Origin of the sequence: Aeromonas sp. MaB10011B (genome assembly GCF_017939325.1) — a bacterium.
Classification (GTDB): domain Bacteria; phylum Pseudomonadota; class Gammaproteobacteria; order Enterobacterales; family Aeromonadaceae; genus Aeromonas; species Aeromonas caviae.
This window is the reverse complement of the sequence record NZ_JAGKRK010000078.1, coordinates 141,993-256,366: the sequence shown is the minus strand read 5'-3', so window position 1 is coordinate 256,366 and position 114,374 is coordinate 141,993. Positions and strand designations below refer to the sequence as shown.

Below are 114,374 nucleotides of genomic sequence, written 5' to 3'. Positions count from 1 at the left end.
TGGGTTACCGTTTCGGCGGCCTGGTGCCGCGCTTCTATTGCCATGGCAGGCACAAGCTGCTGCCCGAGCTCCTGACCCTGGAGGCCGCACTCACCCTGAGTGACAGCCTGCACGATCTGCCCCTGCTGGCGTTGGGGGAGCAGGCCTGGCTCATCAACCCGCAAAGGACTCGATTGCTAAAGGCGAGGGCGGTGCTGCCCCATATCGAACCCCGTTATTGGTCGCTGTAAGGCAAAGCTGACAGCCTTGCGGGACGCTAACGAGCGCAGTGCAAGGTTGGGGCTGCTATGTCACATTTCATTTACATTTTTTGGCGCGGATCCCCGCCAAACTATCTGAACGCCGCCCCTTCTCATTCCCTGCGCTCGCCACTCTAATGAAACAAGTTGTTAACAAAGCCGTGCGGGCTGCCTGTCGAGCCCTTGCGGCGTGAACCGTTTCGTTATCAGTTCATCGCAAGGAGCGCATTATGACCACCCCTTCTTCCCGTACTCACACCATCAACCCCCTTGGCACCGACGGGTTTGAGTTCGTCGAGTACACGGCGCCGGATCTCAAGGGCATTGCGGCTCTCAAGGCGCTGTTCGTCTCACTGGGCTTTGCCGAAGTGGCCAAGCACAGGCACAAGCAGTGCTGGCTCTATCGCCAGGGGGACATCAACTTCGTGGTCAATGCCGAGCCCCACTCCCAGGCGGAGGAGTTTGCCCGGGCCCATGGTCCGAGCGTGTGCGGCATGGCGTTTCGGGTGAGCGATGCCGGCCGTGCCCAGCAGTACGCCATTGGCCAGGGGGCCAAGCCGTTTGTGGGCAAAATCGGCCCCATGGAGCTCAACATCCCCGCCATCTACGGCATCGGCGAGAGCACCCTCTCCTTTGTCGATCGCTATGGCGATCGGGGCTCCATCTATGACGTGGACTTTATCTTCTACCCCGACTGGCAGGCCCGCATGGCCGAGGTGGACGCGGGGCTCTATGAGATCGACCACCTGACCCACAACGTCCATCGCGGCAACATGAACCTCTGGTCGAATTTCTACGAGCGGATCGGCAACTTCCGGGAAATCCGCTATTTCGACATCGAGGGCAAGCTGACCGGATTGCACTCGCGCGCCATGACGGCCCCCTGCGGCAAAATTCGCATCCCCATCAACGAGTCGGCGGACGACAAGTCCCAGATAGAGGAGTACCTGCGCCAGTACAAGGGGGAGGGGATCCAGCACATCGCGCTCGCCTCTGCCGACATCTATCGCACCATCCGCACGCTCAGAGGGCGGGGAACCGGCTTCATGCCGACGCCGGACACCTACTACGAGAAGGTGGACAGCCGGGTCGCGGGTCATCAGGAGGATCTGGCGGCGCTGAAAGAGCTGCGCATCCTCATCGACGGCTCGCCGACGAAGGACGGCATCCTGCTGCAGATCTTCACCGACACCGTCATCGGTCCCGTGTTCTTCGAGATCATCCAGCGCAAGGGCAACGAGGGCTTTGGTGAGGGCAACTTCCAGGCATTGTTCGAATCCATCGAGCTGGATCAGATCCGCCGTGGCGTGCTGGACGGATCCACGCAAGGGGAGGTGAACAGTGCCGCGCAGGGCCAGAAAAACGGAGAACCGAGCGATGCGTAACTGGATAAGCTTCCCCCATCGGGAGGGAACCCACTCCCGCCAGGCCCATGCCGACCTGCCGGAGCAGGCCATCTATGAGCGCGAGCTGGGGCGCTCGGGCTTCTTCGGTCCGGCCACCCACATGCACCACAAGCACGCACCCACCGACTGGGTCAACTGGGAGGGGCCGCTTCGGCCACGGGCGTTTGACTTGAACGATCTGCAGGAGGAGGTGAGCTCTCTCTCCCCCTGGGTGATGCCGGATCTGCTCAGCAACCCCCACTGCCGCTACCGCATCTGGCGCCTGCATGAGCCCATGCCGTTTCTGGTGCGAAACGCCGATGGCGACGAGCTCCTGTTCATTCACGAGGGGAGCGGTGAGTTTTACTGCGACTACGGGCACCTCATCTTGAGAGATGGCGACTATGTGGTGATCCCCCGTGGCACCATGTGGCGCATCGAGCCGACGGCGCCCCTCTTCATCCTGATGATCGAGGCGACGGAAGACAGTTATCAGCTGCCGGACAAGGGACTGGTGGGCAATCACGCCATCTTCGATCCGGCGGCCCTGGACGTGCCCGCCATCAATGAGCGCTTCCTGGCCCAGCAGGATGAAAACCCCTGGTCGCTGCAGATCAAGCGCCACGATCAGGTCTCGGTCGTCACCTGGCCGTTCAACCCGCTGGATGCACAAGGGTGGCACGGGGACTTGTGCGTGGTGCGCCTCAACTGGCGGGATATCCGCCCGCTGATGAGCCACCGCTACCACCTGCCTCCCTCGGCCCACACCACCTTCGTGGCGAGCCGGTTCGTGGTCTGCACCTTCGTGCCGCGTCCCATCGAGAGCGACCCAGGTGCCCTGCGGGTGCCCTTCTACCACAGCAACGACGACTTCGACGAAGTGCTCTTCTACCACGCCGGGGACTTCTTCAGCCGGGACAACATCAAGCGGGGCATGGTCACCTTTCACCCTGCCGGCTTCACCCACGGCCCCCATCCCAAGGCCTTTGCGGCGGGGCTGGCCCATGCCAAGACCTTCACCGACGAGGTGGCGGTGATGCTCGACACCCGTGATGCCCTGGCTGTCGGCCCGATCTGCGAAGGGGTCGAACACCCCGGTTATGTCACCAGCTGGCAGCGTCCAGAGACGCTCGGCAAATAAGGAATTCGATATGAAACTGGCAACCCTGAACAATGGCAAGCGCGACGGCGCCCTGGTGGTGGTGAGCCGCGATCTGGCGCGCGCCGTCCACGTGACGACCATTGCTCCGACCCTGCAGTCGGCCCTCGATCAGTGGGACGAAGTGGCGCCGCAATTGGCGAACGTCTATCAGCGACTCAACGAGGGCGCCTGCCCCGACGCCTTCCCCTTCGATGAGGAGGCGTGCCTCTCCCCGCTGCCCCGCGCCTACCAGTGGATTGACGGCAGTGCCTACGTCAATCACGTGGAGCTGGTGCGCAAGGCCCGCGGCGCCGACATGCCAGAAAGCTTCTGGCACGATCCCCTGATGTATCAGGGAGGCTCTGACAGCTTCCTGCCGCCCCGTGGCCCCATCGTGATGGGCTCCGAGGAGTGGGGCATCGACTTTGAGTCGGAAATTGCCGTCATCACCGACGACGTGCCCATGGGCACCCGTTCGCAGAGGGCGGCGAGCCACATCAAGCTCTTGATGCTGGTCAACGACGTGAGCCTGCGCAACCTCATTCCCGGGGAGCTTGCCAAGGGCTTCGGCTTCTTCCAGTCCAAGCCCTCCAGCAGCTTCTCGCCGGTGGCCATCACCCCGGACGAGCTGGGGGATGACTGGCGCGATGGCAAGGTCCACCTGCCCCTGGTGACCCACCTCAACGGCGCCCTGTTCGGGCAGCCCGACGCCGGGGTGGACATGACCTTCAACTTTGATGAGCTGATTGCCCATGCCGCCAAGACAAGGCCGCTCGGGGCGGGCTGCATCATCGGCTCGGGCACCGTCTCCAACTACGACAGAAGCCGGGGATCCTCCTGCCTTGCCGAGCGGCGGATGCTGGAAATTATCGAGTCAGGTCAAGCCACTACACCCTTTCTGCGCTTTGGTGATACAGTGTCCATCGCGATGCAGGATCGCAACGGGATGAGTCTGTTTGGCACCATTTTGCAGCGGGTCACGCAAGCAACGGCCGAGCGGACGAGCTAGGAGAGCCCGACCCCGGGAGGGGCGGGCGACACGGCAGGTGGCAGACACCTGCCACCACAGGGACACACTATGCTGCAGTTGTTTGGATATTGGCGCTCATCGGCCAGCTTTCGCGTGCGTTTGGTACTGCAACTCAAGGGGCTCGATTATGAGCAGCACCCGGTCAACTTGCGGCAGGGTGAGCAGAAGGAGAAGGCCTACCGCCGGGTCAATCCACAGGGACTGGTGCCGTTTCTCGTGGACGATGACGTGCATCTGGGTCAGTCGGTGGCCATCATGGAGTACCTCGACGAGACCTATCCCGCCTACCCCCTGATGCCCTCCGCCCCCATCGAACGTGCCCGGGTGCGCCAGATCGTCAACATGATCGCCTGTGACACCCACCCCCTCAACAACCTGCGCGTGCTGCACTACTTGGAGCAGGAGTTGGGGCAGAGCAAGATGGCGCGGGATGCCTGGTATCGCCACTGGATAGACGAGACCTTCACCGCGCTGGAGCAGCTTCTCATGACCACCGCCGGCATCTATTGCGTGGGCAATGAGGTTACCCTGGCGGACTGCATGCTGGTACCCCAGGTCTACAACGCCCTCCGCTTCGACATGACCCTGGATGACTACCCCACCATTGCGCGCATCGTCGCCAACTGCGAGCAGTTGCAGGCCTTTATCAAGGCCGCCCCCGCCAATCAGCCGGATGCCCAGCCCTGAAGCTGTGCAGACCGGACCAGCGCGTTGGCCCGGTCTGCCGTCTCTTTCCTTGCCCGAGTTATCTTGCTCGCCTCAGGGCGTGCCATTGGCCCCATAGCGTCGAAACCCCGGCCGCTCTTTCAGTCGCTGATAGTAGTCGTCCACGGCGGGTAGCGACGGGCGATCATAGGGCGTCTCCAGCCAGCGGTTGACTGACAGCCCGATGGGAATATCTGCCAGCGAGAAGTGCGGACCGGCCACATATCCTCCGGTTGTTTGAAGCTGTCTCTCCAGGATCTCCATGCAGTGAGACCACTGCAGGCAAGCTGCGTGAAGGGCCTGATGGTCTTGATGCTGGGGAGAGCGCCTCACCAGCGACAGGAAGGCGTAGCGCCAGGCGGTGTTCAAGTCCGATGCCTGCCAGTCAATCCATTGATCGACCCTGGCCCTGGCTCTCGCCTCGGCGGGATAGAGTGCATTGGCACCATGGCGCGTCGCCAGGTAGCGGATGATGGTGTTCGACTCCCACAGCGTAAAATCCTCATCCTGAATGACGGGCACCATGGCATTGGGGTTGAGCGCCAGAAACGCCGGGGTGTCCGTGGGTTTTAAGCCGGATCCCCACTCCTCCAGCTCGAAGGGGAGGGCCAGTTCGGCGCAAGTCCACAGTACCTTGCGCACATTGATTGACGACACCTTGCCCAGTATTCGCAACATCTTTTTCGTCCTTGTCCGGGGTGATGGATGGCCTGTTTGTCGCAGACATGCCACTTCCCTGTTTGCGTAGCCATCAGGGCCCTGCACTGTCACTGACCGTGCGGGGCCCTGTTTTATTGACTGGCGAGTCAGCCGTGGGTGGTCCTGGGCTGGAAATAGGCGATAAATTTGCCGAGTTTCTCCCCGTCGTAACTCTTCCCCTTCTCCAGCAGCCCGGTGTTGAAGGACTCGAGCAGCCTGCCTTTGGCATCCAGCACGTAGAAGTGGGGGACCCCCAGATATTCGGGATAGGCTTTCAGGAAGGATTCATTCTTGTTCTGCTCGCTGACGTTCACCTTGACCACCACGAAGGTGCGGTTGAGCTGGCCGGCGAGATCGGGTTCCCGGTCCAGAAAGCGGTTCATCTCCTGGCACCAGCTGCACCATTCGCCCCCCACCAGCAGCAGGACTTTCTTGCCCTCGGCACTGGCCTTGGCGGTAGCGGCGGCGAGATCGCGGGCCGGATCCCGCGTCTCGTCATAACCCTGGCTGTAATCGGGCAGGCTCTGACTCCAGAGGTGGTCGCCCGCGCAGGTGGCGCCATTGAAAAGGAGGGAGCCCAGCATCAGGGGCAGTAACAGTCGTTTCATGGTCTCTTCCTTGTGTCGTTATCTTTGCTTCCAGGCGCAGACAATGTGACACGAGGCGTTTCCTGCGCCAAGCCGCAAACAGGGAAGGGGAAGGCAAAAAAAGCGGCAATGGAATGGCAGAAAACAACAAAGCCCCTCGAGAGGGGCTTTGTATTCAGGTTAGGGGCGATCAGTAACCCTGCTGGTGGACGTCCATCACGGCGCGACCGGAGGGGTCGGCCATCTCCTTGAACTTGGCATCCCATTCGAGCGCGGTCGGGGTGGAGCAGGCGACCGACTTGCCGTAAGGTACGGTGCGGGCGGCGGACTCCAGCGGGAAGTGCTCGTCAAAGATGGCGCGGTAGTAGTACGCCTCCTTGGTGAGCGGGGTATTGACGGGGAAGCGGAAGGCCGCGGCCTCGAACATCTGATCCGTCACCTCTTCCTCGACCATGGCTTTCAGGCTGTCAATCCAGGAGTAGCCCACACCGTCGGAGAACTGCTCCTTCTGACGCCACGCCACTTCGTGGGGCAGCAGCTCCTCGAAGGCTTCCCGCAGAATGTGCTTCTCGATCTTGCCCTTGCCGCACATCTTGTCGGCGGGATTGAGGCGCATCGCCACGTCCATGAACTCCTTGTCGAGGAAGGGCACGCGGCCTTCCACGCCCCAGGCGGCCATGGACTTGTTGGCCCGCAGGCAGTCATACAGATGCAGGGAGGCCAGCTTGCGCACGTTCTCCTCGTGGAACTCACGGGCGTTGGGGGCCTTGTGGAAGTAGAGGTAGCCGCCGAACAGCTCGTCGGAGCCCTCTCCCGACAGCACCATCTTGATCCCCATCGCCTTGATGTAGCGGGCCATCAGATACATGGGCGTGGAGGCGCGGATGGTGGTGACGTCATAGGTCTCGAGGTGATAGATGACGTCCCGCAGGGCATCCAGCCCTTCCTGCACGGTGAAGTGGATCTGGTGGTGGATGGTGCCCAGGTGATCGGCCACCTTGCGGGCGGCGGCGAGATCCGGCGACCCTTCCAGGCCGACGGCGAAGGAGTGCAGCTGGGGCCACCAGGCTTCGCTCTTGCCATCGTCTTCCACCCGGCGGGCGGCATAGAGCTTGGTGATGGCGGAGATGACGGACGAATCCAGACCACCGGAGAGCAGCACGCCATAGGGCACGTCGCACATCAGCTGGCGCTTGACCGCCGCTTCCAGGGCCGCTTTGAGCTCGGCCTTGTCGCTGACGTTGTGCTCGACCGGCGCGTATTCCATCCAGTCCCGTTTGTACCACTGTTTGAGCTCGCCATCCTTGCTCCACAGGTAGTGTCCCGGCGGGAAGGTCTCGACGCTCTTGCACACGGGCACCAGGGCCTTCATCTCGGAGGCGACGTAGAAGTTGCCGTGTTCGTCGCGGCCGGTATAGAGGGGGATGATCCCCATGTGGTCGCGACCAATCAGGTAGGCATCCTGCTCGGCGTCATAGAGGATAAAGGCGAAGATGCCGTTCAGATCGTCCAGGAACGCCGGGCCTTTCTCCTTGTAGAGGGCCAGCAGCACTTCACAGTCGGAGTGGGTCTGGAACTGGAAGTCGACCTTGAGGTTCTTCTCCAGCTCCTTGTGGTTGTAGATCTCGCCGTTGACGGCCAATACGTGCGTGCGCTCGGGGTTGTAGAGAGGCTGTGCGCCGTTGCCCGGATCGACGATGGCCAGGCGCTCGTGCACCAGGATGGCCTTGTCGGAGCTGTAGACGCCGGACCAGTCAGGCCCGCGGTGACGCAGTCGCTTGGACATCTCCAGGGCCGATTTGCGCAGGGCAGTGGCGTCGGTCTTGATGTCCAGAATGCCGAAAATAGAACACATTGGCGGTAATCCTCTTGATTTTTATATGAGCCCCCCACGTTTGGGCTCGAAATTCCATTTACATTCCTCGCCAATCACAATGCCTAGCGGAAAACCCTTTTGCAAGCGGGAAAACCGCAGAAAATCATGCCGTAAGCGTCAAGTTGCGCCAGGGGATGGCGACCGTCCGGCCGCCTGAAGAGAGAGGGTCAGGGTTGACGTGCGCGTCAAGTCGCGGCGGGTTCGAAGATCACATAGAGCTTGCGACAAGGGGTGAGGGTCTCCCACTGCCCGACAAAACCGGCGGGAATGACGAACTGATCCCCTGGTTTGAGGTGCAGCCGGCCGCCCTGCTCGTCGTGGATCACCGCCTCCCCTTCCAGCATCTGGCAGTATTCGTGTTCGGTATAGTGAACGGCCCAGCAGCCCGGCTCGCAAGCCCAGAAGCCCACGTGAAACTGCTGGCTCGGGTCGGAGTAGTGGTTCCATGCCGTCTGGCTCGGCGTTCCGGCCCTGATGCGCTCGGGGGCTGGCATCAGCGGGGTGGGGGAGACAGTGTGCTTGTCCAGCAGGATCCAGTCGTTCAGGCTCTTCATGGTGCGTCCTTGAGTGGCGAAGGAGCATCCTGCTCCCGTTTAGTTTGTTTAACGATGTTGCGCTTACGTTAAACGAAACGGGCCCCCTTTGCCAAGGGGGCCCGTGCAGGTTGAAGGCTACCGGAAGGGCGGCACCCGGGATCAGACGATGTCGATGTCCACCACGGAGTCGAAGATGTGGTTCGGTCGAAACGGCATGCGGTCGATGTCCGCCACCTTGCTCACCCCGGAGAGCACCAGCACCGTCTCGAGACCGGCCTGGAAGCCTGCCAGGATGTCGGTGCGCAGGTTGTCGCCGATGATGATGGTGTCGTCGGAGTGAGCCTCCATCCGGTTGAGGGCCGCGCGAATGATCCAGGCGCTCGGCTTGCCGACATAGAAGGGCTTCTTGCCGGTCATCCGCTCGATGGGGGCACACAGGGCGCCGCAGGCCGGGTACATCAGGGGGCCGTGGGTATCGGGGTTGGTGGCGATGAAGCGGGCCCCCTGATCCACGAACTTGGCGCCCTGCTGCATCATGGTCCAGTTGTAGTTGCGGGTCTCCCCCACCACCACGAAGTCCGGGTCGATATCGGTGATGGTGAAGCCGGCTTTATAGAGCTCGTGGGTCAGGGCCCCTTCGCCAATCACATAGGCCTTCTTGCCATCCTGGCGCTTGAGAAAGTCGGCGGTGCCCATGGCGGAGGTGTAGAAGCACTCCTCGGGCACCTCTATTCCGGCGGAGCGGAAGCGGTTTTGCAGATCTTTCTGGGTCTGGGCCGGGTAGTTGGTGAGGAACAGGAGCTTGCTGCCCTGCTCCAGCAGGCGGTGGACGAAGCGGTCGGCGCCGGGAATGAGATCGTTGTTGTGCAGGATGACGCCGTCAATGTCACAGATGACGTTTTTCTTCATGAATTCTCCTTGTAGGGCGCAAGAGCGGGGACAGGGCCTCCCTCTGTTCGTCTCTTCAATCGGTTATGGTTTTTGTGCCGCCATTATAAGGCCCTTTGATGACAAGTCTCCCTCGGTGGGCCAGATGGGTGCACAATGAAGGCGAAGGGAGGGCGCCGCCCCGGTGGTGCCCGCACGGAGTCTGACGATGGAGCCGTCATCATGGAGCACTTTATTGCCGGCTTGCCCAAGCTGGAACTGCACCTGCATATCGAGGGGACCCTCGAACCCGAGCTGATGTTCGCCTTCGGCCAGCGCAACGGGGTGGCGCTGCCCTGGCCCGATGTCGACAGCCTGCGCGCCGCCTATGAGTTCGACGGCCTGCAATCCTTCCTCGATCTCTACTACCTCGGCGCCAGCGTGCTCATCCACGAACAGGATTTCTTCGACCTCACCTGGGCCTATCTCGAGCGCTGCGTTGCCGATCACGTGGTGCACGTGGAGATCTTCTTCGACCCCCAGACCCACACCGCCCGCGGCGTGTCCTTTGCCACCGTGCTGGGGGGCATCGAGCGGGCGCTGCAGGCTGGCGAAGCAGCCTTTGGCATCAGCTGGCGTCTTATCATGAGCTTCCTGCGCCACCTGAGTGAAGAGGCGGCATTCGCCACCCTGGCGCAGGCCACGCCGCACCTGGCGCGCCTGCACGGGGTCGGCCTCGATTCGGGGGAGCGGGGCAACCCGCCCAGCAAGTTTGCCCGGGTCTTCGCTCGCTGCCGCGAGCTGGGGCTGCCGCTGGTGGCCCATGCCGGCGAGGAGGGACCTGCGGACTACATCTGGCAGGCGATCCGGGAGCTCGGGGTGCAACGCATCGATCACGGGGTGCGCTGCGTCGAGGATCCCTCGCTGCTGAGCTATCTTGCCGACACACGGCTGCCCCTCACCGTCTGCCCCCTCTCCAACGTGCGGCTCAGGGTGTTTGACCAGATGGCCCACCACAATGTGCTGAGGCTGCTGGAGCAGGGGCTCTGCGTCACCGTCAACTCCGACGATCCCGCCTATTTCGGGGGATACCTGGGGGCCAACTTCCAGGCCCTGGCCGACGGGCTTGGCGCCAGCCAGGAGCAGCTGTGCCGCCTCAGTCTCAATGCCGTGGAGGCGAGCTGGCTGAGCCTTGCGGACAAGGTGCGCCTGACCCGGGACATTCGCCTCCATGCCGCCCTGCACGGGGTGAGCCTGCACTGAGCAGGCCGCCTTGCACACCTTGAATGGAGGAGGCCCGCCATGGCGGGCCTCTTTGTGCCATCGTTGGGCGGGTATCAACCCACCCTCACCAGATACTTTTCCCCTTGTCCCTCCTGCTTGACGTGGGTGAGCAGGGCGGGCAGGGCGTCGAAGTCGCCCACCACCAGCGGCGGCAGGGTCAGCTCGCCGCTCGCCATCTGCGCCATCATGGCGACACCGGCCGCTACCAGACGGCTCCACTGTTTGTCCGAGCCAAAGGCGTGCTGGGCGCCGAGGGCAATCTCGTGCAATGAGTGGCAATGGCTAAAGGCGGGCAGCGGGTTGCGCGCGATGCGCCCGAGCACCGTCACCATGTGGCCGTAATAGCCAAGGGCAGGCAGCAAGGCTTCTGCCTGCTGGCTGGAGACCAGATCGATGATCCCCTCGAAGGGTTCACCGCCGTTGGCGGCCTGCAACTGGGCCAGCCAGTCGGGATCCCGATAGTCCGCCACCCCCTGCACGCCTAGCTGTTTGAGCCACTGGTGGTGGCGCGGGCTGGCGCTGGCAAAGACGCGGGCCCCCTGCTTAAGGGCAAGTTGCACCGCGAAGCGGCCGACACTGCTGCCAGCCCCCGAGATGAGCAGGGCCTCCCCGTGCAGGTGCGGCAGCTTGGCCAGCGCCTGCCAGGCGGTGAGGCCGGGGCAGGGGAGCGCGGCGGCCGCCTCGTCGCTCAGGGCATGGGGCACCGGCATCAGGGCGCGAGCCGGCACCAGGGTGTGGCGGGCAAAGCTGCTGCCGTGGCGCAGGTCGGTGTGATAGGCGACCCGGGTGCCGGGGCGCAGGTGGGTGACGTTGGCCCCCAGTGCCACCAGGGTGCCCATGCCATCGACGCCGGGCACATGGCCTGGCTGCCAGTGGGGATGACCCTGTTCGATGAGTTTCCAGTCCACCGGATTGACGGCGATGATCCGGTTGGCGATGAGGACCTCGTCGGGGCCGGGGGCGGGGAGCGCTTGCCGGGTGAGAGTGAGCTGGTCCGGTTCGCCGGGGGCGTGCCAGCACCAGGCCTGAGTATGGTTCATGGTGACTCCTTGAAAGAGAGGGGGCGCAGATTGAGTCATATGGCGTAACAATGTCTTGAGTTCTTGTTGCACTGGCAAGACAACAAGGCGGACCCCACGCTGGTGGGGCCCGCCCGGTAAGGCGTTCGGCGCCAGCCGCCTTATGCCCGCTCTGCCCCATAGACGGGGTAGTCGGTCAGCCCTTTCTCGCCGCCGCCAAACAGGGTGGCGGGATCGTGGGGGGCGAACGGATGGCCGTGGCGCAGGCGGTTCGGCAAGTCGGGGTTGGCCACGAAGGGGCGACCGAAGCCAATCATGTCGGCCCAGCCCGCCTCGATGGCGGCGCGGGCGCGTTCCCCATCGTACTTGCCGGCGTAGATGAGGGTGTTGGGGAAGGCGTCGCGCAGCCCCTGCTTGAAGCTCTCCGCCATCAGGGGGGCGTCGTCCCAGTCCGCTTCGGCGACGTGCAGGTAGACCACGCCGAGCTGGCCCAGCAGGCGCGCGGCGGCCAGATAGGTCTCCTGGGGGTTGGCATCCACGGTGCCGTTGAGGGTGGTGAGCGGCGCAAGGCGTACCCCGACCCGGTCGGGACCGATCTCGTCACAGACCGCCTCGGTCACCTCTTTGAGGAAACGCAGCCGGTTTTCGAGCGAACCGCCATAGCCGTCGGTGCGGGTATTGGACTCGGAGTCGAGGAACTGGTTGATGAGGTAGCCGTTGGCGGCGTGCAACTCGATGCCGTCAAAGCCCGCTTCCATGGCGTTGCGGGCGGCCTGGCGAAACTGCCCCACCACGGCGTCGATGTCGGCCTGGGTCATGGCGCGCGGGGTGACGGTCTCCACAAACCCCGGGGCATCGCTGCCGTTGTCGACGAACACCTTCACTCCCTTGGCCTGGATGGCGGAGGAGGAGAGGGGCTGGGCGCCGCCGATGTTGTCAGGATGGGTGACCCGGCCCACGTGCCAGAGCTGGGCGAACATGATGCCCCCCTCGGCGTGGACCGCGTCTGTTACCTGCTTCCAGCCTGCCACCTGCTCGGCGCTGTGGATGCCCGGCGTCCAGGCGTAGCCCTTGCCCAGGGGGTCTATCTGGGTGCCTTCGCTGATGATGAGGCCGGCCCCGGCACGCTGGGCGTAGTAGGTCGCCATCATGGCGTTGGCCACGTCCCCGGGCTGGGTGGCGCGGGAGCGGGTCATGGGGGGCATGACGATGCGGTTGGCAAGGTGCAGCTGGCCGAGGCGAAGGGGGCAGAACAGGGGATCGTGGTGCATGATGGATTCCTCAATCTTTGGGAGTGAGGTGACTCTAAAGGGGATTGTTATTGTGAAAAAGAGGGGGTATTGCAGAAGAGAATTGCCGTTATCGCAGCAATGGCGCGGGAGGAGCCGGGCTCGGGCCAGAAAAAAGAGGGCCAAAGGCCCTCTTTTGCTGCATTGCCACCGATGATCAGGGGGAGAGTGGGGTGACCCGTACTCGCTCGATGCGCCGCTCGCTCACGGCCATGACCTCGAAGCAGAACTGGCCGAGGTGCAACTGCTGACCGACGTCGGGCAGGCTGCCGAAGTGGGAGAGCAGCATGCCCGCCAGGGTCACGTACTCGTCGCTCTCGCTCACCAGACCGTCGCAGTTCAGTGTCTGCTCCACCTGATGGATGTTGGTGGTGCCGTGGATGAGCCAATGCTCGCCCTCGCGCACCACATCGGGGGTCTCGTCCTCGTCCGGCAGCTCTCCGACGATGGCCTCCAGCAGATCGTGGTTGGTGACCAGCCCCTGGATGACGCCAAACTCGTCCGCCACCAGGATGAGGCTGCCCCTGGCCTGGCGCAGCTCCGCCAGCAGCCGGATCACGTTGATGGTCTGGGGCACGATGACGGGCTCGTTCTGTCTGGCTAGTGCTGCCAGGGATTGCCCCTCGTTGAGGGCAAACAGCAGATCCCGAGCCTTGACCACCCCGATGATCTCGTCCAGCTCCCCGTCACAGACCGGGAACAGGCTGTGGGGGGCCCGTTGCAGCAGGGCACGGATCTCGTCCTCGCTGTCGCTGACGTCGATCCACTCCATCTCGGAGCGCGGGGTCATGATGGTGCGAATGGAACGCTCGGCCAGCGACAGCACGCCGCTCACCATGTAACGCTCCTCTTCACCGAAACCGGGGGGCAGGGGCTGAGTCTGCACCTCTTCTTCGTCCTCCTGCGGGTGGGCTGAGCGCTTGTTCCCCCCCATCAGCTTGAAGATGGCGGCGGTGGTGCGCTCGCGCAGGGGCTGGCGAGCCTCATGGCGCAGGGCACTGCGCTGGGCGAGCTGGTTGAAGAACTCGATGAGCACCGAGAAGCCGATGGCCGCGTAGAGGTAGCCCTTCGGAATGTGGAAGCCGAAGCCCTCCGCCACCAGGCTGAAGCCGATCATCAAGAGGAAGCTCAGGCAGAGCACCACCACAGTGGGATGGGCGTTGACGAAGCGGGTCAGGGGCTTGGAGGCGAGCACCATCACCACCATGGCGATGGTCACGGCCGCCATCATGACGCCCAGGTGATCCACCATGCCGACGGCGGTGATGATGGAGTCCAGGGAGAAGACCGCATCCAGCACCAGGATCTGGGCGATCACCACCCCGAACCCGGCATAGACGCCGGTGCCGCCTTGCTCCTCGGGCTTGGCCTCGAGTCGCTCATGCAGCTCGGAGGTGGCCTTGAACAGCAGGAAGAGTCCGCCTCCCATCAGGATGAGATCCCGACCGGAGAAGGGGTGATCCCAGATGTGCAGCAGAGGAGCCGTGAGGGTGACCAGCCATGACATGATGGTGAGCAGTCCCAGGCGCATCAGCAGGGCCAGGGAGAGACCGATGATGCGCGCCTTGTCCCGCTGGGCGGGGGGCAGTTTTTTCACCAGGATGGCGATGAAGACCAGGTTGTCTATCCCGAGAACGATTTCCAGGATGATCAGGGTAAGCAGACCGACCCAGATTGACGGGTCCAGCAAGAATTCCATGTGATTGACCTCAATGAAGACAGATGCAGTGAATCGTGGTCACGGCGTGGCCGTGGTGACGGAGACGATCGCTTCAGAGGCGTTGGTTGAGCAGGTACAGATAGGCTTTGATGGGAAAAGACGAAGGGCTACTTCGGGGATTGTCCATGATGGGCAATAAAACCTCGGGTCAAAAGTGAGCCCTGATGATAACGACTCGCCGCCATTTGGCAAGGGGGCTGTCAGGGGGACGCGACGAGGGGATTGCCAACGGGAGAGGCAAGGGAAAGGGGCATTGATGCGCAGCCAAGTTTGACTGGAGATAAAAGAGCGACACATTGACACGACCACAAACATAGGTGCTGAACAAGGAAAATAAACGATCTGATACCAACAACCGGATTCATCAGGCTCATATATATCCATTATTTTTGTAATAATTTGTTTCAGGGGGAAATATTGCGGCTGTGTCATGGGAGAAAGAAGGAATAGAGGGGGTTATGGTGTTTGATATGGAGTTATTATTCTAAATTTAACTTGTTCGCCACCAACTAATTCACATGAATCATATATTCAGCGTATAAAAAGCAAGGAGGCCCAGGCCTCCTCGTTTGCGCTCACACGGGTTGTTTCAGGGGACGTTAACCCTGGTCGTCAGGTCAATTGCCGGTATAGGCCGCGCCCTGAACATGCCCCTTCTTGTCGCTCAGACAGGACCAGGGAGCCTCTGCGCCCGGCACCTTGATGGTGACGCCAACCCCGGCTTCCGAGTCCATCACGTCGATCACCTGGAGCTGCTGTTGTGCCACGTCTGTCTTGTCGGAGACCGCCTTGAGACAGGCTTTCTCTGCGAGACTGGCCTTGTGGGCAGTGGCTGAGGCAGTGGCTGCAGCAGGGGCCGCAGAGGAGCCTGGCTGGCAGGTACCCGAGCCTTTCTTGCTGGTGTAGGAGACATCGTACTGGCCCCCGGTGTTGCTGATGGAGAGGGTGACGCCGGCGCCCTTGGCCTCGTAGAACTCCTCGCTGTACTTCTTGAGTTTGGCCTCCTTGCCATTGATATAGACGGGGCCACCTTCATCGCTGTGCATCTGGATTTGACCCGGGCACTGATAATTCAACTGTGGAATGGCGGCGCTCGCCGCACCCGCCATGGCTAGGGTTATGGCAGCGATCAGTACTTTCTTCATGGACATTACCTCAACTGTTTAATGATACGAGATTTATTATTTTATTTTTCCGGTTAACAACAATTCCATTGCCAGGCAGGAAATAGCCTTCATCCCTGATCGGAATAAATAGCGTCGGTACTTTATTTTAGCAACGAATTTTTATTATTTTTCCCTGGGATGAAAGTGAATATTGATCCGGAAGGGGTGGCAAACGTTTTCTCCTGGCGGGTTGAACGGGACAGGGGTAAGGCGCGAGGAGTGAGGGGGTAAGCAGGATGGGGCCTCGACAGAGGAGGGAACTTGGCGGCGGTTGCGCCGGGAGTCATGACGCGGGGCGACTGGGCCCCGCGTTGCAGCGCAATGACGAGCGCCGGATCAGAGCCAGCGTTTCTCGCGGGTGAAGCAGACCGACAGCCAGGCGTCTCCCAGGGTGTCGCCGAGGCGGGACCAGAGCTCCTGGCGCAGGGCATCCTGGCGCTCGACGGGCCACTCCTGGCCGGGGGCCACCAGGATGTTGAGCTCGAGATCGAAGCGGCGGCCGCTTTTCGCCAGGTGGCTGTAGCATTCGATGCCATGGCGCTGGCGCAGGGCCTCGATCTCGTGTTCGACTCGCTGCTTGACCTCTCCCTTGGGGGCGATCTTCAGCACTTCCCGCAGGTTGCGACCGAGCACCTTGATGGGAATGAGGGTGGCGCACAGGGCCAGCAGGGAGACCAGCATGGGGTCTATGTAGCGGTTGTAGTGGCCGTAACCCAGGGTATCGAGCCCGATGGCGACCAGAAAGCCGATGAGCAGGGTGGCGCTGAGCAGGGTATCCACCAGCCACTCCTTGGAGTCCACCCGCACCAGCTCGGAGTTGACCTGCTCGGCCACGTCGGCCTCGATGAGATAGAGGATGCTGCAGAAGAAGGTGGAGACGACGGCATAGATGAGGGCGTGGCCGAGATCGATCTCCCGTCCGCCCGCCAGCAGGGAGGTGATGCCGCCATAGAGGGCACCGAGGCAGAGCAGCAGAATGATGGCGCCGTTGATGACGTTGGCGATGGGTTCGAAATGGGCGTAGCCGTATTGGAAACGGGCGTCGGAGGGGCGGGTAACCAGGTAGGCGGTGATGAGCCCAAGGCCCGTCATGCCCATGCTGAACAGGGTGAAGATGCCGTCCAGCATGATGGCGTTGGAACCGACGAACAGACCATAGCCGATCCCGAAAATGGCAAAGGTGATGCAACCAAACAGCGACAGGGTCAGCGCCTGTTTTTCGGTGCGAATAAGCGTACTGATAACATGGCTGTAGCGAGCCATAAAAGTCCTCCTTTCAAATGGTGAAGATTGCGCGCGCAAGCGGTTTTCTAGCTGATATACTGCCCGCTCACATGTGAGCGGACTGGTTCGGACACCCGCAAAGAGGCAGGCCCGAACGGTCGTTGTCGCCGGAATGCCGGCATCAAGCAAAGGATGGGAACAAGGATTCATGATCCCGAGACTCGATTACCAGGACAGTTTGTCATCTACAACCCTGCAGTTTCTTGAGTTGCTGGCGCGATCAGCATTTCGTGGTGATATCGAAAAGTCTTATGCAAGCCGGTTGGCGATGGCGACGGATAACAGCGTCTATCAGGTAGTACCTCAGGCGGTTCTCTATCCGCGCAGTGCGGACGATATTGCGGTGATGCTCAAGCTGGCCCAGGGGCCCGAGTACGCAACCTTGAGTTTCTTCCCTCGCGGCGGCGGTACCGGTACCAATGGCCAATCCCTGGGCGGCGGCATTATCGTCGATCTCTCGCGCCATATGAACCAGATCATGGAAATTAATCTGGAAGAGGGCTGGGTACGGGCCCAGGCAGGGGTGGTCAAAGACCAGCTCAACGCCTATTTGAAGCCCCACGGCTACTTCTTCTCGCCGGATCTTTCCACCTCCAACCGCGCCACCTTAGGCGGCATGGTCAACACCGACGCCTCGGGGCAGGGGTCGCTGGTGTACGGCAAGACCTCGGATCATGTGCTCGGCCTCAAGGCCGTGCTGGAAAACGGCGATCTCATGGCGACCGAGCCGGTGACCGGCCAGCGTCTGGCGGACAAGCTGGCCCTCGAGACCCGTGAAGGGGAGATCTATCGCACCCTCTATCGCATCGGCCGCGAGCGGCGCGCCGACATCGAAGCCACCTTCCCCAAGCTCAACCGCTTTCTGACCGGTTACGATCTCAAGCACCTCTATCAGCCCGATACCGACACTCTGGACGTGAGCCGGGTGCTGTGCGGCTCGGAAGGCTCCTTGGGCTTCATCACCGAAGCCCGCCTCAACATCACCCCCATCCCGCGCTACCGCACCTTGGTCAACGTCAAGTACGACAGCTTCCCCTCCGCGCTCAGAAATGCCCCCTTTATGGTACAGGCCCACGCCCTGTCGGTGGAGACGGTGGACTCCCGGGTGCTGGGACTGGCCCGCGCCGACATCATCTGGCACTCGGTGAAGGATCTCATCCAGGATGTGCCCGGCAAGGATCTGCAGGGGCTCAACATCGTCGAGTTTGCCGACACCGACGAGGATGCACACAAGGCCAAGGTGGAGGAGCTGTGCCGGCGCATCGACGCCCTGCTGGCCAGGGGGGAGGCGGGGGTCATTGGCTATCAGGTGTGCGACCACCTGCCGAGCATCGAGACCATCTATGGCATGCGCAAGAAGTCGGTGGGGCTGCTCGGCAACGCCGAGGGGCGCAAGAAGCCGGTGGCCTTCACCGAAGACACCGCCGTGCCGCCGGAATCCCTGGCGGACTTCATCATGGAGTTTCGCGCCCTGCTGGACGCTCACGGCCTTGACTACGGCATGTTCGGCCATGTCGATGCCGGGGTGCTGCACGTGCGCCCGGCGCTGGACTTGTGCGATCCCGAGCAGGAGGTGCTGCTGCGGCGCATCTCGGATCAGGTGGTGGAGCTGACCGCCAAATACGGCGGCCTGATGTGGGGGGAGCACGGCAAGGGCTTTCGCTCCGAATACAGCCCCGCCTTCTTCGGCGAGCTGTGGGAAGAGCTGCAACGGGTCAAGGGGGCGTTCGATCCGGCCAACCGCATCAACCCGGGCAAGATCTGCATGCCTTATGGCAGCGGCGCTTCGCTTGTCTCGGTGGACGGGCCCAAGCGCGGCAAGTTCGACCGCCAGATCCCGATTGCCGTGCGCGAGAGCTATACACGGGCCCTCGATTGCAACGGCAACGGTCTGTGTTTCACCTTCGAGACCGACTCCCCCATGTGCCCCTCGGTCAAGATCAGCCGCGACCGCCGTCACTCCCCCAAGGGGCGGGCTGGCCTGATGCGTGAATGGCTGCGCCAGTTGTCGGAGCAGGGCTTCGATCCCCTTGCCGAAGAGGTGGCGCTGCAAAGCGGGGGTCTACGCTTCAAGCAGATCGTCGACAAGTTCCGCAATACGGTGGCCCGCGCCCGGGGCGAGTATGACTTCTCCCACGAGGTGATGGAGGCGATGGAGGGGTGCCTTGCGTGCAAGGCATGCACCAGCCAGTGCCCCATCAAGGTGGATGTACCCACCTTCCGCGCCCGCTTCATGCAGCTCTATCACAGCCGATATCTGCGCGGCCCCAAGGATTACTTCGTGGGCACGGTAGAAAGCTATGCGCCCCTGCTGGCCAAGGCCCCCAAGCTGGTCAACTTCTTCCTCGAAAAAGAGTGGGCCCAGAAGGCGACCGAGAAGAGCATCGGCATGGTGGATGTGCCGCTGCTCTCCGTGCCGACCCTGGCCGAGGAGCTGCGGGATCACCGCGCCCGCTATTTCGATCTGCCAGGCCTCGAGGCCATGAGCCCCGAGCAGCGCCAAAAAGTGGTGCTCATCGTGCAGGACCCCTTCACCAGCTACTACGACGCCCCCGTGGTGCGTGACCTGGTGAAGCTGGCCAGCAAGCTGGGTTATCAGCCCTACCTGCTGCCGTTCAAACCCAACGGCAAGCCTCAGCACGTGAAGGGATTCCTGCGCGCCTTCGCCCGCACTGCTGCCAGCAGCGCCCAGTTCCTCAACAAGGTGGCGGCCCTCGGCATCCCCATGGTGGGGGTCGACCCCTCTCTGGTGCTCTGCTACCGGGACGAGTACGTGAAGGCGCTCGGCCCCGCCCGCGGCGATTTCCAGGTGCTGCTGCCCCAGGAGTGGCTGCTCTCCCTGCCTGCCGAGGCGCTGCCGCTGCGGGAAGAGGCTGGCACCGACCCCTGGTATCTGTTTGCCCACTGCACCGAGAAGACCGCCAAGCCCACCACCCACGGTGACTGGAGCACCCTGTTCGGCCGCTTCGGTGCGCGTTTGCAGCCGGTGTCGGTGGGTTGCTGCGGCATGGCGGGCACCTATGGTCACGACGCCAAACAGGTGGAGAACTCCAAGGGGATCTACGGTCTGAGCTGGGCCGAACCTCTTGAACGCCTGCCCAAGGCTCGCTGCCTGGCCACCGGTTATTCGTGCCGCAGCCAGGTCAAGCGGATGGAGGGGGAGAAGCTCAAGCACCCGCTGCAAGCCCTGCTGGAACTGCTCTGATGCTCCACTTTCCCAAGGGATTCCGGGTGCCAAAGGCATATCGGCACCCGCATTTTCTGTTGCTCCCCACCACGCCGTCCCAGGCCGTGGTGGAGTTTGTCGCCATCCTGCGCGAGCGGGATCAGCTCCATCAGCTGTTTCGCCCGGACGATGTGTGGCCCTCCGCCCATTTCAGCCTGAGTCAGCACGAGGCCGACTTGGAGTGGCAGCACTCCGAGTTTCTGGCCAAGCGCTCCTTTGCCTATGGCCTCTGGAGCCCGGACAGGGAGCCCCGCTTCTGGGGCGGGGTTTACCTCTATCCGTCGGTGCTGCCGGAGGTGCAGGTGGAGCTCTTCTTCTGGAAGGTGGCCGAGGTGCCGCTCACTGACAGCGAACTCGAAGCCGAACTGCGCACCTGGCTCGGCAAGGTATGGCGCTGGTCCGAGCCGCGCCTGCCGGGGCGGGACGGCCCTTGGGCCGAGTGGCCAGGGGTGACCTATCCCTGGTGAGGGTCAATCTCGATGCAAGATGCCCCGGCGTGGGCATCTTTTTTTTTGCTCCTTTTTCGCCGACACTGCTGGTTTGCCACTACAGCGCAGCGATAACCCGTTGATCACGCAAGGAGTCCGCTCACCATGAGTCAAGAAAGCAGCCCCATCTGGCGCAAACCCATGAGCCTGGAGGGGCTCAACGCCAGCTCCCGCAACACCCTGATGGCCCACCTCGACATCGTCTACACCGCCTTTGGCCCCGACTGGCTGGAGGCCACCATGCCGGTGGATCATCGCACCCATCAGCCGCTCGGCATGCTGCACGGCGGCGCCTCCGTGGTGCTGGCGGAAACGCTGGGATCGCTTGCGGCCAACATGGCGGTGGGGGAGGAGAGTTATTGCGTGGGGCTGGAGGTCAATGCCAATCACCTACGGGCCAAGCGGGAAGGGGTGGTGACGGGGCGCTGCGCGCCGCTGCATCTGGGGGCGACGACTCAGGTGTGGCAGATCGAGATTCGCGATGAACGTGGTCGTTTATTGTGCACCAGCCGATTGACCATGGCAGTGCTCAAGCACAAGCGGGACAAGGACTCTGGCGAAGCGTGATCCGCAATAACGCATCATGAGTGAAAAATAAGCAAGCCATAGTCGCGAGATCCCTCTATAATTGCCAACGTCTTGAGACACCTATCACATTTTTCAAGACAGCAGAACAAAGTGGCGCTATAATCGCCGCCTTTTTGCTATTCCGCGGTGTTAGCCGCCTGCCTTAATCTGGAAGAATCTATGTCTGATACCGAACAACTGCCCCTTTTTAGTGAGCTTGGACTGGCCGCGCCTGTATTGAAAGCGCTGCAGGACGTGGGCTATGAGCGCCCGTCTCCCATCCAGGCCGCAGCAATTCCCCACCTGATGGCGGGACACGATCTGCTGGGGCAGGCACAAACCGGTACAGGGAAGACCGCTGCTTTTGCCTTGCCTCTGTTGTCTCGTCTGGAAGCTGGTAACCGCAACACCCAGATCCTGGTGCTGGCCCCGACCCGCGAGCTGGCCCTGCAGGTGGCAGAGGCGTGCCAACGCTATGCCTACCACATGCCCGATTTCCACGTGCTGCCCATCTACGGCGGCGCTTCCTACGAAACCCAGACCCGCGCCCTGCGCCGCGGTGCTCAGGTTGTCGTGGGTACCCCGGGCCGCGTGATGGACCTGATCCGTCGCAAGAACCTGGACCTCTCCGGTCTGAAAGCCCTGGTGCTGGACGAAGCGGACGAAATGCTGCGCATGGGCTTCATCGACGACGTGGACTGGATCATGGATCAGTGCCCGGCCGGTCGTCAGGTTGCCCTGTTCTCTGCCACCATGCCGGAGCAGATCCGTCGTGTTGCCCAGAAGCACCTGAAGCAGCCCAAAGAGATCAAGATCGCCTCCAAGACCGCGACCGCCACCACCATTCGTCAGCGTTACTGGCAGGTGACCGGTCTGCACAAGCTGGACGCCATGACCCGTCTGCTGGAAGTGGAATCCTACGAAGCCCTGCTGGTGTTCGTGCGTACCAAGAACGCCGCCGAAGAGCTGGCGGGCAAGCTGGCTGCCCGTGGTCACGCCTGTGAAGCGCTGCACGGTGACATCCCGCAGAAGCTGCGTGAGCGTACCGTTGACAAGCTGCGCCAGGGCCAGCTGGACATCCTGATCGCCACCGACGTGGTCGCCCGCGGTCTGGACGTTGAGCGCATCACCCACGTAGTGAACTACGACATTCCCTACGACACCGAATCCTACGTTCACCGTATCGGCCGTACCGGCCGTGCCGGTCGCAAGGGCGAAGCCATCCTGTTCGTGGCGCCGCGCGAGCGTCGCATGCTGCGTGCCATCGAGCACGCCACTCGTCAAGCCATCGAGCCGATGAAGATGCCGAGCACCGAGGACATCAACCAGCACCGTCTGGCCAAGTTCAAGGAGCGCATCCGCGAAACCATGATGGGTGAAGAGCTCGAGATCTACCACAACCTGGTGAACGAGCTGATCGAAGAAGACTCTGCCGATCCGCTGGAGCTGGCTGCTGCACTGGCCAAGCTGGTACAGGGCGATCAACCGCTGCTGCTGGATGACTCCATTCCGGATCCGGTGTTCAACGCTGGCAACGATCGCGGTGGCTTCGAGCGTCGTGAGTTCAACGACCGTGGCGATCGTCCGGCCCGTCGCATGCCGTCCCTGGAGCCGCGTCCGCTGAAAGACAACCCGGACGTGGAGATGGAGCGTTACCGTGTCGACGTGGGCGCCCATCACGGCGTCAAGCCGGGCCAGATCGTGGGTGCCATCGCCAACGAAGCGAACATCGAGAGCCGCTTCATCGGCAACATCGACATCGCCGATGACTTCTCCACCGTCGATCTGCCCAAGGGCATGAGCGCCGAGGTGCTGGAAGTGATCAAGAAGGCCCGTGTCTGTCAGCGTCCGCTGCAGATCACCCGTTACACCGAAGTGCCGGCCGGCGGCAACACTGCTCCCCGTCCGCCCCGTGGTGATCGTCCGTTCCGTGGCGACCGTCCTTTCAACAAGGATCGCCGTCCCCAGGGTGACCGTCCCTTCAACAAGGATCGCCGTGAAGGCGGTTTCGACAAGGGTCGCAAATTCGGTGGCAACAAGCGCCGCGACAGCTAAACCCTGACTGCACTGATGAGAAGGCCGCTCCATGGAGCGGCCTTTTTTGTGTCTGTTTTTCAGATGCGTAGCAAAGATTGTCACCTTTTTCCGGCCGGGGCGGGCACCCGGTTTTATGAGGAGCCAGTGAAAAGAAAAATGGTGCAATCCATTTGCCTGGGGGTGGCGCCTGGTGTCATTCTTTGGGAAGCGATTGGGTACTTTTGGAAGGCGTAGAGATAGTTGCTGGTTGCAAACGACTGCGACTTTGGTCTGAAGGTGCATTCTGTTGTTTGCATATGAGTCAGCAGAGTGAGATGAATAAATAAACCGTATGACAGGGAGGTGCGTGATGGGCAAGTGGCTTGGCAAGGTGTTGCTGATATCTGGATGGCTCGTGTCGGGTATGGTGTTGGCGGAGGAGCCCTTCTTCAGAATTGCGGGGGCGGGGTGCTGCAATGGCAAGGGGGAGGTGGTGCTGACCCGTGCAGAGTTTGAGGCCTTGCCGCAGACGGAGGTTAAGACAGGGACGCCCTGGACCGAGGGGGAGCACCTCTATCGCGGGGTGTTGCTGCGGGACCTGGTCAGGATCTACGGTCTCAAGAGCCAGGAGGTCAAGGCCCTCGCGGTCAATGAATACTGGGCCGCACTGCCGCTGGAAGACGGGGAGAAGTACCCGGTGCTGGTGGCCGAGAAACAGGATGGCAAGGCGCTGACTCTGCGCAACAAGGGGCCGCTCTGGGTCATTTATCCCCTCACCGACCATCCCGAACTCAACAAGGAGCTCTATCACAGCCGGATGGTTTGGCAGCTGACGGCGCTGGAGAGCAAATAAGATGCTGCGCGGCAAGTTCTTGAGCCTGATCCTGATGGTGACCACCTTTTTGGGGGTGACCCTCTGGTCGGTCTGGAACTATGACCGCGCGTTCAATGCGGTGACGCGCTACACCCAGCTCGAGCTGGAGATCCACGCCTTCGAGGAGGGCTTGCAGCTCTATCGTGCCGGTGCCGCCAGCCGGGAGGAGATGAACAAGCGCTTTGACATTGCCTGGAACCGGCTCGATGTCTTCCTGCACGGGGAGGAGGCAAAGTCGGTCAGGGCCCGATTCGGTGCGGACAAGGCGGTCGGCAAGATCCTCGCTCTCTTCGAACATTATGAGCAGGATGTGGTGCATGGGGAGCCGGATTCCCCCGCACTCAAGATGTTCACGGCCGCGCTCGATGACGAGATGCGCGGGGTGCGGGACGTGATGGTGAAAAACTTCACTGGGCCCTCTGCCATCGCCCAGCGCGAGCTGCTCAACGAGTCGAAAACCCAGAACTTCTTCATCCTGGGATTTCTGATGCTGGCGACCATGGTGATGTTGATGGTGCTGTTTCGCGAAGTGCGTCGCCAGCATTTTCTGGCGTGGAACGACCCTCTCACCCGTCTCCCTAACCGGGCGGCGCTCATCAAGCACCTCCAGCAGTGGACCAGCCACCCCGGTCGGCGCAGCAGCATCACCGTCTGCCTCATGGATCTGGGGCATTTCAGGGAGGTCAATGACAGTCTGGGTTACGAAGTGGGGGACGCCTTGCTCAAACGGCTTGCGGCGCGGATCAAGGCCGCCTCTGGCCAGGGGATCTTCGTTGCCCGAACCGGCAGTGACGAGTTCACCCTCATCATCACCGGCACCATGCCCACCTATCTGCGCTTTCCGTTTCTGGAGCAACTGCGCAGCGAGCTGGCGGATCTGGTGTTTGCTGCCGATCCGGCGCACCGGGTGCGGGTCTTCATGGGCACCAGCCAGTACGTGAAACCGGATCATTCACCGGAAGAGATGCTGCTGTTTGCCGATATCGCCCTCGACAGCGCCAAGCGCAAACGGCTGAATCGCAATGTGCTCTTCTCCAGCAGCATGTATCAGCACTATCAGCGCAAACGCCGGCTGTCGACCGAGCTGCGGGAGCTTATCCACTGCCCGCAATGCCCGCAACTGGCCCTTTACTATCAGCCCATCGTGCGCGGCCAGAGTGTGGTGAGGCTGGGGGCGGAGGCGCTGATACGCTGGCATCATCCTGAATATGGCTTTATTGCCCCCCTCGACATCATCTCGCTGGCAGAAGAGAACGGGTTGGGTGAGGCGCTGGGGGGCTGGATCATCCGGCGCATGCAGATCGACCTGTCCGGCTTCCCGAAGGAGGTACTAGCACCGCTCGAGATCTCCATCAACCTCTCCAACTCCATGTTCAACATGGGGTTGGCCAGGGAGATTGAAGAGAAGATGGGTGATGGTCCGTTGGGATTGCACCAGTTGATAGTGGAGCTGACCGAAACCATCGCCCTCGATGACATCGCCCTGAGCAAGCAGATCATTCACTCCCTGCGCCAGATTGGGGTGCGGGTGGCCCTCGATGACTTCGGGACCGGTTGGTCCTCGTTCTCTTACCTGCGTGAACTCTATTTCGACAAGCTCAAGATAGACAGATCCTTTATCACCGCGATCGACAGTGACACCCGGCAGGCGCTCTTCGTCGAGACCATCACCACCCTCTCTCATCAGTTGGGGGTGCGTGTCGTGGCAGAAGGGGTGGAAAACAGCGATGAGCTCAAGGCGGTGCTCACCATAGGGGTGGATGAGATCCAGGGTTATTTCTACTCGCGTCCCTTGCCGCTGCCGGAGTTCATGCAGTTCTGTCACCGCTATTTCGCCCACAGTGCCGCCATTCAGGAAGTGGCACTGGGCTAGCCTTGGGGCAATCGAGCTCCTGTAGCCTTGTCTTCGAGTCCCTCTGTTCGATCGTTCCTGGTTGATATTTCATCCCGACACCTTTCTCCCATGGCAGGACCGCCCATGACGCGGCTTTATTGTGCCTCCTGCCAGAACGAGGGTGCGAGAGGACAGTCCCGGTGCTACCTTGTGCCACGAACAGTGCCACAGGGCAGAGGAGCCATAGATGGATCGCTTGGGGGTGATGGAGGTGTTCGTGCTGGCGGTGGAGACCGGCTCGTTTTCGGCGGTGGCCCGCCGACTGGGGATGGGGCAACCCACGGTTTCCAGATTGATTGCCCAGCTTGAGGCGCACCTTGGCAGCCGCCTGTTGCTGCGTTCGACCCGGGGGCTGGCGCCCACCGAGGCCGGAGAGGCCTACTATCTGCGGGCGAGAGAGATCCTGGCCCAGGTCAACGAGGCTGATGCCATGGTGCAGCAATGCCGGGCGGGCCTGAGCGGGCGTCTGCGGGTGAGCGCTCCCGTCACTTTCGCCCGCCTGCATATCATTCCCCATCTTGCCGGTTTTCTGGCGGCTCACCCGGGACTGGATCTGGAGATCCTGCTGGATGACGGCAATGTGGATCTCATTTCGGCGGGCATCGAGGTGGCTCTGCGGATCGGCAAACAGGCTGACTCGTCGCTGGTCGCCCGCTGCCTCGCCCGAAGCGACGTGCGGGTGTTGGCTACGCCGGCCTATCTGGCCGCCAAAGGAGAGCCTGAGACCCCTCAGGCCCTGCAACAGCATGATCTGGTGCTTTACAGTCCACGCCCCGGAGTGGGGCAGCAGTGGCGATTTCGCCGTGGCGTCGAGGAGAGGGTGGTTTCCGGAGAAGGCAGGCTGACGGTCTCGGCGGCCGAAGGCATGCGCGCCGCCGTGCTGGCAGGACTGGGGCTCGGTATCGCCTCGGAGTGGATGTTTGCCCCCGAGCTTGCCCGCGGCGAGGTGGTGGCGGTGCTGCCCGAGTGGCAACTGCCCATGCAGGAGCTCTGGACCCTGCTCCCGGCAGGTCGCCAGCCTGGTGCCAAGGCGAGCGCCTTTCTGGCATTCGTGACCGGCCTGCCCGGCGTGGGGCATACGCCAGCGGAATAACTGTTATGGTCCCCACCGCTCTACTGGTGGCGACGCTCCCCGGGTAGGCTGTGCGCATGGGGCCCGTATCTTGGCGGGAGCCCTTCTACCACGAGGAGAAGATCATGAGTACATCGCCTTCTGCCGGAGGGGCCGCAACCCCCGGCCCCTCCCTGCTCTTCGCCATGGCCCTGTCATGCGGCGTGGCAGTTGCCAACATCTACTACAACCAGCCCATGTTGGCTGTGATGGCGCAGGACTTTCCCGGGCACTCGGGCATGCCATTGATCGCCATGCTGACCCAGCTCGGCTATGCCATGGGTCTGCTTTTGCTGGTGCCGCTTGGCGATGTAGTCGAGCGCCGCTGGCTTATTCCGGGGCAGTTTGCACTGATCGCGCTGGCTTCCCTGCTGGCGGCCACGGCCACGAGTGCCACCACCTTGATGCTGGCCTCAGTCCTGCTCGGCATCGGGGCCACGGCGGCCCAGCAGATAGTCCCGGTGGCGGCGACCCTGGCAGATCCCGCCCGCCGTGGTGCCGTGGTCGGCAGCGTGATGAGCGGCCTGCTGGCCGGAATACTGCTCAGCCGTACCGTCGCTGGCCTGGTCACCGCTTATGGCAGTTGGCGCGCCATGTTCTGGCTGGCCATTCCCCTGGCCCTGTTGGGGGCTCTGCTGATGGCCAGGATGATACCGTCCGGATTGCCGCGCTCTCCCCTCGGTTATGGCCGTCTGCTTCACTCTCTGGTCGGTCTGTGGCGCGAGGAGCCCGCCTTGCGCCGCGCGACCCTGACCCAGGGCTTGCTGTTTGCCTCCTTCAGCGCCTTCTGGACCGTGCTGGCGTTCTACCTGGCCGAACCTGCCTATGGGTTGGGGGCCGACATGGCGGGTCTGTTCGGCGTCATCGGGGTGGCTGGGGTGGTGGCGGCCCCTTTGGCAGGCCGGATGGCGGATCGGTTGGGGGCCAGACCAGTGGTATTGGCCGGCGCCGTGCTGGTGGTGCTTGCCTGGATCTGCTTCGAGCTGTGGCTCTCTCTGGCCGGGCTGGCGTGCGGGGTCATCTTGCTGGATCTCGGAGTGCAGAGCGCACTCATCGCCCATCAGCAGCGCATCTATGGTCTGAGACCTGAGGCCAGGGGGCGCATCAATACCCTCTTCATGACCGGCATGTTCCTGGGGGGAACCCTCGGCTCCAGCCTGGGGATGCTGGTCTGGCAACAGGGACACTGGCTCGGGGTGGGAGCAGCCGGCATGGGGTTGGCCCTGGTTGCCTGTCTCTGCGCCCTGGCCGGCAGGCGGGGGCTGCAACCGGTCATCTGAGGCATGTGCAAGACAAGAAAGGCGACCCCGGGGTCGCCTTTTGTCTGTCTGCTCGGGATGGACTCAGAGCACCATGGCGGCAATCCAGCCGAAGATCACCAGGGGGATGTTGTAGTGGATGAAGGTTGGCACCACGCTGTCCCAGATGTGGTCGTGCTGACCGTCGGCATTGAGGCCCGATGTGGGGCCGAGCGTCGAGTCGGAGGCGGGGGAACCCGCGTCCCCCAGCGCGCCCGCGGTGCCCACCAGGGCGATGGTCGCCATGGGCGAGAAGCCGAGGTGGATGCACAGGGGCACATAGATGGTGGCGATGATGGGCACGGTGGAGAAGGAGGAGCCGATCCCCATGGTGATGAGCAGGCCCACCAGCAGCATCAGGAAGGCCGCCAGTCCCTTGTGACCGGCCATCATGCTGGAGACAGACTGCACCAGACTCTCCACCCCGTGGGTCTCCTTCATGACGGCGGCGAAGCCTGCGGCCGAGATCATGATAAAGCCGATGAGGGACATCATGCGCACACCCTGGGTGAAGGCATCCTGGCTCTCGCGGAATTTGATGACGCCGCCGCAGGTGAAGATGATGAAGCCTGCGAGTGCCCCCAGCACGATGCTGTTGGTCATCAGTTGCAGACCGAGTGCCACGGCGATGGCCAGCAGGGCGACCCAGATGTGGTTGAGATTGAGCTCGACCGTCTCGGGTTCGGCGGCCAGGATCTGCTCCAGATCATACTGACGCGGCTTGCGGTAGCTGAAGAAGACGGCGATGAGCAGGCCGAGGAACATGCCGAATACCGGGATGGCCATCGCCAGGGGCAACTGGCTGAATTCCACCGGTACGCCGTTGTCGACGAGATTCTTGGCCAGGATGTTGTTCAGGAAGATGCCGCCAAAGCCCACCGGCAGCAGCATGTAGGTAGCGGTCAGGCCGAAGGTGATGACGCAGGCCACCTGACGGCGGTCTATCTGCATCTGGGCCATGACATGCAGCAGCGGCGGGATCAGGATGGGAATGAAGGCGATGTGCACCGGGATCAGGTTCTGGGAGGAGATGGAGACCGCGAGCACCGAGGTGAGCAGCAGGCTCTTGACCCAGAGAATGCGGGTGCTGCTGGCATCCTTGCCGAGCTGGTTGATGACCTTGCGGGCCAGCAGATCGGTGATGCCGGAGCGGGAGATGGCTACAGCGAAAGCCCCCAGCATGGCGTAGGAGAGGGCGATTTCTGCACCGCCGCCCAGGCCACCGGTGAAGGTGCTGAGGGTCTGCTCGAGGGAGAGTCCGCCGAGCAGGCCACCCACGATGGCACCGATGGCGAGGGAGACCACCACATTGATCCGCAGCAGGCTGAGCACCAGCATCAGCGCCACCGCGATAACAACAGGATTCATTTGATTTCCTTATGGATTGTGTTGCTGTCAGTCGTGTGAAAGCCAGCTAGTTTGCGAAAAACAGGCTAAATGTCGAGAAAAAAATCGGCAGATCCCGGCCAAGGGACGCATCTTCTGCTGGCGGTGAACGGAAACCGGGAAAATGGCCCTTCTTCCTTGCCCAGACAGGTCCCCTCATGCAGACAGGCTGCCATGGGCAGCCTGTCTGGGCAGGGGCTGGGAGTGTTCAGCCCTCGTCTTCGGTGTCTGTCGTTTCATCCGGGTTGGCCAGAGGCCAGCCTCCCAGGCTCTTCCAGCGATTGACGATGTGGCAGAAGAGCTCTGTGGTGCGCTCGGTGTCGTAGAGGGCCGAGTGGGCCTCTTTGTTGTCAAAGGGAATATTGGCGCTCTGACAGGCCTTGGCCAACACCGTCTGTCCCAGGGCAAGACCCGAGAGGGCGGCGGTGTCGAAGGTGGCGAAGGGGTGGAACGGATTGCGCTTGAGGCCGGCCCGCTCGGCGGCGGCCATCACGAAGCCGTGGTCGAAGGTGGCGTTGTGGGCCACTATGATGGCGCGACCACAATCCTGCTCCTTCATGCCCTTGCGCACCCCCTTGAAGATCTCGGTGAGTGCTTCCTTCTCGTCCACCGCGCCCCGCAGCGGGTTGAAGGGGTCGATGCCGGTGAACTCCAGCGCCGCTTTCTCCAGATTGGCGCCCTCAAAGGGCTGGACATGAAAATGGAAGATCTGGTCAGGGGCGAGCCAGCCCTGCTCATCCATCTTGAGGGTGTGGGCGGCTATTTCCAGCAGGGCATCGGTCTTGGCATTGAATCCGGCGGTTTCAACATCGATGACGACGGGGTAAAAGCCGCGAAAACGGCCCTTGAGGGTGTGAACGGCGTCGGTCATGGTATCTCGGTCGGCGTGAAAGGAGGCGGCATTATGGCAAAAAAGCGTGCCCTTGTCCCTTATCTGCCGCCATGGGACGGCAAGAGGGCCATTTTGAAACACCTGTGCTTATAATGGGCGACGTCAACCATGGAGGGAGAGGACGATGAAGAAGCTGGGATTGGCACACAAGATGATGTTGGTGGTCTGCCTGCCGCTGTTGGCCTTGCTGTTTTTCTCCGGCCGGTACGTCTATGAACGTTATCGGGTCGAACAGGAGATGAGCGGCGCCCTGGTCGCGCTGGCGGTGGTGAAAGAGGCGGCGCAGCTGGCCCATGAGCTGCAACGGGAGCGCGGCATGTCGGCCGGCTTCCTCGGCTCTGGCGGCAACAAGTTTCGCGATGCGCTGCCTGCCCAGCGCAAGGTGGTGGACAGCCTGTTGCAGCGTTTTCATCAGGATCCTGCCTTGCTGGCGCTGACGGAGGTGCAGCAGGGAGTGGCCGGACTCACCGCCATGCGTGAGCGGGTCAGCGCCCTGGGGGTCGAGGTGGCGGAACAGGTCGGCTTCTATACCCGCCTTGTGACCGCCTTGCTGGCGGTGGTGGACAAGATAAGTGTCGACAGCATGGATGCCACCATCGCCCTGCAGACCAATGCCTACGCCGCCTTCCTGCAAAGCAAGGAGCGTGCGGGACTGGAGCGGGCGACGCTCAGCAACGTCTTTGGCCGTGACAGCTTCACGCCTGCGCTGTTGCAGCAGTTCATTTCCCTGCTGGCGGCCCAGAACACCTATCTCGAACGTTTCCAGGCGGTGGCGAGTCCCGCCCAGCGCCAGTTGCTGGCCGACAGCCTGGCCTCGCCAGTGGTGAGCAAGGTAGCCGCCATGGAGAAGCTGGCGCTCGACAAGGCGGCCAGCGGCGGCTTCGGGGTGGATGCCGAGGCCTGGTTTGCCTTGAGTACCGACAAGATAGGCCTGCTCAAGGAGATAGAAGACAGCCTCTATCAGCAGCTCTTCGAGCGGGTTGAACAGATGCGGGTCGGGAGTGCCAGTGACTTCTGGTGGGGGGCGGTTGGCGTGTTGCTGTGCATCGTCCTGACCACCTTCGTCTGCTGGCGGGTAGTGCGGGATCTGCATCTGGGCTTTATGGCCCTGCACCAGACCTTCAAGCGCCTGGTGCAGGAGAACGACCTGACCGTGCGGGTCGACTGGCGATCCGGGGATGAGCTGGGGGCCCTGGCGCGGGATCTGAACCATTTCCTCGGGCACCTGGAGAGTTTGCTGCTGGCTGTGCGCCACTCCTGTGACGTGCTGATACGCAGCGCCGCCAGCTCGGCCGAGGTCATTGCCGAGGTGAATGCCGGCGTAGTCAGGGGATGCGGGCAGGTGGATCTGGTGGCGACTGCCGCCACCGAGATGGCATCGACTGTCGCGGAAATTGCCCGCAACGCAACCCAGACCTCCCAGGCGACCCAGCAGGCCATCGGCCGGGCGAAGCAGGGTGACAAGGAGGTGGATCAGACCATCCACACCATCCAGCAGGTGGCGGGCACGCTGGTGGATACCCGGCACCTGGTGGACAGCCTGCATCGGGATACCGAGTCGGTGGGGGAGGCCTTGAGCCTCATCAAGCAGATCTCGGACAGAACCAACCTGCTGGCCCTCAATGCCGCCATCGAGGCGGCCCGTGCCGGTGAATCCGGGCGCGGCTTTGCAGTGGTGGCCGACGAGGTGAGAGCGCTTGCCTCCCGTACCCAGCAGGCGGCGGATGACATAGAGCGGATGTTGGGCCGCTTGCGTCAGGGGGCCAACGAGGCGGTGGCTGCCATGCACACGGGCACCGAACAGGCCGGCCTTAGCGTGACGGAGGCCAAACGGGCGGGGAGCGAGCTGACCGACATCGTCAACGAGGTGCGCAAGGTGAGCGACATGACGGCCCAGGTGGCCACCGCCACCGAGGAGCAGCGTTACGTGACCGACGACATCCAGCAAAACGTGATGACCATCCGTGACGTGTATGAGGCCCATCGCCAGCACTCCCATACCCTGCAACAACACAGTGCCGAACTGGATGCCCTGGCCCGGGATCTGGCGGGACGCATCGCCAGCTTCAAGCTGATGGCCCCTTCTTCCCCCCACTGAGCGTTTTGACCTAAAGCTTGTCCTGCCGCCGCCGATAGATAATTCGAGATAGTGTGGAGGACAAGCCGTTGAATGCTTGGGTGTTGGGGTTGATCAGCATATCAGTGAGTATGCAGTTGCAGGCGGGCGTGACCGAATTTGGCGCCGGTCTGGATCAATCCGTCTGGCGCCTGACCTCTGATACCCAGGTGGAGTGCAGGCTGGAGCATCCTATTCCCCGTTGGGGAACCGGGGCCTTTGTCAGCCGGGCCGGGCGCAAGATCAATCTGGATTTCGAGCTCAAGGGGCAGCGACCCCAGGCGCGTACTCAGACAGTGAGCCTCGGGATCATGCCCCCCAGCTGGCGTCCCGGGGTGGCCGGGCGACAGATCAGCCAGTTGCAGTTCTATCAGCAGTTTGACGGCCTGGTGGCGGGGCAGACCGCCTGGACCATGCTGGACGAGCTGGAAGGAGGGCGTATGCCGACTTTCCAGTATCGCGACTGGTATCGTCAGGACAGGCCGGTGCGGGTATCGCTCTCGTCGGTCAATTTCAGGGTCAAGTACCAGGCGTTCATGGACTGCCTGAGTGGCTTGCTGCCCTACAGCTTCAACGACATCGCCTTCAGCGTGCTCTCCTATGACAAGAACAGCGATCAGTTGTCACCGGCCTCCAAGCGGCGGCTGGTGATGATCGGTGACTATGTGAAGGCAGACAAGAGCATCGATGTGGTGGTGATCGACGCCTACAGCGACAGCTATGGCGGCCGCTGGCCAAACCAGAAGCTCTCCGAGAAGCGGGCGGATGCCATCAAGCAGGTGTTTGTGGATCTCGGCATCGAGGAGGGCAAGATCTCGGTGGAAGGGCACGGTGAGAAACAGCACGTGGCCTCCAACGAAACGGAAGCTGGCCGAGCCAAGAACCGCCGGGTGGTGATCAACATGGGACGCAACGGCACTATCTGATCCCGTTGAGTCATCGAGAGGGGCGGGATTTTCGCTGTAGTCAGGAATAAAAAATGCCAGTCGGCGAACCGACTGGCATTTTTTTCACGGGTTTCCGGGATTACTTGGCCAGGGATTCCGGCAGGTTTTCGCGGATCTTGCCGAGCATCTCTTTCAGCACACGGGGGTTGGCCACCACGATATTGCCGGAGTTTTCGTAGTTGTGACCACCAACGAAGTCGGTGACGATGGCGCCGGCTTCTTTGGCCAGCAGCTCACCGGCGGCGGTGTCCCAGGGCTTGAGGCCGATTTCCCAGAAACCGTCGACGCGACCAGCGGCCACATAGGCGAGATCCAGCGCGGCGGAGCCAGCACGACGGATGTCTGCACACTCGATGAACATGCTCTGGAACATCTTCAGGTAGGGTTCGATGTGGTGCTTCTGCTTGAACGGGAACCCGGTGGCCAGGATGGTGCCGGAGAGCTCTTTGGCCTTGCCGACACGGATGCGGTAGCCGTTCAGCTGGGCGCCGCTGCCGCGGGTGGCAGTGAACAGCTCGTCACGGATGGGATCGTAGACAACGGCTTGTTCGGTCTTGCCCTTGACGCGCAGAGCGATGGAAACGGCAAAGTGCGGAATGCCTTTGACCAGGTTGGTCGTGCCATCCAGTGGGTCGATGATCCATTGGTAGTCCGGATTGGTACCGGCAATCTCGCCAGACTCTTCAGCAACGATGCTGTGTTCCGGGTAAGATTTTTTGATGGTGTGAATGATGGCCGCTTCGGCGTCACGGTCAACGTTGGTCACGAAGTCATTGCTGCCTTTCTGGATAACCTCGATGTTCTCGGGTTGAGAAAAGGCTTTTACTACTACTTGACCGGCGTTGCGCGCAGCGCGCACGGCGATATTCAGCATCGGATGCATAGGTTCACCACTGGATGTTAAAGAACGGGGGATAAAAGGACGCGACATCTTACCAAGATATTCGGGAATAGCAACTGCTATGCCCTCATTCGGTCAGGGGGGGGACTGACAGATCTGACGGCTCCAATAAAGACCTGTAATCAACTAGTCTTATCGCGACAGCCGGATAACAGGCTGTGGTGAGCATAGGGATATGAGCCATGAATCTGTCATTAATCAGTCAGAAACCGTCGTCGCCGACGACTCTGGGTGTGTTGGCCGCACTGCGTGCCGCCAGCGAAGAGAGCGATTATGTCACCGAGGTCCGGGTGGCACAGCCCCAGCAGTGGCAACCGTCGAAGGATGAAGCGGCGATCCTGCTGCTGGAAGAAGAGGGCGCTGCTTGGCCTGTTCCGCTCTGGCCAGCAGGAGGCAGTGCACTGGGATTACCGGTGCTTCCCCTGTTGGTGCATCGACAGTATGAACATCCTCCACAGGGGCCGGATGTTCGGGATCCGCATTTTTATTTCGTCTCCAACGGTATTCTGCTGGATGAGGCCGAACTGGCGGATCCTGCCTGCAGCCTGGTGCTGCAAAGCAAGTTTGAATCCTATTTCCCGCTGCTTTCCCGTCTTATCTTGCTGCGCCAGCGCCAACCAGGGGTACTGAGCAGCTAATCATCTCCCCCTCGATGCGGGCTGTTCAAGGGGCACAATATTTGTCATAACTGACCGATATTGTGCCGCTTTGCTATGGCCTGCGCAGCGGCTCACTGTGTGTTCGTCGACGGAGGTGACATGAAGGTTTATGAGCTGAGACGAGCCCCCAATGCCCGTCGGGTCAGAATGTTTCTGGCGGAGAAGGGGATCGAGATGGAATATCAGCAGGTCGATCTGGGGGCGGGGGAAAACCTGGCGCCCGCCTTTTTGACCAAGAACCCGGCCGGGCGCATTCCTGTGCTGGAACTCGATGACGGAACCTGTCTGAGTGAAACCCTGGCCATCTGTCGCTATTTTGAAGAGCTCCACCCCGAGCCGAACCTGTTTGGCAGTACCGCGCTGGAGCGCGCCACCATAGAGATGTGGAGTCGCTTCATCGAGTTCAAGCTCTGGCTGCCGACCGGTATGGCGTTTCGTCATATCACCGGTTTTTACAAAGACCGGGAGCGGGTCTTCCCCGAATGGGGGGAGGAGTGCAAGCAACAGGCTCAGATCTGGTTTGACAAGCTTGATGCCCGTCTTGCCGAGGTGCCCTATATTGCGGGGGAGCGCTTCACCATCGCCGACATTCTTGCCCTCTGTACCATTGATTTTGGCAAGGTGGTTGGCCTGCGTATCACCCCCGAACAGCCTCGTTTGCAGGACTGGCATGACCGGGTGAGTGCCCGGCCCAGCGCCCAGGCTTGATCCTTTCCCCTGAACGTTCAAGGAGTCCAAGATGATAGAGTTGTACACTGCCGCCACGCCCAACGGGTTCAAGGTGTCGATCGCCCTCGAAGAGCTGGGGCTGCCCTACAAGGTCATTCCCCTTGATTTCGCGACTATGGAGCAGAAGAAGCCCGAGTTCCTGGCCATCAACCCCAATGGCCGCATCCCGGCCATCATCGATCGGGACAATGGTGACTTCGCGGTGTTCGAGTCCGGCGCCATCCTTATCTATCTGGCGGAAAAAACCGGCAAGTTGCTGCCGCAGGATCCCAAGCGCCGCTCCCAGGCCATCCAGTGGCTGATGTTCCAGATGGGAGGCGTCGGTCCCATGATGGGGCAGGCCAACGTCTTCTATCGCTATTTCCCCGAGAAGATCCCGGCCGCCATCGAGCGTTACCAGAAGGAGGGGCGACGCCTGTTCGAGGTGCTCGACGGTCATCTGGCACACCATGAGTATCTTGCGGACGAGTACAGCATCGCCGACATCGCTACCTGGCCCTGGGTGCGCATCCACGACTGGAGTGGTATCTCCATCGAGGGGTTGGTGCATTTGCAGGCCTGGATGGCACGCATGGAAGCCAGGCCCGCCTGCCATAAGGGCATCACTATTCCACCGCGCAATGAGAGCCCCGAGGATCAGGTCAAGCGGGCGCAGCAGATGGTGACTCGCTGACGCCATCATGATGGCCCTGACGGGCCATCTTTTTTATTCCCCTTTGACTCCCCGTTGTTTGACGATCTGCATCGCAGTCGCTTTTTGTCTTTCAAATAAGCCATTTATCAAAAATCAAAAGTCATTCTTCCTGATTAATTGTTATGTTATAACGCCATCTCTTTGGTTGATGAACATGAAGCTTGGATGGAAAGGATGACAAAAAAATGCACCGCAGCCGGGTGGTTCGCCCTGGCTCTGATGGCAGGAACGACTGCAGCCGACGGCAAACCGCTTGCCATGGTGGGGCCCTGGGAGATCCACAGTGTCGACCCCGCCAGCAACGGGGTCTTCTTTACTCGCATGCAGGTGGCGGAGACCCTGGTAGATGTCGATGGGAAAGGCAATCTGCAACCCGGGCTTGCCAGTGAGTGGTCGCGTAGCGATGACGGTCTGCAGTGGCGATTCAGGTTGCGCCCCGGGGCCCGTTTTCACGATGGCAGCGAGGTGAGCGCCGAGCAGGCCGCTTTTGCCCTGCAACAGGCCTGGCGCAAGCCCGGCGTGATGACCAGCGCTCCTATTGCGTCCATCGGATCTGGAGATGGCGTCTTGAAGGTCACCCTGAGCGAACCCTTCGCCTCCCTGCCCGCCGTGCTGGCCCACCCCAGCACCCAGATCCTGGCGAAGGCCGCCTACGATACCAAGGGGGAGGTAACCCAGGTGATAGGCTCTGGCCCCTACCGCATCACCCGCCTGCAACAACCCCAGCGGATAGAGACTGTGCGTTTCGACGGCTGGCAGGGGGCCAGGTCCGCGATCGAGGAGGTCAGCTACCTGACGGTGGGGCGCGCAGAGAGCCGCACCCTGATGGCCGAGAGCGGTCAGGCCGACATCGCCTGGGGGCTGGATCCGGTCAGCATCCGCCGCTTGCAGCAGGCGTCACGGGTCTCCATCGCCTCGGTCACCCTGCCACGGACCATCCAGCTCAAGCTCAATGGCGCCGATCCTCGTCTGAGCGATCCGGTGGTGCGCCGTGCCCTGAGTCTCGCCATCGATCGTCGTGGTATGGCAGCCGCCCTGCTGCGGGATCCCGAGATGGCGGCAACCCAGCTCTTTCCTCCCACTCTGGGGGAGTGGCACCAGCTCGGGTTGACGCCGCTTGCCTATGACGTCAAGGCGGCCCGGGCGGCCTTCGCGGCGGCAGGCTGGCAGCCGGGGGAGGACGGTGTGCTGCGCAAGGGGGAAGAGCGCTTCGCCCTGACCCTGCGTACCTTCCCTGACCGTCCGGAGCTGCCGCTTCTCGCCACGGCACTGCAGGCGCAGTGGAAGGCGGTGGGGGTGGATCTCAAGGTGGCGGTGGGCAACTCGAGCGAGATACCGGCGGGCCATCAGGACGGTTCGCTCCAGCTTGGTCTCTACGCCCGCAATTATGCCCTGGTACCGGATCCCCTGGTCACTTTGCTGGGGGACTTGGCCCCTGCCGGTGCGGACTGGGGGGTGATGAACTGGCACTCCCCGGCCATGACGCAAACACTGACCCGCCTTGCCACGCAAGCCTTGTCGCCCACAGACGCCGCCGCGGCTCGCCGGGAGATAGCCACGACACTGCAACAGGAGTTGCCGCTCCTGCCCATCGCCTGGTACCGCCAGAGCGCGGCGGTCAGTCGGGGGCTGGAGGGGTTTGAACTCGATCCCCAGGAGCGCAGCTATGGCCTGGACAAGTTGACATGGAGCGCACGATGACAGCGACCCCCTTGTCTCGCGTCATGGGGATACTGGGTCAGCGTCTGGTGCAGGCGCTGGTGGTTGCCCTGCTGGTGGCCGGACTCTGTTTTCTGATGGTGCAGTCCCTGCCCGGAGACATCGCCTTTCGCATCGCGGCGGGTCGTTATGGCTATGACTATGTCACCGCCGAGGCGGCCAACGCGGTGCGCAGCGAGCTGGGGCTGGCCGGCTCGGCCCTTGCCCGTTTTGGCGACTGGCTGTGGGCCTTGCTGCAAGGGGATCTCGGCAGCTCCCTGGTGACGGGCGCACCGGTCGCCACCGACGTGGGTCATCACCTGGGCGCCACCCTGACGCTCGCGAGCGCCTCCGTGGTGCTGGCGCTGGTGGTGGCGCTGCCGCTTGGCAGCCTGAGTGCGCTGCGCCCGGGGGGATGGTGTGATCGCCTGACCCTGGCCTGGAGCGTGCTGATGCGTGCGTTGCCCCCCTTCTTGCTCGGCCTGGTGCTCATGGTGATGCTCTCGGTGGAGCTGGGCTGGGTCAGTGCGGCAGGGCACGGGGAGGGGAGCAACCTGCTGCTGCCCGCCCTGACCCTGGGATTGGGGCTCTCCGGCGTGCTCTCCCGGGTGGTGCGTGAAAGCGTGCTCACCGTGGTGCAGTCCGGTTATTACCGATTTGCCCTCACCAAGGGGCTTTCGCCGGCCCGGGTTTTCTGGCGCCACGGTCTGCGCAACACCGGGGTCAGCATCATCGCCTACACCAGCGTGCAGCTGGTGCTGCTCATCGAGGGGGTCGTGGTGGTCGAGAGCCTGTTTGCCTGGCCCGGGATCGGCCATGCGCTGGTGCACGCCATCTTCTGGCGCGACATCCCCATGGTTCAGGGGACCGTGCTGGTGCTGGCGGTGCTCTTCGTGCTGCTCAATACCCTCACCGATCTGCTTTGTCTTGCCATTGACCCCCGTGGTCCCAAGGAGTCCTGATCATGTCGTTGTCTGTCAAAACGGGGCTGGGCCTGCTCCTGCTGGTGGTGCTGTTTGCCCTGCTGGGCCCCGTGCTCTGGCCCGATCCGGCGGCTCAGGATCTGGCACAGTTTCTGGCTGATCCCTCCTGGCAGGAGCCCCTCGGGCGGGATCAGATGGGGCGCAGCCTGATGGCGCGCCTCGCGGCGGCGACCCGGCTCTCCCTGCTGCTGGGACTGCTGTGCGTCATCACGGCGGCGCTGTTGGGGTCATTGCTGGGCTGGCTCTCGGCCTGGCGCGGCGGCTGGGTCGACGGTCTGCTGCGCAGCCTGGCCGACGGCGTGCTGGCCCTGCCAGGCCTGTTGCTGGTGCTGCTCTTCTCCGCCATGGCCCAGGGTGGCTTTGCCATCCTCTATCTCGGGTTGGCCATGGCCCAGTGGGTGGAGTATTACCGGGTGGTGCGTGCCCGCAGCCGGGGGCTGCTCGCCTCGCCCCAGGTGGAGGCGTCCCGTCTGCTGGGATTCGGCCATGCCCATGTGGTGCGGCGCCATCTCTGGCCCGAGCTCGCCCCCCAGTTGCTCACCATGATGGCCTTCGGCCTAGCGGGTGCCATTCTAACCCTCTCTACCCTGGGCTTTGTCGGCGTCGGCATTCAGCCGCCAACGCCCGAGCTGGGGCTGATGATGACGGAGGCGCTGCCCCACTATCAGGAGGCTCCCCGTCTGCTACTGGCCCCCATTCTTGTCATGGGGCTGATGTTGCTGGCTCTGGTGCTGCTTCATCAGACGCGCGGCCTTGACATGCCATCTTCACAAGGAGCCACCTCATGACGGCCATTCATATCAAGGGGTTGCAGGTCGATGATGGCCAGAAAACCCTGTTGCAGGCGCTGGATTTCACCATTCATCCCGGCACCGCCCTGACCCTGATCGGGGAGAGCGGTTCGGGAAAATCCCTGTTGGCTCATGCCCTGATGGGGACCTTGCCAGCCCCTCTGACAGGCCGGGGCGAGATGGTGTCGGGTGGCCGCCATCACAACCTGGCCGACACGCCTCGCCTGCGTACTCTCTGGGGGAGGGAGCTGGCGATGCTACCCCAGGAGCCGGTGCTGGCGCTGGATCCCACCATGGGGTTGCTTGCCCAGGTGGAGGAAGGGTGGCTGCCAGGGGGCAAGGAGGCCCGATCGCGGGCCCGCGCCGCCCTCGAGCGGCTTGGACTGGCCGGGCGGGAGGGCGCTTTTGTACACCAGCTCTCGGGAGGCATGGCCCAGCGCGCGGCCTTTGCCGCCGCCACCCTGGGGGAGGCCCGTCTGCTGGTGGCCGACGAGCCCACCAAGGGGCTCGACAGCCGGGCCGCAGCCAGGCTGGGTGCCTTGTTGCTGGGCTACCTGGCCCGTGGACGCCATCTGCTGACCATCACCCATGATCTCTCCCTGGCTCGCGCATTGGGGGGCTGGGTGCTGGTGGTCAAGGGAGGAGAGATCGTGGAGCAGGGGCCCGCCGAGCGTGTGCTGCACACGCCATCCCATGCCTATACCCGGGCCCTGCTGGCGGCGGAGCCCTCCGCCTGGCCCGAGGCGGCCGTCCCTCCCACCGGTGACTGGCTCATCCGCGGGAAGGAGCTTGCCATGGGATATGGGGATCAACCCCTGTTCACGGGGCTCGACCTTGCCCTGGCGCAAGGGGAGCGAATGGCCATCATGGCGCCGAGCGGCGCGGGCAAGAGCACCCTCGGCAACGTGCTGCTGGGGCTGCAACGCCCCCTGCAAGGGGAGGTGCTGCGCCGGGAAGGGATAGCCCCCTGCCGCTGGCAGAAGCTCTATCAGGATCCGGTGCAGGCCTTTGCCAGCCGGGTGCGCCTCGCCACCCAGTTCGATGATGTGCTGCGTCTGCACAGGCTGCCTCGCCATCGGCTTGTCGACTATCTGGCCCGGTTGGGGCTGGACGAACGGCTGCTGACGCGCCTGCCAAACCAGGTCTCGGGAGGGGAGCTGCAGCGGCTGTCGCTTATCCGGGCCCTGTTGCTGCGCCCCGTGCTGCTGTTCGCCGATGAGCCCACGTCCCGGCTCGATCCCCTGAGCCAGCAACAGACCATCGCCTGTCTGCTGGAGGAACTGGGGGAGATAGGCTGCGCCCTGCTGCTGGTGACCCATGACGAGGGGCTGGCCGGCAAGGTTGCTCCTCGTTGTCTGAGACTGGGGGAGGCGGGTACCCCCATGTTCGAAGGCGCGTCGGCCGAGGTGAGAAGAGTGGGGTAAAGAGGGGACAGGATGAATCCTTCCCCCATGATGAGATGACAGTGACGGGGCCTTGGGCCCCGTCGCATTAGAAAAACTTGGGTAAGCAGATTATAAAGTTTCGTTCGTTTTTTGTGATATGAATCACTAAGATTGTCGTAAGCCAGAGAGCGTCCTGCTGCTGGCGGGTGCGGGTCCTCCGCCTTGTTCCTCTTCAACGACCTTTGTCAGACACCTCCTGCAGATCCCTGCCCGGAGGGTGGCGGCTTTTTGATCTTTTTCGGACGACATATGTATCGGCACAGCTTCTATCCCCTGTTTTTCCTGACCATCCTGATGGTCGCCGTGGGTCAGATGACCCAGACCCTCTATGTGCCCTCCATTCCCATGATGGCGGGGGACTTCCATGTGGCCTCCGGCCAGCTGCAGGCGGTGATGGCCTGCTACCTCATTCCCTACGGCCTCTCCCAGTTCGTTTATGGCCCCTTGTCGGATCGCATCGGTCGTCGCCCTGTGCTCATCATCGGCATGATGATCTTCCTGGTCGGCACCCTCACCATCCAGCTGATCCCGAGCTTCACCGCCTTGCTGGCGGGCAGCCTGATCCAGGGGCTGGGCACCGGGGCAGGGGGCGCCATGAGCCGGACCGTGATGCGCGACCGTTACAGTGGCGCCGAGCTCAACCGTGCCAACAGCCTGGTAAGCATGGGGGTCATCTTCTCCCCTCTGCTGGCACCTGTGCTGGGCGGCTGGCTCACCGAGTTGTTCAACTGGCGTGCCGGCTACTGGTTCCTGTTCGGTTTTGGTGCCCTGACCACCCTGGCGCTGCTGGCCTGGTTTGGGGAGACGCTGCCAGCATCCGCCCGCCAGCATTCGCTGCGGGTGGGCGCCGCCTATCGTCATGTGCTCGGCAACCCGCGCTTTCAGGGCAACCTGCTCTGTCTGATGGCCACCTTTGCCGGCCTCGCAGTATTCGAGGCGGCGGCCGGGGTGTTGCTGGGGGACGTGCTCAAGCTGAGTGCCCGCACCGTCAGCGTGCTGTTCGTGCTGCCGCTGCCCGGTTATCTGTTCGGCGCCTGGCTCTCCGCCAGACTGAGTTTTCGCCTGAGCCAGGGCAAGCTGATGCGCCTTGGCATCGCCTTCCTGGCCCTGGGGTCGCTCATCATCCTGGTACCCGGGCTGCTCGGCATGGTGAGCGCTGCCTCCCTCGTGGGCGGGGCTGCGGTCTACTTCATTGGCAGCGGCATTCTCTATCCGACCGCCACCTCCTGTGCCATCGAGCCCTTCCCGGGCCAGGCTGGCACCGCGGGAGCCGTGCTCGGGGGCATGCAGAATCTGGGGGCTGGCGTGGTAACCCTGCTGGCCGCCAGCTTCCCGATGACGGGGCAGGTGACCCTGGGGGCCATCATGACGGTGATGGTGCTGATCGTGGCCTTGAGCTTTGTGTGGCTGCGCCACCACGGCGCGCCCCACGAGCAGATGGCCGTCTGACACGGCCAAGAGCCCGCCCCGTTGGCGGGCTTTTTACTGCCTCCTGCCGGGTGGCGAGACGCCGCAGGGGAGTGGAAGGGGGATACCGCGCAGGCAAAGAAAAAGCCCGTCGTGATGACGGGCTTTTTTTGGGTAGGTACCCCGGAGATGCCGTTGCCGGTTTGGGCCCTTGAACCGTCGGTTCAAGGCGGAGATCTAATCTGGCCGCAGGCTTCTCGGTCGGGCCGAGCATGCTCAATAGCCAGAAGGCAGACCCCCTGTTTGGTATGAATATCGGCTCGGGGACTTGAACCGGCTGACAAACACTCCAGGGAATTTCAAAACTCGGTGCGATTAGGGCTGTTGCGCCTCTTCGCTGGATTCACCGTATTGTCCGTGCTCGATCAATGCGGCTTCGATGGTGCGTTGCAGCATCTTGATCCGCTTGTCCATGGTCTCAGAGTATTGGTGGTTTTTCTCTTTTTCAAGGCAGAGCTCGTGACAGAAATTGAGCGCTGCCATGACGGCCAGCTGTTCGTTGCTGGAGACCTTGGAACGTTGACGAAGCTCGATGAGCTTGTCGGTCAGCTGGTCGGCGGCCTGGCGCAGGGCATCTTGTTGTCCCAGGGGACAGGACACCTTGTAGGGACGTCCCAGAATGACGATTTCTACGGCCTCTATGCTCATGCCTTCCTCAATACGGCGGGGCTGATTTCCGCCTTTATCCACGTGGACAACTGGGCGGGACTATATAGCGCAGATGCAGAAGTTTCAAGGCCTTGCTGGCTCTGGCAGGGGGAGAATGCTAGGATCTCGGCCATAAATTCTGCATATTTGCCTGAACTTTGAGCGGATCCTAGATGAGCAAAACAAACCCCCTGAAATACGCCGCCGTGGCGGACCTGATGGCACAGCACGACCTCATGGCGACGGCCGTCGAGGCCCATGGCGTGATCTGCGGCCTGGTGTGCGGTGGCGTGGCCCTGGACGACAAAAGCTGGCAGCCCCATTTCAATGATCTGATCAACGACGGTTTCGGTCTGCCGGCACCGGTGCGCCAGGTGATGACCGACCTCTATCACGAGGTGATCGAGAGCCTGATGGCACAAAAGGGCGTCGAGCTGCTGCTGCCAAGCGACGAGGCGCCGCTCGATGAGCGCATCGACTCGCTGGTGGACTGGTCCCAGGCCTTCCTGGCCGGCTTTGGCGTGGTGCAACAGGAGCTCTCCAAGGCATCCGAAGAGCTGCAGGAGATGATTCAGGACATCGCCAGCATCACCCAGGTCTCTGCCGAATTCGATCAGGAAGATGAAGAGAACGAAGCCTCCTTCCTGGTGCTCTACGAACACGTGCGCCTCGGGGTCATGATGGCGTTCGAGGAGTTTGGCAAGCGCCCGGCCGCACCGAGCACGCCGCCGACCCTGCACTGATCTGCCTGCCCAGCGGGTCAATGAAAGAGCGCATCACGGCGCTCTTTCTGTTTTACAAGGGGTGAGAGCAGGGGAGGTACTCTGCTAACCCATGGTGCCAAAGCGGTTTTTTGCCCGTGGCTTCGCATCCCGTCCGCCACCTTTGTGGTAGGATTGGCCCACGTTTTTTCGCCTATGCCCTCTTCTCATGTCTCAATCTGATCTGGTTCACGTCGACGTGGCTATCGTCGGCGGTGGTATGAGCGGTGCCGTGCTGGCCCTCTCCCTTGCCGCCCTGAAAGGACAGGATGGCGCCCCCCTGCAGATCCTGCTGCTGGAGGCGAGTGCGCCCGAGCTCAATGCTCATCCCGGTTTCGATGCCCGTGCCATCGCGCTTTCCGCCGGTACCTGCGAGGCGCTGGCCCGTCACGGCCTCTGGCCGCACCTGGCGCCCCACTGCTCCCCCATCACCCATATCCATGTGTCGGATCGGGGCCACTGCGGCCAGACCCGGCTGTCGGCGGCGGAGTATGGCCTGCCCGCCCTCGGTCAGGTGATCGAGCTGTCGGCGGCGGGCATCGTGCTGCAAGAGGCGATCGCCGCCAGCCCGCAGATCCGTATGTTGTGCCCGGCCAGGCTTGAGGCCATCGACCCCGACGAGGGGGGAGTGACGCTCGCCCTGGAGGGGGGCGCGCGCTACCGCACCCGGCTGCTGGTGGCGGCCGACGGGGGCCACTCCTTCGTGCGCCAGCATTTCAAGATGCCGGTCAGTCGCCACGATTATGGCCAGAGCGCCATCATCGCCACCGTCAAGACCGCCGAGGATCCCGCCGGACGGGCCTTCGAGCGCTTCACCGACGGAGGGCCGCTGGCCCTGCTGCCCATGCAGGACGGCCTCTCCTCCCTGGTGTGGAGCGTCCCGCGGGACGAGGCACAGGCCCTGATGGCGCTGGATGATGCCGCCTTTCTCGCCCGTCTGCAGCAGGCCTTTGGCTGGCGACTCGGGCGCTTCGTGCGCACAGGGGCGCGCCACCTCTATCCGCTGGTGCTGACGGTGGCCGACTATCCCCTGGCCCAGCGTACCGTGCTGGTGGGCAACGCCGCTCACCTGCTGCATCCCATCGCCGGTCAGGGGTTCAACCTCGGCATGCGGGATCTGGACGTGCTGACCCGGACCCTGGCCCGTGCGCTCGCGGCGGGGGAAGACATCGGCGGCTTTGAGGTGCTAAGCGGCTACTGGCAGCAGCGGCGGGACGATCAGGCCCAGACCGTCTGGCTCACGTCCTCCCTGGCCCAGCTCTTCTCAAACCATCACGCTCCCCTGGTGGTGGGCCGCAATCTGGCGCTCTTCCTGATGGGCAGAGTGCCCTGGCTCAAGGCACCGCTCGCCTCCCGCACCCTGGGATTCGTGGACGAGGTGTGCGGCCAATAAGCGCTGTCGCACCGGCGGCAAAGACGATTTCGAGCAAGAGGCACGCCTGTGGGCGTCGCCTCGCAGATCCTGGCGACTCGCCCGGAAAGGACACAAGAGAATGCAGATGCAAGATGTGGATGTGGTGATCGTGGGGGGGGGCATGGTGGGCCTGGGGCTCGCTGCCGCCCTCAAGAACCGGGCGATCAAGGTGGCCATCGTGGAAGGCCGGCTGCCCGATGCAACGCTCGGTGAGACGCCGGACAACAGGGTCAGTGCCCTGAGCCTCGCGAGTCAGCACATCCTGCAAGGGGTCGGCGCCTGGGACGGCATAGTGGCGCGCCGCCTGCAGCCCTACGAGAAGATGCAGGTGTGGGAGCAGGACAGTTTCGGCCACATCGATTTCGATGCTGCCAGCCTGCGTCAGGGGGCCCTTGGCCATATCGTCGAGAACCGGGTGATCCAGCTTGCGCTGCTGGACGCCATCGCGGGGGCCAGCAATATCCAGATGCTGACCCCGGCCCGGGCCACCAGCCTGCAGTGCGGGCCAGCGGGCGCCCTGCTGCTGCTGGAAGATGGCCAGGCCCTCTCGGCCAAGCTGGTGGTGGCCGCCGACGGCGCCCACTCCTGGGTGCGCCGTCAGGCCGATATCCCGCTCACCAGCTGGGATTATGGTCATCACGCCCTGGTGGCGACGGTGCGTTGTGCCGAGCCCCATGAGGCGGTGGCGCGCCAGATCTTCACCCCCCAGGGGCCCCTCGCCTTCCTGCCCCTGTGGCAGCCCGACCTCTGCTCCATCGTGTGGTCTGTGCCCGCGGCCCGCGCCGAGGCGCTCTGCGCCCTGGATGACGACGGCTTCAACCGCCAGCTCACCGCCGCCTTTGATGGGCGCCTCGGGCTGTGCAAGGTGGAGGGGGCTCGCAGCGCCATTCCGCTCACCGCCCGCTACGCCCGCGACTTTGCCCGCGAGCGCCTGGTGCTGGTGGGGGATGCGGCCCACACCATCCACCCGCTGGCGGGGCAGGGGGTGAATCTGGGCTTGCTGGATGCCGCCGCTCTGGCGGAGCAGATCCTCATTCATCACGGCAAGGGCGCGGACATCGGCCTGCTCGCCAACCTGCGGGGCTATGAGCGCTGGCGCAAGAGCGAGGCGGCGCGCATGCTGGCGGCCATGGAGGGGCTCAAGCGACTGTTTGCGGGCAGCAACCCCCTCAAGAAGCTGGTGCGCGGGGTGGGGCTTCGCGCCGTCGACGGTCTTGCTCCCCTCAAGCAGGGCATAATCCGGGCCGCCATGGGGCTGGATGGGGAGCTGCCCACCCTGGCCAAAGGTGAAAAAATCTAATCTTACCCCGGGGTTTTAACAAAAAAACTAATCTGACAGGGCGAGATGCCCCTTCGGGGTGTCAGCCTTTAATGTTGGCGAGAAGCGAAACGTTTTTCTGTAAATTGTGACGGGACGGTAAAAATCAACATTAAATCCCGCAGTGGCGCGGTTTTGGCTGTTTTTATCACTGTTTTTGCCTTAGTGTCTGGTGTCAGTGAGTTGGGTGAGGATTAGTTTTTTTTGAGCGGTGCCCCGGCACGCTTGTCATATAATCCGCTCCGTTCAAGGAATCACTCCTGCCCGCCCGGGCGGGAACGAGCACAGAGCTTGTGGTCCGTAGTTCCCGACGAGCCGGGGCGGATTGCGAGTGTTGTCGCGAACGCTTAAGGAAACACAGCGATGATCCAGACTACTGTATTGCATCCGAAACACCTGGAAGCGGGTGCCAAGATGGTGGACTTCCACGGTTGGGAGATGCCCATCAACTACGGTTCCCAGTTGGAAGAGCACCATGTGGTGCGCACCGATGCAGGCATGTTCGATGTCTCCCACATGACCATCGTCGATTTGACCGGCGAGCGGGTCAAAGCCTTCCTGCAACACCTGCTGGCCAACGACGTGGCCAAACTCACCGTCCCCGGCAAGGCCCTCTACAGCGGCATGCTCAATCCGGAAGGCGGCGTCATCGATGACCTCATCACCTACTTCCTGACCGATACCTTCTACCGCCTGGTGGTGAACTCCGCCACCCGCGAGAAGGATCTGGCCTGGATCCGCCATCACGCCATCGACTTTGCCGTGAGCGTGACCGAGCGCCCCGAGCTTGCCATGATCGCGGTGCAGGGCCCCCACGCCAAGGCCAAGGCGGCCAAGGTGTTCACCCCCGAGCAGAATGCGGCGGTCGAAGGGATGAAGCCCTTCTTCGGTGTGCAGGCCGGGGATCTCTTCATCGCCACCACCGGCTACACCGGCGAAGATGGCTACGAGATCGTGGTCCCCCAAGAGAAGGCGTGCGATCTGTGGCAGGCCCTGCTGGACAACGGCGTGGCCCCTTGTGGCCTGGGTGCCCGTGATACCCTGCGCCTGGAAGCGGGCATGAACCTCTACGGTCAGGACATGGACGAGTCAATCTCTCCGCTCGCCGCCAACATGGCCTGGACCCTGGCCTGGGAGCCTGCCTCCCGCCAATTCATCGGCCGCGCCGCCCTGGAAGCCCAGAAGGCCGCCGGCAACCAGCCCAAGCTGGTGGGTCTGGTGATGGAAGAAAAGGGCGTGCTGCGTGCCGGCATGCCGGTCACCTTCACCAGCGAGAGCGGCGAGACACGGGAAGGGGTGATCACCTCCGGCTCCTTCTCGCCCACCCTGGGTTACAGCATTGCCCTGGCGCGGGTGCCCCGTGATATCGGCGAACAGGCCCAGGTGGAGATCCGCAAGAAGCAGGTCACCGTGAAAGTCACCAAGCCGGCCTTCGTGCGCAACGGCCAGCCGTTGGTGTAATCATTGATTGCGGTGAGGGTTGACCTTCGCCGCCCCATTTTTGTTGAAGCGATCCAAGAGCATAAAGGAAGCACAAATGAGCCATATCCCGAGCGAACTGAAATATGCCACCTCCCACGAGTGGGTCCGTGTTGAAGCCAACGGCGAAGCCGTGGTCGGCATCACCGAGCACGCCCAGGATCTGCTGGGGGACATGGTGTTCGTCGATCTGCCGGAAGTGGGCAAGCAGGTGAGCGCCGGTGAAGATTGCGCCGTGGCGGAGTCCGTCAAGGCCGCCTCCGACATCTACAGCCCGGTGAGCGGCGAGATCCTGGCCGTCAACGAAGAGCTGGAAGGCAGCCCCGAGCTGGTCAACTCCGACCCCTACGGCGCCGGCTGGCTGTTCCGCATCAAGCTGGACGACGCGGGCGAGCTCGCCAACCTGCTGGATGCCGAAGGCTACCAGAACGTGGTGGACGAAGAGTAATGCCCCCGGGCCCTGCCAACACAGCAGGGCCCACTTGTATGACTGCCATCCTGCGGCCATGGCGGTTGCAGGATGGGCGCAGCCTTTGCGCCTTCGGGATGCCCTTGCCGCATTCCCCGTCTGCCCGCGGCGGACACAGAACATGAGTGGAGCCGGTATCGACCGGCTACAGGAACATCAGGTCTTGGCTATCAGGATGTCATGCCAGGACCTATTACCAGGAAATAGGGAAATGACCCAGTCACTGTTTGAACTCGAGCAAAAAACCGATTTCATCCGCCGTCACATCGGCCCGGGTGAGGAAGAACTGCGGGCCCTGCTCGCCACCGTGGGTGCCGAGAGCCTGGACGATCTGATTGAGCAGACGGTCCCCGCCGCCATCCGTCGTCCGGGGCCGCTTGGTATCGGCGCCCCCATGACCGAAGTGGAGGCCCTGGCCAAGCTCAAGGGCTATGCGGCCAAGAACCAGATCGCCAAGAGCTACATCGGCATGGGCTACCACGACACCCACGTGCCCCACGTCATCCTGCGCAACGTGCTGGAAAACCCGGGCTGGTACACCGCCTACACCCCCTATCAGCCCGAGCTGGCCCAGGGCCGTCTCGAAGCCCTGCTCAACTTCCAGCAGCTCACCCTGGATCTCACCGGCATGGATCTGGCGAGCGCCTCCCTGCTCGATGAAGCCACCGCCGCCGCCGAAGCCATGGCGCTGGCCAAGCGCATGGCCAAATCCAAATCCAACCTCTTCTTCGTGGCCGACGACGTTCACCCCCAGGTGATCGACGTGGTCAAGGAGCGCGCGGTCCACTTCGGTTTCGATGTGGTGGTCGGCCCTGCGGGCGAGGCCGTGAGCGAAGAGGTGTTCGGTGCCATGCTCCAGTACCCGGGCACCACCGGCAATGTGGCCGATCTGCGTTCCCTCATTGCCGCCGTCCAGGCCCAGAAGGGGCTGGCCTGTGTCGGGACCGACATGCTCTCCCTGCTGCTGCTCAAATCCCCGGGTGAACTGGGTGCCGACGTGGTGTTCGGCAGTGCCCAGCGCTTCGGTGTGCCCATGGGTTACGGTGGCCCCCACGCTGCCTTCTTCGCCACCCGCGACGCCTACAAGCGCTCCATGCCGGGTCGCATCATCGGCGTCTCCAAGGATGCCCGTGGCAAGAGCGCCCTGCGCATGGCCATGCAGACCCGCGAGCAGCACATCCGCCGCGAGAAGGCCAACTCCAACATCTGTACCGCCCAGGTGCTGCTGGCCAACATGGCGAGCTTCTACGCCGTCTACCACGGCCCGGTGGGGCTCAAGACCATCGCCTCCCGCGTGCACCGTCTGACCACCATCCTGGCGCTCGGCCTCACCGCCAAGGGTGTGGCCCTCAAGCACGGAAGCTGGTTCGATACCCTCACAGTCCTGACGTCGGACAAGGCGGCGCTGATTGCCAAGGCCGAAGGGCTTGGCATCAACCTGCGCGCGGATCTCGACGGCGCCGTGGGGGTGTCGCTCTCCGAGACTACCACCCGGGGTGACGTGGCCGAGCTGTTCGACCTCTTCCTGGGACAAGGCCATGGCCTGGATGTGGAGGCGCTGGACAAGGCGGCCCAGACTCATCACGCCATCCCGCAGGCGCTGCTGCGCACCGATGCCGTGCTGACCCACGAGGTGTTCAACAAGTACCACTCCGAGACCGAGATGCTGCGCTACATCCACCGTCTCGAAGCGAAAGATCTGGCCCTGAACTACGCCATGATCTCCCTCGGCTCCTGCACCATGAAGCTCAACGCCACCGCCGAGATGATCCCGGTGACCTGGCCCGAGTTTGGCAAACTGCACCCCTTCGCGCCGCTTAAGCAGGCCAGGGGCTACCAGCTGCTGCTGGCAGATCTGGAAGACTGGCTGGTGAAGGTGACCGGCTACGATGCGGTCTGCATGCAGCCCAACTCCGGCGCTCAGGGCGAATACGCGGGCCTCTTGGCCATCAAGAAGTACCACGAGTCTCGCGGCGAGGGGCATCGCGATGTCTGCCTCATCCCGGCCTCTGCCCACGGCACCAACCCGGCCTCCGCCCAGATGGCGGGCCTCAAGGTCATCGTCACCGCCTGTGACAAGGCCGGCAACGTGGATCTGGACGACCTGCGGGCCAAGGCCGCCGAGGTCGGAGACCAGCTCTCCTGCCTGATGGTGACCTACCCCTCCACCCACGGGGTGTACGAGGAGACCATCAAGGAGGTGTGCGACATCGTTCACCAGTATGGTGGTCAGGTGTATCTCGACGGCGCCAACATGAACGCGCAGGTCGGGCTGACGGCGCCAGGCTTTATCGGCGCGGACGTCTCTCACCTCAACCTGCACAAGACCTTCGCCATTCCTCATGGCGGTGGTGGTCCGGGCATGGGCCCCATCGGCGTGAAGAAACACCTGGCACCGTTTGTGGCCGGTCACGCCGTGGTCAAGACCGACAAGGAGAGCCGTGACAACGGCGCCGTGTCTGCCGCCCCGTTCGGCTCGGCCAGCATCCTGCCCATCAGCTGGATGTACATCGCCATGCTGGGGGACGAGGGGCTCAAGAAATCCACCCAGGTCGCTATCCTCAACGCCAACTACCTGGCCAAGAAGCTGGGTGAATCCTTCCCCGTGCTCTATACAGGTCGCAACGGCCGGGTGGCCCACGAGTGCATCCTGGACATCCGCCCGCTCAAAGAAGCCAGTGGCATCAGCGAAATGGACGTGGCCAAGCGCCTGATGGACTACGGCTTCCACGCGCCGACCATGAGCTTCCCGGTAGCGGGCACCCTGATGGTCGAGCCGACCGAATCCGAATCCAAGCGCGAGCTGGATCGCTTCGTGGAAGCCATGACCGCCATCCGCGCCGAGATCGCCCGGGTGCAGGACGGTCACTGGAGCCTCGCCGACAACCCCCTGGTCCATGCGCCGCACACCCAGGACGACGTGATGGATGCAGAGTGGAACCGTGGCTACAGCCGCGCCGAGGCGGTCTTCCCGTCCGACGCCGTGCGCGCCAGCAAGCTGTGGCCGTCGGTCAACCGCATCGACGACGTCTATGGCGATCGCAACCTGTTCTGCTCCTGCGTGCCCACCGAGGATTACGCCAAGTAATCGCGGCGCCGTGAAGGGCTGACAGCCAATATGCACAAGGCCACCCCCAGGGGTGGCCTTGTTGTGTGTGGCGCCCGTGCGAACGGGCTACTCGCCCCGGCGCGCCGCCTCGATGGTGGCAATGTCAATCTTGCCCATCTGCATCATGGCCTCGAAGGCGCGTCTCGCTGCCTCGGGGTCGGGATCGCTTATCGCCTCGATGAGGACCTGAGGGGTGATCTGCCAGGAGATGCCCCATTTGTCCTGACACCAGCCGCACTCGCTCGCCTGACCGCCATGGTCGATGATGGCGTGCCAGTAACGATCCGTCTCGGCCTGGTCCTGGGTAGCCACCTGAAACGAGAACGCCCAGTTGTGGCTGACCCCGGGCCCGCCGTTGAGGCCGAGGCAGGGGATCCCCATCACCCTGAACTCGACCGTCAGCACATCCCCTTCCTTGCCAGCGGGATAGTCGGCCGGGGCCCGGTGTACGGCACCGACGGCGGAGTCGGGGAAGAGGCTGGCGTAAAACCGTGCCGCCTCCTCGGCATCTCCGTCATACCAGAGGCAAATCCTGTTCTTGACTGGTCTCATTGTGTCGCAGCTCCATCCTGGTGTTTGTCCTTCGACGCCCGTGAGCGGGCGCCCCGATGGGTATCCTGCCGCCCGCAGCGCCTGCGGCTTCGCTGGGTGACAAGCCAGCCTGTACGCCGTTTGCCACCCGCTTGGGGCTTGCATGATGGGGTCAAGTGTAGTGGCATGGGGATCCTGGTCACCAGGCCGGGAGCCGGCATGAAGGCCGCAGCAAGAGAGGAGTCTGCCATGGACAGTACCCAGCGATTCTCGACCCGGGTCGAGGCCTATGTGAAGTATCGGCCCGGTTATCCCGCCGCCATGCTGGATTTTCTGGCAAGGGAGCTGGCCATGGGGCCCGAGTCCCAGGTGGCCGACATCGGCGCCGGCACCGGCATCCTGACCGCCCTGCTGGCCCCCCGGGTCGCGCGGGTCTGGGCGGTGGAGCCCAACGACGATATGCGGGCAGCCGCCAAACGGCTGCTCGCCCAGGTGGGGAACATCGGCTGGCTGCACGGCAGTGCGGAAGCCACGGGCCTGCCCACGGGGGCGATGGATCTGGTGACGGTCGCCCAGGCGTTTCACTGGTTCGATCGCGCGGCTTTTCGGCAGGAGTGCCAGCGGCTGCTCAAGCCCGGTGGCCAGGTCGCCCTCATCTGGAATGACAGGCTGACGAATACCCCGTTTCTCAAGGCCTATGAAGAGGGGTTGCACGCCTACTCGGGGGATTACGAGGAGGTCAATCATCGCAACCTCGGCGAGGTGGATTTTCGCGCCTTCTTCACCGGGGAGTACCGGCTCGATCGCTTCGAGAACAGCCAGCTGTTCGATCTTGACGGGGTGCTTGGACGGCTCAACTCCTCCTCCTATGCACCTGTGGCGGGCACGCCGGCCCACGATCAGATGACAGCGCTCGTTCGCCGCGAGTTTGCTCGCCATGCCGTTGACGGCAAGATAGCCTTCAACTATTGCACTCTGGTCTACAGTGGCCGGGTGTAGAACCGTTCAGCGCTGACATCCGCAGTGAAAAGGCCCCCGCCAGTGATGGCGAGGGCCTTGTTTCATTTTGGCGGTCTGTATCCGGGCGATGCGAAAGAGACCGTCGCGCGGCGAAGGGGCGGTATCAGCCCTGATCGATGCCGAGAATGGCCATGGCCTTGGCCAGTGTATCGACCGATTCCTGATGCTTGCCCGCGTTGTGCAAGGTCTCTCCGTCCGCTCTCAACTGTTTTACCTCGGCCAGTTGTTCGGCACTGAGGGCGGGGCCTGCGGCCAAGGCGTCGTCTATCTTCTTCATGTCCATGGGGCAGTGGAAGGCGAGGGCGCTGCCGCAAAAGAGCAGGGCGGCCAACAACAGCATGAGTCTCATCTTTCGGATCTCCATGTGGGGTTCCCGTCAAGCATAGCCCCGCAGGGGGAGGGCATTCGGGTTGAAGGGGGCGGGAGGCAGGGGCTACCATGACCCTTTTGTTGCGAGGAGGCTCCATGGCACTGACAAGGTTGCTGTCCCCCCTGACCAGTCTGGTGATCTTCATTCTGGGTCACGGTCTGTTCAATACCCTGCTGACGGTGCGTCTCTCCGCCGAGCAGGTGTCCGCCCAGGCCATCGGTCTGGTGTCGGCTGCCTATTTCGGCGGCCTGGTGCTGGGGACCTTCATCAATGCCCGCCTCATCATCCGGGTGGGTCATATCCGGGCCTATGCGGCTTATGCCTCCCTGCTCTGTTTTCTGTTTCTGCTGCACGGCATGGTGGTGGAGCCTGTCACCTGGGCGGCGCTGCGGCTGATTGGGGGGGTTGCCACCGGCGGCCTGTTCGTGGTGCTGGAGTCCTGGATGCTGGTCTCAAGCACCCCGGCGAACCGGGGGCGGTTGATGTCCCTCTACATGATCCTGCTGTACGGCTCACTCGCCCTGGGCCAGCTGCTGCTCAAGCAGGTGGACCCCATGGTGCTGACGCCGTTCGCCCTGTGCGCCATGGCGGCGACCCTCTCCGTGGTGCCTCTGGCGCTCTCCCGGGTGGCGACGCCGGCCATGGTGGCACCCCAGCCGGTGGGAGTGCTGGAGCTGGTGCGCCTCACTCCGGCGGGAATGGGCAGCAGCTTTACCTCGGGCCTCATCCTCGGGGCCATCTATGGGCTGTTGCCGCTCTATTTCACCGACAGCGGCGCCTCCCTCTCCCAGGTGGCGGACATGATGGCGCTGGTGATCCTGGGGGGGATGTGTCTGCAGTATCCCATCGGGCGTGCATCTGATCGCTACGACAGACGGTTGGTGATCCTGCTGCTCTGCACCCTGCTGACCCTGATCGCGTTGCTGATGGTGCTGCTGCCGGGGCCCTGGCGCGAGCCAATCGAGGGGACTCTTGTCTTCCTGCTGGGGGGCATGGCGTTCTCCATCTATCCCTTGAGCCTCAGCCATGCCTGCGATGAACTGCGCCCGGATCAGGTGCTGGGGGCAAACCAGGGGCTGCTGCTTGCCTACAGCCTGGGAGCCATGACGGGTCCGCTGCTGGCCCCCTTTACCATGGCGACGTTCGGACCACAGGGGCTGTTCGTCTACTTTGCCCTGTGCGGTCTGCTGCTGTCGGCCTATCTCGGCTGGCGCAGGCGTAAGCGAGCCCCCATTCCGCTGACGGAGCATCAGGTCTTCATGCCGGTGCCCCCCAACACCCCCATGACGGCGGAGCTGGAGCCAAGAACGGATCTGGAAGGGGAGGCAGTGCCGGCGAGCTATGCCGTGCCTGATGCAGAAGAGAGAGCGGTGAGTGAAGAGGGGCAGGAGAGGGACGCGCCGCAGGGGCGCTGAAGGCTGGCGACCCAACGACAGGGATAAAAAAACCGACTCCAGGGAGTCGGTTTTTTGTTGGGCGACGGTTATCAGGCGGTCACGGCATCGGCCTGGGTAGCTTGTGCTTCCGGCGCCGGGTTGCGAATGAGGTAATCAAACGCACCCAGGGCGGCGGTGGCACCTGCCCCCATGGAGATGATGATCTGCTTGAACGGTACCGTGGTGGCATCCCCTGCGGCATAGACGCCGGGCAGGGAGGTGGCACCCTTGGTGTCGATCTCGATTTCGCCAAAGCGGGTCAGGGCCACTTCGCTCCCCTTGAGGAACTCGGTGTTCGGCACCAGACCGATCTGGACGAAGATGCCGGCCACAGCCAGATGCTTGATCTCGCCGGTAGTGCGATCCTCGTAATCCATGCCCACCACCTTGCTGCCGTCGCCGATCACTTCGGTGGTGCGGGCGCTCATGATGATGTCGATATTGCCCATGGAGCGGGCCTTCTTCTGCAGCACGTCGTCGGCACGCAGGGTATCGGCGAACTCCACCACGGTGACGTGCTCGACGATGCCGGCCAGATCGATGGCCGCCTCGATGCCGGAGTTGCCGCCACCAATCACCGCCACGCGCTTGCCCTTGAAGAAGGGGCCGTCACAGTGGGGGCAGTAGGCCACACCCTTGGTACGGTACTCGAGTTCACCCGGCACGTTCAGGTCGCGCCAGCGGGCACCGGTCGCCAGGATCACGGCGCGGCTCTTCAAGGTGGCACCGGAGGCGAGATCCACGTTGACGTAACCATCCTTGCTGATGGCGGCGGCGCGCTGCTCGGTGATCACTTCCACGCCGTACTGCTTGACGTGCTGCTCCAGGCTGGCGGCCAGCTTGGGGCCCTCGGTGTAGGGCACGGAGATGAAGTTCTCGATGCCGACGGTGTCCATCACCTGGCCACCGAAACGTTCAGCGACAATGGCGGTGCGAATGCCTTTGCGGGCGGCATAGATGGCCGCGGCGGCGCCGGCCGGGCCACCGCCCACCACCAGCACGTCATAAGGCGCTTTTTCGCTCAGCTCTTGCGCCTTGCGCTCGGCAGCGCCGGTGTCGAGTTTGGCGACGATCTCTTCCAGCGAAATACGGCCCTGGCTGAACGGCTGACCGTTCAGGTAGACGTTCGGGACCGCCATGATTTGACGCTCGTTCACCTCATCCTGGAACAGGGCTCCGTCGATCATGGTGTGGGTGATGCCGGGGTTCAGGGTGGACATCAGGTTCAGGGCCTGTACCACGTCCGGACAGTTGTGGCAGGAGAGGGAAATATAGGTCTCGAAGTGGAACTCGCCCTTGAGGTTTTTCACCTGCTCCAGCACGGCCGGATCTGCCTTGGAGGGGTGACCGCCGCTTTGCAGCAGGGCGAGCACCAGCGAGGTGAATTCATGACCCATGGGAATGCCGGCAAAGTGCACGCGCGGGGCCTGGCCCTGGGGCGCGATGCTCATGGAAGGCTTGCGGGCATTGGTGCCATCGGTCAGGGAAATTTTGGGGGACATCTCGGCGATCTCGCTGGCCAATGCCAGGAGTTCGGCGGATTTGTCGCTGTCATTGCCGGACACGCTGATCTCGATGGGATTGACGATGTACTGCAAGTAACCGTTGAGTTGTTGTTTGAGGTTGGTATCTAACATGGTCGAATTCCTTCTTGCTGAATGCGGGTCGGCACGATGACCGGGTACAGAAAACAGAGGTCCACACAGCAGACCGGCGCATTTTCTGAGGGCCGTAAACAAGACCGGCCCTTGAACGGGCCGGTCTTCAGAGCGGGGAGGCTTAGATTTTGCCTACCAGATCCAGGGACGGGGCCAGGGTGGCGTCGCCTTCTTTCCACTTGGCCGGGCACACTTCACCCGGGTGGGAAGCAACGTACTGGGCAGCCTTGACCTTGCGCAGCAGTTCCAGTGCGTCACGGCCGATGCCGCCAGCGTTGATTTCAACGATCTGGATGACGCCTTGCGGGTCGATGACGAAGGTACCGCGGTCAGCCAGGCCAGCTTCTTCGATCATCACGCCGAAGTTGCGGGTGATGGTGCCGGTGGGGTCGCCGATCATCGGGTACTGGATCTTCTGGATGGTGTCAGAAGTGTCGTGCCAGGCCTTGTGGGTGAAGTGGGTGTCGGTGGAGACAGCGTAGATCTCGACGCCCAGCTTCTGGAATTCGGCGTAGTTGTCGGCCAGGTCGCCCAGCTCGGTCGGGCAGACGAAGGTGAAATCAGCCGGGTAGAAGAACACCACGGACCACTTGCCTTTCAGGTCAGCGTCAGACACCTGAACGAATTTGCCATTGTGGTAGGCGGTGGCGTTGAACGGCTTGATTTCAGTGTTGATGTAGGTAGACATGTATTTGCTCCTTGGTGATGTACATATGCCTGTCTGGTGTTGAAGAGTCGTGCCAGACGAGGCGCTTAACTTTCGATGGAGTCATCATAGTGACTTTTTCTAATCGGTCAAAGCCACAATTTTGAATCACATAAATCTATTTATTAGATAGACCATCACAACTGTACCTAACATGAATATCTCAGGCCTTCGGAGATAACTCATTGTCGAAGTTCAATTTCTGTACTGCATGTCACATTTTCAAGGGCTGGGCCGGATTTGTTTTCATTGCGTGAGCAGAGAAGGGGGCAGACGAGGCGGCTCAGTAGAAAAAAGAGGGATAAAAAAATCCCGGCGCAGTCGCACAGACAGGGCCGGGTCATCAAACAAGGAATGGCGATAAATATGCTTTACAGCAAAGACTAACTACGGGGTGTGCAAACTTGCAGACATATGAAGAGAAGATGACGGGTGCACAAACCTCATCTCCTCTTCGGCAACCATTGCATGGTGGGCATCATAGTGTGATGAATGTCACAACGCAAGTTTTGTGGTGTAATTTTACAGTCAAATTGAAAGTGTTTCACTTGAATAGCCGTTAAATTAGGCTGAAAACGCTTTTATTGTAATTTTATTACAGAATTTTAAGATCAAAAGTCGGTTGGGGGCTCCTGCTCCTCCATCAGCTCCAGCAGATTGATGGCCACGGCGATGAAGTCCGACTCGGTGACGATGCCAACCAGCTTGCGCCCCTTGAGTACCGGCAGACAGCCATATTTGTGGCGCTGCAGATACAGGGCCGCCTCCTTGATGCCGGCGTGGGGATCCACGCTCGCCACCTGACGGGTCATGATCTCGTCGAGCTGGACGCTGTCGGTGAACTCTGCCTCCCGCTCGGGGTTGATCAGCAGCAGCTTGGATTCACGGGTGGCCAGGATGTCCGAGAGGGTGACCAGACCGAGCAGATGCTGGTGTTCATCGACGATGGGAACGTGACGGATCCGCTCCTGCTGCATCAGCTCCATCGCCTGCTTGACGCTGTTTTCCGGACCCAGGGTAAAGGGGTGTTCAGTCATGATCTCGGAGAGGGTCATCATGGTGGGCCTCCTTGTGTGTCTGCTTCCACCCTAGCCCAGCCCCCGTCGCCAGAACATGATCGGGGTCAATACAAAACCTTAAAGGTTTTTTAACGGGCCCAACCTCACAAAATGGCCCGCTATCCCTTGTCTTCCTTGGGTTTTTAGTCTTTTGGGTTGCCTTGGAAGAGGGGGATAACTAGACTAGCCGCCGATTCCCCCGAGGTGAAAGATGCAAGTATCCGATTTTCATTTTGATCTGCCAGACGAGCTGATTGCCCGCTACCCCATGGCGGAGCGTACCGCCAGCCGCCTGCTGCAGCTCGATGGTCAAACCGGCGCCCTGCGCCACGGTCATTTTGTCGATGTGCTTGACCAGCTCAACCCCGGCGATCTGCTGGTGTTCAACAATACCCGGGTTATTCCGGCCCGCATGTTTGGCCAGAAGGCCAGCGGCGGCAAGCTGGAGGTGCTGGTGGAGCGCATTCTGGACGAGCACAGCGTGCTGGCGCACGTCCGCTCGTCCAAGTCCCCCAAGCCAGGTACCCGTCTCCTTCTGGATGGCGGTGCCGACGGCGTGCCCGTCGAGGCCGAGATGCGTGCCCGCCACGACGCTCTGTTCGAGATCCACTTCCTCGACCCGCGCCCTGTGCTGACCATTCTGGATGCCATCGGCCACATGCCGTTGCCTCCCTATATCGACCGCCCCGACGAGGATGCCGACAAGGAGCGCTACCAGACCGTCTACAACCAGAAGCCGGGTGCCGTGGCGGCGCCGACCGCCGGTCTGCACTTCGACGAGCCGCTGCTCGAGCAGATCCGTGCCAAGGGCGTGGAGATGGCCTTCGTGACCCTGCACGTGGGGGCGGGCACCTTCCAGCCGGTGCGCGTCGACAAGATTGAAGATCACCACATGCACTCGGAATACGCCGAAGTGCCCCAGGAGGTGGTGGATGCCATCGCGGCGACCCGCGCCCGCGGCGGTCGGGTGGTTGCGGTGGGCACCACGTCGGTACGATCCCTCGAGAGCGCAGCCAAGGCGACCCTGGCCCAGGGCAAGCCGCTGGCGCCCTTCTTCAATGACACCGACATCTTCATCTTCCCCGGTTACGAGTTCCAGGTGGTCGATGCCATGATCACCAACTTCCACCTGCCCGAATCCACCCTGATCATGCTGGTCAGCGCCTTTGCCGGCTATGACAACGTGATGGCCGCCTATCAGGCCGCCGTGGCGGGACAGTACCGTTTCTTCAGCTACGGGGACGCCATGTTCGTCACCCGTCGCCGGGTGCAGGGTTAAGCCTTGCCCTTCAGAAGTCGTTCAGGCTCTGCTTGTCAGTATGCCGGCCGGCTTCATATTACCGGGCCCCTCGGGCCCTTTGTTGTCAGACTGTTTCTCTGACTGAATAGAGGTAGCAATGAAATTTGAATTGAAAACCACCGATGGGCGTGCCCGTCGCGGTCAACTGGTGTTCGAGCGTGGCGTGGTCCAGACCCCGGCCTTCATGCCGGTCGGCACCTACGGCACCGTCAAGGGGATGACACCGGAAGAGGTACGTGAGACCGGTGCCCAGATCCTGCTTGGCAACACCTTCCACCTCTGGCTGCGCCCGGGTCAGGAAGTGATGCGCGCCCACGGCGATCTGCACGACTTCATGAACTGGCAGGGGCCGATCCTGACCGACTCCGGTGGTTTCCAGGTATTCAGTCTGGGGCACATCCGCAAGATCACCGAGGAGGGGGTGCACTTCCGTCATCCCATCAACGGCGAGAAGATTTTCCTCGATCCCGAGAAGTCCATGGAGATCCAGTACGATCTGGGTTCCGACATCGTGATGATCTTCGACGAGTGCACCCCGTACCCGGCCACCTACGAGGAAGCGCGCAAGTCCATGGAGATGTCCCTGCGCTGGGCCAAGCGCTCCCGTGACAAGTTCGATGCGCTGGGCAACAAGAACGCCCTGTTCGGCATCATCCAGGGTTCTGTCTACGAACCGCTGCGGGATGTGTCGCTGGACGGTCTCCTTGAGATCGGCTTCGACGGTTACGCGGTCGGCGGTCTCGCCGTGGGTGAGCCCAAAGAGGACATGCATCGCATCCTTGACCATGTCTGCCCGAAAATTCCGGCCGACAAGCCGCGCTACCTGATGGGGGTGGGCAAGCCGGAGGATCTGGTGGAAGGGGTGCGCCGCGGTATCGACATGTTCGACTGCGTGATGCCGACCCGCAACGCCCGCAACGGTCATCTCTTTACCACTGATGGCGTGGTCAAGATCCGCAACGCCAAGTACCGGGAAGACACCAGCACCCTGGATGCGGACTGCGATTGCTACACCTGCAAGAACTACACCCGCAGCTATCTGTACCATCTGGACAAGTGCAACGAGATCCTCGGTGCCCGTCTGAATACCATCCACAACCTGCGTTATTACCAGCGCGTGATGCAGGGTTTGCGGGACGCGATCGAGCAGGGTAAATTAGACGACTTTGTAACTGAGTTTTACCGTCGGCAAGGGAAGCCTGTGCCTCCACTGGCTGAAAATGGCGTGAAATAACAACGACATATAAGTTAGTATTCAAATCTACATCAATAAGAGGTTGTTAAATGAGCATTATCTCCAAGGCGTATGCAGAAGGCGCGGCTCCGGCAGCACAGGGTGGTGGCATGGAAATGATCATCATGCTGGCCGTGTTCGGTCTCATCTTCTACTTCATGATCTACCGTCCCCAGGCCAAGCGTGCCAAGGAGCATCGCAATCTGATGAGCTCCCTCTCCAAGGGCGACGAAGTGCTCACTTCCGGTGGCCTGGTCGGCAAGATCGCCAAGGTTTCCGCCGACAGCGACTACATTGTGCTGGCCCTGAACGATCAGACCCAGGTCACCATCAAGCGTGACTTCGTCTCTGCCGTTCTGCCCAAGGGTTCTATCCAGTCCCTCTAATCTCCCGAGGAGCACAGCGTGTTAAATCGCTATCCGCTGTGGAAATACCTGATGGTGATCGTCGTGATCGCCATCGGTTTTCTATATGCAGCCCCCAATCTTTACGGCGAAGACCCGGCCTTGCAGGTCTCTGCCAGCCGTGGTGCCGAAGTCAAACTAGAAACCCTCGACCAGGTGAAGGAAACCCTCGACGAGGCGAAGATCCCGGTCAAGCATGCGGCGTTCGAGCACGGCTTCATCCTGATCCGTTTCAACAACACCGAAGACCAGCTCAAGGCGCGCGACATCGTGGCCAACAAGCTGGGCGACAATTTCATCACCGCCCTCAACCTGGCACCGTCGACCCCCGCCTGGCTTGAGGCCATCGGCGCGGCGCCCCTGAAGCTCGGTCTTGACCTGCGGGGCGGTGTGCACTTCCTGATGGAAGTGGACATGGCCGAAGCGCTGGCCAAGCAGCAGGAACAGATGGTGCAGGATTTCCGCGCCGAGCTGCGTACCCAGAAGATCCGCTACTCCGGTGTACGCCGGGTCGGGGATCAGGTGCAGGTGGTCTTCCGTGACGAGGCCGATCAGGCCAAGGCACTCTCCTTCCTGCGTCGCCAGAATGCGGATCTTGTCTTCACCACCGACCAGAAAGGGGATGACTTCATCCTGCTGGCCAGTCTGAGCGAAGCCAAGGTCAAAGAGGTGAAGAAGTATGCCCTCGAGCAGAACATCACCATCATCCGCAACCGGGTGAACGAACTGGGTGTGGCCGAGCCGCTGGTCCAGCAGCAGGGCGGTGAGCGTATCATCGTCGAGCTGCCGGGGATCCAGGACACCGCCCGTGCCAAGGAGATCCTGGGGGCCACCGCGACCCTGGAGTTCCACATGGTCGATGAGGCTGCCGATATCCAGGCCGCTGCCGCAGGCCGCGTGCCGCCGAGCTCCAAGGTCTACAACGATCGCAACGGTCGTCCCGTGGTACTGCAAAAGCGCGTGATCCTGACTGGTGACCACATCGTGGGTGCCCAGTCCGGTTTCGATGAATACAGCCGTCCTCAGGTCAACATCAAGCTCGATGGTCAGGGTGGCAACAAGATGGCCAACTTTACCAAGGACAACGTTGGCAAGGGGATGGCGACCGTCTTCATCGAGTACAAGCCGGTGGGTCAGCCTGGTCCGGACGGCAAGCGCAAGTTCCGCAAGCAGGAGGAGGTGATCAACGTCGCCACCATCCAGTCTCGCCTGGGTAGCCAGTTCCGCATCACCGGGATCGACAACGCCAACGAAGCCCACAACCTGGCGCTGCTACTGCGTGCCGGTGCCCTGATTGCCCCCATCCAGATCGTCGAAGAGCGCACCATAGGCCCGAGCCTGGGTCAGCAGAACATCGACAGCGGGATGGAAGCCATCGGCTGGGCCATGCTGGTGATCGTGCTCTTCATGGGGATCTACTACCGTGCCTTCGGCTGGGTGGCCAATCTGGCGCTGACCATGAACCTGGTGCTCATCGTCGGTATCATGTCGATGATCCCGGGGGCCACCATGACCCTGCCGGGCATCGCCGGTATCGTGTTGACGCTGGGGATGGCGGTGGATGCGAACGTGCTGATCTACGAGCGTATTCGTGAAGAGATCCGCAATGGTCGCGGGGTGCAGCAAGCCATTCACATGGGCTTTGATCGCGCCTTCTCCACCATCGCTGACTCCAACATCACCTCGCTCATCACCTGCGTGATCCTGTTCGGTATCGGTACCGGTGCCATCAAGGGCTTCGCCCTGACCCTCGGGATCGGCCTGACGGCGTCCATGTTCACTGCCATCACGGTATCCCGCGCCATCATCAACCTGGCCTGGGGTGGACGGCGCATCGACAAGCTGCCGATCTAAGGAAGAGACATGTTTCAAATTCTACATTTTGAAAAGCCCATCCCCTTCATGCGTTTCGCCAAGCTGGGTATGGTCCTCTCTGCTCTGGTGACGGTGCTCGCCCTCTACGTTCTGTACGATCGTGGCCTGAACTGGGGGCTGGACTTCACCGGCGGTACCACCATCGAGGTGGGGTTCCAGCAGTCTGTGAGCCTGGACAAGATGCACGAGGCGCTGGATCAGCAGAAGATTGACGGGGCGACCCTGCAGTTCTTCGGCTCCAGCCGTGATGTGCTGGTGCGCATGGCCCCCCAAGAGGGCGTCAAGGTCGAGCAGCAGGGCAACGAGGTCCTGGCGGCCGCCAAGCTGGTCGACGAGAGCGCCGTGCTCAAGCGTGTCGAGTTCGTCGGTCCCTCCGTGGGTGACGAGCTGGCCACCGACGGTGCCCTGGCCATGCTGGCCTCCATCATCTGTATCCTGATCTACGTGGCGGTGCGCTTCGAGTGGCGTCTGGCCACGGGGGGCATCCTCTCCCTGGCTCACGACGTGATCATCACCCTCGGCATCTTTGCCTACTTCCAGTACGAGTTCGACCTGACCGTGCTGGCGGCGCTGATGACGCTGGTGGGGTACTCCCTGAACGACACCATCGTTGTGTTCGACCGGGTGCGGGAGAATTTCCGCAAGGTACGCCGTGGGGACACCGCGGAGATCATGGATCTCTCCATGACCGAGACCCTGAGCCGGACCATCATCACCTCGGGGTTGACCTTCGTGGTGGTGGTGGCACTGCTGCTCAAAGGCGGGCCTCTGATCCACGGTTTCTCCATCGCCATGGTGATCGGGGTGGCCTTCGGGACCTACTCCTCCATCTATGTGGCGAGCGCCTCAGCCATGTTCCTCGGGATCAAGCGGGAGCACATGCTGCCGACCCAGGTGGAAAAAGAGGGCGCGGATCAGCAAGAGATCCTGCCGTAACAGACAAGGGCGCCGCAAGGCGCCCTTTCTCTTGTGGCCGGGGTGAGTCATGATGCTCCCCACAACCCAGCATCCATTACCCAAAGCAAGGAGCAAGCCCATGCAACACAATCCCCGTTTTCTGGCCCTGGTAGAGGCCATCCGCCCGCAGGTGCAGGAAACCGATGTGCACCAGATCAAGCGCTGGCAGGATGAGGGCCGAGCATTTCATCTGATCGACGTGCGCGAAGAGAGCGAGTGGGCCAGGGGCCATCTGCCGGGGGCCACCTATCTCGGGCGCGGGGTGATAGAGCGTGACATCGAGACCCGGTATCCGGATCCCGACACCGAACTCTACCTCTATTGTGGTGGGGGATTTCGCTCCATCCTGGTGGCGGATAACCTGCAGAAGATGGGTTATTCCCGGGTCGTCAGCGTCGATGGAGGCTTTCGCGGCTGGAGCGATGCCGGATACCCTGTCGAATCCTGATTTATTTGAGGGAGAGGGGCTGCGCCACATGACAAACGGCCCCGTGATCTTTACCATATGCGGGGTCAAGCGTAAGCGTCGGAGTGTTCATTGAACGTCAGGATAGGGATTGGATACCTCACGGGTATCCTGTTGTTGCTCCCCTTGTGGGGTTGCAGCAGTAGCAGTCAGGTAAAAGCGCCTCAAGTTCCCAAGCCGCAACCCGCTTCACTGGTATTGGCGACCCCCTTGCAGGTCTCTTACCAGAGCGAGTTGGCGTTGGCGCGACTCGGGCAGATGCTCAGTGAAATGGAATTGACGACCGAACAGCGGGCAGAACTCTTCTATGAGCGTGCCGTGGTGTTTGACCGGGTGGGCTTGCGTTCCCTGGCGCGACTCGACTTCAACCGCGCCCTGCGGGAGAAGCCGGATTTTGCCGAGGCCTACAACTTCATCGGTGTCTACCTGGTTCAACAGCAGAACTACGACGAGGCCTATGAGGCGTTCGACTCCGCCCTAGAGCTCGCCCCGGATTACGACTACGCCTATCTCAACCGGGGAATCGCGCTCTATTACGGCAATCGCCCCGAGCTTGCCGCGGCGGATATGAAGCGCTTCTACGAGGCGCAACCGGAAGACCCTTATCGGGTGATCTGGCTCTATCTGGCCGAGCAGAAGCTCAACGGACAGGCGGCCATGAGCCGGATGCGCGAGCGGCTCAACAAGTATGACGACGACGCCTGGAACTGGGATCTGGTGCGCCTCTATACGGGCGACATCAATGCCACCCAGTTGATGAGCAACGTGGTGAAAGGGGTCAAGGACAACAGGGAGCTCGCCGAGCGCCTGTGCGAGACCTACTTCTACCTCGGCAAGTTCGAGCTGGCCAAGGGTAACCGCAAGGAAGCCATCAGCTACTTCAAGCTGGCGCTGGCCAACAACGTCTATGACTTCATCGAGCATCGCTATGCCTTGCTGGAGCTGGAACTGATGGCGCGCAAGCCCCAGCCACCCGGAGCCCAGGGCAAGAGCGGCAAAGCGTGACGAAACGGGTTTGAACCCCATGAAAAAGGCCTCTTGACGAGGCCTTTTTGCTGTCTGGTGACACGGGGTGTGCCGCTACTCCACCAGGCTCATGCCGGGGATCTGGCGCCAGTAACCGTTGCAGTCCCGTTCCTGCAGCAGGGGCAGGGGGGCCATCCCCTGTTCGTTGGCCTTGAAGCGCTCCAGCATCGTCAGGGTCTCCATGCCTTCGGGAGAGAGGCGCACCACATCCACCAGCCCCTCCATCCCCTTGAGCTCGTTGCCCAGGTTGTAGCAGTAACCGGACTGAGTCTGGATGCCGTTGAGGTTGAACACCTTCTGCCCCTCGCGGCTGCTGGCAAGCCGGCCGATGGGGTAGTGGATGCAGGCCAGTTCGCAGTTGTCCTTGGGTCGGTCGAGGGAGCGGGCGGTGAAGCAGCGTGCCGAGTAGGCGAGCGGCAGATGACCATAGGCGAACACCTCCACCTCGAACTGCTGGCGCTCCCTGCCCAGATCCTGATTGAGCTGCATCAGCCAGTCGCGGGAGAGCTCCACCGGCATCACCCAGCGCTGCATTCCCTGTTTGAGCAGCATGCGCAGCACGTCGGCGTTGTAGGCGTTGATGGCGGGGCCGCAGACGAACGGCAGCCCGGCTTCACTGGCGAGCTGGACGGCCCCCAGATCGTTGGCCTCGATCATCAGCTCGCCGTTGTCGACCAGCCGCTTGACCTCCTTGAGCTCGGAGGGAGCTGAGATCAGCGCCAGCGTGGAGAGTACCGCCTGCTTGCCCGAGCCGGCCACCTGACGGGCGAGGGCAATCCAGTCATCCACTTTCAGTTCGCGCCGCTTGCTGCAGACGGTTTCCCCCAGATAGACGATGTCGGCCTGGCTGGCGGCCGCCGCCTGATAGAAGCCCTGGGTGTCAGCCTTGGGCCAGTAGAAGAGCAGGGGGCCGAGAGAGAATTTCATGAACAGGGCTCCTTATTGCCACTGGCGATGATAGGCACCGAGGGTGGTCTGGCTCCCCTCGGAGACACGGGCGAGCTGGGCATCCCACTCAGCCTTGACCTGATAGGCCTCGGGGTTGGCCTGATAGGCGTCGATGGCGGCGCGCCAGACCCGGGTCACCTGCTCCACATAGGCGGGGCTGCGCTGGCGCCCCTCGATCTTGACTGACTGGATGCCGGTCTGGAACAGCTCGGGCAGGAGGCCGAGGGTGTTGAGGCTGGTGGGCTCCTCCAGCGCGTGATAGGTCTGGCCATCCACCTCGAAGCGCCCCTTGCACAGGGTCGGGTAGCCGGCGTTTTCCCCCGGGCCGTAGCGGTCGATCAGCACCTCGTTGAGGCGGGATTCGAGGCCGCTCGGGGTCTCCTCCCAGCGCACGAACTTGGCCGGTGAGCAGGCACCGACGGTGTTGGGGCTCTCGCCGGTCATGTAGGAGGAGAGGTAGCAGCGCCCTTCCGCCATGATGCAGAGGCTGCCGAAGGCGAACACCTCGAGGCCGACGTCGGTCTCGCGGGCAAGCTGCTTCACCTGATGCATGGAGAGCACCCGCGGCAGCACCACCCGGCCGACGTTGAAGTGCTGCTGGTAGAAGCGGATGGCGGCGGCGTTGGTGGCGCTGGCCTGGACCGAGACATGCAGCTCCATGTCGGGATGACGACGGCTTGCATAATCGAGCACGGCGAGATCGGCGATGATCAGAGCATCGGCACCGAGCGCCACCCCTTTGTCCACGGCCTGCTTCCAGCGGGCATCGGAGCCCGGGTGGGCAAAGGTATTGATGGCGATGTGAAGCTTGCGGCCATGCTGGTGGACATAGTCAACCGCTCTTTCCAGCTTGCTGTCGGTGAAGTTGAGCCCGGCGAAGTGGCGGGCATTGGTGTCATCCTTGAAGCCGATGTAGACCGCATCGGCCCCGTTATCCACGGCTGTCTTCAGTGCCGGCAGGCTGCCTGCCGGGCAGAGTAATTCCATCGGGTACGCTCCGAGAGGGCAAAAATGCAAAGTGGCCCGATTGTATGCATGCTTGCGCCCCCGCTTTTTGACCTGAGGCAGCTTTAGGTGGCTTTACCCTTCTTGAGGTAAGTGGGCACAAGTTTGATTTTCAACAGGATCTTGCCGAAGGGGCTGTGCTTGAATGCGCAAAAAACTGGGAGTTTATCGTGTTTCAACATCTGCAACGTCGCCTGGTCGAACAGGCACCCCGTCTCTTGCGCCACCCCCTCAAGCTGGTGCCCTTCCCTTTGCAACAAAACCTGATGGAGGCCCTGCTGGGCAGGGTATTCCGGGAGGCCATCGAAGAGGGGGAATTTGCGTTTCTTGCGGGCAAGTGGCTGAAAGTGGAAGTCAGCGATCTGGGGCTATGCTGGTTTATCAGCGAGCGGGAGGGCAAATTGGTGGTGGCAAGGAAGTGTGAGCACGCCGATGTCTGTTTCAGCGGCAATAGCCAGGATCTTGTTCTGATCGCCGGGCGCCGTGAAGACCCGGATTCCCTCTTCTTCCAGCGTCGGCTGAAGATAGAGGGGGATACCGAGCTGGGCCTGGAGGTGAAAAATCTGATGGACAGCCTGGATCTGGACGGGCTGGGATTGATGAAATTCCCCCTGATGGATCTGGCGACCTTTATCGAGCGGGCCCGCGAGACGCACGTGCCCACTGCCGCGACAATGGGCTGAGCCGTTTTCTTGCCCGAGTGCTGCGGAACAGGTGAACTTGAGCCGCAGTACCCCACTGTCAGCGTGACCACGCAGGGTGGGGATGTATCATCTGTCTGTTTGTGCAGAAATGCCTGGTCGGAAGCGGTGCCAAAATAGCGATTGGTTATGTTACAATTGCGCGCCATTTTTGACTGAAGATTGACTGGGCATGTTGGATCAGATTCGTATCGTGTTGGTAAACACCTCTCACACCGGCAACATGGGATCCGCGGCGCGGGCCATGAAGACCATGGGGCTGACTCAACTGGTGTTGGTCGATCCCCAGGCCCAGCCGGATGAGGAGGCCGTCGCCTTGGCGGCGGGGGCGAGCGATATCCTGTCTCGCGCCCGAATCGTGCCGACCCTGGATGAAGCCATTGCCGACTGTGGTCTGGTCATCGGCACCAGTGCCCGTTCCCGCACCTTGAGCTGGCCCATGCTGGATCCCCGTGAAGCGGGCGAGAAGCTGGTTGCCGAGGGCATGGAGCACCCGGTCGCGTTGGTGTTTGGCCGTGAACGTACCGGCCTCACCAATGACGAACTGCAAAAATGCCACTTCCATGTGGCCATTCCCGCCAATCCAGAATACAGCTCCCTCAATCTGGCCATGGCAGTGCAGACCCTTTGTTACGAGGTGCGGATGCGCTGGCTGGAAGTACAGAACCAGGAGCATTCGGCCCCGGAGGATGAGCGGGTCGAGTTCCCCAGCGCCCAGCAACTGGAAGGGTTTTATCAGCATCTGGAGCAGACGCTGCAAAAGACGGGGTTCATTGCCGATGACCATCCAGGCCATGTGATGAGCAAACTGCGTCGTCTATTCAATCGGGCCAGACCCGAAGCGGTGGAGTTGAACATCCTGCGGGGCATTCTCACCTCTGTCCAGAAGTCCAGGGCACAGGATTAATCCCGACTGATTTACTCAAGCATATACTTGACTGATTTAGTCGGGTATGTGACCATATGCCACATATTGATTGGTTCGCAAGACGGTAAGGCATATGAGACTGACCTCAAAAGGACGTTACGCGGTGACAGCCATGCTCGACGTGGCGTTGCATGCAGAGCAGGGGCCCGTGCCCCTGGCTGATATTTCAGAGCGCCAGGGCATCTCCTTGTCCTATCTGGAACAACTGTTTGCCCGTCTGCGCAAGCATGGTCTGGTGAGCAGCGTACGTGGCCCCGGTGGCGGCTATCGCCTCGGTCTGGCCCCTGGCGAGATTTCGGTTGGTCAGGTGATCACCGCGGTCGATGAATCGGTCGATGCGACCAAGTGCCTCGGCAAAGGGGGCTGCCACGGTGGTACCCAGTGCCTGACCCACTCCTTGTGGCGGGATCTGAGCGAACGCATCTCCAGTTTCCTGGGGGATATCACCCTGGCCGAGCTGGTTGGTCAGGCCGATGTGCGCCGTATCGCCGGCAAGCAAGATGAACAAATGAAGACCGTGTTGTCCCTGGTTGATCGGGCCGAACGCGGTGATGTGAGCTTGAAAGTCCAACTATAAACGTGCTTTCCACGACGAGTCGCTGTGTGACCCCGTCGTAACGGAGAAAAAGATGAAACTGCCTATTTACCTTGATTATTCGGCAACCTGTCCGGTGGACCCGCGTGTCGCAGAAAAAATGATGCAGTGCCTCACCATGGACGGCCTGTTCGGCAACCCAGCCTCCCGTTCCCACCGTTTCGGCTGGCAGGCCGAAGAGGCGGTGGATCTGGCCCGTAATCAAGTGGCAGAGCTGATCGGCGCGGACCCGCGCGAGATCGTCTTTACCTCCGGTGCGACCGAGTCCAACAACCTGGCCATCAAGGGCATCGCCCATTTCTACGCCGGCAAGGGCAAGCACATCGTCACCTCCAAGACCGAGCACAAAGCCGTGCTGGATACTTGCCGCCAACTGGAGCGGGAAGGCTATGAGGTGACCTACCTCGAGCCCATGCCCAATGGCCTGTTCACCCTTGAGCAGATCGAAGGCGCCCTGCGTGATGACACCATCTTGGTCAGCATCATGCACGCCAACAACGAGATCGGGGTGGTGCAAGACATCGCTGCCATCGGCGAGCTGTGCCGTTCCCGCAAGATCCTGCTGCACGTGGACGCCGTCCAGAGCGTGGGCAAGATCCCGGTCGACGTGGAAGCGCTCAAGGTTGATCTGCTCTCCATGTCCGCCCACAAGGTATACGGCCCGAAAGGCATTGGCGCCCTGTATGTGCGCCGCAAGCCCCGTGTTCGTCTGGAAGCCCAGATGCATGGCGGTGGCCACGAGCGCGGCATGCGCTCCGGTACCCTGGCAACCCACCAGATCGTCGGCATGGGGGAAGCTTTCCGCATCGCCAAGGAAGAGATGGCGAGCGAGAGCCAGCACATCATGGCCCTGCGCCAGCGTCTGTGGGATGGCATCAAGAACATCGAAGAAGTCTATATCAACGGGGATCTGGATCAGCGTGTACCGGGTAACCTGAACGTCAGCTTCGCCTATGTGGAAGGGGAATCCCTCATCATGGCACTGAAGGATCTGGCGGTCTCTTCCGGTTCTGCCTGTACCTCGGCCAGCCTGGAACCTTCCTACGTGCTGCGCGCCCTGGGTCTGAACGACGAGCTGGCACACAGCTCCATCCGTTTCAGCATCGGTCGCTTCACCACCGAAGAAGAGATCGACTACGCAATCAAGCTCATCTGCGACTCCATCGGTCGTCTGCGCGAGATGTCCCCCCTGTGGGAGATGTTCAAGGATGGCGTCGATCTGAACACGGTCGAATGGGCACATCACTGATCCTTGCCAGCATGGCAAGGGTCTGGTGAACAACGGAATTAGCAGGAGTTAGATATGGCTTACAGTGAAAAAGTAATCGACCACTACGAGAATCCCCGCAACGTCGGTGGTTTTGACAAGAACGATCCCAGCGTCGCCACCGGCATGGTCGGTGCACCGGCCTGTGGTGACGTCATGAAGCTGCAACTGAAGATCAGCGACGATGGCATCATCGAAGATGCCAAGTTCAAGACCTACGGCTGTGGTTCCGCTATCGCCTCCAGCTCCCTGGTGACCGAGTGGGTCAAGGGCAAGACCCTGGACGAAGCGGCCGGTATCAAGAACACCGACATCGCCGAAGAGCTGGCGCTGCCGCCGGTGAAGATCCACTGCTCCATTCTGGCGGAGGATGCCATCAAGGCCGCCATCGCCGATTACAAGCAGAAGAAAGGTCTTTAAGGTCCGGAGAGCAGTATGGCCATAACCATGACAGATGCCGCAGCGGCGCGGGTTTCCTCCTTCATGATCAACCGGGGCAAGGGCATCGGCCTGCGCCTCGGCGTCAAGACGACCGGCTGTTCTGGCCTTGCCTATGTGCTCGAGTTCGTGGATGAGCTGGCTGCCGAGGATCAGGTATTTGAGCAGAAAGGCGTCAAGATCATCGTGGATGCCAAGAGCCTGATCCACCTGGATGGCACCGAGCTGGACTTCGTGAAGGAAGGCCTCAACGAGGGCTTCCAGTTCAACAACCCGAATGCCAAGGGCGAATGTGGTTGTGGCGAAAGCTTCAGCGTGTAAGTGGTTCGATTGACAGATCGCCCATGTTTGCAACGCCTCGTAGCCCCAAGGGTGAGCCCTGTTGCGGCGAGTCTCTTGTGATCAACACCTTGCTCATCAACACAGTGGTGTGGACGCCAGTCCATGCCACTGCTTTCAATTTCAAGACGAGTGTGGTTGCACTCCCAGCGCTATTGTCTGAGGACGAAGGATGAATCATTTCGAGCTGTTCGGGCTGGCTGAGGGCTTCGAGCTCGATACTCGCCAACTGGCTGACACCTATCGTCAGCTGCAGACCCAGTTCCATCCCGATCGTTTTGCGACTGCCCCCGAGCGGGAGCAGCTTGCTGCCGTGCAGCGTGCTGCCCAGATCAACGATGCCTTTACCACCCTCAAGGCCCCCTTGCGCCGAGCCGAGTATCTGCTCTCCTTGCGGGGCACCGATATTCGCGGCGAGCAGCAGACACTGCAAGATCCTGCCTTTCTGATGCAACAGCTGGAGTGGCGAGAGCGGCTGGCTGATCTCAAGGGCGACGCCGACCCTGAGGGCGCCATCAAGGATTTTCGCCAGGAGATCAGGCATGATCACCAGGCGTTGATGCAACGGCTGACCGACTCTCTCACCAGGGGTGAGGATCTGCAGGCGGCGGATTGCGTTCGCAAGCTCAAATTTGTCGACAAGCTCCTCGAGGAGCTGGAACGATTCGAAGACTCGCTGTTCGAGTCTTGACCCTCTAACGCAGGAATTGTGATTACCCATGGCATTACTGCAAATTGCCGAGCCAGGCCAGAGCGCCGCGCCTCACCAGCATAAACGTGCCGTCGGCATCGATCTTGGCACCACCAACTCCTTGGTCGCCGCCGTGCGCAGCGGCCAGGCCGACACCCTCTGTGACGAGCAGGGGCGTGATCTGCTGCCTTCCGTGGTCCATTACCAGGCCGATACCATCCGGGTTGGCTTCGATGCCAAGCGTGAGGCGGCCCTCGATCCCCACAACACCATCGTCTCGGTCAAGCGGATGATGGGCAAGGCGCTGGCCGATATCGATACCCGTCAGCAGCCTTACGAGTTCGTGGCTACCGAGACGGGCATGCCCCAGTTGCAGACCCGCCAGGGGCTGGTCAACCCGGTGCAGGTCTCGGCCGAGATCCTGAAAAAACTGGCCGAGCGCGGTGCCGCGTCCCTCGGGGGAGACCTCGACGGCGTGGTCATCACGGTGCCCGCCTATTTTGACGATGCCCAGCGTCAGGGCACCAAGGACGCGGCCAGACTGGCCGGTCTGCATGTACTGCGGTTGCTCAACGAACCCACGGCGGCGGCCATCGCCTATGGCCTCGACTCCGGCCAGGAAGGGGTGATCGCCGTCTATGACCTGGGTGGCGGAACCTTCGATATCTCCATCCTGCGCCTGCATCGCGGGGTGTTTGAGGTGATGGCCACCGGTGGCGACTCGGCACTCGGTGGTGACGATTTTGACCATCTGCTGGCGGACTGGCTCAAAGAGCAAGCCGGGTTGTCCGGTCAGCTCGATGCCCGTACCCAGCGCGAGTTGCTGGATGCGGCGGCCAGCATCAAGCACGGCCTCACCGATGCCGATGCCGTTTCCTGCACCTTTGCCGGCTGGCAGGGTACCGTCACCCGCAGCCAGTTTGACGAGCTGATCCAGCCCCTGGTCAAGCGCACCCTGCAGGCCTGTCGGCGCGCCCTGCGCGATGCGGGTCTCGAGCAGGAAGAGGTACTGGAAGTGGTGATGGTCGGTGGCTCGACCCGGGTGCCGCTGGTGCGCGAGCGGGTGGGCGAGTTCTTCGGCCGCACCCCCTTGACCAGCATTGACCCTGACAAGGTGGTGGCCATCGGTGCCGCCATCCAGGCCGACATCCTGGTGGGCAACAAGCCCGACGCCGAGATGCTGCTGCTGGACGTCATCCCGCTTTCCCTCGGTCTTGAGACCATGGGCGGCCTCGCCGAGAAGGTGATCCCGCGCAATACCACCATTCCGGTGGCTCGCGCCCAGGAGTTCACCACCTTCAAGGATGGCCAGACCGCAATGGCCATCCACGTGGTGCAGGGAGAGCGCGAGCTGGTGGCCGATTGCCGCTCCCTGGCCCGCTTCACCCTGACCGGCATTCCGCCCATGGCGGCGGGGGCGGCCCACATTCGCGTTACCTTCCAGGTGGATGCGGACGGTCTGCTGTCGGTCAGCGCCATGGAGAAATCCTCCGGCGTGCAGGCCGAGATCCAGGTCAAGCCCTCCTATGGACTGGGTGAGGATGACATCCTCAACATGCTGAGCGCCTCCATCGCCAATGCCCAGCAGGACATGGACGCCCGCATGTTGGCGGAGCAACAGGTCGAGGCCGACCGGGTGGTCGAGAGTCTCAACGCCGCGCTGGCCGCCGATGGCGAGGCCTTATTGAGCCCCGCCGAGCGGGCCGAGCTGGATGCCGCCATCGCCCATCTGCTGACCATGCGCAGCACGGGCACCACCAACCAGATCAAAGAGGCCATCGAGGCAGCGGATGCTGCCAGTGGCGAATTTGCAGCCCGCCGGATGGATGCCTCCATCCGCAAGGTGCTGACCGGACAAAACGTCAACAAGGTGTGATATGCCAAAACTGATTATTCTGCCCCATCCCGAGCTCTGTCCGGACGGCGCGGCCCTCGAAGGTGCGACCGGTGAAACCATTCTGGATATCGCGCTGCGCAATGGCATCGAGATCGAGCACGCTTGCGAGAAGTCCTGTGCCTGCACCACCTGCCACTGCGTGGTGCGGGAAGGGTTCGACTCCCTCGAGCCGAGCGACGAGCTGGAAGACGACATGCTGGACAAGGCGTGGGGGCTGGAGCCGGAATCCCGTCTCAGCTGCCAGGCCAGACTGGCGGACGAGGATCTGGTGGTGGAACTGCCCAAGTACACCCTGAATCTGGCGTCCGAGCGCCACTGATGACCCCTTAATTACACATGAGTGAATTGCGCGTGCAGCATCTCATGGTGCAGTAATGATATGGTGAAGGCCGTGACCCTTGAGGGAGCGGCCTTTTTTGTGCCCGTGATTTCCCTATTCGTTGATGAAAGTGCCAATAAAAAGGAAGCAAGAGAACATGGCTGACATGATGAACGTAAGGTTGTCGTCCCAGGCTGCCGCCGCCCAGTGGGGCGAGGGTGCCCTGCTCAGTTTCAACGGGGACGAGGCCCATCTCCATCTGGCCGCTGGCCAGGAGAAGGAGGCGCTGCGCGCCATCCAGCGCGGTGCCAGACGCCTCGAGTCGAGCGGCATCAAGCGCATCAAGCTGGTGGGCGAGGGGTGGAATGGGGAGCGTCGTTACGCCTTTGCCCAGGGCTTCTATGCCGCCAAGGGGGTTCGCGAGCTCGATTTTGGTGAACAGAGCGAGCAGGAAGCGGCCGAACTCGCCGCCTTGCTCAAAGCGACCCACTGGGTGCGCGAGGTGACCAACGGCTGCCCGGAAGCCATCTACCCCATGAGCCTGGCGGAGTCCGCTCTGCTGCTCATTCGCAGCCTCGGCGGTGACAAGGTGACCGCCCGCATCACCGCTGGCGAGGCCTTGCGTGAATCGGGTCATATCGGGATCTGGTCGGTGGGCCGTGGCAGTGAGCGCGAGCCCGTGCTGCTCGAGCTCGACTACAACCCGACCGGGGATGCCAACGCCCCTGTGGTCGCGGCGCTGGTGGGCAAGGGGATCACCTTCGATTCCGGCGGCTACTCCATGAAGTCCTCCGACAACATGCTGCCGATGAAGTCCGACATGGGCGGCGCCGCCATGGTGACCGGCGCCCTGGCACTGGCCATCAGCCGTGGCCTGAACAAGCGGGTCAAGCTCATCCTCTGCTGCGCCGAGAACCTGGTCTCCGGCCACGCCTTCAAGCTCGGCGACATCCTCACCTATCGCAACGGCATCTCGGTCGAGATCCAGAACACCGATGCGGAAGGTCGCTTGGTGCTGGCAGACGGCCTGCTGGCTGCGAGCGAAAGCGGGGCTGCCTACATCCTCGACGCTGCCACCCTGACCGGCGCCGCCAAGACCGCGCTGGGCCGCGACTACAATGCCGTGTTTGCCCTTGATGAGGCGGAGCAGGTGCGCGCGCTGGCGGCCGCCAACGCCGAAAACGAGAAGGCCTGGCCGCTGCCGCTCGAACCCTGGCACGCAGGCCAGCTCACCTCGGCCTTTGCCGAGCTGGGCAACGTGGCGTCCGCAGAAGGTACTGCCGGCGCCACCACGGCAGCGGCGTTCCTGTCGCGCTTCGTCCGTGACGAAGGCAAGGGCTGGGTGCACCTGGACCTGGCCGCTTCCTATCAGAAGTCGGGCAATGAGCTCTGGGCGACCGGGGCCAAGGGCCATGGTCTTCGCACGATTGCCCGCTGGCTGCAGGAGGTGTGCGCATGAACGTCTGGTTGAGCCGAGAGTTTGCACCGGCCGAGTGGGGGGAGGGGGCACTGCTCTCCCACCGTGCCGACGGCATGGTGATCCATCTGGTGAGCGCCACTCCCTTGCTGGATATCCAGCAGGCGGCGCGGCGCCTGTGCAGCCAGGGGATCCAGCAGGTGGTCCTGGCTGGCCACTGGGAGCGGGAGCAGCAGTGGGCCTTTGCCCAGGGGCTGCAGACGCCCAAGGCGGAAGTGGGGTTGCAGTGGGCCACTTCGTCCGAGGAGGACAGGGAGGAGCTGGAGGCGCGCTGGCTGTGCGGGCGTTGGGTGCGGGAGATGACCAACGCCACTCCGGAGCAGCTGGGGCCGCTGGAGTTGGCGGTCGAAGCCGCTGCCTTCCTCACCGAGCTGGCACCGGACCGGATCAGCCATCGCATCCTCAAGGGAGAGGCGCTGCAACAGGCGGGCTGGGTCGGTCTCTATCAAGTGGGTCGTGGCAGTGACCGCGAGCCCGTGATGCTGGAGCTGGATTTCAATCCGGGCAAGGATCCCAAGGCGCCGGTAGCTGCCGCCCTGGTGGGCAAGGGGATCACCTTCGATTCCGGCGGCTACTCCATGAAGACCTCCCAGGGCATGCTGACCATGAAACACGACATGGGCGGTGCCGCCATCGTCACCGGCGCGCTGGCGCTGGCCATTCTGCGTGGCCTCGACAAGCGGGTGAAGCTCATCCTCTGCTGCGCCGAGAACCTGGTATCCGGCCATGCCTACAAGCTGGGTGACATCCTTACCTACAAGAACGGCACCACGGTGGAGGTGGTCAATACCGACGCCGAAGGGCGTCTGATCCTGGCAGACGGCTTGCAACTGGCCGGCGAGTCTGGTGCGCCGCTCATCATCGACGCTGCCACCCTCACCGGGGCGGCCGTGATGGCGCTGGGGGGGCGTTACAACGCCCTGTTTGGACTGGACAAGGGGCTGGTGAGCCGCGCCATGGCCTATTCGGATGCGGAGCAGGAGCCAGCATGGCCGCTGCCGCTGGAGCCCTGGCATCGCCAGCAGTGCCCGTCCCACTATGCCGACACCGCCAATAGCCGCCCCGTGCCGGGCGGCGGACCGGGGGGAGCCTCCAATGCGGCAGGTTTCCTCTCCCGCTTTGTCCCTGATGAGGGAAGAGGTTGGCTGCATGTCGATCTCGCCGCCTGCTTCAGCGAAAACGGCGACAGTCTGTGGGCGCCCGGGGCCAATACCCTGGGGATGCGCACCATCGCCCATACCCTGATGGCGGAGACGCGCTGAGTCAGTGAACGGCATCACAAGGGCACCTCAGGGTGCCCTTTCCAGTGCTGCTTTGCTGAGCAATTGATACGGTTTTGAGGCATTAGCATGCCGATCGTGCGCAAGCGCACATTTTTTCTCTCTGCCCTGGCACAAGATGAGTCACCATGTTGTTTCAAGGATTCTTTTGTTTAACAAAAAGTTGATTTTTTGTGTGTTATTTCGTTTTTTGTTTACGTATAATCGCCGCCGAACATGGATTCCTACAATAAAACTCTGTAGTTAAGGAAAGAACTCAATGGCTATCGAACGTACCTTCTCCATCGTCAAGCCGGATGCGGTCAGCAAGAACCTGATTGGTGCCATCTACAGCCGCTTCGAAAGCGCCGGACTGAAAGTGGTTGCTGCCAAGATGCTGCACCTGACCAGCGAACAGGCCGCCGGTTTCTACGCCGAGCACCAGGGCAAGCCGTTTTATGATGGTCTGGTCGGCTTCATGACCTCTGGCCCCGTCATGGTACAGGTGCTGGAAGGTGAAGACGCCATCCGCCGTCACCGTGAAATCATGGGCGCCACCAACCCGAAAGAGGCCCTGGCCGGCACCCTGCGCGCCTGCTACGCCGAGAGCATCGATCGCAACGCCGTCCACGGCTCCGATGCCCCGGCCTCTGCCGCCCGTGAAATCGCCTACTTCTTCTCCGACGACGAGATCTGCCCGCGCGGCTGATGTTGTCTGCTGGTGACCAAGGGAGCTTCGGCTCCCTTTTGTTTTTTGGTCATCCTACCAATATCCACTTATTCTCCAGGTGGAAAGCTAGACCCATTATTTGTACAATGCCGCCCCCTGACGTAGGTCAGCCGATAATTTATGAAGTGTGTGAGCTGAGGCCCCTGATGAGCGAAACAAAAACCAACCTGCTGGATCTCGACCGGGATGCCATGCGTGCCTTCTTCGTCGAGTTGGGCGAGAAGCCGTTCCGGGCAGACCAGATAATGAAGTGGATCTATCACTTCGGTTGTGATGATTTCGATCAGATGAGCAACGTCAACAAGGCGCTGCGCGAGCGGCTCAAGGCCATTGCCGAGATCCGTGCCCCCGAGATCAGCCGTGAACAGCGCTCCGCCGATGGCACCATCAAATGGGCGCTGCAGGTGGGCGATCAGGAGGTGGAGACTGTCTACATTCCGGAAGCGGACCGCGCGACCCTGTGCGTCTCCTCCCAGGTGGGTTGTGCCCTGGCGTGCACCTTCTGCTCCACCGCCCAGCAAGGCTTCAACCGCAACCTGAAAGTCTCCGAGATCATCGGTCAGGTGTGGCGTGCCGCCAAAGTGGTGGGCGGCAAACGCCCCATCACCAACGTGGTGATGATGGGCATGGGTGAGCCGCTGCTCAACCTCGCCAACGTGGTACCTGCCATGAAGCTGATGATGGATGACTTCGGCTTCAGCATCTCCAAGCGCCGCGTCACTCTCTCCACCTCCGGTGTGGTGCCGGCGCTGGACATGCTGGGCGACCAGATCGACGTGGCCCTGGCCATCTCTCTGCATGCGCCGAACGACCAGTTGCGTTCCGAGATCATGCCGATCAACGACAAGTACAACATCGAGTCCTTCCTTGCCGGGGTACGCCGCTATCTGGCCAAGTCCAACGCCAACGGCGGCCGGGTGACCGTGGAGTATGTGCTGCTCGATCACATCAACGACGACATGCAGCATGCCCATGAGCTGGCCAAGGTCCTCAAGGAAACCCCTTGCAAGATCAACCTGATCCCGTTCAACCCCTTCCCGGGCAACCCGTTTGGCAAGCCGAGCAACAGCCGTATCGACCGTTTCTCCAAGGTGCTGATGGAATACGGCCTGACCGTCATCGTGCGCAAAACCCGTGGTGACGACATCGACGCCGCCTGTGGGCAGCTGGTGGGGGAGGTGATCGACCGCACCAAGCGCACCATGAAAAATCGGATGCAACAGGATGGGATTTCCGTCAAAATGGTTTAACTCCTAAGCCATTGTATAGACAGGAAATGGATATCCGTACATTGATCGTAGTGGCAGCGCTCTGTGCGCTGCCAGGCTGTGTCACAGAGACCACTTACGCTGGCCAGAATTCGACCCAGCGTGAAGTGGGCCCCGACCTCAAGGCTGCCGCCCAGACTCGTCTCGATCTGGGTATCCAGTATCTGCGCCAGGGCAATGCCGAGCAGGCCAAATTCAACCTCGACCGCGCCCTTCAGTACGATCCCAACAATCCTCAGGTCTACATCGGTTTTGCCTATTTCTATCAGCAGGTGTCGGATTTCAAGGCCGCCGAGGCGAGCTACAAGAAAGCGCTGGCCATGGATCCGTCCAATGCTGACGCGATGAACAACTATGGCGCCTTCCTCTGCAACCGTGGCCGCTTCGACGAAGCGGAAAAGGCGTTCTTGCAGGCCGTCAGCCAGCCCGATTACGTGAAGATCGCCGATACCTACGAGAATGCGGCGCTCTGCTCGATGCAAAATCACAGAAATGACAAGGCCGGCGAGTATTATCGTCTGGCCTTGGGGTATAATCCCCGCAATCCTAGGTTATTGCTGGACATGGCCGAGCTTTCCATGAAAGATGGCAAGCTTCCTGATGTCCAGTCTTACCTCGCGCGCTTTGCCGATGTGGCAGAGGAGAACGAGGAGAGCCTCTGGCTCCGGCTGCGGCTGGCCCAGGCCATGGACAAACCGGCATTACTTCACCAATTCGGGACTGAGCTGCTAAGGCAATATCCCACTTCGCAACAAGCCAAGCGTTACTTAGCCAATGACTACTGAACAGCCACACGATTTCCAAGACGACTCCCAGGCAGCGGGCCCAGGCCAGCTGCTGCGCAACGCCCGTGAACAGCTCGGCTGGACCCGGGAACAGGTTGCGTCCCGCATTCACCTTCGTCTGACCCTGATCGCCGCCATCGAAGCGGATACCTATGACAAGCACACGTCCCATACCTTCATTCGTGGCTATCTGCGGGCCTATGCCAAGCTCGTGGGCATCCCCGAGGAGACCATCCTCGCCGCCTACGAAAAGCTGGGGCTGACTCCCCCCGACAACATCGACATGCAGAGCTTCTCCCGTCGCTCCCGCCAGCAGGCCAATGACAGCCGGCTCAAGGTGGTAACCTGGCTGGTGATCCTGGTGCTGATCGGGCTCTCCGTCGCCTGGTGGTGGCAGAGCACGGCGCGCCGCTCCGCCGGTGACGACGCCCTGGCGGCGACCGAGATGAGCGCGACCGTCAATACGCCGGAAGCGAATGTTGCCCCCGCCGTGGAGGTCGCCGAGCCCGTGCTGCCCGCAGCGTCCGATGCCGTGTCCACCCAGGTTGTGGTGAGCGGTGCCACCGCGACCCTGCCTGTGGTCGCTACGGATGCCAGCGCAGCCGTCCCGACGGACGTTTCCGGTGCGGTCTCGACTGCCGAGAGCACGACCACCGAGCCCGCCAAGGCGCCCCAGCTCAAGATGAGCTTCACCGCCGATTGCTGGCTGGACGTCAAGGATGCCAACGGCAAGACCCTGTTCAGCGGTCTGAAGAAGGCGAACGACGAACTGGTACTGGAAGGACCCGAGCCACTCAGATTCATCATTGGCGCGCCCATGGCGGTCAATCTCGAATATCAGGGCAAGTCCTTCGACATGAGCCGTTACAACAACGGCCGGACTGCCCGCTTCTCACTGCCGCAGGAGTAATCAGTCCGCCATGTCTGTTCACGAAAAGCCCGCACACGAATCACCCATCGTTCGTCGCAAATCCAGACAGATCATGGTCGGCAACGTGCCGGTTGGGGGCGATGCCCCCATCACGGTACAGACCATGACCAACACCAAGACCACGGACGTGGCCGCTACCGTCGAGCAGATCCAGCGGATCGAGCGGGTCGGCGCCGACATCGTCCGGGTCTCCGTCCCCACCATGGAGGCGGCGGAAGCGTTCAAGCTCATCAAGCAGCAGACCCGCATCCCCATCGTGGCCGACATCCACTTCGACTACCGCATCGCCCTCAAAGTGGCCGAGTACGGGGCCGACTGCCTGCGCATCAACCCGGGCAACATCGGCAACGAAGAGCGGGTGCGTGCGGTGGTGGATTGCGCCCGTCACTACAACATCCCCATCCGGATCGGCGTCAACGGCGGTTCCCTTGAGCGTGATCTCCAGGAGAAATACGGCGAGCCGACCCCGGAGGCGCTGCTGGAGTCCGCCATGCGCCACGTGGATTACCTGGATCGCCTCGACTTCCAGAACTTCAAGGTGAGTGTCAAGGCGTCCGATGTCTTCCTGGCGGTCGGAGCCTATCGCCTGCTGGCCAAGCAGATCGATCAACCCCTGCATCTGGGCATCACGGAAGCGGGCGGTTTTCGCGCCGGCGCGGTCAAGTCCGCCATTGGCCTTGGCATGTTGCTGAGCGAAGGGATTGGCGACACCCTGCGCATCTCCCTGGCTGCTGATCCGGTGGAAGAGGTGAAGGTGGGCTTCGACATCCTCAAATCCCTGCGCATCCGTTCCCGCGGCATCAACTTCATCGCCTGTCCCTCCTGCTCCCGTCAGGAGTTCGACGTCATCGGCACTGTCAATGCCCTGGAAGAGCGGCTCGAAGACATCATCACCCCGATGGATGTCTCCATCATCGGCTGTGTGGTGAACGGTCCGGGGGAGGCGCTGGTTTCCGATCTCGGCCTTGCGGGCGCCGCCAACAAGAGTGCCTTCTACGAGGGGGGCCAGCGGGTCGACCGGCTCGACAACAAGGATTTGATCCCGACCCTGGAGCGTCGCATCCGTGCCCGGGCCGCCATGCTGGATCCGGCCAACCAGATCCAGGTGGACAAAGGTTGAACCATGACGGGGCCACCTGGGGTGGCCCCGGCTTTAGGTTGTTGATTTTACATCCCGCATCCGGGCACCCGATTTTACCTCGGGGTCGAAAATCCCTATAATGCGGCCAAATTTTACCTCTTTTTCTCGAGTATCAACGTGGCAAAACAGATCCAAGCTATTCGCGGTATGAATGATTGCCTGCCGGAGCAGAGCCCGGTATGGCAGAAAGTAGAACAGATCCTGCGCCAGGTCGTTGCCAGCTATGGCTACAGCGAAGTGCGCATGCCCATCGTCGAGCAGACCCATCTGTTCAAGCGCGCCATCGGTGAAGTGACCGACGTGGTCGAAAAAGAGATGTACACCTTTGAAGACCGCAACGGCGACAGCCTGAGCCTGCGTCCGGAAGGGACCGCCAGTTGCGTGCGTGCCGGCATCGAGCACGGTCTGCTTTACAACCAGGAACGCCGGATGTGGTACATGGGCCCCATGTTCCGCCACGAGCGTCCCCAGAAGGGCCGTTATCGCCAGTTCCACCAGTTCGGGGTCGAGCTGTTCGGCATCAACGGGCCGGACATCGATGCCGAGCTCATCATGCTGACTCACCGCCTGTGGCGCCTGTTTGGCATCAGCGATCACGTGACTCTGCAGCTCAACACCCTCGGCCAGAGCAGCGAACGTGCCGCCTATCGCGATGCTCTGGTCGCCTATCTGGAACAGTACAAGAGCGAGCTGGACGAAGAGAGCCAGCGCCGCATGTACAGCAACCCTTTGCGGGTGCTCGACTCCAAGGACGAGAAAGTGCAGGCCATCCTGGCGGGTGCCCCCCGTCTGTTCGATCACCTGGGCGAAGAGAGCCTGGCTCACTTCGAAGGGCTCAAGCGCCTGCTCACGGCGGCCGGCATCCAGTTCGAGGTGAACGAGCGTCTGGTGCGCGGCCTCGACTACTACAACCTGACCGTGTTCGAGTGGGTGACCAACAGCCTGGGGGCCCAGGGTACCGTCTGTGCAGGTGGTCGCTACGACGGCCTGGTGGAGCAGCTCGGTGGCCAGCCGACCCCGGCAGTGGGTTTCGCCATGGGCATGGAGCGTCTGGTGCTGATGCTTGAAACCCTCGAACTCAATGCTGACATCCGCCCGGCGGTGGATGTCTATCTCTGCATGGTGGGTGAGGGGACCGAACAGGCTGGCTTTGCCCTGGCAGAGCGCCTGCGCGATGCCCTGCCGGACTTGCGCCTCATGAGTCACTGCGGCGGCGGCAACTTCAAGAAACAACTCAAGCGTGCCGACAAGAGCGGCGCGGCCATTGCCCTGATCCTTGGGGAGACCGAGGTGCAAAGCGGGGAGATCACCATCAAATATCTGCGTGGCCAGGCCGAGCAACAGACCGTCTCGGTCGATGCCGCCATCGCCCTGCTGGCAGCGAAAGGAGAGTAAGCTGTGGAAGTGTATACCACTGAAGAACAACAGGTTGAGGTCATCAAGAGCTGGTGGAAAGAGAACGGCACCTCGGTGATCGCAGGAACTGTTATCGGTCTGGTCGGCCTCTTTGGCTGGCGCTACTACAACGAGATGCAGCAGAACAACCAGGAAGCCGCCTCCCAGGCTTACAACGAGATGACCGCCCAGCTCGCCAAGGGGGATGACGCCGCCCTGGAGCAGGCAAAGAGCTTCATTACCGCTCACAAGGGTGACGCCTATGCCGAGCTGGCCGCCTTGCAACTGGCCGCGGCCGCCGTCAAGGCGGACAAGCTGGATCTGGCTGCCGAGCAGCTGACCCTGGTGGCCGCCAGTGGCGATGACAGCATCAAGCCCATCGCCGCCCTGCGTCTGGCCCGGGTCCTGAGCGATCAGGGCAAGGCAGACGAGGCCCTGGCCCAGCTTGGCAAGATCAACAACGACGCCTTCAAGGCCCAGGTGGCGGAAGTGCGCGGCGATATCCTGCAAAAGCAGGGCAAGGCCGAAGAAGCGCGCGATGCCTATCAGGCGGCGGCGGATGCCGGCGGCCTGCAGAGCAGCGCCGAACTCAAGCTGAAGATGGATGATCTGGCGCTGCCAGCCGTCACTGCGGGCGAGGCTCCGGATGCGTAATCTGTACAAGCGAATGGCGCTGGGGGTGGCAGTCTCCTTCGCCTTGCAGGGCTGCTCCCTGTTCAGTTCGGAAGAGGATCTCAACCCCATGGCACCCCTGCCCAAGGTCGAGTCCGCGTTCACTGCCGATACGGCATGGTCCTCCTCGGTTGGGGATGGCATCGGCAACTTCTACTCCCAGCTCAAGCCGGTGGTGGAAGAGGACCGCATCTATGCAGCGGCCCGCGATGGCGATGTGACCGCCTTCGAGCGCGAGAGCGGCAAGGAGCTGTGGAGCGTGGATCTGGCAGATCTGCCCATCAACGCCGACAAGCGCAGTGCCCGTCTCTCCGGTGGCCTGGTCTCCCGCTACGGCAAGCTGTTCCTCGGGTCCGAAAACGGGGTGGTCTACGCCCTGAACGAGGCCAACGGTGAAGTGCTGTGGCAGACCACGGTGCCGGGTGAAGTGGTGGCGAGCCCCGCCGTCGAGGATGGCCGTGTGGTGGTGCTGACCACCTCCGGTCGCCTGGTGGTGCTCGATACCGACGAGGGCAAGCTGCAGTGGACCCTGTCCGAAGAGCAGCCGCCCCTGACCCTGCGCAGTGCTGGCGCCCCCATCATCACCAACGGTGCCGTCATCTATGGCCGCGCCGATGGCAAGGTGGGCATCGCCCTGCTGAGCAACGGCCAGCCGGTGCGTCAATCCAAGGTGGCTGACCCGCGCGGCGCCACCGAACTGGATCGGATGGTGGACGTCGATGCCAGCCCGCTGATTGCCGGTGATGAGCTCTACGCCATCGCCTACAACGGCCAGTTGATGGCGCGCAAGCTGATGAGCGGCGACGAAGTGTGGAAGCGCAAGTATTCCGGTTATCGCGACATGGCGGTGACCGGCAATGCCATCGTGCTGACCGACAGCCGCAGCCATCTGTTTGCGGTCGATCGTCGCAACGGTCTCGAGCTGTGGTCCAACACCCAGCTGGAAAACCGCACCGTGACTGCCCCCGTCATCCTGGGTGACTATGTGGTGGTCGGCGATGTGGAAGGTTACCTGTATTGGCTGGACCGTACCGACGGGACCATCAAGGCCATGCAGCAGCTCGACAGCAGTGGTCTCTATGCCGCTCCGCTGGTGGAGGGTGACACCCTGTATGTGCAGAGCCGTGACGGCAAGTTGTACGCCCTTAAGCGTCCTTGATCGTCCGATAATGTGAATATCCGGCTCCTGGTCTTCGGACCCGGAGCCTTTGTCGTCTTGAGAATGAGGCTTTTATGACTCCTGTAGTTGCCCTGGTGGGCCGCCCCAACGTGGGGAAATCCACCCTGTTTAACCGCCTGACCCGTACCCGGGATGCCCTGGTTGCCGACTTCCCCGGCCTGACCCGGGACCGCAAATATGGCCAGGCGAAGCTGGGCGAGCTGGAATTTATCGTGGTCGATACCGGCGGTATCGATGGCACCGAGGAGGGGATCGAGCTGAAGATGGCCGAGCAGTCCCTGCTGGCCATCGAAGAGGCCGATGTGGTGCTCTTCATGGTGGATGCCCGTGCCGGTCTCACCGCGGCGGATCAGGCCATCGCCGAGCACCTGCGCAAGACCCACAAGAAGGTGTTTCTGGTGGCCAACAAGACCGACGGCATCGACGGTGACTCCGCGGTGTCCGAGTTCTACGGTCTGGCCCTGGGCGAGGTCTACCAGATGGCGGCCGCCCACGGCCGTGGCGTACTGAGCCTGCTGGAGCTGGCCTTGGCCCCCCACCTCGAGACCCTGGTCGGCTCTGCCACCGAGGCACAAGAGGAAGAGGAGCTGGAGGAGTTCGACGAAGAGGCCCTGCTGCGCATGGTGGCTGCCGGTGAGCTCGACACCCGGGAAGACACCAAGGAGACGCCGTTCGCCGACCTGCCCATCAAGTTCGCCATCGTCGGTCGTCCCAACGTTGGCAAATCCACCCTGACCAACCGCATGCTGGGTGAAGATCGGGTCATCGTCTACGACATGCCGGGTACCACCCGCGACTCCGTCTACATCCCCATGGAGCGCGACGAACAAAAATACGTGGTCATCGACACCGCCGGCGTGCGTCGCCGTGGCAAGGTGCACGAGACGGTGGAGAAGTTCTCCGTCATCAAGACGCTCAAGGCGATTGAAGATGCCAACGTCTGCCTGCTGGTCATTGACGCCCGGGAGACCATCACCGATCAGGACTTGAGCATCCTCGGCTTCGTGCTCAACAGCGGCCGCTCCGTGGTACTGGTGGTCAACAAGTGGGACGGCCTGGATCAGAAGGTGAAAGAGGACGTCAAGAACGAGCTGGACAGACGTCTGGGCTTCATCGACTTCGCCCGGGTGCACTTCATCTCCGCCCTGCACGGCAGCGGCGTCGGTCACCTGTTCGAATCCATCAACGAGGCTTACGAGTCCGCGACTCGCCGTACCAGCACCGCCATGCTGACCCGCATCATGCAAATGGCCCAGGAAGATCACCAGCCGCCCATGGTGAATGGTCGCCGGGTCAAGCTGAAGTATGCCCACGCCGGTGGCTACAACCCGCCGCGCATCGTGATCCACGGCAACCAGTTGAACGACCTGCCGGACTCCTACAAGCGCTACCTCATCAACTACTTCCGCAAGTCGTTGAAGATCATGGGGACGCCGATCCGGGTGGAGTTCCAGGAGTCGGTCAACCCGTTCGAGGGCAAGAAGAACACCCTGACACTGAGCCAGGAACGCCAGCGCAAGCGCCTGCTCAAGGCCAAAGCGAAGAAATAAAGCCCTGCGGCTGCCCTTACCGGCAGCCGTTTTTCTTGGTGGCCCTCCTCAGGGCAGACAAACCGGGGGAGGGGCTGCGAGTGACGCTGGTGCACAGTGACGTAAAGAGGAGTCGAGAAGAGAATGAACACGCTGACCTGCCCTGCCTGTCAGGGCGAACTGGACAGCCGCAGCCGGGAGACGACGTGTGGCCAGTGTCAGGCCCGTTATCGCATCCGGGCCCTGTGTCCTGCCTGCGGGCAGGAGCTGGAGCGGCTTCGGGCTTGCGGCGCGGTGGATTATTTTTGCAACCACTGCAACACCCTGGTCTCCAAGCGCACCGTTCTGTTCGAGGCGCAGCCTGACCAGGCATAAAAAAACCCGGCTGATGCCGGGTTTATACTGTGTGCTCCGCTATCAGCAGCGTGAAGGAGCGGTTTCTGTGCCAGATCTTGCGTTTCATGTCGGCCAGCTTGAGCTTGCGTCTCGGGCTCCAGGCACATTTGGTTTTTCGGGCCAACATGGCTCTTCTGCGTGCTCGCATCCTGTTCTCCTCCCTGGTCTTGCGTGGGGCCGAAAGGGCCCTTGGCAGGAACTGCAACGCAATGAATACGTTGCAATAAGCTCGCTCCAGCGCCCCTCGTATACCCAAGGATGGTAACAGAGAACAGGGCAGGAAAACACACCCCCGGCGAGGCTAGGGGGTGATGATCTGTTTGACCACTTCGGCGATGATGGCCGGACGCTGCGCTTGCACGTCCGGCTCGCTGCTGTCGTCCTCGTCCAGCTCCTCCCGACGATGGGCCTTCTGCTGTTCGTTGTCGAGCCAGAGCAGGCTCTGGTAGTACTGGCGCACGTTGTTGACATAGTTGCGCGCCTCGCCGCCACGGGCATAGCCATAGCGTACCTTGCGATGCCAGCGTGACTGCTGCAGCAGCGGCAACACCTCTTTCACGTCGCTCCAGGCGTCCGGGTTCTTGCCCAGCTCCTTGGTCAGGCGGCGGGCATCCATCATGTGGCCGTAGCCGATGTTGTAGGCGGTGAGGGCAAACCACACTTTCTCGTCCGCCGGGACCGAGTCGGGCACCTTCGCCATCATCTCCTGCAGGTAGCGGGCGCCCCCCTTGATGCTCTCTTCCGGGTGGGTGCGATCGTTTACCCCCATCGCCTTGGCGGTCGGACCGGTGAGCATCATCATGCCACGCACCCCGGTGTAGGAGCGTGCCTGGGGATCCCAGTGGGATTCCTGATAGCTGATGGCGGCCAGCAGCCGCCAGTCGATATCCTTGGCGTGGGTCTGGAACAGCGCCTGGTACTTGGGCAGCAGGCTCTTGGCCCGTTGCAGGAAGGTACGGGTGTCGACGAAATCGAAGTTCTGCACGTGGCCGAAGTACTTCTCGTCGAGCTTGGCGATGGCGCCATCCATGAAGCGCTGACCGAAGAAGTCGATGATGCTGGCGTAGAGGCTGTCGTCGGGCAGCTTGGTCATGGCCCAGGCCACGGTCTGCTTGCTGGCGAGGGTCAAACCTTCGGTGAGTTCGGGGTAGTAGCGCTGGGTACGGGCAAGTATGGTGTCCTGCACCACCGTGTAGTCCACCTTGCCGTCGGCCACCTGCTTGAGCAGTTCCTCCACGTCCGCATCCCGATTGGTGCTCCATTTCAGGTTGGGGTACTGCTTGGCCAGCTCCTTCATCAGGTCCTCGCCGGTGGAGCCCGCCGGCACCACTATGTTGCCCTTGATGTCACCGAGGTTCTTGGGCCTGGAGGAGCCGTTGCGATAGACCAGCTTGGGGGAGACCTGGTAGAAGCCAGGGCCGAAGCGGAACAGCTTGCGCCGCTCCGGGGTCACGACGATGGCGGCGGCGGCGAGATCCAGCTTGCCCTTTTGCAGTTGCTCGACCAACTCGGCGGTGCTGTAGGCCGGTACTATGGTCAGCTTGACCCCCAGCCAGTCGGCGTAAAGCTGCGCCAGCTCGTAGTCGAACCCCAGTGCGGTGTCGTCACGCTGGTAATAAGAAGTGGGGCCGTAGAGGGTGCCAACCCGGATCTCGCCTCGCTGGCGGATCTGCTCCAGTTGGCTGGAGGGGTGGTAGAAGTCGCAACCGGCCAGGGCCAGCGTCAACATCATCCCGATGAACAGTCGAAAAATGCAGCGCAAGTAGGTGAGTACCCTTGTTGAAAAAATCGGCATTTGTCAAAAAAGAGGCACCTTTATACCAGAGAGTATGAAGGGAGTCACACCGCGCGAGATGAGAAAAACGTTTGTTCAGGATGGGCCTGATCCCTATAATACGCGCGTCTCAAATCCCCCCACACTCTAAAACTTGGTGAGAAAGGTATATGGAAATCTTGCGTGGTGCCCCAGCACTGTCTGAGTTTCGTGTCCACAAGCTGCTGCAGAGCTGCGCACAGAGAGGAGTAGAGATAGCAAGCATCTATGCGGAATACGTGCATTTTGCCGAGCTGACGAGCCCGCTGTCGCCCCCCGAGCGAGCGACCTTGGGCCAGCTTCTGCGCTACGGCCCGACCATCCCGGAACACACCCCCAGCGGTCAGCTGTTCCTCGTTACCCCCCGCCCCGGCACTATCTCCCCCTGGTCTTCCAAAGCAACCGACATCGCCCACAACTGCGGCCTGAAACAGGTCAAGCGGCTTGAGCGCGGCATTGCCTATTACGTGCAGGCCAAGGGTGAGCTGAGCGTGGCCCAGCGCAGCGAGATCGCGGCCCTGCTGCACGATCGCATGATGGAAGTGGTCTTTGCCGAGATGAACGAGGCCGCCGCCCTGTTTGCTCACCACGAGCCGCGCCCCTTTACCCAGGTAGATGTGCTGGGTGGTGGTCGCGCCGCCCTGGCAGAGGCCAACGTGACCCTGGGTCTGGCCCTGGCCGATGACGAAATAGATTACCTGGTGACCAACTTCACCCGGCTGGGTCGCAATCCCAACGACATCGAGCTCTACATGTTTGCCCAGGCGAACTCCGAGCACTGCCGCCACAAGATCTTCAACGCCGACTGGACCATCGACGGCGAACAGCAGCCCAAGTCGCTGTTCAAGATGATCAAGAACACCTTCGAGCAGACGCCGGATCATGTCCTGTCTGCCTACAAAGACAACGCCGCGGTGATGGAAGGCAGCCAGGGTGGCCGCTTCTTCCCGAGCCCCGCCAACGGTGAGTACCAGTATCACCAGGAGCGCGTCGACATCCTGATGAAGGTGGAGACCCACAACCACCCGACCGCCATCTCTCCCTTCCCGGGTGCCGCCACCGGCTCCGGCGGCGAAATCCGCGACGAGGGTGCGACAGGCCGTGGCGCCAAACCCAAGGCGGGCCTGGTAGGCTTCTCCGTCTCGAACCTGCGCATCCCCGGTTTCGAGCAGCCCTGGGAGCAGGACTTCGGCAAGCCGAGCCGCATCGTCAGCGCCTTTGACATCATGCAGGAAGGACCCCTTGGCGGCGCCGCCTTCAACAACGAATTCGGTCGCCCTGCCATCCTGGGTTACTTCCGTACCTTCGAAGAGCAGGTGCCGAGCCACAACGGCGTCGAGGTGCGCGGCTACCACAAGCCCATCATGCTGGCGGGCGGTATCGGCAACATCCGCAGCGAGCACGTCCAGAAAGGGGAGATCCCGGTGGGGGCTGCCCTCATCGTGCTGGGTGGTCCGGCCATGAACATCGGCCTGGGTGGCGGCGCCGCCTCCTCCATGGCGTCCGGTCAGTCTGCCGAAGATCTCGACTTCGCCTCCGTGCAGCGTGACAACCCCGAGATGGAGCGTCGCTGCCAGGAAGTGATCGACCGCTGCTGGCAACTGGGGGACGACAACCCCATCGTCTTCATCCACGACGTGGGCGCCGGTGGTCTCTCCAACGCCATGCCGGAGCTGGTGAGCGACGGGGATCGCGGTGGTCGCTTCGACTTGCGTGCCATTCCGAACGACGAGCCGGGCATGAGCCCGCTGGAAGTCTGGTGCAACGAATCCCAGGAGCGTTATGTGCTGGCCGTGGCCCAGGACAAGCTGCCTCTGTTCAAGGCCTTGTGCGAGCGCGAACGTGCCCCCTATGCCGTCATCGGCACCGCCACCGAAGAGAAGCATCTCACTCTCTCTGATGATCACTTTGACAACCAGCCCATCGATCTGCCGCTGGACGTGCTGCTTGGCAAGGCGCCCAAGATGCACCGCGACGTGCAGAGCCTGCCTGCCCAGGGCAAGGCGCTGCAACTGGACGGCATCACCCTCAGCGACGCCGCCGAGCGCGTGCTGCGCCTGCCGACCGTGGCGGAGAAGTCCTTCCTCATCACCATCGGCGATCGCACCGTAACAGGCCTCGTCAACCGCGACCAGATGGTCGGCCCCTGGCAGATCCCGGTAGCTGACTGCGCCGTCACCGCCGCGACCTACGACAGCTACCACGGTGAAGCCATGTCCATGGGGGAACGCACCCCGGTGGCGCTGCTCTCTCATGCCGCCTCCGCCCGCATGGCGGTGGCCGAGGCCTTGACCAACCTGGCACCAGCCAATATCGGCTCCCTCAAGCGGGTCAAGCTCTCCGCCAACTGGATGTCCGCTGCCGGCCATCCGGGGGAAGATGCGGGTCTCTACGAAGCCGTGAAAGCGGTGGGCGAAGAGCTCTGCCCGGCCCTTGGCATCACCATCCCGGTGGGCAAGGACTCCATGTCCATGAAGACCCGCTGGCAGCAGGACGGCGAGGAGCGCAGCGTCACCTCGCCGCTCTCCCTGCTCATCTCCGCCTTTGCCCGGGTCGAGGACGTGCGCAATACCGTGACCCCGCAACTGCGCACCGATCTCGGTGAGACCGACCTTATCCTCATCGACCTTGGCAACGGCAAGCAGCGCCTCGGCGCCTCAGCCCTGGCCCAGGTTTACCGCCAGCTTGGGCAAAGCGCCCCGGATCTGGACAACCCGGTTCAGCTCAAGGGCTTCTTCAACGCCATCCAGGCGCTGGTGGCGGATCGCAAGCTGATTGCCTACCACGACCGCTCCGACGGCGGCCTCTTCGTCACCCTGACCGAGATGGCGTTTGCCGGTCACTGCGGCCTCGACATACAGCTCGATCGCGTGGGTGGCGACCTGCTGCCGGCCCTGTTCAACGAGGAGCTGGGTGCCGTCATCCAGGTTCGTCGCGAAGACAAGGAAGCGGTGCTGACCCTGCTGGCCGGTCACGGTCTGGCAGCCTGCTCCCATGTGCTGGGCACGGTGCGCGAAGACGACCTCATCCTGTTCCAGCGTGCCGGCAGCGAAGTGTATCGCGCCAGCCGCACCGCCCTTCGCACCATCTGGGGCGAGACCAGCTGGCAGATGCAGCGCCTGCGCGACAACCCGGAGTGCGCCGATCAGGAGCATGCCGCCCGCCAGGACGCCACCGATCCGGGTCTGCAGGCCAGGCTCACCTACAACCCGTCCGACGACGTGGCCGCGCCCTATATCGCTCGCGGGGTTTCTCCCCGTCTGGCGGTGCTGCGCGAGCAGGGGGTCAACTCCCACGTGGAGATGGCGGCCGCCTTTGACCGCGCCGGCTTCACCGCTGTCGACGTGCACATGAGCGACATCCTCGAGGGGCGCATCAAGCTGGAAGATTTCCAGACCCTGGTGGCCTGTGGCGGCTTCTCCTACGGCGACGTGCTGGGGGCTGGGGAAGGCTGGGCCAAGTCCATCCTGTTCAACGACAACGCCCGTGAGCAGTTCCAGCGCTTCTTCGAGCGCGGCGATACCCTCTCCCTGGGGGTGTGCAACGGCTGCCAGATGATGTCCAACCTGCGCGACCTCATCCCGGGGGCCGATCTCTGGCCACGCTTCGTGCGCAACCGCTCCGAGCGCTTCGAGGCGCGCTTCAGCCTGGTGGAAGTGCAGGACTCCCCGTCCGCCTTCTTCGCCGGGATGGCTGGCTCCGTGATGCCGATTGCCGTCTCCCACGGGGAAGGGCGCGTGGAAGTGCGCGATGCTGCTCACCTGGCTGCGCTGCAACAGAGCGGTCTGGTGGGTCTGCGTTTCGTGGACAACCGCGGCAACGTCACCGTGCAATACCCGGCCAACCCCAACGGCTCCCCTGACGGTATCACCGCGGTGACCAGTGCGGACGGCCGCGCCACCATCATGATGCCGCACCCGGAGCGGGTGTTCCGCACCGTGGCCAACTCCTGGCACCCGGACAACTGGGGAGAGGATGGCGCCTGGATGCGCATGTTCCGCAATGCTCGGGTTCGCCTGGGTTAAGCGCCAGCAAGAAACCAAAAACCGGCCCCAGTGGCCGGTTTTTTTATGGGCATGGGTCTGAGAATGGGGAGGGCAGGAGGAGGCGAGCACGATGGGGGCAAGGCCATCTTCAGCTCGCTGCTCGGCGAGCTGCTTGCTGGAGGATATGGCATGGATTGAGAGGACCGATCTGGTATCGCCTGCCAGACGGGCAAGCCGGACCGGGCCTTGGCGGACATAAAAAACCGGCCACGGAGGCCGGTTTCGCTGTGTGAACTGTGAACCTGAGGCTAGCGCAGCACCACGTGCTGGAAGCCCTGTACCAGACTGATGACGGGCTGGGGGTAGATGCCGAGCAATACCACCAGAATGGCTGAGAGCAGCACCACCAGGCCCCCGGAGGAGAAGGCCCAGTCGGCCCTGGCATCGCGCAGTTGCATGCCGGGTTCACGCAGGTAGAGGGTGACCATGACCCGCAGGTAGTAGTAGAGCCCCAGGGCACTGCCGAGCACGATGGCGCCACTGAGCCACCACAGCTTGGCATCGACGGTGACGCCGATGAGGTAGAACTTGCCGATGAAGCCCAGCGTCATGGGGATACCCGCGAGGGAGAGCATCATCACCGTCATCACCGCCGTCAGATAGGGGCGCTTCCAGAACAGACCGCGATAACTGTGCAGGGAGTCCGCATCCTTGCCGCGATAGGGGCTGGACATCATGCTGATGACGCCGAAGGCCCCCAGGCTGGTGAACAGATACATCAGCAGGTAGACACCCGCCGCTTCCACCGGCATCTCGCCGAGGCGGCTTGCCACCACCACTGCCAGCAGATAGCCGAAGTGGGAGATGGAGGAGTAACCCATCATCCGCTTGATGTTGGTCTGGATCAGCGCCAGGAGGTTGCCGACCACGATGGAGAGGACCGCCATGGCCGCCAGCAGCCAGTGGATCATGGGATCCGAGGTGGCGGGTACCGCCAGGTAGAAGCGCAGCAGCACGCAGAACACGGCTATCTTGCTCACGGTGGCGAGGAAGGTGGCCACCGGTGCCGGCGCCCCTTCATAGACGTCCGGGGTCCAGAGGTGGAAGGGGGCGAGGGACAGCTTGAACGCAAAGCCGACCAGCATCAGGCCAAAGCCCCCCATCAGCAGCGGATGGTGAGCCGGGCTCTGGGCCAGGGTCACACCGAGATCGCTGAAGCTCAGGCTTCCGGCCTGGGCGTAGAGCAGTGCCATGCCGAACAGCAGGAAGGCGGTGGCACTGGCGGAGAGCACCATGTACTTGATGCTGGCTTCCAGCGAGTGCCGCTCGCGATAGGCATACCCCACCAGACCGAACATGGGCAGGGTCAGCATCTCTATCCCAATGAAGAGCGAGGCGAGGTGACGGGAGGCTGCCAGCACCAGACCACCGGCGGTGGCGATGAGCAGCAGAAGGTAGAACTCTTCCCGGTTGTCCGGATAGCCCTTGAGCCAGGTGCGACCGAAGGTGCAGGTGGCCAGGGCCCCGATGAGCACCAGCCCCATGTAGAAGACCGCGTAAGCGTCCACTTGCAGCAGGGGAGTGACCCCCTGATCCCCCTGGGCCATCACGATGGGCAGGGAGAAGAGCGCGAGGTTGAGGCCGATGATGGTGACCACGAAGGCGGTGTCGTCACAGCGCTTCCAGGCGATGGCCAGCATCAGGGCCACCATGGCCCCCGTGGTCAGCAACAGTGGCAGCAGGGCCAGCAGTTGAGAAACAGTAAACGTCATGACAGTGCTCCCGACATGGACAAGGAAGGCGAAAGAGAAAGCATCATTGCAGCGCCCCCGTGCCCGGCAGCGCGTACCAGTGCAGCACGCTCAGGAGGCTGCTGCTGGCGGTGTCGAGCACCGGCTGGGGATAAAGACCAAGCAGCACCAAGAGGCCGGCGATGGTCAGCATCATGGTCAGTTCCCGGGTATCCAGCCCCTTGAGCATGCTCTCCTCCTGGGGCGTCCCGAAGCAGGCCCGCTGCAGCATGATGAGGGAGTAGACCGAGGCCAGCACCAGCCCGAAGGTGGCGATGACGGTGATGACGGGGGCCACCTGGAAGCTGCCGATGAGGATCAGGAACTCGCCGACGAAGTTGCCGGTCCCCGGCATCCCGAGGGATGCGACGGAGAAGAACAGCATCACGCCGGGCAGGTAGCGCAGCCGTCCCCAGAGACCACCCATCTGGCGCAGATCCCGGGTGTGCAGACGCTCGTAGAGCTGACCGCACAGAATGAAGAGGCCGGCGGCCGAGAGCCCGTGGGCAATCATCTGTACCACTGCCCCTTGCAGGGCGAGCTCGCTGCCCGAGTAGATAGCGATCATCACGAAGCCCATGTGGGAGATGCTGGTGTAGGCAACCAGCCGTTTGATGTCGGTCTGGGCAAAGGCCAGCAGGGCGCCATAGACGATGCCGATGAGGCCGAGCACCATGGCGTAGGGGGCAAACTCGGCGGACGCCTCGGGGAAGAGCGGCAGGGTAAAGCGCAGCAGGCCGTAGGCCGCGGTTTTCAGCAAGATGCCCGCGAGATCCACGGAGCCTGCGGTGGGCGCCTGGCTATGGGCATCAGGGAGCCAGCCATGGAGCGGCACCAGGGGCATCTTGACCGCGAAGGCGATGAAGAAGCCCAGCATCAGCAGCCACTGTACCGTGCTGCTCATGGGGGTGTTGAGCAGTTCCTGATAGTTGAAGGTGAAGACACCGGTGGCGGCGTGGTGGGTCAGTACCAGGCCCAGGATGGCCACCAGCATGATGAGGCCGCTCGCCTGGGTGTAGATGAAGAACTTGGTGGCGGCGTTGATGCGCGACTTGCCATCGGTGACCGAGTGGCCCCAGAGCGCGATCAGGAAGTACATCGGCACCAGCATCATCTCCCAGAAGAAGAAGAAGAGGAACAGATCCACCGCCATGAAGACGCCGAGCACGCCCCCCAGGATCCACAGCAGGTTGAGGTGGAAGAAGCCGATGCGCTGGACGATCTCCTTCCAAGAACAGAGGATGGCCAGCACGCCGATGAAGCTGGTGAGGATCACCATCAGGAGCGACAGCCCGTCCACGGCGAGGTGCAGGGAGATGCCGAAGCGGGGGATCCAGGGTTGTTGCCACTCGGCTGCCCAGACGGGGAGGCCGGGGTTGGCGAGGGTGAAGTCACCACCGAGCCAGATGGCGCTGGAGAGCACCAGACAGGCGCTCATGGAGGCGAGGGCCACCCAGCGGACAAACTGTCCGCCGAGCCGCTCCATCTGCCAGCAGAGCAAGCCGCCGATGAAGGGAATTAGCAAGATCCAGAGTAAGGTCACGATATCAGCTCTCATCTAGGTTCTAGTCGGGCAGGCGCTGAGCCTGCCACACAATATTGGGCTCATGGATCAGCCGAGCAGCAGCAGGGCCAGGATCAGGGCGGCGCCCATCCCCATGGAGGCCGCGTACCAGCGCAACTTGCCGGAGACGGTCCAGGCCAGCAGCTGATGCCCCCCCTGGGCCAGCACGGCGGGCAGGTTCATCATCCTGTCCAGCGGATCCTTGCCGAGCAGGCGAGTCGCCAGTAGGTAGGGCTTGACCCAAATCAGGTCATAAAGCCAGTCAAAGCCCCAGGCATTGAACCAGAGGAGGGACAGAGCCCGCCCCGGCGCACTCTGTGCGATCCCCTTCGCCAGGCGACGTTCGCCGAGGAAGAGGAAGGCGGCCAGCGCAATGCCTGCCACGGCGATGACGCCTGAGAGGATCTCGAGGCCATGGCGACCCTCCTCGATGTGATCTCCCGGGCCGGCCGGCAGCACTCCTGCCAGCGGAGGCACGATGAGGGCGCCGACGCCGGTGGAGAGCACCAGCAGCACCAGCAGTGGCAGATGGTGGGCAAGGCCCTGTCCGGCGTGAGCCTGGGTCTGCTCCTTGCCGTGGAAGGCGATGAAGATGAGGCGGAAGGTGTAGAGGGAGGTGAGGAAGGCTCCACCCAGACCGGCCCACAGCAGGGCGCTCTGGCCACTGGCCTGCACCTGCCAGAGGATGGCGTCCTTACTGTAGAAACCGGCGGTCACCAGCGGCAGCGCGGCCAGGGCCGAGCCCCCCACCAGGAAGCAGGCGTAGACCAGCGGCAGCGATTTGCGCAGGCCCCCCATCTTGAAGATGTTCTGCTCGTGGTGGGTCGCAACGATGACGGCCCCGGCGGAGAGGAACAGCAGCGCCTTGAAGAAGGCGTGGGTCATCAGGTGGAAGATGGCCCCTTCCCAGGCACCGACCCCCAGGGCCAAGAACATGTAACCAATCTGGCTCATGGTGGAGTAGGCCAGGATCCGCTTGATGTCGGTCTGCACCAGGGCGGCAAAACCGGCCAGCACCAGGGTAATGGCACCAACCAGCGCCACCAGATGGAGGATCTCCGGTGCCAGCAGGAAGAGGCCGTGGGTGCGGGCGATGAGATAGACACCAGCGGTCACCATGGTGGCCGCGTGGATCAGCGCCGAGACCGGGGTCGGGCCCGCCATGGCGTCCGCCAGCCAGGTCTGCAGCGGCAGCTGGGCTGACTTGCCGACCGCGCCGCCGAGCAGCATCAGGCAGGCGAACGACAGGGCAGGGGAGCCTTCTGCGAACATCGCGGGGGCTCGCACCAGCAGCTCGTGAATGTTGAGGGTGCCGAGCTCGCGGTAGAGCACGAAGAGCCCGATGGCGAGGAAGACGTCGCCGACCCGGGTCACCACGAACGCCTTGAGGGCGGCGGCGCCGTTGTTGCGATCCTTGTAGTAGAAGCCGATCAGCAGGTAGCTGCACAGCCCCACCCCTTCCCAGCCCAGGTAGACGAACAGCAGGTCATCGGCCAGCACCAGGAACAGCATGCTGGCGATGAAGAGGTTGGTGTAGGTGAAGAAGCGTGAATACCCCTCTTCCCCGCGCATGTACCAGGAGGCGAACAGGTGGATGAAGAAGCCCACCCCGGTCACGACCCCCAGCATGGTCAGCGACAGCCCGTCCAGAGAGAGACGGAAGGCGGGCTGGAACTCGCCCACCGTCATCCACTGCCACAGGGTCTGGGTATAGACGCCGCCTTCCGGCATGGTATTGAGAAAATCGATGCCGACCCACAGGGTAGTGAGGGCCGAGAGACCGATGCTGCCGACACCGATGAGCGCCGAGGTGCGCTCGCCGAGGCGGCCGAGGGAGAAGGCCAGCAGCAGCCATCCCAGCAGCGGGAACAGGAAAGTCAGATATAGGAGGCTCATCCGCGCATCTCGCTCACAGTGTCCACGTTCAGGGTGTGGTAACGACGATAGAGCAGCAGTAACAGGGCGAGGCCGATACTGGCCTCCGCTGCCGCCAGAGAAATCACCAGTATGTACATGATCTGGCCGTCGGCCTGGGCCCAGCGGCTACCCGCCACCACGAACGCCAGGGCGGACGCGTTCATCATGATTTCGATACTCATGAGGATAAACAACAGGTTGCGGCGTATCAGCAGGCCGCACAGGCCGATGGCAAACAAAATGGCCGCCAGCAGGAGGCCGTGCTCCATGGGAATTCCACTCATCGCCATGCTCCTTGTGCTTGCTGGATGGAAAGGGGGCGGGCTGCCGGCAGCGAGCCATGCATCACCACGGGGATGTCGCTCATTGCTGACCTCCTTCCTGTGTGGTGCGAGGCACGGAGAGCACTTCCCCGCTCTTGTCCTCGCGGCCCAGGTGATAGGCGGTGACCAGACCCGCCAGCAGCAGGATGGAGGCGAGCTCCACCGCCAGCACATAGGGGCCGAACAGGGCGATACCGACTTCCTTGGCGCTGACCTCGGTCAGACCCAGTTCACCGCCGGTCACGCCGAGAATGCCGTGGGCCAGAAAGCCCAGCAAAATGAGGGAGAGCAGGGCCGGGCCACCCCAGGTCATGGGGGTGAGCCACTTCTTCTCCTGATCCTGGGCGCTCCCCAGGTTCAGCATCATCACCACGAACACGAACAGCACCATGATGGCGCCGGCGTAGACGATCACCTGCAGGGCCCCCGCAAAGGCCGCGCCCAGGCAGAAGAAGATCATAGCCACGGCGATGAGGGAGATGATGAGATTGAGCAGCGCATGCATGGGGTTGCTGGTGCTGATCACCCGCAGCGTGCTGTAAACGGCGACCAGGGCCGCGGCATAGAATGCCAGTTCCATGATTGACTCCTAGGGCAGCAGGCTCTTGACATCGATGGGCTTGGCTTCGTTCTCGGCATCCCCTTTGGGTTTGCCGTCGATGGCCATCCCGCTCATGCGGTAGAAGTTGTAGTCCGGGTATTTGCCGGGGCCGCTTATCAGCAGATCTTCCTTCTCGTACACCAGATCCTGGCGACGATACTCCCCCATCTCGAAATCCGGCGTCAGCTGGATGGCGGTGGTGGGGCAGGCCTCCTCGCACAGGCCGCAGAAGATGCAGCGGGAGAAGTTGATGCGAAAGAACTCCGGGTACCAGCGGCCATCTTCCCGCTCCGACTTCTGCAAGGAGATGCAACCGACCGGGCAGGCAACAGCACACAGGTTGCACGCCACGCAGCGTTCGTCGCCGTCAGGATCCCGGGTCAGTACGATGCGACCGCGAAAGCGGGGGGCGGCGTAGACCGGCTGCTCCGGGTAGCTCAGGGTTTCACGGGGGCGCCAGGCATGGGAGAAGACCATCCCAAGACTGCGCAACTGGGTGCCAACACCCTTGATAATGCTCGTAATTTTCATAGGTGCCTCACTGCACATTTATCAGCACTGGCGTCTGGGCGTTTCCTTGCCGCAGACGGCCGAATCATCGTCATGTCCATTTCGTTTTGCTCACGCATTCATCAGCACCACGGCAGCGGTGACCAGCATGTTGAGCAGGGTCAGGGGCAGGCACACTTTCCAGCCAAAGGACATCACCTGGTCGAAGCGCGGGCGGGGCAGGGAGGCCCGCAGCAGGATGAAGAACACCATGAAACAGGCGGTCTTCAGGGCGAACCAGATGAAGGGCGGCAGCCAGGGGCCGTGCCAGCCACCGAAGAAGAGGGTCACGATGAGGGAAGAGATCAGCACGATGCCGATGTACTCCCCCACGAAGAAGAGACCCCACTTCATGCCCGCGTACTCGATGTGATAACCGTCGGCGAGCTCCTGCTCGGCCTCCGGCTGGTCAAACGGGTGGCGGTGGGTGACGGCGACCCCGGCAAACAGGAAGGTGACGAAGCCCAGGATCTGGGGGATCACGTTCCACATGCCGGCCTGGGCCTCGACGATGTCACGCAGGTTGAAGCTGCCGGTCTGGATGACGATGCCCATGAGCGAGAGGCCAAGGAACACCTCGTAGGAGAGGGTCTGGGCCGAGGCGCGCAGGCTGCCGAGCAGGGAGTACTTGTTGTTGCTCGACCAGCCGGCGAATAGCACGGCATAGACCGCCAGCCCGGCGATCGCCAGGATATAGAGCAGCCCCACGTTGAGATCCGCCACGCCCCAGGTGGGGGTGATGGGCACCACCGCAAACGCCAGGATGAAGGCGGTGAAGGCGATGATGGGGGCCAGCACGAAGATCCGGCGATCCGCAAAGGGCGGGATCCAGTCCTCCTTGAAGAACATCTTGACCATGTCGGCGGCCAGTTGCAGCAGGCCGAAGGGGCCAACCCGGTTGGGGCCGTAACGGTCCTGCCACAGTGCTAGCAGGCGGCGCTCGATGAAGCTCATGAAGGCGCCAGCCCCCACGATCCCCACGAGCACGACCAGGGCCTTGCCGACCTCGATCAGCAGATCCATCAGAGAGTCGCTCATGCGATGACCTCCTGCAGGTTATCGATCAGGGCGTGGTGCAGGGCGGTCGGCAGGCCGTTCACCCCGAGTGGCAACCCTGCCAGGCCCGGAGTCAGCGCATCGCTCAGGCGAAGACGCAGACGCCAGTGGTTGCCACCCCAGGAGAAGGCCACCAGCGCGTCAGGGGACAGTGCCAGGCGCGCGGCATCCGCCGGGTTCAGTACCAGGGTGGGTTCCCCCATGCGAGCCTGGATGACCGGGCTTCTGGCGGAGAGCTCCTCGCCACCGAACAGCTGGTCATAGCTCACCACCTGCAGGGATGCGGCGGGCTGGAAGGGGGCCGGGATGGCGCCAAACCAGCCCAGGTTGCCTTCGCCCGGCTCCAGCAGGCGGCGACCGGGATCCCCGGCACGCAGGTTGCCACCCACCTCGTCCTGGAACTTGTTCCAGGCGGAGGGGGAGTTCCAGCCCGGCGCCCAGGCAAACGGTACCTGGGAGAGGGGCTGGCGGGCTCCGGCGTAGCCTTCCATGGAGAAGGCGAACGGCGAATCGGGATCCTGGGCGACTCTGGGCTCGCTCACGTTCTGGTTCGCCAGCATGGAGGTGCGACCACTGTAGCGGTGCGGCTCCCGGGCGAGCTTCATGCCGCGAATGCGCAGGCCAGCGTTGGGTGCAGCTTCACCCATGGTGGTGAGCAGCGGGGCGCTGGCGGCACAATCGCGACTCACATCGTCGAAGGTGCTCCAGCGAACCGAACGCGGTTGCTGGCTCCCTTGCAGGGCATCCAGCCAGCGCCAGCTTTCGCGCACCTGGATATCGGCGTTGTAGAAGGCGGGAGCATAGACCTGGAAGAAGCGCTGGGCGCGGCCTTCCATGTTGACCAGGGTGCCATCGCCTTCGGCAAAACTGGCGGCAGGCAGCACCAGATCCGCCTTCTTCGCGGTGGCCGTCTCCTGATGGTCGATGACCAGCAGGTGTTGCAGGCGATCCAGGGCGGCGTCCACTCGGCTGCGGGGGGCTCGGCGGTAGAGGTCGTTCTCAAGAACGACCAGGGCAAGCCTCTCTTCCCCTTCCATGCGCTCGAGGGCTGCCTCCAGCGGGGCGGCATGCCGGGCCAGCATGGCCAGCCCCAGGCTGTTGGCTTCCTGAGCCACCAGGGCAAGCTCCGCGGCCTGGCCACGGCCCTTGAGGGCGCGGGCGATGTTGCTGGCCGCTTCGATCAGCGCCTCGTTGCGGGCACCATTGCCTGCGATGATGAGGGGCTTTTTGGCGTTGCCAAGCAGGTCGGCCCATTGGGCGGCGAGGGCCTGCTGTTCGGGGGAGAGATCCGTTGGTGCCGGTGCACTGGCGTCCAGCAGGTGGGCGATGGCAAACCCGAGGCGTGCCTGATCCGCGTGGGGGGCGTGCAGGGTGCTGCTCGCCACGTCATCCAGGCGGGTGGCATCCAGACTGGTGATGAGCAAGGGGTAGCGCTGGTTCTGGGCCAGGGTCTGCACGGCAGCGACCTGCCAGAGATCCACCTTCAGCTTGCGGGCAATTTCGCGCCCCTTGCCTTTCACCGCCTGGCGCAGGGCCAGGGCGATGCGGGCGGCGGTCTGGGTGACGTCTTCCCCGAGCACCAGCACGGCGTCGGCCTCTTCCATGTCGCGCAGGCTGGGAGTGCGCACGCCGCCGTGCTCCAGAATGTCCAGCATCTTCTGCAGGCATTCCCATTCGCTCTGCTCGACCCCGGAGTAGAAGTTGGCGGCCCCCACCAGTTCGCGCAGGGCGAAGTTGCTCTCCAAGGAGGCGCGGGGTGAGCCGATGCCGATGACGCCGCTGGCGGTGCGCAGCGCATCCGCGGCCCGGTTCAGGGCGCCATCCACCGTGATGGCCAGCTTGTCGCCGCCATCCTGCAGCAGGGGTTGGCGCGGGCGGTCGGTCAGATTGACGTGACCGTAGCCGAAGCGGCCGCGATCGCAGAGGAAATAGTGGTTCAGGGCGCCGTGGAAACGGTTCTCGATGCGGCGCAGCTCGCCGTAGCGCTCACCCGGGCTGATGTTGCAGCCGACCGAGCACCCCTGGCAGATGCTGGGGGCGAACTGCATGTCCCACTTGCGGTTGTAACGCTCGGAGTGGGTCTTGTCGGTGAAGACGCCGGTGGGACAGACCTCCACCAGGTTGCCGGAGAATTCGCTCTCCAGAGTGCCATCCTCGACCCGGCCGAAGTAGACGTTGTCGTGGGCGCCATAGACCCCGAGATCCTCGCCGCCGGCGTAATCCTTGTAGTAGCGCACGCAGCGGTAGCAGGCGATGCAGCGGTTCATCTCGTGGTTGATGAAGGGGCCCAGATCCTGGTTCTGGTGGGTGCGCTTGGTGAAACGGTAGCGGCGGCTGTTGTGGCCGGTCATTACCGTCATGTCCTGCAGGTGGCAGGCGCCGCCCTCTTCACACACCGGGCAGTCGTGGGGGTGGTTGGTCATCTGCCACTCCACCACCGTCTTGCGAAACTCCTTCGCCTCTTCGTCCTCGATGGAGATATAGGTGCCATCGGTGGAGGGGGTCATGCAGGACATGACCAGGCGGCCGCGCTTGTCGTCGGCATTCTGATACTGTTTGACCGCGCACTGGCGGCAGGCACCGACGCTACCCAGCGCCGGGTGCCAGCAAAAATAGGGGACGTCCAGACCCAGCGACAGACAGGCTTGCAGCAGGTTGTCTGCCCCGTCTACCTCGTACTCTTTACCGTCTACATGAATGGTTGCCATACAACTTCCCTGAAACCTGTTTTGTGAAATCGGCTATTGCCCGATGCGTCCTGGCGCTTACCAGCGCTCGCCCAGCAGGTTGGGCTGGATACCCTTGAACCGCTTGTGATTGTCATGGGGGGCCTTGACCCCGGCCTCGAATTCGGAGCGGAAGTACTTCATCGCACTGCCAAGGGGCTCGACAGCGCCGGGGGCATGGGCACAGAAGGTCTTGCCCGGGCCCAGGAAACTGACGAGTTGTTCCAGGGTCGCGAGATCCTCGGGTTGGCCCTCGCCCCGCTCCAGCGCCCGCAGGATCTTGACGCTCCAGGGCAGGCCGTCGCGGCAGGGGGTGCACCAGCCGCAGGATTCGCGGGCAAAGAACTCCTCCATGTTGCGCAGCAGGGAGACCATGTTGATGCTGTCATCCACCGCCATGGCAAGACCCGTACCCATGCGGGTGCCCACCTTGCCGATGCCGCCTGCATACATCTGGGCATCCAGGTGCTCGGGCAGCAGGAAGCCGGTGCCGGCGCCGCCCGGTTGCCAGGTTTTCAGGCGATAGCCGGGCTTCATGCCGCCGGCGTAGTTTTCGAACAGCTCGCGGGCGGTGATGCCAAAGGGCAGCTCCCACAGGCCGGGATTGTTGACCTTGCCGGAAAAGCCCATCAGCTTGGTGCCGTGATCTTCCGAACCCGGCAGTGCCAGCCCCTGATACCAGGCCACACCGTTGCCGATGATGGCGGGCACGTTGCACAGGGTTTCGACGTTGTTGACGCAGGTCGGCTTGCCCCAGACGCCGGAGACGGCGGGGAAGGGGGGTTTGGCCCGCGGGTTGGCGCGCCGTCCTTCTAGGGAGTTGATGAGGGCCGTCTCTTCGCCGCAGATGTAGCGACCTGCGCCGGTGTGGACGAACAGCTCGAAGTCAAAGCCCGAGCCCAGGATGTTCTTGCCAAGGAGCCCCGCGGCCTTGGCCTCTTCCACGGCGCGGCGCAGGTGGATGGCGGCATCCACGTACTCGCCGCGCAGGAAGATGTAGCCGCGATAGGCCTTGAGAGCCCGGGCACTGATGATCATCCCCTCGATCAGCAGGTGGGGCAGCTGCTCCATCAGCATGCGGTCTTTGTAGGTATTGGGCTCCATCTCGTCGGCGTTGCAGAGCAGGTAACGGATGTTCATGCTCTCGTCTTTGGGCATCAGGCCCCACTTCACGCCGGTGGAGAAACCGGCGCCGCCGCGTCCCTTGAGGCCGGCATCCTTGACGGTGCTGACGATGTCATCCGGGCTCATCTGGCCAAGCGCCTTGCGGGCGGCCTCATAGCCCTGTTTTGCCTGGTACTCCTCGAGCCACACCGGCTGGCCGTCGTCCCGCAGGCGCCAGGTGAGAGGGTGAGTCTCGGCGGTGCGGGGGATGCGATTGGCGGTGCCGAGGGAGGCAAGCGCCTTGCCTGGCTGAATGCTCATGGGTAAGCCTCCAGGGTTTTCAGCAGGCTGACGGCATCGAGTCCGCCATAGGTATCGTCATCGATCATGATGGCCGGCCCCTTGTCGCAGTTGCCGAGGCAGCAGACGGGCAACAGGGTGAAGCGGCCATCCGGGGAAGTCTGACCGGGGGCCAGATTGACGACCTCTTTCAGACCGGCAAGCAACTGCTCGTGGCCGTTGATGTAGCAGACCATGCTGTCGCAGACACGGATGATGTGACGACCCACCGGCTGGCGGAAGATCTGGCTGTAGAAGGTGGCGACCCCTTCCACGTCGCTGGCGGGGATGCCGAGCTCGGCGCCGATGGCGTGAATGGCGCCGTCAGGCACCCAGCCACGGGCCTGTTGCACTATCTTGAGCGCTTCGATGCTGGCTGCACGGGGATCTTCGTAGTGGTGTTTCTCGTGTTCGATGGCATCGCGCTCAGCCTGGCTCAGGACGAAATCTCCCTGCTGGCTGCTGCATGCCCCTTGCCCTTGTGGGGTCTGGTTATTGTGACACTGACATTGGCTCATGACTTGACCTTTTGTGGCTTGTCCCTTTACTGCGCGTCTTGCCCTTCGCCCCGGCTGCCGGGGCGAGAGGACTCAACGATCCACATCTGACATAACGAAATCGATACTGCCCAGGTAGACGATAAGATCCGACACCATCTGGCCGCGGATCACCGAGGGGATCTGCTGCAGGTGAGCAAAGCTCGGGGTGCGGATCCGGGTCCGGTAGCTCATGGTGGATCCGTCGCTGGTCAGGTAATAGCTGTTGACCCCCTTGGTCGCCTCTATCATCTGGAAGGACTCGGCGGCCGGCATGACAGGCCCCCAGGAGACTTGAAGGAAGTGGGTGATCAGGGTTTCGATGTCCTGCAGGGTGCGCTCTTTGGGCGGTGGCGTGGTGAGCGGGTGATCCGCCTTGAAGGGGCCCTCAGGCATGTTTTTCATGCACTGCTCGATAATGGACAGGCTCTGGCGGATCTCCTCGATGCGCACGGTGGCGCGGTCGTAGGCGTCCCCGTTGCTGCCCACCGGCACCTCGAACTCGAACTGATCGTAACCGGAATAGGGGCGCCATTTGCGCACGTCAAAGTTGAGCCCCGTGGCCCGCAGACCGCCCCCCGTGGTGCCCCAGGCCAGGGCCTGGGCCGTGTTGTAGGCGGCGACGCCTATGGTGCGGCCCCGCAGTATGCTGTTGCGCATGGCCGCCTTTTCATACTCCATCAACCGCTTGGGCAGCCAGCTCAACAGGTTGTCCTGGATGAGGCGGGTCCAGCCGGCAGGCAGATCGTGGGCCACGCCGCCGATACGGAACCAGGCCGGGTGCATGCGGGCTCCGGTGATGGCTTCAATGATGGTGTAAATCCGCTGCCGGTCGGTGAAGGTGAAGAAGACCGGGGTCATGGCGCCCACGTCCTGAATGTAGGTGCCAAGGAACAGCAGGTGGCTCTGGATGCGGAACAGCTCCGCCATCATCACCCGGATCATGTCGACCCGCGCCGGCACCTTGATGCCGGCCAGCTTCTCGACCGCCAGCACATAGGGCAGGTTGTTCATCACGCCGCCCAGGTATTCGACCCGGTCGGTGTAGGGGATGTAGCTGTGCCAGGACTGGCGCTCGCCCATCTTCTCGGCGCCGCGGTGGTGATAGCCGATGTCGGGCACGCAGTCGCGGATCTCTTCCCCGTCGAGTTGCAGCACCAGGCGGAAGGCGCCGTGGGCGGAGGGGTGGTTCGGCCCGAGGTTCAGGAACATGTAGTCCTCGTTCTCGTTGCCGCGGGCCATGCCCCACTCTTCCGGCTTGAACAGCAGGTTGTCCTGCTCCTGATCCTGCTTGACCGCATCGAGCATGAAGGGATCAAACTCGGTGGCGCGCGCCGGGTAGTCCTTGCGCAGGGGGTGCCCTTGCCAGCTCTTGGGCATCATGATGCGGGTCAGATGGGGGTGGCCATCGAAGGTGATCCCCATCAGATCCCACACTTCCCGCTCGTACCAGTTGGCGTTGGGGAAGTGGCGGCTGACGGTGGGCAGATGGAGATCGCTCTCCTTGAGCGCCACTTTCAGCATCACGTCGGCGTTACGGTCGATGGAGATGAGGTGATAGAAGACGGTAAAGTCGCTCTCCGGCAGGCCGTGGCGATGGCTGCGCATCCGTTCGTCGATGGCGCTGAGATCGAACAGCATCACGAAGGGGGAGGGCTGCTTTTGCAAGAAGCCCATCACGTCCAGCAGCAGATCCCGGGAGAGCCAGATGACCGGCACGCCGGTACGGGTGCTCTGCACGGTGAAGCGCTCGGCACCGAAGTGGGCGAACAGCTCGCCGACCACCTGGGCATCGGCGTGATCGGCGGTTTGCCACTGTGCCATGGTGTAATTGCTTGGGAATTCTCGAGTCAGTTTCATGATCAGATCTCATCCGGCGTGCGCAGGTTGGTCACGTTGATCCGCTCGCCGCGCTTGCGTTCCTTCTCGGATTGCATCTGGGGACGGTAGATCCCCTGATCCCCCACCACCCAGGAGAGGGGGCGGCGTTCCTTGCCGATGGACTCCTGCAGCAGCATCAGGGCTTGCAGGAAGGCCTCGGGGCGGGGCGGGCAGCCCGGAATGTAGACATCGACCGGCAGGAACTTGTCCACCCCCTGTACCACGGAGTAGATGTCATACATGCCGCCGGAGTTGGCGCAGGCCCCCATGGAGATGACCCACTTGGGCTCGAGCAACTGCTCATAGAGCCGCTGGATGACAGGGGCCATCTTGATGAAGGGGGTGCCGGCAATCACCATGAAGTCGGCCTGACGGGGGGAGGCTCGTATGACCTCAGCACCGAAGCGAGCCACGTCGTGGGGAGAGGTGAAGGCGGTACACATCTCCACGTAGCAGCAGGAGATGCCGAAGTTGTAGGGCCAGAGGGAGTTCTTGCGGCCCCAGTTGACGGTGTCTTGCAGCACCTCTTCGAGGCGCCCGATCATGATGCCGCGGGTCGCTTGCTGCGCCAGTGGATCATCGACGGTCTGGCGCTGTTCCTGGGGGTAGCGCTCAACGGGCGCATCCGGGTCAATCCGGGTCAGGGTGTACTTCATGGTGCAACCTCAAAGAGATAATCGGTAGTTCAGTCTGGTTTCTTGTCAGTCAGGACACGCTTTTTCGGGGCCCAGTCGAGGGCACCAATGCGCCACAGGTAGAGGAGGCCTACCAGCAGCAGGGTGATGAAGATGGTGGCTTCGATGAAGCCGACCCAGCCGCTCTCCCGAACGGAGACGGACCAGGCAAAGAGATAGAGGGCTTCGACATCGAAGATGACGAAGAACATGGCGACCAGGTAGAACTTGGCGGAGAAGCGCAGGCGGGCGTTACCGACGGAATCCACCCCGGATTCGAAGGGTTTGTTCTTGGCACGGCCATAGGCGCGCCCCCCCAGCAAGGCCGCCAGGCCTATCATGGTCAAGCAGATACATATGGCGCCAATGACATAGACAGCAAAAGCCCAGTGCTGGACGGCAATATCAGCAAACATATAGGTTTTTCCCTAACCAAATTAATCATGTGACTTAACAATGATGTTACGTAGTATGCCACTTTCGTACTGATTTACATGTCATTTCAAAGGATTAATTATTAATCAACGGGATGAAAATTGTGTTTTGCTAGCGGGGTCAACTTTCTCGTTTGAGAATTGTTTTCAATCGTTTTTATGTAGCAGAAAAAAACCGGATAGTTTGAAAATCCGGTGGATGGCAGGAAACAAAAGACCCCGCATGGCGGGGTCTGTTTCAGGGTTGGAGAACGGGGAGGCTCTGCTCTGCCGCCTTGCCCTGGGAGAGCACGATCTCCACCCGGCGGTTGGCCTGGCGGTGAGCCGGGGTATCGTTCGGATAACGGGGTTGGGTATCCGCCACCCCCTGGGCGATCAGCCGTCGTGAATCCAGTTTGGGGTTGGTCAGCAGGGTGTGGGTGATGGTGGCTGCCCGCAGCACCGACAGCTCCCAGTTGTTGCGATAGAGCTCCACCGGCGCCTGGGAGTTGTCGGTGTGACCGGTGACCACCACCATGCCGGGGATGTCTGCCAGTACGTCCGAGACCTTGTTGACCAGGGGAATGAACTGGGGCTGCAAGAAGGCGGAGTCGGCGGGGAACAAGGTCTTTTCGCCGATGCGGATGACCAGTTGGCTGCCAAGCTGCTCCACCTCGATCTCCTTGGACTCGATTTGGCTCTTGAGCTGCTGATCCAGCTTCTGCTTGGTGACCGTGACCCAATCCTGCTCCTTGGTCTTGTGGGGCCAGGACTCCGTGGCCGTAGGTTTCTCCGAGGAGCCGATGGTCTCGTTGAAAGGGTCGGCCGCCGCTGCGGGCGTCTGGGTATCCAGCACCTGCTCTTTCTGGGAGGTATTGGGGGTGGTCTTGGACTCGGGTTCCAGTATGCCTGTGCCCCCCTGCATCACGGGGGAGCCGGCGGGAAGGGAGACCAGCCCTATCTTGCCAAGAGATTCGATAAAGCCCTGAATGAGCACGCGAGTCTCCGACTGCTTGGCCATGGCGAAGGAGTAGAGCACCACGAACAGGGCGAACAGCAGTGTCATGAAGTCGGCGTAGGAGACCAGCCAGCGTTCGTGGTTCTCCGGCGCCTCAGCCTTTTTCTTTTTCGCCACTGTGGCCTCCGAGGTAAGGCTCAAGGGTCACTTGCAGCCGTTGCTGTGACTCGCCGTCCACGATGCAGAGGATGCCGGTGAGGGTCATCTCCTTGTAGTGGCGGATCTGGTGGGCAAACGACTTGTAGCGGTTGCCGAAGGGCAGGAAGATGAGGTTGGCGGCCGACACCCCGTAGATGGTGGCGATAAAGGCCACCGCGATGGCGCCCCCCAGCTTGTCGGGGGCATCCAGCAGGCCCATGGCGTGAATGAGACCAAATACGGCCCCGACGATCCCCATGGTCGGGCAGTAGCCCCCCATGGCCTCGTAGAATTTGACGGTCTGTTCGATATCTTCCTGCTCGAACTCGATCTCGTTTTCCAGTACCTCGTGGATCTTGGTCTTCTCGTAGCCATCGACCATCATCTGTACCCCTTTTTGCAGGAAGGGATCCTTGATGTCGTCGATCATGCCCTCCAGTGCCAGCATGCCACTGCGCCGTGCATTGCCCGCCAGGGTTTCAAGCAGTTGGGCCTGCTCCAGCATGTCGAGGCGCAGGGGAGTGATGAGCCACTTGAAGCGCTTGAGGGTTTTACCAACCACGGAGAAAGGAAACTGGGTCAGTGCGGCACCGACGGTACCGCCGATCACGATGAGAAAGGCGGGCAGATCGAGCAGGGCGCTGGGGTGCCCCCCTTCTATCATGTTGCCACCTAGGGAAGGTGCGAATAAGTCATATGGCACGAGAGCATTTACTGGTAACCCATTGATATTAAATGACTAAAATTTTCATTTTTTGTTCGTGGGATACTTGTTCGCACTTTCCCTAGAATGGCTGCCAGGGCCAGCAGCAAGCCAATAAGACTCATTTGTCCATATCCCTATGCGATGTGTGAGGCTAGTGTAGCCATTTAACTATCAGTTTTTCAAAACGATATCCAATCGGTGAGCAATATCCGAGAGGTTGCGCAGACCCGGTAGTGTCCGGTGGCATCGGCCTGTGCCGCCTGATCTGTAGAGCAGGTTGACGGTGCCGGCATGGCAGGACGAGGCAGTTATCCAGGTGATATCACAATATACTGTGCTTTTCTTGAGAGATTATTGGTCATCTATATCGTCACTTTCTCTTTGCTTGGCGTAATAAGCTGTCAACGAGAGAGGGCTGGCTGCCCTCGGGGCATATCCCCTGTCGGCAGAGAGCAGAGAGCAGCGAGGCGGAAGGGATGGGATTGGCTGGGCGGCACTCGGCCAGGTATCGCGGCAAACCGTTTTTTCTGGCCCCCGCCGATGACGGGTTTCTCCTGCCAGGGGGTTGGCAGCCACCTTGAAGCAAAAAACCGACCCTGAGGTCGGTACTTCAAGCTGTACGCTGGATCGGGATTGACTCGCACCATCCCTGGCGCTCGCCCTGCGGGCGGCCTCTGGCCGTCCAGTCGGGCTATCCTGCCCGCCTGTCGACAGGGTTTGAACCGAGCCGCCCATCATCGGAAAAAGTAAAAGGCCCCGTCTTGCGACGGGGCCTTTTACTTTATCTGGCGGTGAGGGAGGGATTCGAACCCTCGATACGTTGCCGTATACACACTTTCCAGGCGTGCTCCTTCAGCCACTCGGACACCTCACCAAATTTTTACTGCTTAAAGTGGCTTTCGGAGCACGCTGCGCGTGCATCTTGCCGACTTCGTCGGTGGGCAGCCTCTCGGATACCTCACCAAATTCTGGTCTGTGATTTAACGTGTTCAGCCAACACGGTGTTCGTTGCGCCGTTGCGCTGGAACGGGGCGTAATTTAGGGGAAAGGGCTGCCTGGGTCAACCACTTTTCCCCTTATTTTTCATAATCTTTATCGAGTGCCTATCCCTTGAACAGAATGCCGGTTTTTTAAGCCCGTTCAGGGCTTGTCGAGAATGATCAGGCTGTCAGGCAGCTCGTTCTGATCCCGGGTGGCGGGGAAGGCGTCGGTCAGAATGGCGCTGGTGCGCTCCACGCATTCCAGGAACCCCTGCTCGACCTCCTTGTTGCGTACCCGAACCACGAAGTCGTCGATGATCTGCTGCCACTGGGAGTTGTCGATGTGCTGGGCGATCCCGTCGTCTACCAGGATCTCCACATAGTGCTCCGCCACCGAGACGAAAATGAGCACCCCGAGCCGGTCCCGGGTGCGGTGAAGTCCCTGCTCGACAAACTGCAGGCGGGCCATCAGGGCGGCCCGGTGACGGCGTACCTTGTTGGGAATAAGCCGCATCTTGATGGGCGTCCAGTGGAACAGCAGGCTCAGCAGCAACCAGACCGACCACTGCACCAGCAGGATCTCGTACCAGCCAAGCCAGAAGCCGAGCTGGAAGACCAGCAGGGGGGTGAGCATGGCCAGCAGGGCGGCCCACAGGGTCGGGATATAGCGATAGCCATCGCTGGCCGGGGCCAGCACGGTGACCAGTTCGGCATCCGTGGCCTGCTCGGCCTGTCGAACCCTGGCCTGCAAGGTGTGGAAAAACTGTTTCGAAATCATCTTGTTGTCTCTTTTTCCCTGATTACCAACCGCCAGATGCACCGCCGCCGCCAAAGCTGCCGCCGCCACCACTGAAACCGCCACCACCACCGCCAGTGCGGCCGCCAAAAGAGCCGGCACCGAATCCACCGGCCATGTAGGCGGCCCGGCGACGTCCTCCCGGCCCACCGCCGCCGCCGCGCAGGTTGTGCAGCACGATCATCGCAATCACCACCAGGATGAAGAGCCAGGGACCGCCCTGCTTGTCGGCCTTGCTGGTGTTGTCCACGGGCTGATACTCCCCGGCCAGGGCCTGCATGATGCCCTGGCTGCCGGCGAGGATGCCGGCCACCATGTCACCGCGCTTGAAGGCGGGCAGGATCCGGGTCTGGATGATATTGGCGGCGATGGCGTCGGGCAGGGCACCTTCCAGGCCATAACCCACCTCGATGCGCACCTTGCGCTCGTCCTGGGCGATGATCAGCAGAACGCCGTTGTTCTTGCCTTTTTGGCCGATGCCCCAGTGGCGACCGAGCTGGTAGCCGTACTCTTCGATGGTATCCCCCGCCAGCGTGTCGATGGAGACCACCACCAGCTGGACGCCGCTGCGCTTCTCGAAGACGGCCAGTTGCTGTGCGAGCTGGTGGGCCTGCTTGCGGGACATCAGATTGGCCTCGTCCACCACCCGCCCGGTCAGGGCCGGGAAATCGGGGGTGGCATGCAGCGCCGTTGCACAGAGCAGCAGACAGAGCGCCAGCCAGCGTCTCATCACGTTCATTGGAAGCTGACCTTGGGCGCCTCATCGGCACCGGGTTTGGCGCTGAAGGTGGGTTTGGCTTCCAGATCGGAGTAGAGCAGCTTGGACCAGATGACCCCGGGGAAGGTACGGATCTCGGTATTGAACTGGCGTACTGCTTCGATGTAATCCCGTCTGGCCACCGCGATGCGATTCTCGGTGCCTTCCAGCTGGGCCTGCAGGGTCAGGAACTGCTGATCGGCCTTCAGATCCGGGTAGCGCTCGACCACCACCATCAGCCGGGAGAGGGCGCTGGAGAGCTGCTCCTGAGCCGCCTCGAACGCCTTGAGCTGGGAGGGGTCACTCACCTGCACGCTGCCGACTCGGGCACGGGCATCTGTGACCGCCTTGAGGGTCTCCTGCTCGTGGCTGGCGTACCCCTTGACGGTGGCCACCAGGTTGGGAATGAGATCGGCCCTGCGCTGGTACTGGTTCTCGACCTGTCCCCAGCTCGCCTTGACCTGCTCATCCAGGGTCGGAATGGTGTTCATGCCGCAGCCGGTCAAGCCCAGCAGCAGGGTCAGGGTCAGCAGGGCACGGGTACCACGCTGCCAGAGTAAAGTGGCCA

101 protein-coding genes, 1 tRNA gene and 1 other RNA gene (2 of these 103 cut by a window edge) are annotated in these 114,374 nt (G+C 62.3%); 61 read left to right on the top strand and 42 right to left on the bottom strand.

All coding sequences use genetic code 11. The annotated features are described in order from the left end of the window. From J9893_RS18800 to maiA, 5 genes are all read left to right on the top strand, one after another. Nucleotides 1-230, top strand: partial view of an HAD family hydrolase gene (locus J9893_RS18800; protein ID WP_049635979.1) — the end only. Its footprint begins 424 nt before the window's first position; the window shows 230 of its 654 coding nt (coding positions 425-654); its start codon lies beyond the left edge, outside the window; its stop codon occupies nucleotides 228-230. 239 nt (nucleotides 231-469) lie between these two features. After that, nucleotides 470-1,624 (top strand): 4-hydroxyphenylpyruvate dioxygenase, encoded by a 1,155-nt coding sequence (gene hppD / locus J9893_RS18795; protein WP_201920743.1) that lies wholly within the window; start codon nucleotides 470-472, stop codon nucleotides 1,622-1,624. After that, entirely contained in the window at nucleotides 1,617-2,765 is a 1,149-nt protein-coding gene (locus tag J9893_RS18790; protein WP_201985241.1) for a homogentisate 1,2-dioxygenase, read from the top strand. Before hppD ends, J9893_RS18790 begins: the two co-directional genes overlap by 8 nt. Nucleotides 2,766-2,775: 10 nt before the next feature. Then, nucleotides 2,776-3,774, top strand: a complete 999-nt coding sequence (locus J9893_RS18785; protein ID WP_103242964.1) for a fumarylacetoacetate hydrolase family protein — start codon at nucleotides 2,776-2,778, stop codon at nucleotides 3,772-3,774. Between the two features lie 69 nt (nucleotides 3,775-3,843). After that, nucleotides 3,844-4,482, top strand: a complete 639-nt coding sequence (maiA, locus tag J9893_RS18780; protein ID WP_199767321.1) for a maleylacetoacetate isomerase — start codon at nucleotides 3,844-3,846, stop codon at nucleotides 4,480-4,482. A gap of 72 nt (nucleotides 4,483-4,554) precedes the next feature. Here maiA and J9893_RS18775 read toward each other — a convergent pair whose 3' ends face one another. The 5 genes from J9893_RS18775 to J9893_RS18755 all read right to left on the bottom strand — a co-directional run bounded on the left by J9893_RS18775 (nucleotide 4,555) and on the right by J9893_RS18755 (nucleotide 9,107). Then, the gene (locus J9893_RS18775; protein ID WP_201920736.1) at nucleotides 4,555-5,178 is read right to left on the bottom strand and encodes a glutathione S-transferase; all 624 of its coding nucleotides are present in this window, start codon (nucleotides 5,176-5,178) and stop codon (nucleotides 4,555-4,557) included. 128 nt (nucleotides 5,179-5,306) lie between these two features. Further along, entirely contained in the window at nucleotides 5,307-5,807 is a 501-nt protein-coding gene (locus tag J9893_RS18770; protein WP_052814548.1) for a thioredoxin family protein, read from the bottom strand. A 169-nt stretch (nucleotides 5,808-5,976) separates the two neighbouring features. Further along, nucleotides 5,977-7,641, bottom strand: a complete 1,665-nt coding sequence (gene asnB, locus J9893_RS18765) for an asparagine synthase B (protein WP_201985242.1) — start codon at nucleotides 7,639-7,641, stop codon at nucleotides 5,977-5,979. A gap of 206 nt (nucleotides 7,642-7,847) precedes the next feature. Next, nucleotides 7,848-8,216 carry a cupin domain-containing protein gene (locus J9893_RS18760; protein WP_041213049.1) on the bottom strand — a complete coding sequence of 123 codons (369 nt, stop codon included), beginning with the start codon at nucleotides 8,214-8,216 and terminating at the stop codon, nucleotides 7,848-7,850. A 141-nt stretch (nucleotides 8,217-8,357) separates the two neighbouring features. Beyond that, nucleotides 8,358-9,107, bottom strand: a complete 750-nt coding sequence (locus J9893_RS18755; protein WP_010675115.1) for an HAD-IIA family hydrolase — start codon at nucleotides 9,105-9,107, stop codon at nucleotides 8,358-8,360. A 201-nt stretch (nucleotides 9,108-9,308) separates the two neighbouring features. Here J9893_RS18755 and J9893_RS18750 point away from each other — a divergent pair, with 201 nt between their 5' ends. Continuing rightward, entirely contained in the window at nucleotides 9,309-10,328 is a 1,020-nt protein-coding gene (locus tag J9893_RS18750; RefSeq protein WP_201985243.1) for an adenosine deaminase, read from the top strand. A 74-nt stretch (nucleotides 10,329-10,402) separates the two neighbouring features. Here the strand turns inward: J9893_RS18750 and J9893_RS18745 are convergent, their stop codons facing one another. The 5 genes from J9893_RS18745 to J9893_RS18725 all read right to left on the bottom strand — a co-directional run bounded on the left by J9893_RS18745 (nucleotide 10,403) and on the right by J9893_RS18725 (nucleotide 16,806). Beyond that, complete coding sequence (locus J9893_RS18745; RefSeq protein WP_210600083.1) at nucleotides 10,403-11,389, bottom strand: zinc-binding dehydrogenase; 987 nt, start codon at nucleotides 11,387-11,389, stop codon at nucleotides 10,403-10,405. 140 nt (nucleotides 11,390-11,529) lie between these two features. Then, nucleotides 11,530-12,639, bottom strand: coding sequence for an alkene reductase (locus J9893_RS18740; protein ID WP_201985245.1), 1,110 nt, complete (start codon nucleotides 12,637-12,639; stop codon nucleotides 11,530-11,532). A gap of 175 nt (nucleotides 12,640-12,814) precedes the next feature. Further along, nucleotides 12,815-14,356, bottom strand: a complete 1,542-nt coding sequence (locus J9893_RS18735) for a TerC family protein (protein WP_201985246.1) — start codon at nucleotides 14,354-14,356, stop codon at nucleotides 12,815-12,817. Between the two features lie 638 nt (nucleotides 14,357-14,994). After that, on the bottom strand, nucleotides 14,995-15,522 hold the full coding sequence (locus J9893_RS18730; RefSeq protein WP_143237681.1) for a hypothetical protein: 528 nt from the start codon (nucleotides 15,520-15,522) through the stop codon (nucleotides 14,995-14,997). Nucleotides 15,523-15,879: 357 nt separating this feature from the next. Then, nucleotides 15,880-16,806, bottom strand: coding sequence for a cation diffusion facilitator family transporter (locus tag J9893_RS18725; protein ID WP_143237680.1), 927 nt, complete (start codon nucleotides 16,804-16,806; stop codon nucleotides 15,880-15,882). A 169-nt stretch (nucleotides 16,807-16,975) separates the two neighbouring features. On the opposite strand from J9893_RS18725, the gene J9893_RS18720 reads away from it, so the two are divergent. From J9893_RS18720 to J9893_RS18685, 8 genes are all read left to right on the top strand, one after another. Further along, a complete protein-coding gene (locus J9893_RS18720) occupies nucleotides 16,976-20,032 on the top strand; it encodes an FAD-binding and (Fe-S)-binding domain-containing protein (RefSeq protein ID WP_201985247.1) in 3,057 nt (1,018 codons plus the stop codon). Next, the gene (locus J9893_RS18715; RefSeq protein ID WP_128344657.1) at nucleotides 20,032-20,520 is read left to right on the top strand and encodes a hypothetical protein; all 489 of its coding nucleotides are present in this window, start codon (nucleotides 20,032-20,034) and stop codon (nucleotides 20,518-20,520) included. Before J9893_RS18720 ends, J9893_RS18715 begins: the two co-directional genes overlap by 1 nt. 126 nt (nucleotides 20,521-20,646) lie before the next feature. Continuing rightward, nucleotides 20,647-21,108 carry a hotdog fold thioesterase gene (locus tag J9893_RS18710; protein WP_039038762.1) on the top strand — a complete coding sequence of 154 codons (462 nt, stop codon included), beginning with the start codon at nucleotides 20,647-20,649 and terminating at the stop codon, nucleotides 21,106-21,108. Between the two features lie 180 nt (nucleotides 21,109-21,288). Continuing rightward, on the top strand, nucleotides 21,289-23,163 hold the full coding sequence (locus tag J9893_RS18705) for a DEAD/DEAH box helicase (RefSeq protein ID WP_210600084.1): 1,875 nt from the start codon (nucleotides 21,289-21,291) through the stop codon (nucleotides 23,161-23,163). Nucleotides 23,164-23,494: 331 nt separating this feature from the next. After that, nucleotides 23,495-23,977, top strand: coding sequence for a molybdopterin-binding oxidoreductase (locus J9893_RS18700; protein WP_039038761.1), 483 nt, complete (start codon nucleotides 23,495-23,497; stop codon nucleotides 23,975-23,977). A gap of 1 nt (nucleotide 23,978) precedes the next feature. Continuing rightward, nucleotides 23,979-25,871, top strand: coding sequence for a bifunctional diguanylate cyclase/phosphodiesterase (locus tag J9893_RS18695; RefSeq protein WP_210600085.1), 1,893 nt, complete (start codon nucleotides 23,979-23,981; stop codon nucleotides 25,869-25,871). Nucleotides 25,872-26,079: 208 nt separating this feature from the next. After that, on the top strand, nucleotides 26,080-26,985 hold the full coding sequence (locus J9893_RS18690) for a LysR family transcriptional regulator (RefSeq protein WP_201985249.1): 906 nt from the start codon (nucleotides 26,080-26,082) through the stop codon (nucleotides 26,983-26,985). Between the two features lie 104 nt (nucleotides 26,986-27,089). After that, nucleotides 27,090-28,283, top strand: a complete 1,194-nt coding sequence (locus J9893_RS18685; RefSeq protein WP_201985250.1) for an MFS transporter — start codon at nucleotides 27,090-27,092, stop codon at nucleotides 28,281-28,283. A gap of 63 nt (nucleotides 28,284-28,346) precedes the next feature. Here J9893_RS18685 and J9893_RS18680 read toward each other — a convergent pair whose 3' ends face one another. Together J9893_RS18680 and rnt are read right to left on the bottom strand one after the other, a co-directional pair. Next, nucleotides 28,347-29,669, bottom strand: coding sequence for a Na+/H+ antiporter family protein (locus J9893_RS18680; RefSeq protein ID WP_113977562.1), 1,323 nt, complete (start codon nucleotides 29,667-29,669; stop codon nucleotides 28,347-28,349). A 226-nt stretch (nucleotides 29,670-29,895) separates the two neighbouring features. Continuing rightward, on the bottom strand, nucleotides 29,896-30,558 hold the full coding sequence (rnt, locus tag J9893_RS18675; protein ID WP_210600086.1) for a ribonuclease T: 663 nt from the start codon (nucleotides 30,556-30,558) through the stop codon (nucleotides 29,896-29,898). 145 nt (nucleotides 30,559-30,703) lie between these two features. On the opposite strand from rnt, the gene J9893_RS18670 reads away from it, so the two are divergent. Next, nucleotides 30,704-32,677, top strand: coding sequence for a methyl-accepting chemotaxis protein (locus J9893_RS18670; RefSeq protein WP_210600087.1), 1,974 nt, complete (start codon nucleotides 30,704-30,706; stop codon nucleotides 32,675-32,677). Between the two features lie 68 nt (nucleotides 32,678-32,745). After that, a complete protein-coding gene (locus tag J9893_RS18665; RefSeq protein WP_210600088.1) occupies nucleotides 32,746-33,621 on the top strand; it encodes an OmpA family protein in 876 nt (291 codons plus the stop codon). 100 nt (nucleotides 33,622-33,721) lie between these two features. Here the strand turns inward: J9893_RS18665 and suhB are convergent, their stop codons facing one another. Then, nucleotides 33,722-34,525 (bottom strand): inositol-1-monophosphatase, encoded by an 804-nt coding sequence (gene suhB, locus J9893_RS18660; protein WP_039038754.1) that lies wholly within the window; start codon nucleotides 34,523-34,525, stop codon nucleotides 33,722-33,724. Nucleotides 34,526-34,725: 200 nt separating this feature from the next. Between suhB and J9893_RS18655 the strand changes: the two genes are divergently transcribed. From J9893_RS18655 to emrD, 8 genes are all read left to right on the top strand, one after another. Beyond that, nucleotides 34,726-35,181: a hypothetical protein gene (locus tag J9893_RS18655; protein ID WP_103858437.1), complete on the top strand. Its 456-nt coding sequence runs from the start codon at nucleotides 34,726-34,728 to the stop codon at nucleotides 35,179-35,181. A 120-nt stretch (nucleotides 35,182-35,301) separates the two neighbouring features. Continuing rightward, on the top strand, nucleotides 35,302-35,910 hold the full coding sequence (locus J9893_RS18650) for a glutathione S-transferase family protein (protein ID WP_113070110.1): 609 nt from the start codon (nucleotides 35,302-35,304) through the stop codon (nucleotides 35,908-35,910). A 31-nt stretch (nucleotides 35,911-35,941) separates the two neighbouring features. After that, a complete protein-coding gene (locus J9893_RS18645) occupies nucleotides 35,942-36,604 on the top strand; it encodes a glutathione S-transferase N-terminal domain-containing protein (RefSeq protein WP_210600089.1) in 663 nt (220 codons plus the stop codon). A gap of 195 nt (nucleotides 36,605-36,799) precedes the next feature. Further along, on the top strand, nucleotides 36,800-38,326 hold the full coding sequence (locus J9893_RS18640; RefSeq protein WP_210600090.1) for an ABC transporter substrate-binding protein: 1,527 nt from the start codon (nucleotides 36,800-36,802) through the stop codon (nucleotides 38,324-38,326). Then, nucleotides 38,323-39,285: an ABC transporter permease gene (locus J9893_RS18635; protein ID WP_113070112.1), complete on the top strand. Its 963-nt coding sequence runs from the start codon at nucleotides 38,323-38,325 to the stop codon at nucleotides 39,283-39,285. The genes J9893_RS18640 and J9893_RS18635 overlap by 4 nt, the downstream gene beginning before the upstream one ends. Nucleotides 39,286-39,287: 2 nt before the next feature. Next, nucleotides 39,288-40,094: an ABC transporter permease gene (locus tag J9893_RS18630; protein ID WP_010675089.1), complete on the top strand. Its 807-nt coding sequence runs from the start codon at nucleotides 39,288-39,290 to the stop codon at nucleotides 40,092-40,094. Further along, a complete protein-coding gene (locus tag J9893_RS18625; RefSeq protein WP_113070113.1) occupies nucleotides 40,091-41,521 on the top strand; it encodes an ATP-binding cassette domain-containing protein in 1,431 nt (476 codons plus the stop codon). Before J9893_RS18630 ends, J9893_RS18625 begins: the two co-directional genes overlap by 4 nt. Nucleotides 41,522-41,791: 270 nt before the next feature. Beyond that, the gene (gene emrD, locus J9893_RS18620) at nucleotides 41,792-42,991 is read left to right on the top strand and encodes a multidrug efflux MFS transporter EmrD (protein ID WP_039038746.1); all 1,200 of its coding nucleotides are present in this window, start codon (nucleotides 41,792-41,794) and stop codon (nucleotides 42,989-42,991) included. A 134-nt stretch (nucleotides 42,992-43,125) separates the two neighbouring features. On the opposite strand, the gene ssrS is transcribed toward emrD, so the two are convergent. Beyond that, a non-coding RNA gene (gene ssrS, locus J9893_RS18615) (6S RNA) lies at nucleotides 43,126-43,308 on the bottom strand. Nucleotides 43,309-43,324: 16 nt separating this feature from the next. After that, entirely contained in the window at nucleotides 43,325-43,657 is a 333-nt protein-coding gene (gene zapA / locus J9893_RS18610; protein ID WP_010675086.1) for a cell division protein ZapA, read from the bottom strand. A gap of 173 nt (nucleotides 43,658-43,830) precedes the next feature. Between zapA and J9893_RS18605 the strand changes: the two genes are divergently transcribed. From J9893_RS18605 to gcvP, 6 genes are all read left to right on the top strand, one after another. Beyond that, nucleotides 43,831-44,400 carry a UPF0149 family protein gene (locus J9893_RS18605; protein WP_042864005.1) on the top strand — a complete coding sequence of 190 codons (570 nt, stop codon included), beginning with the start codon at nucleotides 43,831-43,833 and terminating at the stop codon, nucleotides 44,398-44,400. Between the two features lie 187 nt (nucleotides 44,401-44,587). Further along, the gene (gene ubiH / locus J9893_RS18600; RefSeq protein ID WP_210600091.1) at nucleotides 44,588-45,811 is read left to right on the top strand and encodes a 2-octaprenyl-6-methoxyphenyl hydroxylase; all 1,224 of its coding nucleotides are present in this window, start codon (nucleotides 44,588-44,590) and stop codon (nucleotides 45,809-45,811) included. A gap of 100 nt (nucleotides 45,812-45,911) precedes the next feature. Continuing rightward, nucleotides 45,912-47,132, top strand: a complete 1,221-nt coding sequence (locus J9893_RS18595; RefSeq protein ID WP_210600092.1) for an FAD-dependent 2-octaprenylphenol hydroxylase — start codon at nucleotides 45,912-45,914, stop codon at nucleotides 47,130-47,132. Between the two features lie 381 nt (nucleotides 47,133-47,513). After that, nucleotides 47,514-48,611 carry a glycine cleavage system aminomethyltransferase GcvT gene (gene gcvT / locus J9893_RS18590; protein WP_010675082.1) on the top strand — a complete coding sequence of 366 codons (1,098 nt, stop codon included), beginning with the start codon at nucleotides 47,514-47,516 and terminating at the stop codon, nucleotides 48,609-48,611. Between the two features lie 76 nt (nucleotides 48,612-48,687). Continuing rightward, nucleotides 48,688-49,077 (top strand): glycine cleavage system protein GcvH, encoded by a 390-nt coding sequence (gene gcvH, locus J9893_RS18585; protein ID WP_010675081.1) that lies wholly within the window; start codon nucleotides 48,688-48,690, stop codon nucleotides 49,075-49,077. 232 nt (nucleotides 49,078-49,309) lie between these two features. After that, nucleotides 49,310-52,186 (top strand): aminomethyl-transferring glycine dehydrogenase, encoded by a 2,877-nt coding sequence (gcvP, locus tag J9893_RS18580; protein ID WP_210600093.1) that lies wholly within the window; start codon nucleotides 49,310-49,312, stop codon nucleotides 52,184-52,186. 87 nt (nucleotides 52,187-52,273) lie between these two features. On the opposite strand, the gene J9893_RS18575 is transcribed toward gcvP, so the two are convergent. Further along, nucleotides 52,274-52,759, bottom strand: a complete 486-nt coding sequence (locus J9893_RS18575) for a VOC family protein (RefSeq protein WP_202015119.1) — start codon at nucleotides 52,757-52,759, stop codon at nucleotides 52,274-52,276. A gap of 228 nt (nucleotides 52,760-52,987) precedes the next feature. On the opposite strand from J9893_RS18575, the gene J9893_RS18570 reads away from it, so the two are divergent. Beyond that, nucleotides 52,988-53,737 (top strand): class I SAM-dependent methyltransferase, encoded by a 750-nt coding sequence (locus J9893_RS18570; RefSeq protein WP_210600094.1) that lies wholly within the window; start codon nucleotides 52,988-52,990, stop codon nucleotides 53,735-53,737. Nucleotides 53,738-53,861: 124 nt separating this feature from the next. Here the strand turns inward: J9893_RS18570 and J9893_RS18565 are convergent, their stop codons facing one another. Beyond that, nucleotides 53,862-54,107: a hypothetical protein gene (locus J9893_RS18565; protein WP_041215012.1), complete on the bottom strand. Its 246-nt coding sequence runs from the start codon at nucleotides 54,105-54,107 to the stop codon at nucleotides 53,862-53,864. A gap of 116 nt (nucleotides 54,108-54,223) precedes the next feature. On the opposite strand from J9893_RS18565, the gene J9893_RS18560 reads away from it, so the two are divergent. Then, complete coding sequence (locus J9893_RS18560) at nucleotides 54,224-55,543, top strand: MFS transporter (protein ID WP_210600095.1); 1,320 nt, start codon at nucleotides 54,224-54,226, stop codon at nucleotides 55,541-55,543. A gap of 71 nt (nucleotides 55,544-55,614) precedes the next feature. On the opposite strand, the gene ahpF is transcribed toward J9893_RS18560, so the two are convergent. From ahpF to J9893_RS18545, 3 genes are all read right to left on the bottom strand, one after another. Further along, complete coding sequence (gene ahpF / locus J9893_RS18555; protein ID WP_039038739.1) at nucleotides 55,615-57,201, bottom strand: alkyl hydroperoxide reductase subunit F; 1,587 nt, start codon at nucleotides 57,199-57,201, stop codon at nucleotides 55,615-55,617. Between the two features lie 142 nt (nucleotides 57,202-57,343). Further along, on the bottom strand, nucleotides 57,344-57,910 hold the full coding sequence (gene ahpC, locus J9893_RS18550; protein WP_010675074.1) for an alkyl hydroperoxide reductase subunit C: 567 nt from the start codon (nucleotides 57,908-57,910) through the stop codon (nucleotides 57,344-57,346). Nucleotides 57,911-58,539: 629 nt separating this feature from the next. After that, complete coding sequence (locus tag J9893_RS18545) at nucleotides 58,540-58,986, bottom strand: CBS domain-containing protein (protein WP_010675073.1); 447 nt, start codon at nucleotides 58,984-58,986, stop codon at nucleotides 58,540-58,542. Between the two features lie 211 nt (nucleotides 58,987-59,197). Between J9893_RS18545 and queA the strand changes: the two genes are divergently transcribed. From queA to nlpI, 7 genes are all read left to right on the top strand, one after another. Continuing rightward, nucleotides 59,198-60,265, top strand: coding sequence for a tRNA preQ1(34) S-adenosylmethionine ribosyltransferase-isomerase QueA (queA, locus tag J9893_RS18540; RefSeq protein ID WP_010675072.1), 1,068 nt, complete (start codon nucleotides 59,198-59,200; stop codon nucleotides 60,263-60,265). Between the two features lie 118 nt (nucleotides 60,266-60,383). Next, nucleotides 60,384-61,520 carry a tRNA guanosine(34) transglycosylase Tgt gene (tgt, locus tag J9893_RS18535; RefSeq protein WP_103260285.1) on the top strand — a complete coding sequence of 379 codons (1,137 nt, stop codon included), beginning with the start codon at nucleotides 60,384-60,386 and terminating at the stop codon, nucleotides 61,518-61,520. A 50-nt stretch (nucleotides 61,521-61,570) separates the two neighbouring features. After that, a complete protein-coding gene (yajC, locus tag J9893_RS18530) occupies nucleotides 61,571-61,906 on the top strand; it encodes a preprotein translocase subunit YajC (RefSeq protein WP_010675070.1) in 336 nt (111 codons plus the stop codon). Between the two features lie 18 nt (nucleotides 61,907-61,924). Continuing rightward, a complete protein-coding gene (gene secD / locus J9893_RS18525; RefSeq protein ID WP_041213022.1) occupies nucleotides 61,925-63,778 on the top strand; it encodes a protein translocase subunit SecD in 1,854 nt (617 codons plus the stop codon). Between the two features lie 9 nt (nucleotides 63,779-63,787). After that, complete coding sequence (gene secF / locus J9893_RS18520) at nucleotides 63,788-64,735, top strand: protein translocase subunit SecF (protein WP_010675068.1); 948 nt, start codon at nucleotides 63,788-63,790, stop codon at nucleotides 64,733-64,735. Nucleotides 64,736-64,835: 100 nt separating this feature from the next. Continuing rightward, nucleotides 64,836-65,204, top strand: a complete 369-nt coding sequence (locus tag J9893_RS18515) for a rhodanese-like domain-containing protein (protein ID WP_039038735.1) — start codon at nucleotides 64,836-64,838, stop codon at nucleotides 65,202-65,204. A 90-nt stretch (nucleotides 65,205-65,294) separates the two neighbouring features. Then, nucleotides 65,295-66,227 (top strand): lipoprotein NlpI, encoded by a 933-nt coding sequence (gene nlpI / locus J9893_RS18510; RefSeq protein WP_282598327.1) that lies wholly within the window; start codon nucleotides 65,295-65,297, stop codon nucleotides 66,225-66,227. 75 nt (nucleotides 66,228-66,302) lie between these two features. Here the strand turns inward: nlpI and J9893_RS18505 are convergent, their stop codons facing one another. After that, a complete protein-coding gene (locus J9893_RS18505) occupies nucleotides 66,303-67,175 on the bottom strand; it encodes a U32 family peptidase (RefSeq protein WP_210600096.1) in 873 nt (290 codons plus the stop codon). Between the two features lie 12 nt (nucleotides 67,176-67,187). Continuing rightward, the gene (locus J9893_RS18500) at nucleotides 67,188-68,183 is read right to left on the bottom strand and encodes a peptidase U32 family protein (RefSeq protein ID WP_128271750.1); all 996 of its coding nucleotides are present in this window, start codon (nucleotides 68,181-68,183) and stop codon (nucleotides 67,188-67,190) included. 188 nt (nucleotides 68,184-68,371) lie between these two features. Between J9893_RS18500 and J9893_RS18495 the strand changes: the two genes are divergently transcribed. The 21 genes from J9893_RS18495 to J9893_RS18395 all read left to right on the top strand — a co-directional run bounded on the left by J9893_RS18495 (nucleotide 68,372) and on the right by J9893_RS18395 (nucleotide 88,118). Further along, nucleotides 68,372-68,884, top strand: a complete 513-nt coding sequence (locus tag J9893_RS18495) for an SCP2 sterol-binding domain-containing protein (protein WP_210600097.1) — start codon at nucleotides 68,372-68,374, stop codon at nucleotides 68,882-68,884. Nucleotides 68,885-69,074: 190 nt separating this feature from the next. Further along, nucleotides 69,075-69,809, top strand: coding sequence for a tRNA (cytosine(32)/uridine(32)-2'-O)-methyltransferase TrmJ (gene trmJ / locus J9893_RS18490; protein WP_210600098.1), 735 nt, complete (start codon nucleotides 69,075-69,077; stop codon nucleotides 69,807-69,809). A 94-nt stretch (nucleotides 69,810-69,903) separates the two neighbouring features. Beyond that, nucleotides 69,904-70,407: a Fe-S cluster assembly transcriptional regulator IscR gene (gene iscR / locus J9893_RS18485; protein WP_025327241.1), complete on the top strand. Its 504-nt coding sequence runs from the start codon at nucleotides 69,904-69,906 to the stop codon at nucleotides 70,405-70,407. A gap of 52 nt (nucleotides 70,408-70,459) precedes the next feature. Further along, a complete protein-coding gene (locus J9893_RS18480; protein ID WP_010675060.1) occupies nucleotides 70,460-71,674 on the top strand; it encodes an IscS subfamily cysteine desulfurase in 1,215 nt (404 codons plus the stop codon). Between the two features lie 54 nt (nucleotides 71,675-71,728). Then, entirely contained in the window at nucleotides 71,729-72,112 is a 384-nt protein-coding gene (gene iscU / locus J9893_RS18475; protein ID WP_010675059.1) for a Fe-S cluster assembly scaffold IscU, read from the top strand. A gap of 15 nt (nucleotides 72,113-72,127) precedes the next feature. Further along, entirely contained in the window at nucleotides 72,128-72,451 is a 324-nt protein-coding gene (gene iscA / locus J9893_RS18470; RefSeq protein ID WP_010675058.1) for an iron-sulfur cluster assembly protein IscA, read from the top strand. A 190-nt stretch (nucleotides 72,452-72,641) separates the two neighbouring features. Continuing rightward, complete coding sequence (hscB, locus tag J9893_RS18465; RefSeq protein WP_010675057.1) at nucleotides 72,642-73,160, top strand: co-chaperone HscB; 519 nt, start codon at nucleotides 72,642-72,644, stop codon at nucleotides 73,158-73,160. A 28-nt stretch (nucleotides 73,161-73,188) separates the two neighbouring features. Beyond that, nucleotides 73,189-75,036: a Fe-S protein assembly chaperone HscA gene (gene hscA, locus J9893_RS18460; RefSeq protein ID WP_052815718.1), complete on the top strand. Its 1,848-nt coding sequence runs from the start codon at nucleotides 73,189-73,191 to the stop codon at nucleotides 75,034-75,036. A gap of 1 nt (nucleotide 75,037) precedes the next feature. Further along, on the top strand, nucleotides 75,038-75,376 hold the full coding sequence (gene fdx, locus J9893_RS18455; RefSeq protein ID WP_005299781.1) for an ISC system 2Fe-2S type ferredoxin: 339 nt from the start codon (nucleotides 75,038-75,040) through the stop codon (nucleotides 75,374-75,376). A gap of 157 nt (nucleotides 75,377-75,533) precedes the next feature. After that, nucleotides 75,534-76,835 (top strand): aminopeptidase PepB, encoded by a 1,302-nt coding sequence (pepB, locus tag J9893_RS18450; RefSeq protein WP_109112004.1) that lies wholly within the window; start codon nucleotides 75,534-75,536, stop codon nucleotides 76,833-76,835. Beyond that, nucleotides 76,832-78,115, top strand: coding sequence for an aminopeptidase PepB (pepB, locus tag J9893_RS18445; RefSeq protein WP_039038726.1), 1,284 nt, complete (start codon nucleotides 76,832-76,834; stop codon nucleotides 78,113-78,115). The genes pepB (J9893_RS18450) and pepB (J9893_RS18445) overlap by 4 nt, the downstream gene beginning before the upstream one ends. A 277-nt stretch (nucleotides 78,116-78,392) precedes the next feature. Next, nucleotides 78,393-78,821, top strand: coding sequence for a nucleoside-diphosphate kinase (gene ndk, locus J9893_RS18440; protein ID WP_010675053.1), 429 nt, complete (start codon nucleotides 78,393-78,395; stop codon nucleotides 78,819-78,821). Between the two features lie 167 nt (nucleotides 78,822-78,988). Next, nucleotides 78,989-80,092: a bifunctional tRNA (adenosine(37)-C2)-methyltransferase TrmG/ribosomal RNA large subunit methyltransferase RlmN gene (locus tag J9893_RS18435; protein WP_041213014.1), complete on the top strand. Its 1,104-nt coding sequence runs from the start codon at nucleotides 78,989-78,991 to the stop codon at nucleotides 80,090-80,092. A gap of 11 nt (nucleotides 80,093-80,103) precedes the next feature. Continuing rightward, complete coding sequence (gene tapF, locus J9893_RS18430) at nucleotides 80,104-80,895, top strand: type IV pilus biogenesis/stability protein PilW (RefSeq protein WP_210600099.1); 792 nt, start codon at nucleotides 80,104-80,106, stop codon at nucleotides 80,893-80,895. Then, nucleotides 80,885-81,805 carry a RodZ domain-containing protein gene (locus J9893_RS18425; RefSeq protein WP_041213013.1) on the top strand — a complete coding sequence of 307 codons (921 nt, stop codon included), beginning with the start codon at nucleotides 80,885-80,887 and terminating at the stop codon, nucleotides 81,803-81,805. The genes tapF and J9893_RS18425 overlap by 11 nt, the downstream gene beginning before the upstream one ends. A 10-nt stretch (nucleotides 81,806-81,815) precedes the next feature. After that, a complete protein-coding gene (ispG, locus tag J9893_RS18420) occupies nucleotides 81,816-82,946 on the top strand; it encodes a flavodoxin-dependent (E)-4-hydroxy-3-methylbut-2-enyl-diphosphate synthase (RefSeq protein ID WP_010675049.1) in 1,131 nt (376 codons plus the stop codon). A 138-nt stretch (nucleotides 82,947-83,084) separates the two neighbouring features. Continuing rightward, on the top strand, nucleotides 83,085-84,362 hold the full coding sequence (gene hisS, locus J9893_RS18415) for a histidine--tRNA ligase (RefSeq protein ID WP_039038721.1): 1,278 nt from the start codon (nucleotides 83,085-83,087) through the stop codon (nucleotides 84,360-84,362). A gap of 3 nt (nucleotides 84,363-84,365) precedes the next feature. Further along, nucleotides 84,366-85,016, top strand: a complete 651-nt coding sequence (locus J9893_RS18410) for a tetratricopeptide repeat protein (RefSeq protein ID WP_210600100.1) — start codon at nucleotides 84,366-84,368, stop codon at nucleotides 85,014-85,016. Beyond that, nucleotides 85,009-86,193 (top strand): outer membrane protein assembly factor BamB, encoded by a 1,185-nt coding sequence (gene bamB / locus J9893_RS18405; RefSeq protein ID WP_210600101.1) that lies wholly within the window; start codon nucleotides 85,009-85,011, stop codon nucleotides 86,191-86,193. Before J9893_RS18410 ends, bamB begins: the two co-directional genes overlap by 8 nt. A gap of 74 nt (nucleotides 86,194-86,267) precedes the next feature. Then, entirely contained in the window at nucleotides 86,268-87,764 is a 1,497-nt protein-coding gene (der, locus tag J9893_RS18400; protein WP_210600102.1) for a ribosome biogenesis GTPase Der, read from the top strand. 123 nt (nucleotides 87,765-87,887) lie between these two features. Beyond that, complete coding sequence (locus J9893_RS18395; protein WP_042016649.1) at nucleotides 87,888-88,118, top strand: zinc ribbon domain-containing protein; 231 nt, start codon at nucleotides 87,888-87,890, stop codon at nucleotides 88,116-88,118. A gap of 322 nt (nucleotides 88,119-88,440) precedes the next feature. Here the strand turns inward: J9893_RS18395 and mltF are convergent, their stop codons facing one another. Then, a complete protein-coding gene (gene mltF, locus J9893_RS18390) occupies nucleotides 88,441-89,934 on the bottom strand; it encodes a membrane-bound lytic murein transglycosylase MltF (RefSeq protein WP_042016648.1) in 1,494 nt (497 codons plus the stop codon). Between the two features lie 149 nt (nucleotides 89,935-90,083). Here mltF and purL point away from each other — a divergent pair, with 149 nt between their 5' ends. Continuing rightward, complete coding sequence (gene purL, locus J9893_RS18385; RefSeq protein WP_210600103.1) at nucleotides 90,084-93,977, top strand: phosphoribosylformylglycinamidine synthase; 3,894 nt, start codon at nucleotides 90,084-90,086, stop codon at nucleotides 93,975-93,977. A gap of 269 nt (nucleotides 93,978-94,246) precedes the next feature. Here purL and nuoN read toward each other — a convergent pair whose 3' ends face one another. The 19 genes from nuoN to J9893_RS18290 form a co-directional block, all read right to left on the bottom strand. Next, nucleotides 94,247-95,710: an NADH-quinone oxidoreductase subunit NuoN gene (nuoN, locus tag J9893_RS18380; RefSeq protein ID WP_210600104.1), complete on the bottom strand. Its 1,464-nt coding sequence runs from the start codon at nucleotides 95,708-95,710 to the stop codon at nucleotides 94,247-94,249. Between the two features lie 43 nt (nucleotides 95,711-95,753). Then, entirely contained in the window at nucleotides 95,754-97,271 is a 1,518-nt protein-coding gene (gene nuoM / locus J9893_RS18375) for an NADH-quinone oxidoreductase subunit M (RefSeq protein ID WP_201997010.1), read from the bottom strand. Between the two features lie 69 nt (nucleotides 97,272-97,340). After that, entirely contained in the window at nucleotides 97,341-99,188 is a 1,848-nt protein-coding gene (gene nuoL, locus J9893_RS18370; protein ID WP_210600105.1) for an NADH-quinone oxidoreductase subunit L, read from the bottom strand. Then, on the bottom strand, nucleotides 99,185-99,493 hold the full coding sequence (nuoK, locus tag J9893_RS18365; protein ID WP_010675036.1) for an NADH-quinone oxidoreductase subunit NuoK: 309 nt from the start codon (nucleotides 99,491-99,493) through the stop codon (nucleotides 99,185-99,187). The genes nuoL and nuoK overlap by 4 nt, the downstream gene beginning before the upstream one ends. 79 nt (nucleotides 99,494-99,572) lie before the next feature. Beyond that, nucleotides 99,573-100,112 (bottom strand): NADH-quinone oxidoreductase subunit J, encoded by a 540-nt coding sequence (nuoJ, locus tag J9893_RS18360; protein WP_010675035.1) that lies wholly within the window; start codon nucleotides 100,110-100,112, stop codon nucleotides 99,573-99,575. A 9-nt stretch (nucleotides 100,113-100,121) separates the two neighbouring features. After that, nucleotides 100,122-100,664, bottom strand: a complete 543-nt coding sequence (gene nuoI / locus J9893_RS18355; protein ID WP_010675034.1) for an NADH-quinone oxidoreductase subunit NuoI — start codon at nucleotides 100,662-100,664, stop codon at nucleotides 100,122-100,124. A 90-nt stretch (nucleotides 100,665-100,754) separates the two neighbouring features. Continuing rightward, nucleotides 100,755-101,720: an NADH-quinone oxidoreductase subunit NuoH gene (gene nuoH, locus J9893_RS18350; RefSeq protein WP_010675033.1), complete on the bottom strand. Its 966-nt coding sequence runs from the start codon at nucleotides 101,718-101,720 to the stop codon at nucleotides 100,755-100,757. Beyond that, nucleotides 101,717-104,446, bottom strand: coding sequence for an NADH-quinone oxidoreductase subunit NuoG (gene nuoG, locus J9893_RS18345; protein WP_210600106.1), 2,730 nt, complete (start codon nucleotides 104,444-104,446; stop codon nucleotides 101,717-101,719). Before nuoG ends, nuoH begins: the two co-directional genes overlap by 4 nt. A gap of 57 nt (nucleotides 104,447-104,503) precedes the next feature. Then, nucleotides 104,504-105,889, bottom strand: coding sequence for an NADH-quinone oxidoreductase subunit NuoF (gene nuoF / locus J9893_RS18340; protein WP_210600107.1), 1,386 nt, complete (start codon nucleotides 105,887-105,889; stop codon nucleotides 104,504-104,506). Next, a complete protein-coding gene (gene nuoE, locus J9893_RS18335; RefSeq protein ID WP_010675030.1) occupies nucleotides 105,886-106,425 on the bottom strand; it encodes an NADH-quinone oxidoreductase subunit NuoE in 540 nt (179 codons plus the stop codon). The genes nuoF and nuoE overlap by 4 nt, the downstream gene beginning before the upstream one ends. A 72-nt stretch (nucleotides 106,426-106,497) precedes the next feature. Next, on the bottom strand, nucleotides 106,498-108,267 hold the full coding sequence (gene nuoC / locus J9893_RS18330) for an NADH-quinone oxidoreductase subunit C/D (protein ID WP_210600108.1): 1,770 nt from the start codon (nucleotides 108,265-108,267) through the stop codon (nucleotides 106,498-106,500). A 38-nt stretch (nucleotides 108,268-108,305) separates the two neighbouring features. Further along, nucleotides 108,306-108,980, bottom strand: coding sequence for an NADH-quinone oxidoreductase subunit B (locus tag J9893_RS18325; protein WP_010675028.1), 675 nt, complete (start codon nucleotides 108,978-108,980; stop codon nucleotides 108,306-108,308). A 29-nt stretch (nucleotides 108,981-109,009) separates the two neighbouring features. Beyond that, on the bottom strand, nucleotides 109,010-109,414 hold the full coding sequence (locus J9893_RS18320) for an NADH-quinone oxidoreductase subunit A (RefSeq protein ID WP_039038710.1): 405 nt from the start codon (nucleotides 109,412-109,414) through the stop codon (nucleotides 109,010-109,012). A gap of 256 nt (nucleotides 109,415-109,670) precedes the next feature. Next, nucleotides 109,671-110,546: a flagellar motor protein MotB gene (locus tag J9893_RS18315; RefSeq protein WP_010675026.1), complete on the bottom strand. Its 876-nt coding sequence runs from the start codon at nucleotides 110,544-110,546 to the stop codon at nucleotides 109,671-109,673. Beyond that, complete coding sequence (locus tag J9893_RS18310; protein WP_210600109.1) at nucleotides 110,524-111,231, bottom strand: flagellar motor protein; 708 nt, start codon at nucleotides 111,229-111,231, stop codon at nucleotides 110,524-110,526. The genes J9893_RS18315 and J9893_RS18310 overlap by 23 nt, the downstream gene beginning before the upstream one ends. Before the next feature lie 828 nt (nucleotides 111,232-112,059). Then, nucleotides 112,060-112,147, bottom strand: a tRNA-Ser gene (locus tag J9893_RS18305). Nucleotides 112,148-112,413: 266 nt separating this feature from the next. After that, nucleotides 112,414-113,031: a TPM domain-containing protein gene (locus J9893_RS18300; RefSeq protein WP_201969222.1), complete on the bottom strand. Its 618-nt coding sequence runs from the start codon at nucleotides 113,029-113,031 to the stop codon at nucleotides 112,414-112,416. 22 nt (nucleotides 113,032-113,053) lie between these two features. After that, nucleotides 113,054-113,788 carry a TPM domain-containing protein gene (locus J9893_RS18295; RefSeq protein ID WP_210600110.1) on the bottom strand — a complete coding sequence of 245 codons (735 nt, stop codon included), beginning with the start codon at nucleotides 113,786-113,788 and terminating at the stop codon, nucleotides 113,054-113,056. Beyond that, nucleotides 113,785-114,374, bottom strand: partial view of a LemA family protein gene (locus J9893_RS18290; protein WP_210600111.1) — the 3' portion only. The gene runs 16 nt beyond the window's last position; the window shows 590 of its 606 coding nt (coding positions 17-606); its start codon lies off the right edge, out of view; it ends in the stop codon at nucleotides 113,785-113,787. The genes J9893_RS18295 and J9893_RS18290 overlap by 4 nt, the downstream gene beginning before the upstream one ends.

What these genes read in the sequence shown, in the direction of transcription:
- hppD (WP_201920743.1), top strand. Translation starts at nt 470, where the DNA reads ATGACCACCCCTTCTTCCCGTACTCACACCATCAACCCCCTTGGCACC.
- J9893_RS18790 (WP_201985241.1), top strand. Translation starts at nt 1,617, where the DNA reads ATGCGTAACTGGATAAGCTTCCCCCATCGGGAGGGAACCCACTCCCGC.
- J9893_RS18785 (WP_103242964.1), top strand. Translation starts at nt 2,776, where the DNA reads ATGAAACTGGCAACCCTGAACAATGGCAAGCGCGACGGCGCCCTGGTG.
- maiA (WP_199767321.1), top strand. Translation starts at nt 3,844, where the DNA reads ATGCTGCAGTTGTTTGGATATTGGCGCTCATCGGCCAGCTTTCGCGTG.
- J9893_RS18775 (WP_201920736.1), bottom strand. Translation starts at nt 5,178, where the DNA reads ATGTTGCGAATACTGGGCAAGGTGTCGTCAATCAATGTGCGCAAGGTA.
- J9893_RS18770 (WP_052814548.1), bottom strand. Translation starts at nt 5,807, where the DNA reads ATGAAACGACTGTTACTGCCCCTGATGCTGGGCTCCCTCCTTTTCAAT.
- asnB (WP_201985242.1), bottom strand. Translation starts at nt 7,641, where the DNA reads ATGTGTTCTATTTTCGGCATTCTGGACATCAAGACCGACGCCACTGCC.
- J9893_RS18760 (WP_041213049.1), bottom strand. Translation starts at nt 8,216, where the DNA reads ATGAAGAGCCTGAACGACTGGATCCTGCTGGACAAGCACACTGTCTCC.
- J9893_RS18755 (WP_010675115.1), bottom strand. Translation starts at nt 9,107, where the DNA reads ATGAAGAAAAACGTCATCTGTGACATTGACGGCGTCATCCTGCACAAC.
- J9893_RS18750 (WP_201985243.1), top strand. Translation starts at nt 9,309, where the DNA reads ATGGAGCACTTTATTGCCGGCTTGCCCAAGCTGGAACTGCACCTGCAT.
- J9893_RS18745 (WP_210600083.1), bottom strand. Translation starts at nt 11,389, where the DNA reads ATGAACCATACTCAGGCCTGGTGCTGGCACGCCCCCGGCGAACCGGAC.
- J9893_RS18740 (WP_201985245.1), bottom strand. Translation starts at nt 12,639, where the DNA reads ATGCACCACGATCCCCTGTTCTGCCCCCTTCGCCTCGGCCAGCTGCAC.
- J9893_RS18735 (WP_201985246.1), bottom strand. Translation starts at nt 14,356, where the DNA reads ATGGAATTCTTGCTGGACCCGTCAATCTGGGTCGGTCTGCTTACCCTG.
- J9893_RS18730 (WP_143237681.1), bottom strand. Translation starts at nt 15,522, where the DNA reads ATGAAGAAAGTACTGATCGCTGCCATAACCCTAGCCATGGCGGGTGCG.
- J9893_RS18725 (WP_143237680.1), bottom strand. Translation starts at nt 16,806, where the DNA reads ATGGCTCGCTACAGCCATGTTATCAGTACGCTTATTCGCACCGAAAAA.
- J9893_RS18720 (WP_201985247.1), top strand. Translation starts at nt 16,976, where the DNA reads ATGATCCCGAGACTCGATTACCAGGACAGTTTGTCATCTACAACCCTG.
- J9893_RS18715 (WP_128344657.1), top strand. Translation starts at nt 20,032, where the DNA reads ATGCTCCACTTTCCCAAGGGATTCCGGGTGCCAAAGGCATATCGGCAC.
- J9893_RS18710 (WP_039038762.1), top strand. Translation starts at nt 20,647, where the DNA reads ATGAGTCAAGAAAGCAGCCCCATCTGGCGCAAACCCATGAGCCTGGAG.
- J9893_RS18705 (WP_210600084.1), top strand. Translation starts at nt 21,289, where the DNA reads ATGTCTGATACCGAACAACTGCCCCTTTTTAGTGAGCTTGGACTGGCC.
- J9893_RS18700 (WP_039038761.1), top strand. Translation starts at nt 23,495, where the DNA reads ATGGGCAAGTGGCTTGGCAAGGTGTTGCTGATATCTGGATGGCTCGTG.
- J9893_RS18695 (WP_210600085.1), top strand. Translation starts at nt 23,979, where the DNA reads ATGCTGCGCGGCAAGTTCTTGAGCCTGATCCTGATGGTGACCACCTTT.
- J9893_RS18690 (WP_201985249.1), top strand. Translation starts at nt 26,080, where the DNA reads ATGGATCGCTTGGGGGTGATGGAGGTGTTCGTGCTGGCGGTGGAGACC.
- J9893_RS18685 (WP_201985250.1), top strand. Translation starts at nt 27,090, where the DNA reads ATGAGTACATCGCCTTCTGCCGGAGGGGCCGCAACCCCCGGCCCCTCC.
- J9893_RS18680 (WP_113977562.1), bottom strand. Translation starts at nt 29,669, where the DNA reads ATGAATCCTGTTGTTATCGCGGTGGCGCTGATGCTGGTGCTCAGCCTG.
- rnt (WP_210600086.1), bottom strand. Translation starts at nt 30,558, where the DNA reads ATGACCGACGCCGTTCACACCCTCAAGGGCCGTTTTCGCGGCTTTTAC.
- J9893_RS18670 (WP_210600087.1), top strand. Translation starts at nt 30,704, where the DNA reads ATGAAGAAGCTGGGATTGGCACACAAGATGATGTTGGTGGTCTGCCTG.
- suhB (WP_039038754.1), bottom strand. Translation starts at nt 34,525, where the DNA reads ATGCATCCGATGCTGAATATCGCCGTGCGCGCTGCGCGCAACGCCGGT.
- J9893_RS18655 (WP_103858437.1), top strand. Translation starts at nt 34,726, where the DNA reads ATGAATCTGTCATTAATCAGTCAGAAACCGTCGTCGCCGACGACTCTG.
- J9893_RS18650 (WP_113070110.1), top strand. Translation starts at nt 35,302, where the DNA reads ATGAAGGTTTATGAGCTGAGACGAGCCCCCAATGCCCGTCGGGTCAGA.
- J9893_RS18645 (WP_210600089.1), top strand. Translation starts at nt 35,942, where the DNA reads ATGATAGAGTTGTACACTGCCGCCACGCCCAACGGGTTCAAGGTGTCG.
- J9893_RS18640 (WP_210600090.1), top strand. Translation starts at nt 36,800, where the DNA reads ATGACAAAAAAATGCACCGCAGCCGGGTGGTTCGCCCTGGCTCTGATG.
- J9893_RS18635 (WP_113070112.1), top strand. Translation starts at nt 38,323, where the DNA reads ATGACAGCGACCCCCTTGTCTCGCGTCATGGGGATACTGGGTCAGCGT.
- J9893_RS18630 (WP_010675089.1), top strand. Translation starts at nt 39,288, where the DNA reads ATGTCGTTGTCTGTCAAAACGGGGCTGGGCCTGCTCCTGCTGGTGGTG.
- J9893_RS18625 (WP_113070113.1), top strand. Translation starts at nt 40,091, where the DNA reads ATGACGGCCATTCATATCAAGGGGTTGCAGGTCGATGATGGCCAGAAA.
- emrD (WP_039038746.1), top strand. Translation starts at nt 41,792, where the DNA reads ATGTATCGGCACAGCTTCTATCCCCTGTTTTTCCTGACCATCCTGATG.
- zapA (WP_010675086.1), bottom strand. Translation starts at nt 43,657, where the DNA reads ATGAGCATAGAGGCCGTAGAAATCGTCATTCTGGGACGTCCCTACAAG.
- J9893_RS18605 (WP_042864005.1), top strand. Translation starts at nt 43,831, where the DNA reads ATGAGCAAAACAAACCCCCTGAAATACGCCGCCGTGGCGGACCTGATG.
- ubiH (WP_210600091.1), top strand. Translation starts at nt 44,588, where the DNA reads ATGTCTCAATCTGATCTGGTTCACGTCGACGTGGCTATCGTCGGCGGT.
- J9893_RS18595 (WP_210600092.1), top strand. Translation starts at nt 45,912, where the DNA reads ATGCAGATGCAAGATGTGGATGTGGTGATCGTGGGGGGGGGCATGGTG.
- gcvT (WP_010675082.1), top strand. Translation starts at nt 47,514, where the DNA reads ATGATCCAGACTACTGTATTGCATCCGAAACACCTGGAAGCGGGTGCC.
- gcvH (WP_010675081.1), top strand. Translation starts at nt 48,688, where the DNA reads ATGAGCCATATCCCGAGCGAACTGAAATATGCCACCTCCCACGAGTGG.
- gcvP (WP_210600093.1), top strand. Translation starts at nt 49,310, where the DNA reads ATGACCCAGTCACTGTTTGAACTCGAGCAAAAAACCGATTTCATCCGC.
- J9893_RS18575 (WP_202015119.1), bottom strand. Translation starts at nt 52,759, where the DNA reads ATGAGACCAGTCAAGAACAGGATTTGCCTCTGGTATGACGGAGATGCC.
- J9893_RS18570 (WP_210600094.1), top strand. Translation starts at nt 52,988, where the DNA reads ATGGACAGTACCCAGCGATTCTCGACCCGGGTCGAGGCCTATGTGAAG.
- J9893_RS18565 (WP_041215012.1), bottom strand. Translation starts at nt 54,107, where the DNA reads ATGAGACTCATGCTGTTGTTGGCCGCCCTGCTCTTTTGCGGCAGCGCC.
- J9893_RS18560 (WP_210600095.1), top strand. Translation starts at nt 54,224, where the DNA reads ATGGCACTGACAAGGTTGCTGTCCCCCCTGACCAGTCTGGTGATCTTC.
- ahpF (WP_039038739.1), bottom strand. Translation starts at nt 57,201, where the DNA reads ATGTTAGATACCAACCTCAAACAACAACTCAACGGTTACTTGCAGTAC.
- ahpC (WP_010675074.1), bottom strand. Translation starts at nt 57,910, where the DNA reads ATGTCTACCTACATCAACACTGAAATCAAGCCGTTCAACGCCACCGCC.
- J9893_RS18545 (WP_010675073.1), bottom strand. Translation starts at nt 58,986, where the DNA reads ATGATGACCCTCTCCGAGATCATGACTGAACACCCCTTTACCCTGGGT.
- queA (WP_010675072.1), top strand. Translation starts at nt 59,198, where the DNA reads ATGCAAGTATCCGATTTTCATTTTGATCTGCCAGACGAGCTGATTGCC.
- tgt (WP_103260285.1), top strand. Translation starts at nt 60,384, where the DNA reads ATGAAATTTGAATTGAAAACCACCGATGGGCGTGCCCGTCGCGGTCAA.
- yajC (WP_010675070.1), top strand. Translation starts at nt 61,571, where the DNA reads ATGAGCATTATCTCCAAGGCGTATGCAGAAGGCGCGGCTCCGGCAGCA.
- secF (WP_010675068.1), top strand. Translation starts at nt 63,788, where the DNA reads ATGTTTCAAATTCTACATTTTGAAAAGCCCATCCCCTTCATGCGTTTC.
- J9893_RS18515 (WP_039038735.1), top strand. Translation starts at nt 64,836, where the DNA reads ATGCAACACAATCCCCGTTTTCTGGCCCTGGTAGAGGCCATCCGCCCG.
- J9893_RS18505 (WP_210600096.1), bottom strand. Translation starts at nt 67,175, where the DNA reads ATGAAATTCTCTCTCGGCCCCCTGCTCTTCTACTGGCCCAAGGCTGAC.
- J9893_RS18500 (WP_128271750.1), bottom strand. Translation starts at nt 68,183, where the DNA reads ATGGAATTACTCTGCCCGGCAGGCAGCCTGCCGGCACTGAAGACAGCC.
- trmJ (WP_210600098.1), top strand. Translation starts at nt 69,075, where the DNA reads ATGTTGGATCAGATTCGTATCGTGTTGGTAAACACCTCTCACACCGGC.
- iscR (WP_025327241.1), top strand. Translation starts at nt 69,904, where the DNA reads ATGAGACTGACCTCAAAAGGACGTTACGCGGTGACAGCCATGCTCGAC.
- J9893_RS18480 (WP_010675060.1), top strand. Translation starts at nt 70,460, where the DNA reads ATGAAACTGCCTATTTACCTTGATTATTCGGCAACCTGTCCGGTGGAC.
- iscU (WP_010675059.1), top strand. Translation starts at nt 71,729, where the DNA reads ATGGCTTACAGTGAAAAAGTAATCGACCACTACGAGAATCCCCGCAAC.
- iscA (WP_010675058.1), top strand. Translation starts at nt 72,128, where the DNA reads ATGGCCATAACCATGACAGATGCCGCAGCGGCGCGGGTTTCCTCCTTC.
- hscB (WP_010675057.1), top strand. Translation starts at nt 72,642, where the DNA reads ATGAATCATTTCGAGCTGTTCGGGCTGGCTGAGGGCTTCGAGCTCGAT.
- hscA (WP_052815718.1), top strand. Translation starts at nt 73,189, where the DNA reads ATGGCATTACTGCAAATTGCCGAGCCAGGCCAGAGCGCCGCGCCTCAC.
- fdx (WP_005299781.1), top strand. Translation starts at nt 75,038, where the DNA reads ATGCCAAAACTGATTATTCTGCCCCATCCCGAGCTCTGTCCGGACGGC.
- pepB (WP_109112004.1), top strand. Translation starts at nt 75,534, where the DNA reads ATGGCTGACATGATGAACGTAAGGTTGTCGTCCCAGGCTGCCGCCGCC.
- pepB (WP_039038726.1), top strand. Translation starts at nt 76,832, where the DNA reads ATGAACGTCTGGTTGAGCCGAGAGTTTGCACCGGCCGAGTGGGGGGAG.
- ndk (WP_010675053.1), top strand. Translation starts at nt 78,393, where the DNA reads ATGGCTATCGAACGTACCTTCTCCATCGTCAAGCCGGATGCGGTCAGC.
- J9893_RS18435 (WP_041213014.1), top strand. Translation starts at nt 78,989, where the DNA reads ATGAGCGAAACAAAAACCAACCTGCTGGATCTCGACCGGGATGCCATG.
- J9893_RS18425 (WP_041213013.1), top strand. Translation starts at nt 80,885, where the DNA reads ATGACTACTGAACAGCCACACGATTTCCAAGACGACTCCCAGGCAGCG.
- ispG (WP_010675049.1), top strand. Translation starts at nt 81,816, where the DNA reads ATGTCTGTTCACGAAAAGCCCGCACACGAATCACCCATCGTTCGTCGC.
- bamB (WP_210600101.1), top strand. Translation starts at nt 85,009, where the DNA reads ATGCGTAATCTGTACAAGCGAATGGCGCTGGGGGTGGCAGTCTCCTTC.
- der (WP_210600102.1), top strand. Translation starts at nt 86,268, where the DNA reads ATGACTCCTGTAGTTGCCCTGGTGGGCCGCCCCAACGTGGGGAAATCC.
- J9893_RS18395 (WP_042016649.1), top strand. Translation starts at nt 87,888, where the DNA reads ATGAACACGCTGACCTGCCCTGCCTGTCAGGGCGAACTGGACAGCCGC.
- mltF (WP_042016648.1), bottom strand. Translation starts at nt 89,934, where the DNA reads ATGCCGATTTTTTCAACAAGGGTACTCACCTACTTGCGCTGCATTTTT.
- purL (WP_210600103.1), top strand. Translation starts at nt 90,084, where the DNA reads ATGGAAATCTTGCGTGGTGCCCCAGCACTGTCTGAGTTTCGTGTCCAC.
- nuoN (WP_210600104.1), bottom strand. Translation starts at nt 95,710, where the DNA reads ATGACGTTTACTGTTTCTCAACTGCTGGCCCTGCTGCCACTGTTGCTG.
- nuoL (WP_210600105.1), bottom strand. Translation starts at nt 99,188, where the DNA reads ATGAGCCTCCTATATCTGACTTTCCTGTTCCCGCTGCTGGGATGGCTG.
- nuoK (WP_010675036.1), bottom strand. Translation starts at nt 99,493, where the DNA reads ATGAGTGGAATTCCCATGGAGCACGGCCTCCTGCTGGCGGCCATTTTG.
- nuoJ (WP_010675035.1), bottom strand. Translation starts at nt 100,112, where the DNA reads ATGGAACTGGCATTCTATGCCGCGGCCCTGGTCGCCGTTTACAGCACG.
- nuoI (WP_010675034.1), bottom strand. Translation starts at nt 100,664, where the DNA reads ATGAAAATTACGAGCATTATCAAGGGTGTTGGCACCCAGTTGCGCAGT.
- nuoH (WP_010675033.1), bottom strand. Translation starts at nt 101,720, where the DNA reads ATGAGCGACTCTCTGATGGATCTGCTGATCGAGGTCGGCAAGGCCCTG.
- nuoG (WP_210600106.1), bottom strand. Translation starts at nt 104,446, where the DNA reads ATGGCAACCATTCATGTAGACGGTAAAGAGTACGAGGTAGACGGGGCA.
- nuoF (WP_210600107.1), bottom strand. Translation starts at nt 105,889, where the DNA reads ATGAGCATTCAGCCAGGCAAGGCGCTTGCCTCCCTCGGCACCGCCAAT.
- nuoE (WP_010675030.1), bottom strand. Translation starts at nt 106,425, where the DNA reads ATGAGCCAATGTCAGTGTCACAATAACCAGACCCCACAAGGGCAAGGG.
- nuoC (WP_210600108.1), bottom strand. Translation starts at nt 108,267, where the DNA reads ATGGCACAGTGGCAAACCGCCGATCACGCCGATGCCCAGGTGGTCGGC.
- J9893_RS18325 (WP_010675028.1), bottom strand. Translation starts at nt 108,980, where the DNA reads ATGAAGTACACCCTGACCCGGATTGACCCGGATGCGCCCGTTGAGCGC.
- J9893_RS18320 (WP_039038710.1), bottom strand. Translation starts at nt 109,414, where the DNA reads ATGTTTGCTGATATTGCCGTCCAGCACTGGGCTTTTGCTGTCTATGTC.
- J9893_RS18310 (WP_210600109.1), bottom strand. Translation starts at nt 111,231, where the DNA reads ATGATAGAAGGGGGGCACCCCAGCGCCCTGCTCGATCTGCCCGCCTTT.
- J9893_RS18300 (WP_201969222.1), bottom strand. Translation starts at nt 113,031, where the DNA reads ATGATTTCGAAACAGTTTTTCCACACCTTGCAGGCCAGGGTTCGACAG.
- J9893_RS18295 (WP_210600110.1), bottom strand. Translation starts at nt 113,788, where the DNA reads ATGAACGTGATGAGACGCTGGCTGGCGCTCTGTCTGCTGCTCTGTGCA.